Below are 115,343 nucleotides of genomic sequence, written 5' to 3'. Positions count from 1 at the left end.
AGGGTGTCGAGCATGCGGCGACGCACACCGGAATCAATTCCATCAGGGTTGGAAAGATACAAAACCGGATCGCCGGCGCTTCGCAAAGCGACGCCTTGAAACTTGCTGGGCAAATATCCGCTTCCCCACAAACGGTTGTAGAGTGCCTGCGCTTGTTTGCGTCCGGTCCACGATGCGGTCATCACCAGGAACGCGGGAAGGTCTTCGTTTTCGGTTCCCAGTCCATAGCTCAGCCATGAACCCAAAGAAGCTTTGCCGGGAAGTTGATTGCCGGTGCAGATGTAGGTGATCGCGGGATCGTGGTTGATCGCTTCGGTGTACATCGATTTGACCAAAGCAATCTCGTCGACTTTCTTGGCCATGTGCGGAATCAGTTCGCTGGCCATGGTTCCATTGGCGCCATGCGGGCTGAACTTGTAAATGCTCGGCGCGATGGGGAATCGAGATTGACCGCTGGTCATCGTGGTTAACCGTTGGCCTTGCCGGATCGACTCGGGCAAATCCTTGTCAAACCAATCGGCCATCTGTGGTTTGTGATCCCACATGTCCATTTGGCTGGGAGCACCCGACATGAACAAATAGATCGCTCGTTTCGCGGCCGGTTCATGGTGCGGCAAACCAGGTTGTCCAGGAACACCGGGTTGGCTATCGACGGCACGTCCGATCCCGGGCATCGAAGCGAGTGCGGCGGCACCCAAACCCGCCGCGGCGCTGGAAAATAGCGAGCGACGAGTGAGATGTTGCATGCGTTCTTGCAGAACCGATGACATCAAAGGTGATTGTGTCAGTGCGTTCCAGTCTTCACAGGGGAATTCAGAGCGACTCATTTGCAAACCACCTCGTCCAAGTTCAAAAGGGTGTTCATCACGACGGTCCATGCGGCCAATTCAGGGTCGGGAGTCCCGGCCAACTTACGGGCTTCTTCAAGCTGGACCGAATAGTGCTCGATCAAATCTGCCATCAAAAGTTCGAGCGATCGGAGTTCGTTCGTTTCGATCGGACGCAAGGTCACGCGTTCGAACGCTGATTGAATTCGTTTTCGAGAGATCGCTTCCCAGTCGGATTGGTCCGGAGTCGGTGATGCGGTGATCTCTTGGGCCATGGCTTTTGCGGCCAGCATCGCTTGCGTTTCATTGAGCAACAACAAGGCTTGCATCGGCGTGTTGGTTCGTTCGCGGCGAGCGGTGCATGACTCACGACTGGGAGCATCAAACGTCGACATCACAGCAGGAGCGCTGGTGCGTTTCCAAAACGTGTAGACGCTGCGGCGAACGGTTTTGTCACCTTCGTCAGGGACGAAATTGGCGGTGTCACTATCGGTATAGCCCACCGCTTCCCACAAACCGGCCGGCTGAGGCGGTTTGACGCTCGGGCCGCCTCGAGTCGTGACCAGCAAACCAGACAGCGAAAGCATTTGGTCGCGAAGCGTCTCGGCGTCCAATCGAAAGCGAGGCCCGCGAGCGAAGTATCGGTTGTTCGGATCAACGGTGAGCATGTTGCTGGTTGCCGTGGCGTCACGGCGATAGGTTTCCGTCATGACCAGCCGCTTCATCATCTCTTTCACGTTCCAGCCACTCTCGCGAAAATCGATTGCGAGTTCGTCGAGCAACTCGGGATGGGATGGCAGGTGACCTTGGCTGCCGAAGTCTTCGCTGCTTTTGACCAATCCGTTGCCAAAGAGTTGTTGCCAAAAACGATTGACGGCAACGCGAGCGGTCAGCGGGTGATCTTCTCGAAGCAACCACTGGGCAAGTCCCAGGCGATCGACGGGAGCACCTTCAGGGAATTCGGGAAGGAAGCCCGGAACCGCACGTTCGACTTTCTCGCCGGGCGAATCGTAGAGCCCGCGTTCTAGAATGTGCGCGTCGCGAGGTTTGGCGGTTTCTTTCCAGACCAATGTCGTGGGAACTTGTTTGTTGATCTTAACTCGCATCGCGATCATGCCGTCGTGCATGTCGTTCAATGCAATCCAACTCGGATGCTCGCAAATGAGCTCTCTATAAAACGCTCGAGCGGCTCGCCAATCCACGGTTGGGGAATCGCTTGATTCTTCCGGTGCTGACAAGGTTGCCAAGCGTTGCTTCAACGGTTCCGAAAATTGGACGGTAGGCGAATGAATGGCATAGGTCAGCGTCGCAGGTCCGCTTCGATTGACGTGTCGAACGAACAGGTGGTTGTCGCCTTTTTTAAGCGACAGCTTGTGGCGTTGCGACAACGGTTGAATGTCATCGTCTTTGCGATTGCCTGGTTTCTGTTTGGCCACTTCCTTGCCGTTGAGAAACAGGACGCTGCCTTCGTCGGTTCCGAACATCAATTCGACGGATTGATCCGATGGCGATCGGATGACTTGATGCAGAATGGAAACGCTGGTGGAATCGTTGATTGTCGGCAGTTCGTTGCTCAATACCGAAACGATGTCGGTTCGATGCTGCCATTCATGGTCTTGGTCTTGATAGGAAACCTTTTTGGCGGGATCGAACTCGTTCTTGTCTTCGCCCGCGAATGACTTGTTCAAGCCATTGCCGACATTTTCGACTTTCAGCGGCCCGATTAGGTGTGAGTCGCCCAGCACGATACGTTGGTCCTCGGGCAACTGATCCATCGAGGAATGCAAAGACAAAGCCACATGGCGAAGCATGTGAGAAACGTGCTGCGACTCATAGTGCAACGACACTCGAATCTGACCCATTTCAGCTTCGATGGTTTGGACTCCGAACCACGCCGTTCGGTCGCCGGTTGCTTCGTGACCACCGACGGCCCATCCGGTTTTCGCGTCAATCTTTCCATCGATCGCCTTGGTCACCGCGAATTCGTCGCCGGATTGTTCGCGGGTTGCTTTGGCGGAACGGATTGGCACTTCGGTCCATTCCGATTGGTCGTCGGGTCGCGTCTCAATTTTAATTTCGCTGAGCACGGCGTTCTGGTTGGATGCCGTTCCGACTCGCGGATGTTCCTCGTCTGTTTTGGCGTGCAGTTGCAGCATCCGCCAAGTACCGGCGGGCAGCGACGAGATGATGTGCATCACGTCTTTTGCAGGAGGCGTGCCGTCCCACTCCACCGATCCGTCTTCGTTCTGTTTGAACTTTCCATCGTTTTTTGTGGTGACTTCGACCGGCATCAGGTTCGCGTGAAAGGACTCTTCACTCGCAGCCAGCGTTTGTTGCCATTGCAGTTGGGCGGCGTCGACTTCCAGTAGCGGTCCGGCCATTTCGGCCTTTAGTTCAGCGAGGTCGGAAGCAATTTGCTTCAGTTCGGCTGATTGCTCGGCAGAAGGAACACGCACGACTGGCGGATGAGCTTTGTTGTTACCATCCATCGCTCGCCCGTCCAACGAATTGAAAAACGCGGACAGGGCGAAGTAGTCCTTCTGCGTGATGGGATCAAATTTGTGGTCGTGGCAAACGGAGCATCCCGTGGTCAAGCCAAGAAAGATTGTCCCAAACGAATCCGTGCGATCGATGACATTGCGAGCGAAGACTTCATCGTAGATCGAGCCGCCTTCGTTGGTCGTCACGTTCAGTCGGTTGAATCCGCTGGCAATTTGATTGCGAAGCGTTTCGGCCTCGTTCGTTTCGGGCAACAAATCACCGGCCAATTGCCGAGTGATGAATTGATCGAAGGACATGTTTTGATTGAAAGCGTCGATGACCCAGTCGCGGTAGGGCCACATTTCACGGTAGTTGTCCAAGTGCAATCCGTGTGTGTCGCCATAGCGAACCAAGTCCAGCCAATACCTCGCCATGTGTTCGCCGTAGTCCGGCGACGCCAGCAATTCGTCGACATAGTTTTCGTAGGCGTTCGGCGATGAGTCAGCAACGAACGCTTCGACTCGTTCTAGTTTGGGCGGCAGTCCAGTGAGGTCGAACGAAACGCGGCGAGCAAGTGATCGTCGGTCAGCGGAGTCTGCGGCGGACAAGCCCAACGATTTTAGTTGAACATCAATCCATTGATCGATGCGATCAACGTCGGACGAAACGACACCCTCCTCCGAAGGAAGTTCGTGGCGGCGAGGCGTCGCGAAGGCCCAGTGCGACGCGTAAACCGCACCTTCGGAGACCCACTGATTGAGCAACTCAATTTGCTTGGGTGACAGTGGTTTGTGGAAGTCTTCCGGCGGCATGATCATATCGGAATCGTCGGTCGCGATTCGCTCGATCAATAGACTTGCCTGCCATTCTTCTTGATCGATGACATCTGCTATTCCTTCGGCAGAGTCCAAACGCACGCCGGCTTGGCGATCGTGTTCGTCGGGACCGTGACATGCGAAGCAATGATCCGAAAGGATCGGGCGAATGTCGCGTGCAAAATCGATCTCGGCTTTCGAAGCTGTTTCTTCCGCTGATGCAGTGCCCGAAAAAGCAATGCATGAAAGCAACAAAGCAGCAAACCATCCAATCGTGCGACGGGATGCGAAGACGTTCCAGATCATCTAGGAACCCAAGAAGGAGGGAGGTTGGGTAGGCGGGATGAACTATCTTACTATCAATGCGACGATGCTCCAAACCAATAGACTTGGGTGGGAGTCGATTGATTTGATCACTGGGTTGCTTTGTGCGCTTTATCAATTGACTTCGCTAGCAACCCCGATGAACCAGGACTATTTGCCAGGACATTCCTGATTGCAATGAATCGTTATTCGAAACGATCTCGTGTGCGTGTGTACCTCGGACCACCCATTCGACCAATTGTGAAGATCTGTTCGGGATCAGGCAGCCCGTTCTTTCCGACGACGGAATCGGCAACGTAAAACGAAACAATGCGTCCAACGACCAAGTTGGCTCCGCCGCGTCCCGGTCCCAATTGCATCGACGTCAACATCTCGCATTCCATCGCTGCAACGACATCAGCAACTCGCGGCACTTCGACTTTGACCGAAGGAGCTTTCTGCAAACCAGTCAGAACGAATTCATCCTCGTCGGGGCGAACGTCTGCTGCGGATTGCTTCATCGTTTCGGCGAACTCTTCGGTGACCACGTTGACCACGAATTGGCCGTTTGCGCGAACATTGGCGAGTGTGTCCTTAGGAGTTCCGTCCAAACGGTTGACCGGACAAAACATCACCGTGGGAGGATTCGCCCCAACGCCGCCGAAGAAACTGTACGGTGCCAAATTCGCGATTCCGTCGGCGGACAGCGTTGAAACCCATGCGATTGGCCGCGGCGTGATCAACGCGACCATGGATTCATAGACCGCGCCAATCGATACGTCGTTGGGATCGATGATCATGTGCCTCTCAGTTGCTTTGTCAAAAGCGATTGCAGTTCGGGCGTTGCCGAAACGCAAAACTTGGGGTTCCAGTCATCGAATTCCTCGCCACCGTAGCCTTCTAGAATCGCACCGGATTCACGAGCGATCACGGTGCCGGCGGCAGAATCCCAGGCGGCGACATTGGTCGCCCAGTATCCATCCAGTCGACCATCGGCGACGTAGCACATGTTCAGCGCGCACGAACCCAAACGTCGCAACGAGCGGCACTTCTCGAGTACCTTTACAAAACGCGTCACTTCGGGCGAGTCAGCGGTGACACCCGCTCGAAAACTGCACGCGACCAAGCTTTCCTCGATCGCGGTGCAACCACTGGCGGACATCTTTTGGTCGTTGCAGTGGGCGCCTTGTCCATCAATCGCGGTGAACATTTCGTCTCGCGTCGGATCGTAGATCACACCCAACCGCATCTTGCCAGCCGCGTACAGGCCGATCGATACCGCAAAGCTTTGCAGGCGGTGAACGAAATTGACCGTTCCATCCAAAGGGTCGACCACCCAGCAAGGCGGAGCATCAGGGTCACCGGCTCGCACGCTGGCGGGCGGATCATTTTCGCCCTCTTCTTCACCAACGAAGGCATAGTCTGGGTAAGCCCCGACCAGCATGTCGCGAATGGCTTTTTGGGATGCCAAGTCGGCATCGGTCACCAGATCTTTGGGGCCTTTCTCACTCACAACACGGTGATCGCGTCGCGACATCAATTCAGCGGCACCGGCACGCGCCGCGTCGACGGCCAGCCTCAAGTGGGCACTGTCCATGGAGTTTGTCTTGGGGGTTGGTTGGAGGCGGTCCGATGGGTCGGAAGCCGTCAGTCGTTTTCCAACCGGCGAAGCTCTTCCAACCACAAGCGAATGTCATTGTCGTATTCCGTCGACATATTGCCAATGATGAGCTGTCGATGGAATGCCGCTGCACCCTGTTCGACGTGCTCAGCCGCCTCAGCGCTGACGAATCGAAGCGTTGGATCGGGGGCAATCAGGCCTCGAAGAAAATTCATCAACAAAGCGTTTCGCAGCACTTCCTCGGGAAGAATCCGTTCCAGATTCATCGGGAGTTCGCGTTTTGCCTGCAGAAGCTCGCCAAGATTCTTCGTGTTGTTGAACGGATTGAAACCGGACAACAGCTCAACCAGCACGTATCCGACACTGGCCAAGTCGCTGCGTGGAGTTGCGTCGAGGTTGTCGAGGACTTCTGGGGCTGCGTACAGCGGAGTGCATTCGCGATCTTTGGGCGGGTTGCGATAATCGATGGACGAACCCATGTCGATCAGTTTTGCGTGCCCACTGCGTTTGAGCATAATGTTGGCGGGTTTGACATCGCCGTGAACAATTCCATCACGGTGAAGTGCCGCCAACGCAGCCAAGCATTCGCGAACGATCGCGACGGCGACGCCGGGTTTGAAACGAGATTGTTCCGGGCCTTCGGTGATGATCACATCGTTGATGTATTTCCACCGCTTGGGTGTGATGTGGTCACGCAACAATTCCAGGCACTTGGGCATGACCAATTGCCGGAGATCGTATCCATCGACCCATTCCATCAGCATCACACGGATGCGATCGCGTTCGAAGAAGTTTTGAACGTCCAGCAGATTGTCGTGCTGGATCAACGCAATGCGAGCGGCAATCGACGCGATACGTTGCATCGCTTCGTCATACGAACGAGCGTCGGGGAAGCGTTCAGGCGAGAAGATTTTCATCGCCACGGGAACGGTGAATCCGTCCGTGCCTCGGTGCTCAGTCAGATAAACCTCGCCCTGACCACCACGGCCCAACATGCGGCGTAGGTTGTAGTGACCGGTCCAGTTGATTTTGCGTCGACGCGTCAGCTCATCGTAACGCGAAACCAGTTTTGGATCGCATTGGCTGGATTCCTCTCCGAGATAAGTGATCGTCGGAACAGGTTCGTAGCGTGTGGTTGCAGGCATACCATTCATACCGTCGCGGCGGCTTCCATGTCACCAAACGTAAACCAGCAGCTGACACATGGGCTGCGGGGACACTTTAACACTAAGCGTCGGACACTATCTTGACTTGGGATTGTGGTTTCGTCGAACGCTAAAAAATAACAGGGGGGAAGAATGTACCGATCGCGACAATTGAAGGGGTTCATTTCCCCAGAAGGATCATAGCAGCACCCAATAAAATTCCAGCCACGCAGAATGCCTTCCGTTGAAGGTTCACTTCGCCCAACCGAGATGCTCCCAATACCAACGCGACAACGACACTGCATCTCCGCAGCGTCGAAATGACAGAAACCATGGCATCTGGGTTCGCCATGGCGGTGAAGTAGACCATGTCTGCTGCTAACAGCAGAGGGCTGATGCACCAAACCGCCGTTCGGAACTCAAACTTGGACGTGGACGAACCAGGAATGGTTCCCCTTGCCGTTCCGATCGTGGAGGAACGTGCTGTCGTCTTGCTAGCAGTCTCCGTTGGTGACAAGTCCTCTGATGTCGCTCGATCCACGTTTTCACCGCGTGGCGCTATTCGTCGTCGGTTGAACCACCAGTGCAGTGCAAGCGGGGTCATCACCGGCAACATGTAAATCGTGAACCAAGCTTGAACGGTCGCTGGTGAATAACCAGCGCCTTGCAATAGATATTTATCGTAGATGGAACTGAACGATCCCAGCAGTGTTGCTATCAGCATGCATCCAACCCAACGATTGGTCGTGAATTTGATTCCCTCGGATTTACCGAGTGTTGAAAACAACCAGAACGAAGCGACGACGATCGCGATGCCTGCCCATTGCATCATCGCGGGCCGTTCGCCCAGCACACCGATTGCAATGACGATCGTCCACACGGGACTGGTGGATCGAATTGGTGCGGCGATGGACAGCGGCAGGTGTTTCAGTGCAAACAACGCGAGCGTCCAAGACGCTCCGACGAGCACGCTTTTCGCCAACAGTTTGCCATGATCAGTCCAGGTCAGCGGTTGGACCTTCAAAAACTCGATCGGAAAGGCATCACCGGTGAATTGTTGAGCGATCAATAGCGGTCCCCAAATTGCCGTCGCAACGCAGGCGGAGGCAAACAAGACCATCGGCACCGCGTTTTCGCGAGCGGCCAGTTTTTTGGCGAGGTCGTAGACCCCGAGCAATCCGGCGGATACCAGCGCCATCAACATCCATTCCATTGGAAGTGTTGACCTAGCGGGTTTGTTGGCCGGCGTAACGAATGCTACGCACGATGGCATCTCGAACATCGGTGATGCTGGCTCGACGAGCCACTTCCATGTTGACGCTCCACTCCGGTCGTAGACGCCGGTCGAAAACGGTCATGCCGCGGGTCAGGGCGCCATTGACTTCAACGTCGCCGGCCATTTCATCCCACTGAAACATCTCGGGTTCAATGACTGAGATCAACGCGGTCGCGTCTTGCAATGGAATGACTTCGCGTCCCAGTTTTTGATGCGAGATCCGAAATTTGTAAGGCAGGATCTTGTGCAGCAGGGCTCCCGCACGTGTTGTTTCAGGAGGCAACTTTTCAAGCAGGTCCACGCCGAAGGTGACCGCGTCGGTCACATCGAGTGGAACCAAGCTCTTCGTCGTTGCCGATGCGATGACTTGTTTGGCACTGGACGGATCAAAGAAAAAGTTCATCTCGGAAACCGCCGTCGCATTGCCGCTGTGCGAGACCGCTCCGCCACTGATGACAACTTTGTCAATCAACGGCAACACGGCAGGATCCATGCGGCAAACGCGAGCCAAGTTGGTCAGCGGTCCCAAGCAAACGATGGTGATCTCGTCAGGATGGCGTCGAATCAAATCCGCCATCAACTTGTCGCTGGAATGATCGTTTTGGCGAGTCGCCGAAGGAAAGTTCAATCCCGCCAATCCATCCGGGCCGTTCAGATGACTGTCGTCCAGCATTGGCGGATCGGTTGGCGCGACCGCGGTTCCCAATTGTGGGTATCGAGCCGGATCGAGCAAATCGACGATTCCCATCGCATTGATGCTCGCTTGGGCCGCGTCAACGGTTCCGGCGGTGGGAGTGATCGCGACAACGTCGAGTCGTGGATCAAACAACGCCATCGTGATTGCAATGGCGTCGTCGATTCCGGGGTCACAGTCGATGATGATCTTTCTGCTCATGCCATCCAGTCTAAGTTCTTCACGGTGGCCGGGCGAGACCCTCGCCGCGGTCGTGTCGCGAATCGCACCGGAGTGGAGTTGGATTGGATACGATGAGGCAACGTGGGAGAAGTTTCTTCCACTGATCGAATCTCGATTGTGTTTCTAATCAGCGTTTTCGAATCGAGACCCACGTGTCCACTTCATCATCCAGCCTCCAACGGACGCAAACGGGGTTTGCCACCGTTGTCATTGCAACCTTGTTCGGCGTGGGGCTGACCATTGCCGCCGGAGCAACCGCGGCGGACGGTGTTTCAGTCGTGTCGTTTCACGGCTATGACGATTGTCTTCGCCTCAGCAACGGTGATGCGGTGGTGACGCTTTGTCCCGCCGCGGGTGGCCGAGTGTTGGAGTATTCGGTCGACGGTACGAATGTGCTGTACCTGGATCCCGACGACGCAGGTTGGACGCTGCAACAATTTGAAAAAGGTCAAACGGATCGACGTGGTCAGTTATCGGCCGGACGATTCGACATCGGTCCCGAAATGGTTGTTCAACGAGGCAATGTGCTTTGGAACGGTCGGTGGACAGCGGAAATCGTTGCCGATCGCACGGTGAAGATGACGAGCCAGTACGATCCAAAATCGGGAGCCCGACTGACGCGAATTTTTGAGCTGGACGAAACGGGGTCTCACCTCAGATGCACCCAAACGATCGCAAACGAATCCGATCGCCCGGTCAGTTTGTGCCATTGGAGCCGAACTTTTGCGGTCGGTGGAGGAATCGTTTTGGTCCCTCGATCGGGACCGGTGCGTTTCCCGAACGGGTACGTCCGCTACGAGAACGGATTGATTCGTTCACGGCCGACCGAGCCCAATATTCACGTCGATGAGGATACGGTTGTTATTTCGGCGACGCCGGAATTTCCCAAATTGGGTTTTGACAGCCATGCGGGGTGGCTGGCGTATTTGGCACCGACGGACCAATTGTTTGTAAAGCGTTTTCCGACATTCCCTGAACGGTCGTACAACGAATTGGCGGGGCTGACGGTATCGGTCTGGTACCCGGAAAAGGACTTGGTGGAATTAGAACCCATCGGGCCAGCAGAAAACTTGTCCCCAGGAGAGCGAGCTGACTTCACCGAAGATTGGTATTTGATGCCGTATGAGTTTCCGGCTGAGTCCCGACAAATGGATCGAGAAGAAATCGAGCAGCGGGTCAAGTCTCTCAGTGAATGAAGCGGGATGAAGGCGTTTCATGCTGGCTCCTTCGAATCGTGGCGGCAAGTTACACTTGGGGCGTTCAACCCAACGTCGCGTTGCGAAAGCACGCTTTGATGCTCTTGTCCTGCCAGGCTGATGACTGATTCTTCGACTGACCCTTCGCTCTCTTTCTCGGATGCCATCACCCATGCTCGAGGTGGCAACGATTTATCGGCGGAGCAAACCGGCGCCTTGATCGACGCGATGTTGCAAGGTGCTGCCAACGAAGAAGAAGTCGGCCAGTTGTTGCTCGCACTTCGCGAAAAAGGCGAGGCGGTGAGCGAGTTGGTCGGTGCGGCGCGGGCGATGCGAAAGCACATGACTCGGATCGATCACGAACATGACGTTCTGCTGGACACATGCGGCACGGGTGGCAGCGGATCGGGAACCTTCAATATCTCCACCGCGGTTGCGATTTTGGCATCGGCATGTGGAGTCGCGGTTGCCAAACACGGCAATCGACGTGCGACCAGCAAGACTGGATCGGCCGATGTGCTGGAATGTTTGGGCGTCAAAATCGAATCCGAACCCGATCAAGTTTCTCGACGACTCAACGACATTGGCATTTGCTTTTGCTTCGCGGCCAAGCTGCATCCCGCGATGCGTCATGTTGTTTCCGTTCGTCGCAAACTCGCCGTGCCGACGTTGTTCAACTTGCTTGGGCCGCTTTGCAATCCGGCCGGTGCGACACACCAATTGCTCGGGACCGCTGCCCCCGAAACGCAGCAAAAGATCGCAGCGGCACTGGCGGAACTCGACACGCAGCGAAGCTATGTCTTGCACGCTCAGGATGGACAAGATGAAGTCTCGTTGGATGGCGAAACGTCATGCATCGAGGTCGCATCGGGGACTCAGCAAAACCATACCTGGACGCCGGCCGATTTTGGGCTGACTCCGGTTCACCAGAACGCACTCGCCGCGGCCGATCCACCGGAATCGGCTGAGATCATTCGCAACCTTTTTGGAGGCAGCCCCGGATCGCATCGCGACACGGTGTTAGCGGGATGTGCCGCGGCGCTTCGTTTGGTAGGTAGAGTTTCATCGCTCACCGAAGGCGTTGAAATCGCCGCCGAAGCAATCGATTCCAAAGCCGCTCAGGACAAACTGAAACAGCTCGCTGAGTAGTTCGGCATTCACCGAATTGCTGCAGAGCAATGCTATTCGGGATAGCCGTCTTCGCGAATGGTTTGCAGCAACGCTTTCATTCGCTCGACGATTTCAGGGTGTTCGCCAGCGACGTTTTCGCTTTGACCAATGTCGACGGACAAATCGTAGAGCTCGTGCGGTAGTTTGTCGTCAGCAGGGATTTGCCGGCGTGATTCCCAGCCTTTGTTGCGGCCGCTGACATAGCCGCTCTTGGCATCGATCAACAACCACTTGCCATCGCGAATCGCATATACATCGACGCGAGTGTTTTGGACCAGCGACTGACGATGTTGTTGCTTGGGTTCTTTTAGCAGCGGCATCAGGCTGCGTGAATCCTTGGCTTGTCCATCCGGGATCGAATGCCCGAGCATCTCCGCCAGCGTTGCGAAGATGTCGACTTGTGATACCAATGCGTCGCAAGTCGATCCAGAGTCGGTCACGCCCGGCCAATGAATGACGAAGGGCACATGGTGTCCACCTTCGTACAGGTCACGTTTCAATCCACGGAAAGGTTGCGACGACCAGTGGTCGTACTTTTCGTCGCGAGCATAGGCATAACGTTCAGGACCGTTGTCGGCAGAGAAGATCACGATGGTGTTTTCACTCTGTCCTGATTCCTTCAGTGCTCGCAGCAGTTTGCCGCAGGCATCATCGGTTTCGCAAACGTAGTCACCGTACGGACCAGCACCCGAGCGACCGTCAAACTCATCGTTGGGAATGATCGGTGCGTGGGGTGCCGGGAAAGCAAAGTAAAGAAAGAACGGTTGGTCGCTTTCTTTTTGCGATTCGATGAATTGCACGCCACGTGCGGTCGTGGTGGGAATGTTTTGATACGGATCCCAATCTGATGTCATCGGGCCGGGGCGACACTCCCAATTCCCCTCTTTGATTGGTTTCCATTTCGCGGTGTCCATGATCGTGTCGGGAGCCTTCACGACTTTGTCGTCTTCGATCCAACAGTAAGGAGGGAAGTTGATCACGGTGTCACCAAAGTACGAATCAAATCCGTGAGCAAGTGGTCCGTCCGGGATCGATTTTGTCCAATCAAACGCTTCTGGTCCGTATCCTTTTTTTCGTCCTTCTCCGAAGGTTTTGGCGTCGGGCTTTTTAATTGCATCCCAGTCCCATCCGAGGTGCCACTTGCCGATCGCGGCGGTTTGATAGCCGTGTTGTTGGAACATCTCGGGCAGCGTCAGTTGTTCGGGTTCAAAAACGGATTCACCAAAGGCGTTGACGATGCCATGGAAATCCCGCCAGTGATGGCGTCCGGTCAGCAATGCGTACCGACTGGGCGTGCAGATTCCTGATGATGAGTGGCCATCCGTGAACCGCATGCCTGATCGAGCGAGTTGATCCAAGTGCGGTGTCGGGATTTTCGATTCGGCATTCTGCAGGTTCAGGTCGCCGTACCCCAGGTCGTCGGCGTACAGGATCAACACATTGGGAGGCGTTTTGGTTTCCGCCGAGGATGACGAAACGCAAGCGGCGGAGCCGAGAAGTATGATGAATAAAATGGCGAACGTTGATCGCATGTTGAGTGGGAATCGCATCGAGGTTCTCGCCGCAAAAGTGCATTTTTATTGTGAAAAGCTGTTACTCTATCTCGCCCGACCACGTCCGTGGCCATCACCCCTCGAAAAACCTCCCTCCTGTCAAAACATCATGATTCCAAGTTGGTGCCGAAAGGTTTGGTTCCGTCACGTTTCTCCAGCATGCGGCCTGAGCGTTTTTGCGGCGTTGCTGGTTGGCAGCCTCTCGTCCCCGGTCAGTGCCGATTCGGACGAATCAGCAAAAGCGTCCGACGCTCCGATGAACGTGGTGGTTTTGTATGCGGATGATTGGCGTCATGACACGCTGGGAGTCGCCGGGAATCCGGTTGTGAAGACACCAACGTTGGATGCACTTGCGAGCGAAGGGATGCGGTTCACGGAGAACTGCGTGACGACATCCATTTGCGGTGTCAGTCGAGCGTGCTTGTTCACCGGGCAGTGGATGTCCTCGCACGGTTGCGATGGTTTCAAACCGTTCGAAACACCGTGGCAACAAACCTATCCGGGCATCCTGCGAGACAACGGGTACTACGTCGGGCACGTTGGGAAATGGCACAACGGAAAGTTCCCCGGTGAGAAGTTCGATTTCGGGCGTTCTTACTACGGCAGGCACTGGTTCAAGATGCCTGATGGATCGAAGGTGCATGTGACGCAGCGAAACGAAAACGATGCGTTGGAGTTCTTGGGCAAGCGTCCAAAGGACCAACCGTTTTGTCTGACGGTTGCTTTTTTCGCGACGCATGCTGAGGACGGAAATCCGCAGCAGTTTTTGCCGCAACCGGAAAGCATGCATCTGTATCAAGACGTTGAGATCCCCGTTCCGGCAAACGCGACGGACGAGTCCTTTCATCGCTTGCCAGAGTTCGTTGCCAACGACGGCAATGAAGGTCGCAACCGTTATCACTGGCGGTTTGATACGCCGGAGAAATATCAAATCATGATGAAGAACTACTACCGTTTGGCAACGGAAGTCGATTCGACTTGCGGTCGGATTCTAAAAGAGTTGGAAAAGCAGGGTGTGCTGGACAACACGTTGGTGATCTTCACGACCGACAATGGTTACTACCATGCTGAACACGGGTTGGCCGATAAGTGGTATCCCCACCAAGAAAGCATTCGCGTGCCGTTGATCATTCGTGACCCACGAATGTCCGCAGACAAGCACGGTTCGACCAATGAAGACTTCACGCTGAGTGTTGATTTGGCGCCGACCATCTTGAACGCGGTTGGGGCGGAGGTTCCTGAATCCATGCAAGGCCGCGACATGTCGGTTTTGTATGGTGCCAACGACGCTGAGCAAGGCGATTGGCGTGAGGAGTTCTTCTACGAACACCCCACGATTCGCGACAAGAACTTCATTCCGACTTCGGAAGCTCTGGTGAGAAAGGACTGGAAGTATTTCTACTGGCCCGAGTTCGACCGTGAACAGTTGTTTCACATCTCGGAAGATCCGCATGAAGAAAACGATCTTGTGAACGATCCCGCTCAAGCAAAGCAATTGGCCGAAATGCGGGCTCGTTTTCAAGAGCTGAAACGCGAAGCGGCGTCCAAGTCGAACGGCTGATGCTGATGTTTTTATCCAGAAAGACCTAAGAAAGTCGGCTCAGATTCGTCGTGTTCTCGGCGTGCTGCTGCACTGTCTCGGTTTAGAATCGAGGCAGGTGTGTGTGGACGTGTTCGACGCAGCCTGAGCTTCTCTTTGACTCTTCTGGAAATCAGTCATGAATGCCGTTGTATGGAAACGATCCCTGCGGGGGTCGTTGTTGTATCTGTTCGCGTTTCCGATTCTGTTCAACGTCTCATCGTTACCGGAGTTGCCGGCACAAGAGTTGAACGGGCGACCGCTCAAGCGAGCAGGTGAAAATCAGGCGGACGAGAAACGAGCGGAGCAGGCTGCTCCTGAAGTCGATTTGGGGCTTCGCTCAGTCACGCTTCATGCCGCCGGAAAAGGCTGGTTTGAGTTTCGCGGCAAGATCAACGGTGCGAGAGTCTTTCGTGTCGAGGTAGGCGAGTTCGAACTGGACGAAGCGATTCGTGTGTCTCGAATTTTGGATCCTGCGGCACCGGGTGAAATTCGGATGGTGTCATCTCGCGATCCGGTCCATCCACCGACGACATCACCGAACACACGAACGCTTGGCGATTTGTTGGTGTCGATGAAGGGGCAACGCATCGTTGCGACGGAGCACTCGGGCAAGAAGGTCGAAGGCACGTTGGTCGCGATTGAGCAACGCACCGAAATCGTCGACGAACAACGAATCGAGCGTGAGGTCATGACAGTGTTGACCGAGACGGGATTGAGCTCGATGTGGGTGGATGGCTTTGAGTCCATCGACGCCGTGGATGAGGAGTTTCGATCTCGTTTAAGAGAAGCTTTGGAAAAAGAAGCTCGGCCAGCCGAATTGGCGACGCACGCGGTCGAGTTCGTGTTCGGGGATGGACCCGAGCGAGAGGTCACGATCGGTTTGATGCGTTCGGTGCCGATGTGGAAAGTCAGCTACCGGATCGAAGGCGACCAATTGATTCATCGCAGCATCGTCGAGAACACGTCGGGTATCGATTGGGATGGCGTCGAACTGAGTCTGGTCGACGGAAGCCCTGTTCTGTTCACCATGGATTTGCGTTCGGTCCTGCGAGCCAGGTTGAATCAATTGCAGCGTCCATCTCGACAGGTGGCGATGGCGCCACGGTTCAGTGAATCGCTGGGGCGGGCTTATGACGACCTCGAGTTGGCAGGTCCAGGGATCCGCGAGGAGACGATCGGGATGGATGGTTCCATGGGCATAATGGGAATGGATGTGGACTTGTCGATGGGCATGGGCATGGGAGCCGGTGGAATGGGAGGCGGCATGGGAGGAGGATCGTTTGGTGCGATGCCTGGTCGTGCAAGCGGCAAGGGGTCTGCGGATCTGTTCGCAGGCGAATCCGGTTACGGCAGTTCATTGAACCAAGTGCTGAACGAAACCACGGACGCTCCCGCCGGCAGCACCTTGGAATTGCAGTTTGATTCCGTTGATTTAGATAGCGGGAAGACCGCTCTGTTGGACACGCTGATCGATCCCGTCTCGGTCACCGACGTTTCCGTCTATCGCCAGTCCTATCATCCGACAGCAACGTTGTTGTGCTTGGAAATTGAAAACAACACTCCCGCATTGTTGCCCTCGGGACCCGGCAGTGTTTTAGCGGGCGATCAAATGCGATCGATTCTCGGCGAGGTCGTGCTTCCAGATTTGGCTCCATCGGTCAAGCGATTGGTCGGGTATGCGATGGATGGAGGTGTTCGTGTCACGACCCATCCTGTCGAAACGACTTCGGAGCAGCAATCGATTGAGATCGATGAGAAGTTGCATCGAATCACGATCAGAACGCAGCATCAACGATCGACTCAATACGACGTTCTAAATCGCTCTGGTGATGACCGGAACGTGATCTTGGAAGTCCCACTGCCACCACGACCTTTCGAGTTGCAGGCTTTGAAAGACAAGGACATCGAAGTCGAGAAAACAGATGAGTGGCATCGATTGCGAGTTAAAATACCCGATGGAGGCTCTCGTGAAATTGTGACCGTGTCGAAGCACACGGCCGACGATCCCAACGGGTGGGGCGAGATCGCGATGGGCACACTGGAACGCTGGGTCGCGGAAGCCAAATGGAATGAGGCTCAGTTGGAAACGATTCGAAGCATCCTGGCGGATCGACGCGAACTCGAAGAAACGGATCGCACGCTGGAGGGTTTGTTGGATCTGCGAAAGCACTTGGTGACGGAACTCGAACGCATTTCAAATCAGTTGACTCGCCAGCGAGGCAGCAGCTCGTTCCCTCGGGAAGTGATCCAGCGTTACCAAACCGAGTTGCTAAAACAAGAAAACCGGTTGGCCCAGTGCGAGCAGCGGATGCAGGAGTTTGCGATACAGCGTCGCAAGTTGGTCGATCAACTTGGCATGGATCGCGAACTGCCGTCCTCGTTGTCAGGACTGAAGGCGTTCGTCATCGACACCGATTTAATTCCCGAGGGAATGTCGACGGTGCTGCCTTCGGAGACCACAACGCCCGCGGAACAGCCAAAGGACTACCCATTTGGTTCCGATCCTTTTGGGAACTGAGCACCGCTTCAGTTGTTGCTGAAATGCAACTTGAGATTTCGCTCGCGACCCAATGGGTTGCTGCGATAGCGACGGTAACAGGATTCGCAAAGATCAAACGATTGCGAAACGGTTTCGCCCGTTGAGATGGGCGCGTCGTGCAATTCGATCGTTGGTTCCGCAAAGCATTCTGGTTCGCTCTCGTTGCGTGGCGACGCGGCGTCGTGGCCGATCAGTTCGACCAGTTCGTCTTCCGCCTCATCCGCTTCGATCGCTTGGTGCAAAGCGTCCAGGTGATCCACGGCTTCGTCGTCGTTCCACTCCTCTTCCAACTTTTGTACCTCGATCGCAATCGTGTATCGAGAGCTTTGTGTGGGGTCAATTACTTGTCGACATCGATCACATGTGTAGTGAATCATCTCGAAGTGACTCGCCGGAATGAATGAAAGGCAATTGCCAAAAGAAAAGGTTCGGCCGACTCGCATCGCAATCGCGATTGTTCATCCGCCTGCTCTTCATGTTACTTCTCCGTGCGCGTCGCCCGCAAGCATTTTCTTTTTCTGAGGTCACGAAGGTTTGCGGCGGGGTGCAAATCTCTCGCACCCTGCCCAGAGGCGAGCGATCCAGTATCATCTCGCTCGTGGGCACCGCGGTGTCATTCAATTCAATCCAAACATTCGAAACTCTTCTCCATTTTTCTGCACGGAACCCATCATGAGCTTGCTCCGTTTCGACGCTTCCGGATCGATCAACGACGACTACGGGATCACTCAAGCACAAATCGATTCGTTGAAGGGCCAGATGGAAACCCTTCGGACTGAGATGGTCGAAACCGATCAGAAACAATACGAATCGGGCGACATTCCTGCTGACAAACAGCCGCTGGACGCTCGGTTCTTTTGGCTGCCCGAAGAGATGCTGGAAGCCTACGCGAAAGAGCGGGAAGCATCGGAGTTGGGGCGGATTTTCAAAGTCGCCAATGGTCTGCATGACCAAATTGACGCAGCCGTGGTTTTGGGAATCGGCGGGTCCTACATGGGCGCTCGAGCGATGATGGAAGCCTGCTGCGATCCATATCACAACGAAATGAGTCGTGCCGCACGTGGCAGCAAACCTCGGATGTATTTCGAGGGCAACAACGTCGACAACGACGCGTCCGATTCGCTGTTGCAACGTGTCCGAGCGGGCGGATACGCGGACAGCGACGCTGAAAAACGGCACGCGATCATTGTCATTAGCAAGAGCGGTGGAACGATGGAAACCGCTGTCGCGTTCCGTCAATTCCTTGCCAACTTGGAATCCGAACTCGGGTCGGAAGCCGAGGATTGGTTGTCGCGGTTGGTCGTTCCCGTGACCGGCGAAAGCGGCAAGTTGCATGACTTGGCGACCGAAATTGGTTGCGATGAGATCTTCACCGTGCCCGATGGTGTTGGTGGGCGATTCAGTGTCCTGTCACCGGTCGGCTTGGTTCCCGCCGCGTTCCTCGGTTTGGACTGCATGAAGTTGCTCGAAGGTGCCGTGGCAATGAACGAGCACTTCAAAACCGCGGACTACGCTGACAACGTGGTGATGCAGTACGTCGCCGTGAATCACTTGCTGTCGCAACACCGCGACAAGTCCATTCGAGTGATGAGTGTTTGGAGCAAAGCTCTCGAGTCGGTTGGACTGTGGTACGACCAATTGCTGGCTGAGTCCAACGGCAAAGATGGCAAGGGGGTAACGCCGCTGACAACCCTGAACACTCGCGATCTGCACAGCCGTCACCAGCAGCATCAGCAGGGACGAAATGACAAAGTGTTCAACAACGTGATCGTGGAATCGCAACGGACTGATTCATTGGCCGTCGGTCACTCGCAACGCAACCAAGACACGCTCAACGACATCGCTGAAAAAACTCTGCCCGATATCATGGCGGCGGCGATCAAAGGCACCAACGATGCTCTGCATGCGGATGGACGTCCCACGACTGATATCATCTTGCCGCAGATCGACACGCACGTGTTGGGCCAGTTGTTTCAAATGCTGATGATCGCAACCGTGATCGAAGGTCGCTTGCTGGGTATCAACCCTTACGGGCAACCAGGAGTTGAGCAGTACAAGACCAACATGAACAAGAACCTCGGACGCTGAGGTTCTTGAGTTGATCTGCAGTCTGTAGCTCGGTGGTCTTCCACCGAGACCTGCACTGCACCTTGCGTGTTTACGGTGGGGCCCACCGTGCTGCAGGCGTTGCGTGATGTGGTCCGCTACGTGGTGGACTCGAGCCCTTTGATGCCGGCGGAGGTGCTCGATCCGAAGGCGTCGATTTCGAGTCCCATGCGTTGGGCGAGGTCGACGTACAGGTTGCAAAGCGGTGTGTTGTTCGCCGCGTCGTGTGCGACGTACTTGCCGTGTCGGTAGCCGCCGCCGGCCAACAAGATTGGAAGGTTTCGCCAATCATGTGCACTGGCGTTGCCAAGATTGGATCCGAACATCACGGCGGTGTGATCCAACAGTGATCGATTGTGCTCCTCGATCGATTTCAATTGATCGAGGAATTCGCCAAACGCTCCCCATTCTGCCGCTTCGATTCGTTTCAGTTCAGCGATTTTCTCAGGGTCTTTGCCATGGTGCGATAGACCATGCCAATCGCTTTGAACCCCGGGGATCTGAGGAACTGAGTTCAGCCCGGCCAACTGAAACGTGACGGTTCGCGTCGAATCGGTTTGCAACGCTAACGCAATGATTCGGTACATCAACCGTTGGCGTTCAATCGCGAGAGCTTTGTCGTTGATGTCCGATACGGGTTCTTCGTCGACGACTGGTTTGGGACGACGGACCCAGCCTTCGGATTGCTGCAGTCGCGATTCTAAATCTCGGATCGAGTGCAGGTATTCATCCAGCTTTTGTTGATCGCGAATTCCGAGTTCGCGTTTGAGTGATTGAGCTCGCAATCCAACCGTGTCGAGAACACTGCGGCCGCGGCGGAGTCGATCGAGGTCCGCCTCGACTTCGTGCGGTTTACCATCGACGAACATTGCGGTGAAGAGTTTGGCGGGGGAATGCTGAGCGGGTATCTCGACTCCACTGGATGTCCACGAAAGGGACTGACCGCCGGTCGTAAGGGCCAGGAACGGGAAGCGAGTCTTCAGTCCAATCTCTCGAGCGATGAGTTGGTCGAGTGAGATCGAGTTTCGGAAACCTGCCAGTCCTGGGCGTCGGGCCGCGGTCAACCAAGTCAACTCGGAGGCGTGACCGTTGTTTCCGTTTTGTTCGGGGTGAGACAAACCCGAGAACAAACTGAAGTCATCGCGATGGCGTTGGACTTGTTCCAGGTAAGGTGTGATCGCGTAGTCGCGGCCGGTTGATTCGGGAAACAAATGGTCCCCGTGAAAACCAAGCGAAGCACAGATGGCAACAAACCGTTTCGGCGCCCTCTCCGCATCGACGCTTTGATCATTGCCCAACACACGGCGACCAAGTGAAGGTCCCATCGCCTCCAAGAACGGCAAAGCCAAGGCCGCACCACCGGCGGATCGCAACAGTCGTCGTCGAGACATCGGTTGAGAGGGAATCAGCATGGCTTTTTCAAGTGAAAGGTTAGGAGCGTCGTTGAATCAAGTGAGCGAGACGCTACTTGGTTCGGAAAATGTCGCTGGCGATGACCAACGCCAACATCGTGCGAAGCCCATGACCTCGCTGAGCGGATTGCCGCGTTAAAGATTCAATTTCTTGCCGATCGGAAAACCCCATTTCTCGCCCCGTGGCAAACGTCAGCCACTTGGTGATCAATGACATTGCCAATTGATCAGGGTCTTTGAGAAGGCAATCCCGAAATGCGTCAAATCCTTCGAAGGATTCGCCCGATGGCAACGTACCGCTGGAATCAACAGGCAACCCCAAGCGGTATTGCACACGGCGATTGTTGACACGCAAGTCGATTCGTTCGCCTTCGCCGAGACTGCGATAACGATCACGCCAGCCGCCAATAGGATTGAAACTTTCGAGTGCGAAACCCGGTGGATCAATCAATGCATGGCAGGCATGACAGGATTCTTCGCTTCGATGTTGATCGAGCAGCTGACGCAGCGTTGCTGCCCCGCGGATGTCGGGTTCAACGCCGGAGATGCCTGGCGGAGGTGGTGCAGGATGCACGCCGAGCAAGCGTTCGGTCACCCACACACCGCGGACGACGGGAGACGTGTTCGTTCCGTTGGCGGTGACCTTGAGTACGCTGGCTTGTCCAAGCAAACCGCCGCGAACCGAATCATTAGGAAGTCGCACGCGGCGGATGTCAGCGTGATCAACTCCTTCGATGCCGTAGTGATTTGCCAATCGTAAATTCAGCATCGCGAAGTCGGATTTCACCAAATTCGTGACCGGCAAGTTTTCACGAATCAAGGTCGCAAAAAATTGACGTGTTTCTTCGACCATGCTGTCGCGCAGATACCGGTCGTATTCCGGAAACAGCTTTTGATCGGGGCTGGTTTGATCAATGTCTCGTAGGTTAAGCCAAGCATCCGTGAAGTCGACCACGAACCGATCAAATCTGGGTTCAGCTACCAACCGTTTTGCATGACTCAGTAATGATTCGGTTGATCGGGTCAGTTCGTTTTGCCCGGCGGCGCGTAGCAGTGCCTTGTCAGGTGTTGTGCGATTCAGGAAATACGACAACCGAGTCGCGATGGCATGGTCATCGAGTTTGCCGGGCGGTTCACGAAAATACAAAAAATCGGGCGAGCAAAGGATGGCGGCGACGGCGGTTCGCAACGCATCTTCGGTGGATGCGCCACGGTCTTGCTCGGAACGAAAAAGCTCGATGTAAGGTGTCAGTTCGGATGCATTGACCGGACGTCTCATCGCTGCGGATGCCACACGCTGCAATGAGTTTCGCAGCGACTCGTCCGGGTTGCTGCTGGTCAATTCAAACTCGGGTTTGTACCAAGACTTCTCTCGTTTGGACGGAGGGTTGGGCATAACCTCTTCGCGTTGCCAATCATCGAAGATCAACCGATGGCCACGAGAGGGAAACTCGTCCTTCAATGGCCCTTCCAATTGCACGTTCGCGATTGCCAGTCCGGGGCCGGTGTACCCATCCACGCCATCGTTGCGAATGTTGTAATCGCGAACCACCAAACCATACGGGATGATGTTGAGCATGTAGCGATATTCCAGATGCGCGGTCAGCTCGATGGTTGTCATTTCACCATCGGGGCTGAGCGGTGGCATGTCGAAGTAGCCCAGCGTTGGTTGTTCGCTGCCTCGGGTAAAGCTTTTTGCCCCGACATAGAACGGGATCTTCTGATCGGTTTGGTATGCGTATCCGGTGATCAAGATCCGATAGCGTCCCGATTCGGGAATGCTACTCGTTCGAAGCATGCCGTCTGGGTAACCAAAGTTTTGGTAGAACACGACGGATCCATCATCGAGTTGTTTCCACACTTTGCCTAAGTGCGTTTTGGCCTCGCGGGTTTCTGCGTAGTGAGTGTCGATCACATGGACGGGCGGAGGATCGGCGGTCTTCGCGATGGCAGATTCCAACACCAAGTCGGCGGCGTCGAGGTAGCGTTCCAGGTGAACCATGGAAATACCAAGTGATTCACCCACGTTGTCGAATTCGTGGCTGCGTCCATCAGCGGGCAACAATGTTTCCAGTTCGACTGCGGTGCCGAACAAATCGTTCAGCGTGTTCTCGTACTCTCGCCGGTTCAGTCGACGAAGGACGGTGCCTTTTTCAGATGCGTGATGCTGGTTCAGCGGAGTGGCCAGCGCGGCAATGAAATCAGTTCGTCGTGTTTCGTCGAGCGTGGACGAATCGGGTGGTGGCATCTCTCGCGTTTGGACTCGATCGTGAATGCGAACCCAAACGGCCAAGTCAGCAGCCCCGCCGATGGTTCGTGGTAGCGTGTCCAAGTTGAGTCCACCTTCGGAAGCACCGTCAGCGTGGCAGTCGCGGCAGTGATTTTGCAAGAAGGTTTGAATCTCCGGGTTGGATATCGACGTCGGTTCGCTCGCGTTCACGGCAAACGAGTGGGTTCCCAAAGCCAAAGCCGCGGCGAGCAAAAAGAACTGGGGTCTTGATGGATAACGACTCGGTTCAGTCGATAACAGACGGAGAATACGCGATGGGCTCATGGTCGCGATTTTAGTCCATCGACTTGGACGGCGTGCGAGTCATTCGCCGCTGGAGCCGGTAGGTACTTCGTACGGAACGCGTTGGCCTAAGAGCATCGGGCGGACTTTTGGGCGTTCCTGCTACGAAAATTTGTAACGTAGTTTGAACGAATCCGCTTGGGAGGTTAGTTTCTCCCCTAGGTAGTGAGCTCTAAGAGAGGGCCCTCCGGTGGCGGGTTGAGTTCCGAGTGGAGCTTCCGCGAGCAGGTCGTTTATCGCTTTGCGGATGTCCAGATCAAGGCACTTGATATGTTTTTGAATCGCTTTTCAGTCGCCATCGCGGTGCTTGTGACGCTGGCCGGATTGGGATGGCCGTCGGTGGGACGGTCGCAGGGCCCGGTGACCTGGCAAAGTCGCGCTGGTTCGAGCGTGGAAGCCGAGTTGATACGTGTAGACGATTCCAAGGTCGTTCTGCAGGTCGAAGGCAATCGGTCTCCGGTGGAAGTTTCGCTGGATAGTTTGACGCCCGAATCGCGTTTGCAGGCAATGCAGATCTGGTTCAACGAGCGTGATGCGAAACAATTCCAGATGATTCGCCAACATCTACCTGGAATGTACGAGCGACCGGAGGCTGTCAGTCGTTTGTTGCTGGAAATCCACAAAGCGGTTCCCGAAAGTCCTTACGCGGGAATTTGGGCGGGTGTGGGTTTGTCCGAAGGCGAGAACAACTTGGAACTTGCCAAGCGTTTGCTGATGCAAGCGGTCAAACGGATCGAGGCTCAGCAAGAAGTGATGGCGGGACGTCACTCGATGACGCTGGCATCGGCTCGCAACAACCTGGGTGTGGTGGCTTTGAAGCAACAGGAAGCCAACCCTGCCGCATCGTCGTTTATCGCGGGAGTGCAATCGTCCAACGTTGTGTCAGCGGTGCTTGAGCACAACATGCAGTTGCTGGCGCAAACCGATTCGATGCGGACCGGTTTGATTGAACTGGCACCGCGATTGCGCAGTGAATTGCTGGCCACATTGGCATCCGCAGATGTCAGTACTTCGAAACCCAACTTGAACGAGAGCTTGTACTACACGTTGGACTTTGATTTACCGATTGAAGCCGGCGCAGGAAACCGCAAGGTCGAAGGTCTGGACAGCCCCAGTGTGTTCATGGAATTGGTCTCGATCGGAACGGGGTTCGTCGTTGCACCGGGAATCGTGCTGACATCGACGGACGTGATTACGAACACCGATGGTTATGGTCCCAAGATGGTAACCGTGGGATCGTATCAGCACGGCATCTTCAAAGCTTTGACGTGTAAGAACTGCTTGATGACGGCCCCGCGAATTTCAGCTCGAAGTGGCATCGTGATTCGCACCAACGAAACCATCGGAACGGTCACACGGTTTCGAATCATTCCACACCGTGCTGGTTCTTCCGATGCTGAACTGGCCGCATTGCACGTACCTGGATTGGATTTGGCACCGCTGTGCATTGCGAACGACACACCAGCAAAAGCGACCGATCTGACGTTGTATGGTTACGACCCCGGACAGAACTTGGTGAAGCAGGGAGTGCGGGAGTTCACCGGGGAAATTTTGAGTGAGCCCGATCATCAAGGCGTTCAGAATGTTTCCAACGAAACAACGGGCGGAAATCGTGGTGGTCCGTTGATGAGTGACGACAAGGCTGTCCACGGAATCGTTTTTGCCATGTCGGAAAACGAATTGGAAACGAGTGGCCGAGCCTTTGGTGCTCGGATGATCCGGTCTTGGTTCAACCGCAACGTGCGAACTACTTCACTGACCAGCGTTGATGATCAACCCATTGAAAAACGATTTGATCCCAAAGCGTCGGTGGTGCCCGTTTTTGTTTGGGGGCTGAAATCCGGAAGTGGTCTGTTCAGTGATGTGGCCGACGGCACCGGCCCCAGCGAGTCGCTGATGATCGAGAACACTTGGTGTGTTTCCTGCATCGGCTCGTCGTACCAGGATTGTCCGAACTGTGTGAACGGTTCTCAATCTTATCGAAAACAGGAAGTCGTCTCTTCGTCACGGATTGGCGGTGACGTGTACGCTCCCGTTGTGAAAAAGAAACGTTGTCCGACGTGCAGCGGTCGGGGCAAACTGAAGTGCCCGCACTGCAAAAATGGACGCCTCGATCTGCGACGCCGTTGATCACGCGGGCCAACATTTAAAAACGTTGACCGATGAAACGTTTGGAGCCGATGAAGCTTTTGGAAACGAGTAGCAGCGTTGGGTGCAACGCTTTGAAGACGCCGTGCACCGCAGATCTTAAGCGTCGACGCGAACGTCAACCCAATCCATGCCGGCTCGTTTCGCGGCTTCGAAGCCTAGTGGGCTGTCTTCGAAAACCAAACATCGTTTTGGATCCACGCCCATTCGCTCGGCTGCACACAAGAACACGTCGGGTTCAGGTTTGTGCAGTTCCGTGTCTTCGCTGCCCACGAGGACCGGGAACCAATCGGCAACACCGATCGTTCGCAGTTGGTCCGCGACGATGTCTCGCATCCCACCACTGGCGACGGACATGGCGATTCGATTGAGGTGCCGTTCGGCGATGTCTGTGACGTGTTCCAGGCGTTCAACGCTGGGAATGCGAGCGATGAAGTTTGCTTCCTTTTCTTCTGTCGCCAGATCAACGTCGATCGAAACGCCTTGTTCTGAACTCAGCACGGCGATGATTTTTTCACTTGGCATGCCGCCCATCGCGTAGAAACGCGACTCCGGAAAATCGATGCCGTGACGAGTCATTGTCTCGTTCCATGCCAGGTAATGAAGCGGCATAGAATTGGTGAGCGTTCCGTCACAGTCGAAGATCAGGCCTTCGTAGCGTTCCGTCAAATCATGAGCGATCGCGATGTCGAGGTGCAATTGGCCAAGTTCGTTGGGGCTGAGGATCGAAGCGGTGTTGTTGTCAGATTGGGACATTAAGTCGACATGGGTTTGGTTTCGGCCATCGAATCGGCCTTGGACATGGCATCGGCCCGAGCCATCTCGATGGAACGATCGAGTGCCGGAAACATTTTGCCCGCATCTTCGTGGAAGACACGGCCGATCAGCAAGTCCGTCACGTTGCCGCGATACTCGGGGTGTTCCTTCATGAACCGCCCAATGCTGAAATCTTTGTTGTAGAAAGCGTGAACGAGTTGCCGGACCTTGGAAGCTCCTTCCTTGAAATCGTCGGTCCATTTTCCCAGTTGTTCAGCTGACAGGTCGTCTTTCTTCAGTCCTTCGACGATCGCGTCGCCGGCACGAACACCCATTTCCAGTGCGAAATAGACGCCGGAGGAGTAGACCGGGTCGATGAACCCCAGTGCGTCGCCGATTAACACCCATCCCGGGCCAGAGTGTCGGCGGGTCATGTAGCTGAATTCTTTGGCGGTCGTGATTTTGCCCACGCGAGTCGCATTGGCCAGCCGTGGTTGAAGCCCAGGACAATTGGCGAGTTCTTCCTCAAAAATTTCTTCGGGAGTTCCGCGGCCTTTGAGAAGGTAGTCGTTGTCGCCGACGCATCCAACGCTGGTGATCCCGCGAGATTGAGGGATGAACCAGAACCAGGAATCACGCGATTTGGTGTTCAGAATGATGGTTGCGCCATCGTTGTCGCCTTCACCGCGAACGGCATCGCGGTAATACGTCCAGATTGCGGCTTTTTTTAGGTCAGGATTGATTTCTTTCAGACCCATCTTTCCAGCCAAAAACGCTTGCTGGCCCGTCGCGTCGACGACGACTTTGCAGCCGATCGTTTTTTCGGTGCCATCGGCGGTCCGTACGACGACGGCACGTGCGATCGGTTGGTCCTCTGTTTCGCCGGGTTCTGTTTGAACGTCGATCAGTCGAGTTTGGTCAAAACAGTCCGCTCCGAGCTCCGAGGCTCGGTCATAAAGCATTTTGTCAAATTCGCTGCGTTCGACCTGCCAAGTCGTGCTGCACTCGCGTTCATCGTGTTCGCGAAAAAAGAATGGGGCCGATTCTTTGCCTGTATGCGTGACAAACTGCACGCTTTTCTTGGCCTGCCATCCCGATCGTTTGACTTGATCGATCAATCCGAGTCGCTCGAGAGGCCAATAGCACTCCGGCATCAGCGATTCGCCGACGTGAAACCGAGGCACAGGATCTCGCTCGATCAACAGCGTGCTGACGCCGGAATCAGCCACAATCGAAGCCGCAGCACCACCGGCCGGGCCTCCACCAATCACCACGCAATCGTAGAAATCCTTCATCTTTGGCGTACTCATGTTCGAAAGGGGCAGTTCGATCGGAAATTGGAGCGTGAGAAGTCGCCTGGTGTAACCGAAAGGTTGCTGAGCAGACAACGTGGTTGTTTTTCGTCAATGTCAGGTGGCGTTGGGCACCCGCAATAGGCCATTATAGCGGGGTAGCAACTCGATCTTGAATTGTCGCCGCAGACCGATCCAGCCGAGAGACGCGATGGTCATGACCCCCTCCGCCGGACCGTTGGACGAGTCGGTGGAGGGCCGACCCTTGGCCGATCGGCGCCGTTGGTGCATCATTGCAACAATGACTGATTGCCCCTCCGCACCGCATGACTGGTCATGGAGCGTCCAAGATTACGGTCAAGAGAGAACGAGATTGTTCTGCGACGGCATCATTGCAACAGGTTGAATCGGTGGACCTCCAACAGTATTTCAAAAACGAAACGCCTCCTCACGACCACTTTGTCTCGGTCTTGCGCCACTGGGTGCAGGTCCGGCCGGATGCTCCCGCGTTCACGTTCACCGACGGGGAAGGTTCCGACCAAACGCTTTCGTACGCTGAATTGTGGGAAGAGGTCCGCGGTCTCGCGGGGTATTTGCAGGGTCGTTGCGGCATCCGCGCTGGTGACCGAGTGCTGCTGCTCTACCCGCCCGGACTGGATTTTGTCATTGGTCTTTTCGCGACTCACGCCGCCGGTGCGATCGCGGTTCCCGCCTACCCGCCTCGTCGTAACCGCAAGGCATCTCGAATTCGTTCCATCGTGGTCGATGCCGACGCCCGATGGGCTTTGTCGACCAGTTCCGTCGTCGATCAACTTTCCGGCAACGAACTGCACGAGGATTTGGTCGGTGTGCAGTTGTTGGGAACCGACTTGCCCACCAAACGCGATGCGACCCACTGGCGATGCCCAAAACTTCGCAGTGAAGCTCTCGGTGTGTTGCAGTACACATCCGGTTCGACAGGGTCACCCAAAGGGGTGATGCTGACTCAGGCCAACTTGATCGCCAACAGTGAGTTGATTCTGCACGGGTTTGAACCCGAGTCGACCATCATTGGTGCGTCTTGGTTGCCGACTTACCACGACATGGGGTTGGTCGGCGGTGTTTTGATGCCGATGTTCGTCGGACGCCACAACATTCTGATGAGTCCGATGGCGTTCCTTCAGCGACCGAGTCGATGGTTGCAAACGATCGCCCGTCATCAAGTCACGATCAGCGGCGGTCCCAACTTCGCCTACCAATTGTGCGTCGACAAAATTCGCGACGAAGAACTCGAAGGCGTCGATCTGTCGTCTTGGGAGATTGCTTTCAACGGAGCCGAGCCCGTTCGTTCGTCGACGCTCGACGCGTTCAGCAAGCGATTTGAAAAGTATGGTTTCCGCCACAGTTCGCATTTGCCTTGTTATGGGATGGCCGAGACGACGCTGATCGTTACCGGTGGTCCGATCTCTCCTCGTCCCGTGCTGCAACAATTTGACGGGCCGGCACTTGATGAAAAGGCCGTTCGTCCGGCCGTTGATGTGCCTGCGGATTTGGCAAAACAATCGGACGATGAAGATGACTCGAAAACATCCTCCGCGCGAGCGACCCGAGAATTGGTCGGGTGCGGCCGAGTCCTTCCCGGCGAACGCGTGTTGATCGTCGATCCCGACACTCGCCAAACGTTGCCCTCCGACGCAATCGGCGAAATTTGGGTGCAGAGTCCATCGGTTGGTCGTGGTTATTGGCAACGCCGAGAACAATCGGCCAAGACCTTCGCCGCGATGACGTCCGAAGGCGAAGGGCCGTTTTTGCGAACCGGTGACCTTGGTTTCTTGTACGGCGGACAGCTGTATGTGTCCGGACGCCTGAAGGACATGATCATCGTCCGCGGCGTCAATCGTTATCCGCAGGACATCGAAGCCACGGTGGAGCATGCCAGCGACGTCGTGCAAGCCGGTTCCGTTGCCGCCTTCGCGATGAATGCCGACAGCGACGAAACCGAGACCGGTCGTGAGAAGCTGATCATCGTTGCGGAAACCGTCCGCAAACGAGACTTGGATTGGGACGATCACCTGCAATCGATTCGTCGTGCGGTGACCGAGGAACACGATCTTCCACCCGATGCGATTTACTTGGTTCGCAACAGTTCCGTCCCCAAAACCAGTAGCGGAAAGATCCAGCGACACGCGTGTTTGCACGCCGTCCGAGACAAAGAGCTGAAGGTCATCGCCCAATGGATTCGCGGCGAAGAATCCTCGTTGCACAACGCCGGTTTGGCTGGCGAAACCATGATGAAAGCTGCCGCGGCTTCTGACGCGAGCGGTTTGGATTCGGTCGCTGATCCGGTGGTCGCTGAAGCAATCGTGTCGCACGTGCGAGCCATCGCGGGTGAACGAGCGGGATCGATCAATCCGGAAACCAACATCGTCTTGGATCTCGGGCTGGATAGTCTGGAACGTTTGGAAATTGCCAGGAACCTCGAACGCACCTTTGGCGGTCGGTTCCCGGAACAAGTGCTGGATGAAATTGAAACGATCGGCCAAATCGCAACCGCGGTCGAACGCTATCTGCCTGCGGGAGCTCTCGGTCGCGCCGAACAGTTCTTGGCCGGACGAGGCGACACGCAGCGAGACGGTGACGACGACCTTGTCAACACAAACGCGAACGGTCGCTCCAGCACCGACGGCGAAGGCCCACTCGCTCGGGTCATGCAAACGCCTCAAGTCGAACCCGAAGACGACGTGACTCAGTTCGCTGAGTATCGACGTTTGAAATCGACGATGCGTCAGATGCAATTGACTGGTGTCCCCAATCCATACTTTACCGTTCACGATTGCGTGGTCGGCGACAAAACGATTGTCGATGGAAAGTCATTGATCAGCTTTGCCAGCTACAACTACTTGGGTTTGAGCGGCCATCCTGAGGTTTCCAAAGCCGCCGCCGACGCGATCACGAAATACGGAACCAGTGTTTCGGCCAGTCGTTTGGTCAGCGGTGAAAAGCCGATCCACGGTGAACTCGAACGCAAAATCGCGAAGTGGGTTGGAGTCGACAATTCCATCACGATGGTCGGTGGTCACTCGACCAATGAAACGACGATTGGACACCTCGTCGGGCCCGGCGACTTGATCCTGCACGACGCACTTTCGCACAACAGCATCGTCCAAGGTGCGTTGCTGTCCGGAGCGAAACGTCGTCCCTTCCCACACAACGATTACGAAGCTCTCGACAAGATGCTGACCGCGCTGCGTGGTCAATACCGCCGAACTTTGATCATCATCGAAGGTGTCTACAGCATGGACGGCGATTTCGCCGATGTGCCGAAGTTCGTTGAGGTCAAAAAACGTCACCGTGCGATGCTGATGGTCGATGAGGCACACAGCTTTGGAACCATGGGCGCGACCGGTCATGGGATCGCCGAACACTTCGGATTCGACGCTCGCGATGTCGATATTTGGATGGGCACACTCAGCAAATCGGCCTCCTCCTGTGGTGGCTACATTGCCGGCAGTGAAGCCTTGGTGGAGTTGCTGCGATACACCGCTCCGGGATTCGTGTTCAGCGTTGGCATGCCTCCTGGGCAAGTCGCCGCCGCGATCGCTTCGTTGGAAGTGTTGGAGCGTGAGCCCCAACGGGTCGAGCGGCTTCGCCACAACAGCGAGTTGTTCCTGAATCTGAGCCGTGAAGCGGGCTTGGACACCGGTGACAGTGGCGGTACTCCCGTGGTTCCCGTGATCACCGGAAACAGTCTCGTCGCACTTCGATTGAGTAATCGGCTGAAGAAGGACGGGATCAACGTCCAACCGATTTTGTATCCGGCGGTGGATGAGTCGGCCGCGAGATTGCGGTTCTTCATCACCAGTGAACACAGCGAAGAGCAAATTCGATTCACCGTCGAACGCACGGCTCATCACTACAACGATTTGTGCGATACCCCCGCGAAACTTCGCGGAACCGCCTGATCCTGGATGTCGGACGAAACGGTCTGCTCAGAAATGTGATTCCGTTGACGAATCACCCGGCGACGGAGAAGCCGCCGGTGTTTAGACTGGGCGGAATGAACAAACGACTCACGCGAATCAGCAAATACCTGACCTTCATCCTGCGGCACGCGCCGCAATCCATCGGCTTGAATCTGGATGCCGACGGTTTCGCTTCGGTTGACGAATTGGTCTCCAACGCCAACGCGTCTGGGAAATCGATCACCGTCGAACAGGTCCACCAAGTCGTCGCGGGGCACGAGACCCCAATGTTCGCGTTGAGCGATGACGGTCAACGCATCCAAGCTCTTTGAAGTTCACCGAGTTTGCATCAGGAGCGATTGGATGGCGTGGCAGCAAATTGAGATTCCGGACTCAATCAAAACTCTTCCGTACCACGATTCGGCGGAGCACCTGATTGATTCGGCCAACGACGCGATCGAGGCGTTCATGTTGGCGGACGAATCGGTGATCGAAAACTTTGTCACCTGCGATTTTCATTTGCTAGATCAAGCGATGACGTGGATCGAGCAAAACCACTTGCTGGCAGGCAACCGCTTTTGCGAACTCGGCGCCGGTTTCGCGGTCGGTGCAATGCTGGCGTCCCTGCGAGGGATGCAGGCCGTGGGGATTGAGATCGAACCACGTTTGGTGGAAGCGGCCCAGGCGGTTGCGGACTCACTCGACAACGACGCACAGATTCATTGCGGCAGCTTTGTTCCACGCGGCGTCGAGGAGTTGTCCGAGATCGCTCGCGAGGTTCGCAACGTCGACACCGAAGAAGGTGACATCTACGACGAGATCGGATTTGAGATCGAAGACTTCGACCTCTTCTTCGCATTCCCATGGCCCGGCGAAAACGAGTTCTTCGAAACCGTCGTGGATGCTCGAGGCTCGGTCGGTGCGCTGCTGCTGACCTATCGGGGCCGCGAGGGCATGCACCTGCTTCGGAAGGTTTAGGTGACAGGGTGTTTGGGAGCGTGGGTATTGAAAAAGTTAAATTGACAATTGTAAAGATGAAATTGGTTTGGTGATTGAGTTCGCGAATCAAAAGCTTCGATATCAGAACCCTTCGCCACTCGCGATATTTTGTTGTTAGGCGGACAGCGCGTTTCGAAGGCGGTGTCAAATCACCACGCTATCGAAATCGACTGCTCAGCTCAGAAGTTTACAATTTACAATTGTTAATTTAACTTTTTCAGTGAGTCGTCCTTGGATCGCCACAGTGAGACTTACGTCGAATACCGGGCCTAACGGCCGTCGGCTGATGCCGACGATCAATACACGTCGCGGACGTATCGTTTTTCGCTCGTCATGGTTTTCAAGTAGGCTTTGCCTTCGTCTTCTGACATGCCGCCTTCTTGGGTGATGATGTGCAACAGGGCTCGTTCGACGTCGGCGGCCATGCGGGTTGCGTCACCGCAGACGTAGAAGTGAGCACCGCGGTTCAACCATGCCCAGAGTTCCGCGGCGTTCTCTCGCATCCGGTCTTGCACGTAAACCTTCGTGTCGCCGTCGCGACTGAAGGCGGTGTCCAGTCGTGAAAGCACACCGGAGTGAACGTACTCGGTCAATTCGGATTCATACAAGAAGTCGTATGCTTCGTGTTGATCGCCAAAGAACAACCAGTTGTCGCCCGGCGACTTGCGAGCGGCACGTTCTTGTAGGAACGCGACGAATGGGGCGATTCCGGTACCGGGACCGACCATGATCATCGGTGCGTTTTCATCGGCGGGAACGGTGAATCCACCATGGTTGGGTTGCACGAAGACTCGCATGCTTTCTCCGGTGCCAACTCGGTCCGCCAACATGGTGCTCGCGACGCCCTTGCGAACGCGTTCTTCGCGTTCGTAGATGACTTTGCCGACGGTCAAGTGAACTTGGTCGCCGACCGCTTTCATGCTGCTGGCGATGGAATACAAGCGAGGGTTCAGAGGATCGAGGCACTCAATGAATTCGGTCGCGGTGATCGTTGATTCGCCGGCGACTTCCAAGACGTCTAGCACATCAAAGCCTTCCGGAACGCCTTCGGCGAGCAGATGATTCAGCGTTGCTTGCGCGTCCGCGTTGGGTGTCCGTCCGACCAACAGCTCAAGCAGTTCATCGGAAGGGTCTTTCAAGCAACAATCTTCTTGCAATGCTTCGAGCAACGGTTTCGTGTTGCCTTGAGGCGTTGCCACTTTCACGTGGGAGTCCGCGGCCAAACGATCAATGATTTGCGTGCACAGGTCGATGCAGTTGGTCGGGTAGATTCCCAACGCGTCGCCGACTTCGTATTTGATACCGGATCCTACGAGGTCGATCGCGACGTGCCGTGTGTCTTTTGCGGAGCCTTCCTGATTGAGCGGGCGGGATTCGATCAAGTTGGCGGAATAGGGATTTTTGCGAGACCAAGCGGCGGCTCCGTTGGTCGCGACACCATTGGTTGCGGATCCGTTGCCGTTGGTGGAGGCTTTGACGCTGTCGCCGGCTTCGGCAAGAAGCTTTTTGATCATCTGTTTGGTTTCTTTGCCGCCGGGGCTGCAAAGCGAGACGTTGGGTTCTTCGCCTGACGCGATCGCTTCGCTGTACGTTTGGCAAACGTACCCGCAGGACCCACAATCGAGCTGAGCCATGGCGGCCATCAACTTTCGGTCGAGCGGTCTGCCTTCGGCGAGTTCCATTCGATCAACGATAGGGAGTGAATCGTCGTGCCAAGGAAAGTCCTCCTCTTCTTCGACAGGTGCCTCGGCCGAGGGCAGTCCAGCGGCCATCGCGGTCGCGACACTTCCACCGGCCGACTCTTGGATGCCCGTCAGACCGGCGAAAAAGCCGTTCAACCAAGCTCGCTGTTGTTCATTGAATGGGGCGGTTTCTGGAATGTAGCTGGACATCGGGATCAATCCTGGGAATGAATCGAAACGTGGTTGGAAGGTTGAAATGGATCAGGCGTTTTCGTGACGCCCATCGCGACCGTTCGTTAACAAACGACTGACGGGGTGGCGACCAAACTTTTGAGTTCCTCATCGCTGAGGCGGCCCGCGAAGTCGTTGAACGACTCGTTTGAATCGACGCGGTTCTGTTGATAGCTCGACAAGATGCCAGTGACCAAATCAGGCACTTCGGCAAACGGAACCGACTTGAAAATCTCTCGTGCGATTCCTTGCCGTGAACCCCATCCACCACCAAGACAAATGTGATAGCCATCGACCATGTCGTCGCCAACTTCGACTTGGCAGGCAATCAAGCCGATGTCGCCGATGTAGTGCTGAGCACAACTGTGGTGGCAACCGGTCAAATGAATGTTGATGGGCTGGTCAAGCGTCAAAACGCTTTCGACTCGCTCGGCGATCTCAATGGCATTCGCTTTGGTCGGTGCCCCAGCAAATTTGCAACCGGCACTGCCGGTGCAGGCAACCAAGCCGGCTCGAACAGAATTGGCTTCGTAGTCCAGCCCGCACTCGCGGATTCCGGCTTGGACGGCCGGTAGATCCGCGTCGGTGATATTGGTCAATATCAAGTTTTGCCAAACGGTCAAACGAATGTCGCCGTTGGAATAGCGAAGAGCAAGATCGGCGAGTGCACGCGCTTGGTCGGTCGTCATCCGCCCAACAGGGAAGACAATGCCGAGCGAGTTCAGTCCAGGTTGCTTCTGCGGGAACACTCCGACGTGAGCACTTCGGTCCTCGATGTCTTGCACGGTCAAGCGACTGACATCGACTTTCGTGAGCGTGCGACCCATTTCGGCTTCGACTTCTGCGATGAATTTCTCGAATCCCATATCGTCGAGCACGTATTTCAGACGTGCTTTCTTGCGATCGGTGCGGTCGCCGGTGCGGATGAACACTCGGACAATCGCGGCTGCCACGGCAACACATTCGCTTTCACGCAGCAGCACGCCGGTGTAGCGGGCGAAGTCTTTGTGACCGGTGATGCCACCCAAACAAAGCTGGAAGTAGACGCCGGCGGGCAAGTCGTCCGATGCGTTCTCATCCAGCACGCGAACGGCTTTGAACCCGATGTCGTTGGTGTCTTCCAAGGAAGCAATTCGGCCACCGCCTTCAAAAGCGATGTTGAACTTCCGTGGCAACCCGTACATCTCTCGGTGATTGAGGATGTAGTGATGCATGCGTATGGCCAGCGGCAATGTTTCGATCAGTTCGTCCGCATCCAATCCCGACATCGCACTGCTGGTGCAGTTTCGAATGTTGTCGCCACCACTGCCCAGCGGCACGATGTTCAGCTCGCGGGTTCCGAACAAGATGTTCATGGCTTGGTCGGCCGGGATCTCACGCAACTGCACGTTGCCGCGGGTGGTCAGGTCCAGGTACGGGCCTGCGGATTGGTCCGCCAGATCGGCCAGGCCACGCAATTGCCAAGCTTGGATTTGACCGCCGGGCAGGCGCAGTCGGCACATGAAGCTGTCTTGCGCTGGGGTGACATAGAACAGTCCGTGGAACTTTTGCAGAAAGACATCCGTGCCTTTGGGGAATTCGCCCGCATCGCTGCGAGCCTGCATTTCGTCCCACATGTCGAGCGGGTTCTTGTCACGTTTGGCCTGTTCTTCTTTCGACAGTTTCTTTCCTGCCGCGAGCACCGCCGATTGGGCTTCGAAGGCAAAACGATCGGGACCCGTGGGCACTGATTCGCCATCGACGGTCGTGGATCCGCCGCCGATGGCGAGCGTGGTTCCTTGACCGCCCGAACCAGAGATGACGGGCAGGCCTTGGACCGCGCGAGCGACATCGGCACCGAATGTGAACCCGGCGAGATATTGCTGTTGTTCGTCTGAGAACGGTTTGGAGTCCTGTTGATCAGTCATGGTCGCTTGTCAAAACGGGTTCGATGCGGACCGCACAGTCCTTGTAGCTGGGTTGGCCACTGTGTGGGTCAAAGTGAGAAAGGGTGAGCTGGTTGGTGCATTCGTAATGCATTGGCATGAAGACTTGCCCGGGCTGGACCGAGTGGGTCAAGCACGCCGTCGCGTCGGCATGTCCGCGTCGAGACCGAACGCGAACGAGGTCGCCGTGCTCGACGTCCAATTCCGCCGCATCACGAGGATGCATCTCGACGTAGGGTTGGTTGGGATACAGCGACCTGAGCAGCGGGCTCTGTCGCGTTCTCGTTTGAGTGTGCCACTGGCTGACGGTTCCGCGACCGGTTAGCAGAACGATTGGGTAGTCCTCGCCGGCCGGTTCTGGCATGGGTGAAACATCATCGACAATCAATCGAGCCCGGCGGTCTTCGTGAAAGAATCGACCATCGGCGAACAGTCGTCGTTGTTGTTCAGGTTCAAAACCACCGCTGGCATGGTCGGCTGACCACGGCCACTGGATCCCGCCGCAGCGATCGATCTGTTCGTAGCCTTCGATGCCGCTGATGTCGCTTGGTTGTCCGCGACTGGCACGCTGCATGATCTGGAAAACCGCTTCGGGCGATGTCCATTCGGCGAACATCTCTCCGACTCCCCAACGGTGTGCGATCCCTCGAAAAATTTGGAAGTCGGCGAGAGCTTGGCCCGGGGCGTGGCGGACTTTCTTCAGCAATCCATAGCGGCGTTCGCTGTTGATGAAAGTGCCTTCTTTTTCACCCCAGCCCGCCGACGGCAAAATCAGATCCGCGTGCGAGCATGTCTCGGTGGTCTTGTACATGTCTTGGACGACCAGGAAATCCAACTGGTCAAATAGTTCGCGAACGTCGCCTTGGTCAATCCAACTGTGTGCGGGGTTGGTCGCGACGACCCATAGGCCTTTGATTTCACCGTTGCGGATGCCTTCAATGATCCGGTCGTATTTCCAACTGGTGGTGGACGGAATCTTTTCGACGGGAATGTTGAGTGCTTCTGCGACCTTTCGGCGATCGGATTCTTCGGTGAAAGAATGATGGCCAAACAGGTTGGTGGTGTTGCTCCACAATCGCGAACCCATCGCATTGCATTGACCGGTGATGCTGTTGGCTCCCGTGCCGGGACGCCCGATGTTTCCGGTGATCAACGCGATGTTGATGATTGCTTGGGCGGTGCGTGTGCCTTGGTAACTTTGGTTGACTCCCATGGTCCACCAAAGCGAAACGGCACGGCCGCGTCCGATCGCTTCCACCGCTGCTGAAACGTCTTCGACAGCCAATCCTGCTTCTTCGCAGACGGTCGCGAGATCGTACTGAGAAACATGTTGGCGAAGCTCTTCAAATCCTTGCGTGTGATTTTGAACGAAGTCGTGTTCGACAAAGTCACGCAGGATCAATTCGTTTGTGATCGCGTACAACAATGCCAAGTCATTCTTGGGCCGCAGTTGCAGGTGTTGTGTTGCCGCGGCGGCGGTTTCCGTACGCCGCGGATCGATGACGATGATTTCGGGGTTGTGGGGATTGCGGAGCACGCGTTCCCACATGATCGGGTGCCCGACGCACGGATTGGCACCAATGAATACCAAACAATCGCTTTGTTCGAAGTCGTCGTAGGTGTACGGCGGTGAGTCGAATCCGAACGACTCTTTGTAAGCCGTGACAGCGGTCGCCATGCACTGCCGGGTGTTCCCATCGCAGTGTCGAATGTCCATTCCAAAACGCGCGAGTGCGCCGAGGAACGCCATCTCTTCACAAGCAATCTGGCCCGTCGATAGAAACGCGATGGACTCGGGACCGTGTTCGGATTGGACCTGCTTCATCCCATCGCAAAACTTGCTGAAAGCATCATCCCATTCGATCGGAGAAAGCTTTCCTGTTTCATCGCGAAGCAGCGGCAGCGTGGCTCGTTCGGGCGAATCCAAGACTCGGAGGGCTTCCCAGCCTTTGGGGCACGCCATTCCAAGGTTGACCGGGTATGCGGTCTCGGGGGTCAGCCCGATCGCTTCGCCATCTTTTAAATGCAATCGCAATCCGCAACCGGTGGCGCAGAAACCACAGGTCGCCGTGGTGGTCGTGTCCGCAGCCATCGAATCATGGGTCATCCCCAGTCCATGGTCGCCGGGACGCAGAACCAACTCGCGAGTCATCGGCCCGGTGCGTCGTTGCAACAAGGTCGGTAACTGAAATGTCTTGCCGGCGTCGTTCCGATTGTCTTTGATTGAGATACTCATCGGAGGGTCCCCGGCATGCGATCATGAACAACACTTGAGAAATAGATCAATCGTTCAGTGGTTTCTCCTGCCACCAAAAGCATCGTTGCGGCCGCGGCGAAGACGGTGAGCAACATTGATGAACCGGCAATCGCCAACGCGGAAGAGACAACCAGCAATGCCAAGCCGGCATATCCCAATGCCAATCGACTCAAACTCCATTTGGAAAGGTGATGACGCACCAAGCGTTGACTGCGTCGGTCCCATTGGTCGTTGGACGAACCTGGTTCACTGCGTAGCAAGATGCTTTGTTCCCAAACCAATTTCGCAATCAAAGCGAACGTTGCCAGGCCGAGCAGGACCGTGACGGAGTTGCTTCGATCCGATGTCGCGGCGATCACGGCGGCACTGGCTGCCACACCGCCGACCACTGCGGTTCCCATGAAGCGAATCATGGTTCGGTCAAATCGCCAAAGAACGCGTTTGGTGGCGATGTAGATCATCGCGCTGCTGAACAATCCTGCGACTCCAAAGACAATTGCACCGAGCAAAACCATGCCGGGGACCCAAGCAGGGATGGAAACCCAATCGGGCAAGTATTCGGAAACGGCGGGTAGCCACATGGCGACCACCGCCATGGTCAAAACACCAACGAATTTGCCCAGCAAGACGGCTTCGCGGCTGAGCCACGATGTTCGCAGCCCCAAGAAAATTCGCCAGGATCGCAGGGGTTGACCAAGGTGCAGTGGGGCGAGATTCATGCCGATCATCGAAACCATCAAGGCAACTGTCGCGGTCCAGCGAGTCGTCTCCGTTGGCATCGGTGAACCAGCCAACCAGCCGATCGCGGCCAGCACTCGTTCGGTCAGCAACATCCCCACGCCGACTTGAGTGGCGATCAGCAATCCGACCAATGGCCAGTGATCTTCGGCGGGTTCATCGATGCCATTGTCTTGCGCGACTCCCTGAAAACGTTTGGTTGGGTCGTTGCTGCGGAAGACAGTGGTTGGCCGGGTGATGGATGAAAGCGGCGCACCGGCGACCAAGCGTTCCTCATCAGAGACTTCTTGGCATTGTTGGTCGACAACGCGAATCGCGATGGCTTCGTTGGGACATGATTGAACGCAGGCCGGGGCTTCGCCAACTGAGAGCCTTTGGTGACACATATCGCACTTGCGAACGATGCCCAATCGCTTGCTGTACTTGGGCACTTCGTAGGGGCACATCATCGTGCAGTACTTGCAACCGATGCACTGATCGTCGAGGTGCCGAACGATTCCGGTTTCGGGATCTTTGTCGTAAGCTTTGACCGGACAACCATTCAGGCAGCCGGGATCTTCGCAGTGGTGGCACGCGGTCGTGACATGTTGCACTCCAATCGCGGCGGGAATGGCTTCGGGTTCGGTCTCGCCGATAACCAGCGTTCCAACACGACGCCAGCTTTCGGTTTCGTCCAAGCCATTCATGGTGTGGCAAGCCACCACGCAGGCTTTGCAGCCACTGCAGGTGTCGAGATTGACATCGAAGGCGAACTGTTGTCCCGGCCCCGGCGGGCTGGCGGGCATTAGCTTGGAGTAGTACCGAGCTTGTGCTGGCTGATCCGCAACGTTGTCTTCTGCGGTTCCGGAGTCGTGTGCGGCGGCAAAGTCTTCCACCGCGGTCAGCGTTTGCTGCTCTTGCAACAAGAGACTGACCAAATCGAACGAGTCGCCTTGTCCTTCGATCGGCAAACCCGGCGACGTGACGACGCCGGGCGCAGCACCATCGGGATGGGCGAAGTTCGGTTCGGTTGGAAGAAGGCTGGACATATGGATCAGAACATCAAAACGGTGATGGAGCTGAGATGGGTTCCGTCGAAAAACGGAATGGCGAGCCCGGCGGTTGGGCACGGCATGACTCGTTCCGCGGGCCGTGTGAGCAGCAACGCTTCCATGTCTTCGAGCAAAACAACGCGTTGGTGTTCGGCGACCAAACCCAAAATTCCGGTTGTCAGAGGGACACGAGTGCCGGTGTCAAATCGAAACGCGTTTTCGACTTCGCCATACGCTTGGCTGGTCAGTTCGCATTCTTTGCCATCGATGTTCCAAACCTCGATCGCTCGGGCCATCGGGGAACGTTTGGATTGAATTAGGACGGCTGTCGAAAGGTATTGGTCAGCGAAAACAGGAAAACCAACCGCGGCATTGAGTAAGTCCGCGGACGCACCGGCCGCTCGCAGGAATCCCATGTGGTTTGCCAGATCGTCTTGAGCGAGAGCCCGGCCTTGTTCCCAGACCACGCCGGGAAGTCCGTTGCCTTTTTCGAAACGAACGAACGAGCTGACGTTTTGAAAACGTTCCAGCTTTCCGTAGTAGCCCTCTCGCAAAGCGACTTCGTCGTAGGGGCCGACCGGACGCCAAACTTCGAACACGCCGACTGGATCGGGCATCGCTTCGCTAGGTGCTTTCGCGAAGAAGACGATGACCGACTGAATGGCACCATCAAAGTGAACGGGAATCGCTATCGCCGCGGCAGCTTCCGTCGGCAGCAACGCCGGGTCTTGCACGACCACCGCGTCTGATTCATGCAAGCATTGTTGAGCGATTGGCAGTGCGCTCGAATCGCAGTCCGGAGTGAACTCACCCGGAGCAACGACTTCGCAAACATGGATGCCTTGCAGATAGCATTGATCTGATACGGCGAGCGGGGGCAGTGAGTGACGCAAAGTGATGGAAGCGTTGGATGGTGCGGGAACTGAAATCGATGTCATGTTGGCAACCCTTTAAGTGGCATCGGCGGTTGCGAGTTCTTCTTGGGCCTTGGCACGTTTTTCCGCGTCGGCCCTTAGTTTTTTGTGGTCTTGATCTTCGAGGAACTGGATCATTTTGCCGCGAAAGTCGTAGTACTCGGGATGGTCGAGCACATCGGCACGGACGCGAGGACGATCGAAGGGAAGGCTGAAGATCGCACCGACTTTTGCTCTCGGTCCGTTGGTCATCATCACAACGCGATCGCTCATGAAGAGCGCTTCGTCAACGTCGTGCGTGACCATCACCGTGGTGACTTTGTCGCGGATCAGGATCTCCAGAAGAATCTCTTGGAGCTCCATCCGTGTGAGCGAATCCAGCATGCCGAATGGTTCATCGAGCAGCAGCATTTTGGGACGCAGAGCAAACGCTCTGGCGATGCCGACACGTTGCTGCATGCCTTGGCTGAGATCCTTGGCTCGTTTGTGCAGGTTGCTGCCCAATCCGACCAAGTTGAGGTAGTAGGACGCCAAATCGCGGCGATCTCTCTTGCTGGCTTGCAGGTAAACCTGATTCACACCGAGCATCACGTTCTCGAGAGCCGTCATCCACGGCATCAAGCACGGGGACTGGAACACGACACCGCGATCCGGCCCCGGCCCGTCAATTTCTCGACCGTCGATCGCAACGCCGCCGGTGGTGATTGGGTTGAGTCCCGCGACCATGGTCAGGACGGTGCTTTTCCCGCAACCGGAGTGACCGAGCAGCGACACATATTCGCCTTTTTCAAGGTTGAGATCGAATTCCTCGACAATCACGACGGGCCCATTGTGGGTGTCGTAAGTCTTGCCGAGACGAAACATTTCAACGTAGCCGCGCATGTTCGGTGCACTGAGTGGGAAGGTGGAAGTTGTCGGAGGATGCCCATTCCAAAACGTCGACCGGTTCGATCAACGCAATGGATGCTGGTGCGATTAACGGGGGCCGGTGTTGAAGACGGCACGTGTTGGACGTGTCAAATCGGAAGGTTCGATTTCGGGCAAACGGAATGCTTGGGTCGGATTGGCCGCCATCTCGTCGCGACGAGCCTTTTGCCGAACAGCGACCAAGTAGTTGGTCACTGCGTTGCGAAGCCCTTTGAACTCTTCGTTGTCATTCAGTTCGGTTTTGTTGCGAGGTCGATCGATACCCACGGTGAACACGGGACCAAGCGATGCATTGGGGCCCGGGTTCAGCGGTACGATTCGGTCGGCGACCATGATGGCTTCGTCGACATCGTTGGTGATCATCACGCACGTCTGTTTCTCTTCGCTCCAGATCTTCAGGATTTCGTCACCGAGTTGGCCACGTGTCAGTGCGTCGAGTGCGGAGAGTGGCTCGTCGAGCAACAAGACTTTGGGTTTGAGTGCCAACGTTCGAGCGAGGCTGGTCCGTTGACGCATTCCACCGGAGAGCTCATGAGGTCGGCGATGAGCAGCGTGACTCAGACCGACCATGTCGATGAATTTTTCAACATGGTCGCGGCGTTGTTCACGTGACCATTCTTTGAAAACCGCGTTGACCGAAAGTGCGATGTTGCCTCGGACGGTCAACCATGGCAGCAGCGAATAGTTTTGGAACACCATCCCGCGGTCTGGTGACGGTCCTTTGACAGGTTCGTCATTCATCGTGATCGTGCCTTTGTCAGGCGAGATCAATCCAGCCAACAACTGCGTGAACGTGGTTTTGCCACTGCCGCTGAACCCGACCACCGCCAGGAACTCGCCCTCGCGAATGTTGAGGTTGATGTTCTGCAGGACTTCGTTTCGCGTCACACCGCTGCCATAGCCCTTGCAGACTCCACGCATCTGTAGGATCGGCTTAGGGGCCGACGAGATCGCTCGGCGTTTGATCGTGGGTGATGTTTCGAGAACTGCGCTCATGTTTGCACCGATGGATGAAGAAAGAGAAGAAACCGAGACATCCAGAATCAAACGGGAGATGGATTGCCGAAGCTGACCAAGTTGCGGAAGAAGATCATGATGCGGTCCAAGACCAATCCGATCAGTCCGATGACGATCACGCTGAAGGCGATGCGGGCGTACGTGAGTTCGCTACCGTTTTGGAACTCGTCCCAAACAAACTTTCCGAGTCCGGGGTTTTGGGCGAGCATGTCGGCGGCGATCAAAACCATCCAACCAACGCCCAGGCTGATCCGCATGCCGGCGAACATCAGTGGCAGGCTGGCGGGCAAGATGATCTTGGTCAGACGTTGCCACCAAGAAAGTCGCAGCACGTCGGCAACGTTGATGAAGTCCTTGTCAACACTGGCAACGCCGAGGGTTGTGTTGACCAATGTGGGCCAAAGCGAACACAGACAAACCGTCGATGCTGAAATCAGAAACGCTTTGTTGAAGAACGTTTCGCCGCTGGAGTAGCCGGCGTAGTACCACATGATGACGATGAACGCCAAAGGCAACCAAGCCAGCGGGCTGACGGGTTTGAAGATCTGAATGAACGGTGTCATTGCCGCGTTGAACCATGGGCTCATCCCGCAGAGCACGCCCACCGGCACGGCCACAATGGTTGCTAAGAAGAAACCGAAGAACACCGTTTTGACACTTGTCCAGATTTGGTCGATGAATGTCGGGGCACTCGATGGCGTGAAGTTGGCGGCCGCGACGGCTCGCTTCTTCAACGACAACGCTTTGTTCTCGAGAAGGGTTTGGGTTTGACCCGATTCCGTGGTGGCGGCAGCGGTGTAGGCATTTGCCTCGGCCAACAACTGCACCGCTTCGGTCAGCTTTTCTTGCTTGGCTGCCTTGTCAGCGGCGCGTTGATCGTAGTGCATCGTGATCAGTTGCTTGCCGGCGGCCCAAGTTGCTTGCGGGCTAGGCAGTTTGGCGCTGTCTGTCACGACGGTGGATGCGGCCCCGGCCCAAAGCAACAGAAACACACTGACCGCCACGATCGGCAGCAAAATGAATTTCGCGATGCCAATGCACTGTTCGCGTTTGTCCTCGCCTGCTGCCAAGCGAACAAACGGTTCGAGAATCGGAAGTCCGGCCACGTCGCAGAAACGGAGAAGATTGCCACGCCAATTCATCAGGGAATGCGTCCAGAAAATGGTGAAAGGTTGAATGCAATGAGGGAATTCGATGTGGGCTGGTGAGAGCCCGAATGTCGTGGCTACTTCTTGGCCAAGGACTCGTCATCCTTGTTGCCAATTTCAAAGCTATTGATGTAGCCAATCGGATCTTTCGCGTCGTATTTGTTGCCGTCGATGAACTCGGTCGTGACTGCGCGGTAACCGTCGTAGTCCGGAGCCGGGATTTCATTTGGATCGAGTTTGCCTTCGCTGATTAGAAGCTCGGCGGCTTGGCGATAGATCTCAGGCTTGTAGATCTTCTTGGCCGTTTCGGCGTACCAACTGGCGGGTTTGGATTCTGTGATTTGTCCCCAGCGTCGCATCTGTGTGAGGAACCAAATCGCATCGCTGTAGTGCGGGTAGCTGGCTTCGTGTTTGAAGAACACGTTGAAGTCGGGCATCTCGCGAACGTCGGTGGATTGGAAGACAAACGTGCCCATCATCGAGTTGCCAATCACCTCTTTCTCCGCACCGACATAATCTTTGCGGCTGAGGATTTCGACGGCTTCTTCGCGATTGACCAATTTGCCCGAGTCATCGGTGGCATCCAGCCATTTGCCAGCACGGATCAGAGCCTTGATCACGGCCAAGTGAGTTTGTGGATTCTTCTCCGCCCATTCTCCGGTCACGCCGAAGACCTTTTCAGGGTTGTTCTTCCAGATGTCGTAGTTCGTGGTGACTGGAACACCGATGCCAGTCACAACCGCTTTTTGGTTCCACGGTTCGCCAACGCAGTAACCTTTGACGATGTCCGCTTCCAGGTTCTGAGGCATTTGAGGCGGTGGCACCGTCGACAATTTGACCTGTGCGTCCGTGAAGCCTTTGATGTCAGATTCGGTGTACATGCCGGGATGAATCCCTGACGCGGCCAGCCAATATCGAATCTCGTAATTGTGAGTGCTAACAGGAAACACCATGCCCATCGGGAATGGTTCGCCCGCGTCTTGCAGGTAATCCTCGACAATCGGTTTCAGGCTGGCGGCGCTGATGGGATGTTTCGGTGTGGGGCTCTTCAGTTCAGGATCGTTCTCCTGCATCTGTGCCCAAACTTCGTTGCTGACCGTGATGCCATTGCCGTTGTAGTCCAGGCTGTAAGCGGTCACGATTGGCGACTTGGTTCCGACACCGATCGTTGCACCGATCGGTTGGCCGGCCAACATGTGTGCGCCGTCGAGTTGCCCATTGATGACGTTGTCGAGAAGGATCTTCCAGTTCGACTGGGTTTCCAAAGTGACGTTCAGTCCTTCGTCGTCGAAGTAGCCCTTCTCTTTGGCGATCACCAAAGGAGCGCAGTCGGTCAGTTTGATGAAGCCGAATGTCAAATCCGATTTCTCCAAGTCCAACATTGCAGCAGACTCAGTTGGATTGACGTCCACTTCAATTTTGCTGATGTCGACTTTTGCAGCGGCGGCTTCGAGATCCTCCAGTGACACTCCGGAGTCGGCACATCCGGTGAAGACAGCGGCGAGAGCGACACAACCAAGCAGCATGAGTTTGTTGGTGGTCCTGATCGCTTTCTTCCACGCGGATCCGGACGTCGTTCTTGAGCTAGCCGTTTGACGCGTTCCCGCTGATTCGCTTCGCGAATTGGATTCTGATTCGGTGGAGATGAGCGGAACGCTCTGTGATTCGAGGCAGAAGCCGGGAACGCGAAAAAGCATTAGAAAACTGTCCGTCGAGAAGAGTGCTGAAACCGTGAGCAATAAAGTGGCATCAGTGATGCAGGTTTAGCGAATCGCAAGCGTCATGCCGGATGCAGGGGCGCGATGTGCGCTGCTGGTTCTTGTGGTGCGTGAGCGAACCTTAGGCGGCGTTAGAGAGCGGAAAGTGCGCCAAGGCGGTTCGGCAGTCGATTGGGAAATCGTCGGTCGCGTTGGGTCTGCTTAAGTCTTCAGCAGACTGAGAGCGACTCTGCACGCGGATTGGGCACGTGCCTTGAGAGCTGTTTCAGGCCGGAATCTGTCCGTGTTTGCCTGGGGAGGGATGCCCATTCTTAAACGGGTTTTGGCGGGGTTGGCCTCACCGTAACCCCAGAATCGCGGCCCAATCGGTTGCGAGTGATTGCTCGAAAACACCACCGCAATCACTCGTGAACAGGGCAGAAGCGTTGCTGAATGAGTTGGGAGACTTTGATCATTGCAACGTTTGGGTGCGGTCGGTGGGGATGCATATTGAAACACTCGGCGTTTGTTGATTCAGCATCACTTTGAATGCGCCGATAGCCAAAACGGGTCGCTATGAAGTTTTGGATGTTGAGTTCGTTTCATCTCCGTTTTCATTGCACTTCCTTTATCTCAGGCGGAAGGAACCAAGGCGATCCAAATCGATCCGGATGATTCGAATTCACAGCCCACTCCATGAAGGAGGCACAACGCCATGTCCCAACGCAATTGGAAACGCCGCTTGCTAAGTGCGATCGCGATCGCAACAGCGGCCATTTCCACTCACTCTCACGCTCAAGACACTTCCGGTCTCGAACCGGTTGAGGTCCTCGTCTTTCAACAGGACTCAGGGGCTCTGACGGAACCTGGGCCCTCGCCGACTTCTCCGAGCGAAGCGCCCGCTGCTTCCTCGATTGTTGAATCGCAGTCGCCAATCGCGGAACCAGTTGTGGATTCGTCCACCTACTCGGACCCCTACGCTTCGTACTCAGCTCCCTGCACCTGCTGTGCAAATGGATGCTGCACAAAGAAGAAAAAGGAAGCTGCGATGGCAAAGATGAAAGGTGCCTACCAAGGCGTCTTCTATGCCAACGACTTCAGCTACCTGGATGACCCATGCTACGACGGTCCGTCTTTCTTCGGTGACTCACTGAAGGGAATGTTCAACGGCACGTTGGATGTGGGTGGTGAAGCACGTGTTCGCTATCACAACGAAAACAACCACCGTGGATTGGGCATCACCGGCAACGATGACAACTTTTGGTTGACTCGTTACCGCATGTTTGCCAACTGGCGTTTGTCGGACAACCTCCGGTTCTACGGAGAGTACTTGTATGCGGATTCGGGCGGGGAGTTGTTCAACAACCGTCCGATCGAAGAGAACCGTGGCGAGGCACAGAACTTGTTCTTGGAAGCACAACTGACGGACAACTTGTCTGTTCGCGGTGGACGCCAAGAGTTGTTGTTGGGTGCTCAGCGATTGATTTCGCCTTTGGATTGGGCCAACACTCGTCGTACCTTTGACGGTGTGCGTGCAACCTACGCAAACAAAGACGGTTCGATCGATGCGTTCTACACCCACCCCGTGAAACGCACCGCTGCCTACGAAGACAAGTGGGATGCCACGAACCAAGATGTTCAGTTCTTTGGTGCGTACATGACGCGCAAGGACACTTGGTTGGGTCAGTGGGAAAACTACTACCTGGGTCTCAACAACGACACGACCAATTTCGACTACCACACGATTGGTAGCCGTATCGTTGGCAAAACGGATTCGGATTGGTTGTACGAATACGAAGGCGGAACTCAGTTCGGAACCAACAGCGACGGGACCGACCACAGCGCCGGGTTCTTCACCGGTGGCTTGGGACGTCAAGTCGCGATGACCAGCGATTGGAAACCAACGTTTTGGTTCTGGTATGACTACGCTTCAGGTGGTGATGATGAACTTCGTGGTGGCGATGGTTTTGACCACATGTTCCCATTGGCTCACAAATACTTGGGCTTCATGGATTTGTTCGGTCGTCGAAACATTCATGACATCAACGCACAGTTCATCACGCCATTCTTCGGTGAGAAAGTCAAGTTGGTGCTTTGGTACCACTACTTCATGTTGGACGAAAAAACGACGCCGTTTAACGTCGTGATGAATCCAAGCAATCCTGGCAACGCTGCGGGCGATCGCGAACTAGGCCATGAGATCGATGTCTTGTTCCAGATCGCGCTCAACCCACGCAACAGTGCGTTGATCGGCTACTCGCACTTCAACTCGGGCAAGTACTACAGCACCACCGCCGGTGTGCAGGACTTGGACGCCGACTTCTTCTACTTCCAGTATCAAACGCGATTCTAAGTCGCGACGACGGAAGCTAGGAAAGCATTTTGATCGCCCGATGTGTCTCACATCGGGCGATTTTTTTATGCGCAGTGATGTTTGCGCAACCTTGCCGATTTGCGTTTTCGAAATGGTTCAGGAACTTGAGCCTTTGTCTTGCTCGGGAATTTTCCTGCAACCCGCATCGGGCGTTAACGAGAACGTCACACTCGGTTGATAGTCTTCGCTCGAAATCAATTTCAAGCAACGGTCGATCGACGCCGGGTTTCTCGCCGGTCACTCAGCGCAGGAAATCGTTGAGTCTTGTTTGGTCGTTCTCATCCCTTTCAAGCCAAGGACGCTGGCATGCAGAGGCTCGCCCCGACGTCGGTCCGGACCCTCTTGGTGAGCGATGTGCATCTTGGATCCAAGCATTCACGTGCCGACGAGTTTCTGGCGTTTCTGCGTGAGTTCCATCCCGAATCGCTGTATTTGGTGGGGGACTTCATTGACGGATGGAAGATCAATACGGGTTGGCACTGGTCGAGCGTTTGCGACGAGATCATTGCTCATCTGATCGGCTTGGCGCGACGAGGCACGAAGATTCACTACGTCGCCGGCAACCATGACGCGTTCCTGCGTAATCCGGCCTTTCGCGCAGGTTGTTTGGCGACTTTGCCACGGTTTGAAGTTGGCAACGAGTTCGTTTTGCAAACACTGACAGGGTGGAAGTTTCTGATCACTCACGGTGATCTCTTCGATCGCGTCGAAAGCATCGCACCGTGGTTGTCCAAAGGGACGACTGCGTTCTACGACACCTGCCTGAGCATGAACCGTTGGTGTTATCGGACATGGCAGCCAAGCGAAGGCAATCCCTATGGGTTGTGTTCCGTTCTGAAAGACCGAGTCAAACGCTGGATTCGCTTTGTCAGTGATTTCGAATCCCGCATTCTGCATCACGCGAAGCAACGCGAATGCGACGGAGTTATCTGCGGACATATCCACACGCCTGACATCGTGAGCAGCGATTCGATGTGGTACTGCAACACGGGTGATTGGGTTGAGAACTGCACCGGACTGGTGGAACGTCATGACGGTCGACTGCATTTGGTCCGACGCTACGACGAGGACTTATTCCTTCGTCTGCCCACACAAGAAGAAACGCTGCGTCGTTGTTTCGATGCCAGCAAAACGCCAAGTACCGACGCAACAGAACTCGTGTCGGTCAACGGCGAAGATTCCTCGTGCGGTTACGCCGCCTGATGCACTCGTTCACTCGGTAATCACTCACCTAATCGAAAGACAACTTCGCATGGTCGCAAACTGGCTTGGCAACAAGTGCTTCAAAGTCGTTCATCAAAAGAACCTTGTCTACAACACTTGTTGGGAAGATCCTCGGATTGACCGGCAGGCGCTTTCGCTGGGACCGGATGATTCCGTTTTGGTGATCACCTCTGCGGGTTGCAATGCGTTGGATTATGCACTGCAGGCACCCAAGTCAGTTCATGCGGTGGACATGAACCCGCTGCAAAATGCATTGTTGGAATTGAAGTGCGCCTCGATTCGATGTCTGACTTATGACGATTTCTTCAACGTGTTTGGCCGTGGTTACCATCCCGCTTGGCAATCGCTCTATCACAAGCACGTTCGCGGTGCGTTGACACCGGACACGCGTGCGATTTGGGATCGTCGTTTGGACTTCTTTGATGGGACGTCTCGCCGAAAGAGCTTCTACTTTCGCGGCACATCCGGACTGTTTGCTTGGTTGGTCAACGGTTACCTGAAGCGTCCTGCGGGTTTGAGGGAAGCGATTGCGGAATTGCTGCAAGCGGAATCGGTTGATCAACAGCGAGAGATCTATCAGAAACGTGAGATCAATCGGTTACTCTGGAGCAAACCGCTGCGTTGGGCTTTGCGTCGTGACACGACGCTTGCGATGTTGGGCGTGCCCCGCAGCCAACGCAATCAGTTGGACCAATGTTATCCCGGTGGCATCGGTGGATTCATTCAGGACCGGATCGAGGCTGTCTTCAAGACGCTCCCGCTGCGAGACAATTACTTTTGGCGAGTCTATTTGACAGGGAGCTACACCCCGGATTGCTGCCCGGAATATTTGAAGGAAGAGAACTTCACGGAACTGAAGAACGGTTTGGTGGATTGTGTTCAGACACACACCAATACTGTGGAAGGATTCTTGACTGAGCACGATCAGCCGATTTCGCGATTCGTGCTGCTCGACCACATGGATTGGTTGTACGATCGTTATCCCGAGTTGCTCGCATCGGAATGGCAGAGCATTTTGAATCGAGCGACCTCGGACGCCCGCGTTTTGTGGCGTAGCGCCGCTTTGGCAGTCGACTTCGTCAATCCATTGATGCTGCAGCACAATGGCAGCCAGGTTCAGCTTGGTGACTTGCTGCACTACCACGATGAGTTGGCGAGTTCGCTGCATGCTCGGGACCGGGTGCACACCTACGGCAGCTTCTACATCGCTGATTTGTTTGGACACTCCGTCGGTGAGTGTGTTGAGACACGCGGGGCAGCTGGAGTCGCGGCATGAGCGAGGCCATCAAACCGACGTCCCGTTTTGACGATCTGAAAATTCTTTGGCATTTGTTGTTTCGACCCGTTCGTGGTAACACGCATGGCGAACGATTGGAAAGTTTCTACGAAGGTCAAGCGTCCCACTATGATTCGTTTCGTGCGAGGCTGCTGCACGGACGCTCGGAACTGATGTCTTGGGTCGATTTTCCCGACAATGGTGTGTGGGTCGATATTGGTGCCGGGACCGGACACAATTTGTTCTCGATCGAAGAACGTTCCAAGTCGCTTGCCGAAGTTCACTTGGTTGATCTGTCGCCGTCGCTGCTCCAGATCGCGTCCGAACGCATCGAAGAACGCCAGCTTAGCAATGTGACGCTGCATCACGCGGATGCGACTCAGTTTGAGTTGCCTGAAAACAGCGTCGATGTCGTCACGTTTTCGTATTCGCTGACGATGATTCCGGACTGGTTCGAAAGCGTTTTGATTGCCAGGCGGATTCTCAAGCCCGGCGGAGTGATCGCGGTGACCGACTTTCACGTCTCACGAAAACATGCTGCCGCACCGAGTCGCCAGCACGGATGGTTGAGGAGGACGTTTTGGTCGCTCTGGTTCGCATCGGACAACGTTTACTTATCCAGCGATCATCTTGCGATGCTTCATCGGCAATTCAAAATAGAACGATGTGAGGAGCGGTTGGGTAGCGTGCCCTACATGCCGCTCGTGAAGGCACCGTACTACCTTTTCCTCGGTCGCAAACCAGCCAACTGAGGAGCGTTTCGCTTGGTTCGTTCACCAAGCCTTGGACCAACTCGCGATGACCGAGTAATCCGTTTCGAGTTGGATTCCGTCTAGGTCTTGTGCGATGGTGGGAACAAATTCAACGTTGAAGTAGTGGCCGTGTGCCATCAACTGGGTTCCGATGCCGAGGTTGTACCAGTAACCGCCGCGAAACTCTTCGACGTTGGTGGAGATCACCAGGTTGTTCGCGGAAGAATCCGATCCGTCGTAGTCGGTACGCCACAAATGCTCACCGCGAAGCGAGACCGACCAGTTGTCGGTGAGCAGAACGCTGGTCCAGGAGTTCAAACGGAATTCGTCGCTGACGCTGTACCCGCGGTAGTTGCGGCCGATCGGCAAATCGGTTTGAAACTGGACCCCACCGCTCCACCATTCGCGAAAGTACTTCCACGTGACGCCGGGGCGAGCGTTGAATGTGCCGCTACCAAGTCGCATTGGATATGGCAACGGTTGTGACATCAGCCCGCCCGTCGGTGCGGTCGTTTCACGATAGATGTCACCAGTCGGCACTGAGCATCCCAGGTTGAACAGTAAGTCTTGCGAATCGGTGCTGTACAGTCGCAGCAGTGCGCCCAACGCGGTGTCGCCAAAGCCACTGTTGTGAGTCGTGAATTCGCCACCTCGGCCGGCCGGGTTGCCATCGCCGCGAATGTGATCCATGGTCAACGCGGGCATCATCAGCATCGTGTATAGCGTGACGTCATCCGATGCACCGTACATGATGTGGGCCATGTGCATCTCCATGGTCATCTGCGTCGGCGTGGCTCCCGCGTTGGTTTGGATGCCATCCACCACGATGCCTGCGGGAGCACCTGCCGGCCCAATCGCGTCTTGGTCGCTGACAGTGGTTTCGCCGATGCGATTGTCCTCCATCGACATGACCATGTACTTGTACTCGACCATCCACTCGCCTTTTTGATGCAAGTGGTCGCCCATAATGCCCGCTGGTGCGTGCTTGTCGGCAAGGCCTTTTCGACTGGGGTGATCCGCATGAACCACGGTGCAGGTGAAGGCGAAAAGGACAGCTGTCGCTGTGAAACACAAACGCATATCAAACATCCTGGGGACAATGGGAATATTCGCTTGAATCGGAAGAATCAAAGCGAGCCCACTGTTCGGTTTGCTCGGGTCCCAGAACCAGCATTGGCCGCAAACTTTGACATCGTATTGTCAGCGCGTTTAGCCGGGATCATTTTCAATCGAAACGGTTGAACGAGGTTGGCGGCTCCTCCCGGGTGACAAGCAGGTCCGCAGGAGTTTTTCGGCATTGGAACTGTTTTGGATAGCCCTGTTGCTTCCACGTGCAACCGGGGCCGACGCCCGAACGGCTCAAATCGTAACACCCGATCATTCCTGCCGATCTGCTTCGTTCGTTATCCTGTCAGAACTGCTCGCATCACTTCGCCATCGGAAATCTTGCATTTTGCCGCGTGAGCGTTTGTCGCAACTCTTGCTGCAACTCTGATGCGAGGTCCGCTTGCTGAGTGGACAAATCATGCAGTTCGCCGATGTCGTTGGAGAGATCGTACAGTTCAACTCGATTGTCTTCGGCGAATTGCAACAACTTGAATTGGCCTCGCCGAATAGCAGACTGCGGTCGAGTCCGGCTCGTAGCGAAATCGTCGATGCCGATCGAGTCCGGCGCTTTGGCGAACCCATTCTCAGGATGGTAATACGGAAAATGCCAAATCAAAGAATGTTGTTCGTTGGTTGGCGGAGAGTCGCCACGCAACGATCCAGCAAAGCTTTCACCATCACACTTCGGTGGATTGCCACCTGCCAAAGCAACCATGGTTGGCAGCAAGTCGTACCCGATCACCGGACGGTCAATTTCAGTCTTCGGTTGGACAACACCTGGCCAGCGGACGATCATCGGCACGCGAATTCCGCCTTCGTACAGATTCCATTTTGATCCGCGCAGTGGTGCGTTGGCCGTGTACTCCGGGTGACCACCGTTGTCAGAATTTAAAATCACGATGGTCCGATCGGCTCTGCCCGATGCTTCAAGTGAATTGAGAATTTGACCAACGTGATGATCGAATGTTTCCAAAAAGGCGGCGTATTCGATTCGATTGTTTCGCTTCTTCGAAGTTGCCGGAACTCGAGCGTCATACTTTTCCCGCAACCATTGGCACGGTGTGCGAACGGGTGTGTGGACATAAAACGAAGACGCCATTGCAAAGTATGGACGATCATGGTCCTGACGAAGAAAAGCACCGACACGCTGGACCATCGAATCAGGAGCAAATCTGCCAGGCTCTTTGATCGTCGCAACGGGTGAACGTTTCCAGTCGTAAGGATGAGCTCCGTAGTCTTCTTCCGCGAACTCGAATCCTTGTTTTGCGGGACCGTGCGTTGGACTCCATCCCAAATAGCGTTCATGGTGAGAACTGACATGCCATTTGCCGAAGAACGCGGTTTGATATCCCTCGTCCTTCAAGCACTCGGCGATGGTTTGTTCTTCAAGCGGCAGATTCAGAGTCAACGGAGGGGCCGACATCGGCGTTGGGAAATCGATCTTCTGTCGTCCCGGTTCGTTCTTTGTGACAAATTCGAACTGCAATCGAGCGGGTGTCTTGCCGGTGAGGATGGATGCACGTGAGGCCGAACAAATGGGTGCGGGCGAATACGCTTGAGTGAAGCGGGCCCCCTCGGATGCCAACCGATCCAAATGTGGTGTGTCATGCCATGGGTGCCCATAGCAGCCGAGGTCCGACCACGCCAAATCGTCCGCCAAGATGAACAAAATGTTTGGGCGATTCTCCGCGTCGGCGACTGCGAAGTGTGAGTCCGAAGCAACGAGACAGCAAAAGGCAGCGACAGCCTTTGCGAAGAAGGATGGATTGGACATTGCGTTGAATAGGTGGGGAAGGTGCGTCGAAACGCGGTGGGATCACAGTGTTGTTGTTGAAGCATGAACACCTGTGAAGCGACGGGGAAGAGATGTTTTTCGTCTTCTTTGTCGCTGGAGTCGCTAGCATCTTGGGTAGACGCCTTGGTGTCAAATAAACTGTGCCCCTCCGACTTTCCGCCTTCCAGTTCGAACCCCGCCCCAGCCAACATGCCAGCGACCAATTTTGCCGCGGTTTCTCGTTTTGTTTTTCTGCCACTGATTTTTGTATTCGCCACTGAAGCTTCGCGTGCCGCTGAATCAACCCCGCCAAACATCGTTGTGATTTTGGCCGACGATATGGGCTACGGTGACATGGGATGCATGGGCAGCCAAACGTTGCAAACACCGAATTTAGATCGACTGGCCGAATCCGGTGTGCTGTGCTCGCAAGCCTATGTTGCCAGTGCGGTGTGTTCGCCTTCAAGAGCGGGATTGCTGACCAGCCGCGATCCTCGGCGGTTTGGATACGAAGGCAACCTGAACGCGTCCGATGAGAATTACGCGACTCGGCCTGAGCTGCTTGGATTGCCGACGAGCGAAAAGACGCTGGCGGATCATCTCGGCGCAGCTGGTTACGCGACCGCTTTGATTGGCAAGTGGCACTTGGGAATGGGCGAAATGCACCATCCCAACCGCCGTGGCTTTGATCATTTTTGCGGGATGCTCACCGGCAGTCATCACTACTTTCCTGCGACGATGAAGCACGTCATCGAACGGAACGGGAAACGTGTGGACGATTTTTCCAGCGAGTACCTGACGGACTTTTTCACCGACGAAGGTTTGCGGTTCATCGATCAGCACAAATCCGCCAACCCGGACCAACCCTGGTTTGTGTTCTTCTCTTACAACGCACCGCACACGCCGATGCACGCCACGGAAGCTGATTTGGCACGATTTGCAAACATTCAGAATCAGAAACGCCGGACCTATGCCGCGATGATGTACGCGTTGGACCGCGGCGTGGGGCGAATCCGTGAGCACTTGGAAGAGACGGGGCAGTGGGAAAACACGTTGTTGGTTTTCTTTTCGGACAATGGCGGTGCGACCAACAACGGCAGTTGGAATGGACCCCTTCGAGGTGTGAAAGGTTCCATGCGAGAAGGCGGGATTCGCGTCCCAATGATCTGGACTTGGCCGGCCAAATTTCCTGCTGGTGTGCTATACGACGGCGTGGTCAGTTCGTTGGATTTGCTGCCAACGTTTTGTTCCGCTGCGGGTGCAGAGCCGTTGGCACTCGCGGATCCCATGTCCCACGAAGATGCATCGAATCGCAAACGTATGAATCGTTTGTCCGGCACACATGACGGAATTGATATGGCACCTCATTTGGCAGACGGCAGCGAACCGCCCAATCGTCGTTTGTATTGGCGATTGCAGGGGCAAGCCGCGATCCTGGATGGCACTGACAAACTACTGCGTCCCTCGCATCGTCCGGCCGAACTGTTTGAGGTCTCCACTGATGTCTCGGAAAGCCATGACTTGTCGGCACAGAACCCATCCCGCTTTCGCGAACTGTATGACGAACTGGGAGCATGGGAATCCATGTTGACCACGGTCCCGCTGTGGGGATCCTCGCCGTATTGGTCGGGACAATCTGCGAAACACTACGATGCTTGGGAACCGAGGCCCGAGCCGGAAACGACGACATCGAAGGAGCCCCAATGACTTCTGAACCTAACTCCGAATCGACGGAAGCCATCAATCCATGCGATTCTGAATCCTTGCGCGCGATCGCGGGCAAGCTTGGGATCCAAACCGCGAAGCGGCATCTTTTTCTGTGTGCAGATCAGACGAAGCCCAAGTGCTGCGACAAAGACGCCAGTTTAGAATCGTGGAATTTTCTCAAGCGACGCTTGAAGGAACTCTGTTTGGTTGGTCCTGACGCCAGTGTCATTCGCACCAAAGCCAATTGTTTGCAAGTGTGTGCGGCCGGCCCAATCGCGGTGGTCTATCCCGATGGTGTTTGGTATCGCGACTGCACCCCGGAGGTGCTTGAACGCATCATTCAGGAACACCTGATTGGTGGTGAAATAGTGGAAGAATACTGCTTCACTCGCAACGAATTGAATCGCTGAATCGACTGCCTTGACTTTCTCTTGATCACAATCTTTCCCAGGACGTTTGCATGAGTTTGATAACACGAGCGACCACCGTCTTTCTGTCGGTACTGCTGACGCTTGTTTGGTCGATGCCGACCGGCGCGGCGGATCCCGAGCCAGTGGACTTGGTCGTCTACGGTGGCACTTCGGCCGGAATCGCTGCTGCGGTTCAGGCTCAACGGATGGGCAAGACTGTGATCGTGATCGAACCCAGTCAGCGAGTTGGCGGGCTGACCACGGGCGGTTTGGGACAAACGGACATTGGTAACAAGGCGGCCATCGGTGGGATAGCTCGAGAGTTCTATGAAGATATCGCGACGTACTACCAATATGCGTCGGCGTGGAAGTTTCAACGGTCGGATGAGTATCGCGGCGGAGGCCAATCGAAAACCGCGGCGGGAGAAGCTGCCATGTGGACGTTCGAACCGAGCGCGGCGTTGTCGGTCTATGAAGATTGGATTGAGCGAGATGGCATCCGAGTCGACTACGGCAAGCGTCTCGATCGTTCCGCAGTGATGATGACTCGTAGCCTGCCCGCTCGGATCATCGCGATTCGAATGGAGTCGGGCGAAACCTATCGGGCTCGCATGTTCATCGATGCGACTTACGAAGGCGATTTGTTGGCCGCCGCCGGGGTCAGTTACACCGTGGGACGCGAAGCAAACGAGCAATATGGCGAAACGCTCAATGGCGTGCAGACCAAGATGGCGATTCATCATCAACTGCGAAATGGCATTGATCCGTATGTCGTTCCCGGTGACGCCAGCAGCGGTTTGCTACCGCATATTGATCCAGACGGACCGGGGGAAGAAGGCGGTGCCGACCATCGGGTACAGGCCTATTGTTTTCGAATGTGTTTGACCGACCATCCCGACAATCGCATCCCGTTCGAGAAACCGGATGGGTATCAACCGTTGTGGTACGAGTTGATGCTTCGCAACTACGAGGCGGGAGAGAACGCGGCACCGTGGATCAATTCCCCCATGCCCAATCGCAAGACGGACACCAACAATCGCTTGGGTTTTTCAACGGACTTCATAGGCCAAAACTACGACTATCCGGAGGCCACCTACGAGGAACGTGAAAAGATCGTCGCGGCTCATCGGCTCTATCAACGAGGGTTGATGTGGACGTTGGCCAATCACCCTCGCGTTCCCGAGAACGTTCGCAAACAAGTCGCTCGTTGGGGGATGTGCAAAGACGAGTTTGAGGAAGGCAACGGCTGGCAAGACCAGCTCTACATTCGCGAAGCTCGACGGATGGTTGGTGAGTACGTGATGACACAGAAAAATTGCCAAGGTTTGCCGGTCGAAGACCCGGTCGGATTGGCGGCGTACACGATGGATTCGCACAACCAGCAACGCTATGTCGATGAGAACGGACATGCACGCAACGAAGGCGATGTTCAAGTCGGTGGTTTTCCGCCGTACGGCATCAGCTACCGATCGTTGGTTCCCAAACGACGTGAAGTTTCCAATCTACTGGTGCCGGTTTGCTTGTCGGCAACGCACATCGCATTTGGTTCGATCCGGATGGAGCCCGTGTTCATGGTGCTTGGCCAAACAACCGCGACCGCGGCGGTCATCGCAATCGACGACCAAGTCGCGGTTCAAAACGTTGATTACGAACGGCTGGCAAGTCGCTTGCTCGAAGACAAACAAGTGCTGACCTACGCCGGTCCGGAAGCGAAACCCGGGATCGACCCCAAGTCACTCGATGGCGTTGTCGTTGACAACTCACAAGCCAAGACGGAGGGCGGTTGGATGGTCAGTAACTCATCGGGTCAACGCGTCGGGATGAACTACTTGCACGATGGTGACGCCAGCAAAGGCGATTGCGTTGCGGTCTATGAAGGCAAATTGAAACGACCCGGACGCTACCAGGTGAACCTGCTGTGGCCGGTGCATCCAAACCGTGCCAGCAACACGCTGGTGACAATCACGGATGCTTCGGGAAAGCAGCATGAGGTTCGCGTGAATCAACGCGATTCAAAATCCGGTGGTCAAGCGAACCTCGGTGAGTTTGAACTGGAGGCATCCGCAACCGTCGAGATTAAGAACGAAGATTCGGATGGCTACGTTATCGCGGATGCGGTGCAGTTCATTCCCGTTGGCGTTGCCGGCGAATGAGGTTGTCCAAGCCACCGGTCTGGATGTGACAACTGATTCAGCGACGAAAACTTTGTCGCGGTTGATCATCTCGAAGTGAACGCTGCTAGCCAAAACGCAGCTAGCCACTATGGAACGAGAGAGCCCACGTTTTTTCGTCTTCATCCAATTGCCAAAGTTATTCCTTCCAATGTTGTTTGAGTTCCTTTATGAATTGTCGATGGATGCTTTTCGTCGTTGCGATTACGCTCACGACCACCGCCAAAGCGGTGGACTCTGATGCAGCTTCGTTGACCCTCGGGAAATTGCCGGCGGGGAAAGTTTTGTTTCTCGGAAACAGCATCACGCTCCATGGACCGTCGGAAAAGATTGGATGGAAAGGCAACTGGGGGATGGCGGCGAGCTCAAAAGAGCAGGACTATGTTCACCTTGTAACAGCGAGAATTGCCAAATCGATCGGGGATCGTCCGAAGATCAAGGTCCGCAACATCGCTGCGTTTGAGCGAGAGTACGAGACGTTCGACGTCGCGACCGGTCTTAAAGACGAGTTCGGATTTCGAGCGGACATTGTGATCGTGGCGATCGGTGAGAACGTGACCGCACCGGCCACAGAGGAAGCCAAGGTTGCGTTTGCAGAGGCGTTCTCAGGGTTGTTGGATTCGGTGCGGCAACACGGCAAACCAGAGATCTTCGTTCGCAGTTCGTTTTGGCCGAATTCGGTCAAGGATGACATCATGCGTCATGCCAGCGAGGCTGCGGGCGCGACCTTCATCGATATCACCGAATTGGGGAACGATCAGGCGAATCGAGCGAGCGCCGAACGAGACTTTGAGCACGCCGGAGTGGCGGCTCATCCCGGTGATAAAGGGATGCAGGCGATTGCCAGCGCGATCGTGGCAGCCATCCGCGCAAATGCAGGCGTCACGGAGTAGTGAATGAGCACCTATGCGTGCTTCGGTGAGTTCGTTCACGATCCTGATTGACCAAAGCGTGCCAATTTGTGGAACTCGCTATGCTGCGGTTTCGTAGGTCGATCAGCTCGGTCGTCTACTTCACGCTTTCGAGTTCGACGATGAAGTGGAGAATCGCGTGAGCGGGGATGGAGCCGGGCGAGCCGCGTTCGCCATACCCGAGATAGGACGGCACCCACAGTTCGATCATCCCGCCTTCACCGATGAGTTGCATGCCTTCGGTCCATCCGGCGATGACGCCGTCCAAAGGAAAGGTGGTTGCTTCACCGCGGTCATAGGAATTGTCGAAGACTTTTCCGTTGTTGAGCCAGCCACGGTAGTGGACTGAAACGGTGTCAAAGGCAGTCGGTTTTTTGCCGTCCGATTTTCGGAGGATCCGATATTTCAAACCTGAGCTTGTTTCGATGAACTCCAAGGACGCATCCGAGTCCATCGGGCCCGTGCCGGCTTGCAACTCAGGTCGGTCGACGAACGAAACGAAGTTCGGTTTCGCCGGCTGAGCATCCGGGAAATCGGGGAGCGTCGGCTCGGAAACGATCGGCGGGGTGGACGGTGCCGTGGAGCGACACGCCGGAACAATCAGCAGCATGCCGATCAGACACACTGGCAACCAAGTCTTCATTTCCACTTTTTCGCTCCGGTCTTGCATCCTGCATTCCTCCGACACGACCGCCGGAAATGAGCCTTGCTTTCATATTTCGATTCGACGGTAGCGAAATCGAGCCGTTCTCGAAAGTCCGATCTTTTCTGGGCGGATAGCGTCGAGTTCGCGAGAACGCAGACGAATCTGGTTGTTCGTCCCAAACATGAATCACAGGATGCCAGACGATGGGCGGTGCCGCTGGCGTCGCGACCGCGTAAACTCAATAGCCAACCAACCGATCGAGCCAAAGGGCGAGGGATTCAAGTGAGATGAAAGTCATTGTCGATTTATGCGTCGTCCCAATGGGTGTGGGAGTCTCGGTGGGCAAATACGTTGCCGAGTGTCAAAAAGTGTTGCAAGAGGCTGGATTGAAGCATCAGCTTCACGCCTACGGAACGAACATCGAAGGCGATTGGGACGAAGTGTTCGCCGCGATCAAGCTTTGCCACGAACGAGTTCATGCGTTTGGTGCGCCACGCATCACCACCAGCATCAAAGTTGGAACGCGAACTGATCGCGAGCAATCCATGCAGGACAAGATCGATAGCGTGGTTGAGAAGACGACTTAGAACCACCCAATAGAGCAGAGAAAAATGAAAGGATTCTGTATGTTCCGAAATCCAAGCCAACGCTCGAACTTCAGTCTGTGTTGAAAACCGGAGGGCTCGCGCCCAACCGCCAACAGGGGCGGCGAATTGGTTGGTCGAAGACTTGAAGGGAGTGGGATTTTATTAGCGGAGTGGCGCAAGCCACCCGGTGCCGACCCCCGCATTTGCAATTGACGGTTTAAGCGATCCATGCGGAAGGAAACGAGTTCTTGGTTGCCAGGTAGAATACGAACGGCTCGCGGCGGTAGCACCGAAGAGTGAGCAACGTGTCCGAACCGGACGGCTCATTTCACGAGGAGTTTGAGGTTGCAAGACGACCCAATCGCATTCTTTTTGACTTGGACGTGCTATGGAACCTGGATGCCAGGTGATGATCGCGGCTGGACCAAATGGCATTGTGGGGACCAGGTGCCACAACCTCGGCTCGCGGATTGGTGTCGCGACAAGATGGTTGATTCGGCAGTCCTTTTGCTACCAGAGCAGCGAACAATGATCGAATCCGTCGTTCGCGAACATTGCGAAAAGCGGTGTTGGTGTTTGCACGCCGTCAATTGTCGAACCAACCATTGTCATGTTGTTGTGACGGCACCGAACTACGACGGTGAGCAGGTTCGAGATCAGTTGAAGTCATGGGGCAAGCGGCGGATGAAAGAGCGTGAGCGTCAGTTGGGTGTGGCTGAAGAATGCGTGCGTGATCGCTGGTGGACGCGGAAGGGAAGCGTGAGATACTTGTTCGATGAGGATTCGCTTTCGGCTGCGACAACGTACGCGTCGGAAGCTCAGGACGTAGGCGGTTCGAGTGCGAACTCGTTGTGATTCAGCTATATGAATCCGACGTCGGTTTGGTAGTTGCGTGCGGGACCGGAGGGCTTGCGCCCTGCCGCTAACAAAGTCAGCGTGTGGGGCCGGAGGGCTCGCGCCCTGCCGCTAACGAAGTTAGGCGAAGGAACGAGGATCATAGCGAGGCGGCGGCGAAAACTTCCTAGTGGTGTGGCGCTGCCCCGTAGCGGACTTCTTATTCCGAACGTGAACCCAAGGCTCATCATCAATTCAGTTCGGTGCGCTCAGTTGGATGGTGCGCAGTCGAAGAGCATTGGCAATGACTGAGACGCTGCTGAAACTCATCGCGGCGGCGGCGATCATGGGGCTGAGCAGGATCCCGAAGAAGGGATACAACAGACCGGCCGCGATTGGGATTCCCAGGGCGTTGTAAGCAAACGCGAAAAACAGGTTTTGGCGGATGTTCCGCATGGTTTTTTGGCTGAGTTGTTTCGCGGCGACCACGCCCCGTAAGTCACCGCCAACCAGTGTCACGCCCGCTGACTCCATCGCAACGCTGGTCCCGGTTCCCATCGCGATTCCGACATTGGATGCGGCTAAGGCCGGCGCGTCGTTGATGCCATCGCCACACATCGCAACCGTTTTGCCCTCCTGTTTGAGTTGTTGGACAAAGTCGTGTTTGGCTTCCGGTGACACGTTGGCTCGGAAGTCGTCAATTCCGAGTTGTTTGGCCACGGCCTCGGCAGTGGATCGAGCGTCACCGGTCAGCATCACGACTCGCAGTCCCAAAGAGTGCAAGGCTTGAATTGCGTCGGGCGTGCTTGATTTAATCGGATCTTTAATAGCGATGATTGCGGCGAGTGATCGATCGACGGCGACGTAAACCACCGTGGCGGCGTTCGCCTGATGTTGTTCCGCTGGATCACGAACGGATTCCAAACCGGTCACATTCAACTCAGCCAACCAATTGGGATTGCCGATCGCAACGTGTTTGCCATCGACCTCTGCAACCACGCCTTTGCCTGTTGTGCTTTGGAAATCTTTCGCAACACGTCTTTGAGTGTCGGAGGCCTCCGCGTATTCGACGATCGCTCGGCCGAGCGGATGCTCACTGGATTGTTCCACCGCGGCGGCGATGGCCAGCACATCGGATTCGCTCCAGTCCCCTTGGGTTTCGATGGCCGTGACTGCGGAACGCCCCTTGGTGAGAGTTCCGGTTTTGTCGACCACGATGGTATCGACCTTTTCCATGATCTCCAAGATTTCAGCGTCGCGAATCAAAACGCCTTCTTTCGCACCACGTCCCACACCCACCATGACGGACATGGGAGTAGCCAACCCAAGTGCGCATGGGCAAGCGATGATCAATACGGCGATTGCGGAAACGAAGGCGTAGGCGAGTGCGGGTTCAGGGCCGACAATTGACCAAACGATGGACGCGAGAATGGAGCTGAGGATGACGGCCGGTACAAAGTACTGGGCCACTTGGTCGACGAGTTTCTGAATGGGGGCTTGGCTGCGCTGCGCATCAGCGACCATTTGTACAATCCGGTGCAGAACAGTATCGCCGCCAACTTGTGTGGCGGTCATTTCCAGCGATCCGGATTGGTTGAGCGTCCCACCGGTCAACGCGTCACCTTCGTTCTTTTCAACGGGGACCGGTTCACCTGTCAGCATTGATTCGTCAACCCGCGACGAACCGCGAATGACTTCGCCATCGACGGGGATCTTTTCGCCTGGACGAATTCGCAAATGATCGCCCGATTGGACTTCGTCGAGCGAAACATCGCGTTCGTCTTCCCCCTCAATTCGATGAGCGATGTCAGGTGTGAGTTGCATTAGTTCGCGGATCGCACCGCCGGTCTGCTGTCGAGCTCGGAGTTCGAGGACTTGGCCGAGCAAAACCAACGTGATGATCACCGCGGCAGCTTCGAAGTACAGCGGTGGTCGATCGGCTTCGTAGAACGCAGTGGGGATCCAGTCGGGAAGCAAGATCGCGAGGACGCTGAAGCCAAACGCGGCCAATGATCCCAGTGCGATCAGAGAGAACATGTTGAGATTCCACGATCGGAACGATTTCGCACCACGAACAAGCAGAGGCCACCCGCACCAAAACACGACGGGAGTCGCGAGAGCGAATTGCAACCAGCCATCCATGCCGGACGAAATCCAGCGATTGATTGGGAGACCGACCATGGGGCCCATCGATAAGATCAACAGCGGAACCGAAAGAGCGACGCCGATCCAGAATCGGCGTTTCATATCGTTGTATTGGGCTTCGTCTCCCGAAGAAGTCGGATCGACAAACTTGGGTTCCAAATCCATGCCGCAGATCGGGCAGTCTCCCGGGCCAACCTGTTCGACTTCCGGGTGCATCGGGCAGGTGTAGACTGCCTCGGGGTCGTCGGATTGCTGGCTGGTTTGGGGCTTGCCGTGCGAGCCACCGCCGCAGCAAGTGGGCTGAGTGCTGCAGCAGTCAGACGATTCCGATTCGGCGTTCTCTTTCTTTCGAGATTCCAGCACACCGTCAGGATCTGAATCGAACTTCTTTTGACAGCCCGCACTGCAAAAGTAGAAGGTTCGTCCGTTGTGCTGACTGGAAAGTGACTTGGCAGGGTCCACCGACATGCCGCAGACGGGGTCGATGGCTTGGATTTCGGTAGGATTCATTGCGTTGGCTTGGGAAGGAGGCATCCCTGCAGCTTACGCAATTCTCATTCCGACTGTTCTATGGACAGTTGGGCGACGGTCTTGGAAGACCATCGTACGGGCAATGTGTGGCGACGGTCTTGGGTGACCGTCGTGGGGAACTAGCGGACGACGATGGTGAGCCAGCCGTCGCGAGCGTCGATGCCGATGACTTTCGCGGAGCGTCCCGCGAGTGCTGGTAGCTGCAGCGTTGAAGGCAGCGTCCATTCGCGATGAAGAAGCGTCATCGGAAACAGTTTGTCAAAGCCCTCTTCGATGTTGGCTTTGATTGCGGTTTGCGAAAGCGTCAAGCGACGGCCGCCAGGGAATTTCAGATCGATGTCTTCGTCTCGAATCAGGATCATGCGTCCATCTCCGGTAATCGCGGGACGATACACCGCGGAAACTTCCAAACGACGATCGAGTTCTCGGTCGCCTTGCGCGAATCGATCGCCACGCAATCCAATTCGAAGCGTCTGGTCGCGAGCTTCGAAGTAGACGGGACGGAACCCGGAGAAGTCGACTTCAAAGGATTCAGCTTGCTCATCGTCATTGGAATCCGTTTCCACGGACGCGTCGTCTTTGTCCGATGGGATTCCGAACGAGCTGGTGAGATCACGCAGTTTTTCTGGCGTGAACGTTTCCCCGGCGAGCAACTTCATCACGGTGTTGTTGAGGATGCTTTCGTGCACCTGGATCGCCGCGCTGTATCCACCGGGATAGGTCCCCGATGAGGTCGCAGTTCGAACCATCGACAGCGACGGGCCTTCGCCAGCGGCTGACAATCCAAACGGTCGCCGCATTGTCGCTTGCACATGCACCGCATCCGTGGTCGATCCGATGGTGCGAGTGGGCGCGGGCAGGTCCAGACGACGCAACCATGGACTCATCTTTGCGTCGAGATCAGGGAACGTGCGAGCCGATGCTTCGTCGGTTTGTTGGCGGAATCCTTCCAGCACCCGGTCTTGTAGTTTTCTGCGAGAGATCGCTTCGGCTTGCGGTTTCATCTCAGCCGCTTTCTTGGACGCGATTTTGCGAACGAGTTTGAGCGGGTGATTGATTTGATTGATCTGCGTTGAAAGGCTGGCTGTTGCGATTGGCTCGCCAGCGAAGATTCGCTTTTCGGTGATGACCAATTGTCGAGCCGCGTAGACTTGGCCAAACCCGGAAGACCGCAGTGTGACCGGACCGTTGTAACCTTTTGTCGATGTTGAAAATTGTCCATCGAGACGAATCAACAAACGGACGTTGCCTTCGGATGGCAACAGTGAGCCGGTGACGTTGCCGACAACCCGTGCATCGCCAATGATTCGAGTGCCGAGCAAGCAATCGTTAACTCGTTCAGGATTGTTAACCGGACGGGTGATGGCGTCGGCAATCACGCGACCGTCCACAAACGCACGCAGGTTGGGTGACGAGTATCGTCCTGTGATGCGGGAGACCAAGTCGCCGGATTGGTTGGCTGCGGCAAGCGTTTCGACGATCGATTCGATTTGGGCGACTTCTTCACCCGACAAGTCGACGAGCGATCGCGGTGTGGATTCGGATTGCTCGCCGTCGATTTCTTCAGGCGAAAGAATCTCGGTGAGAGTTTCCAGTTGCCGCTCAATCACAGCGAGACCGCGTTTGGGATCTCCATAGCGGAGCGCGGCTAGGTAGCGATCAAGCGACTCTCGCAGTGCGACCAATCGCGAAAGCTCAAGGCCTTCTTCGGGGCCGCTGAGGCGTTGTGAAAGCTCGACAGCGGCGTTGCCGCGTTTCGCGACCGATTCATGGCCTTCGATCGCCGATTGAAGGGGGCCGAAGTCCAAAAACTTCATCCAAGCGTCGTAGTTGGATGGATCTGTCACTCGTTGAAAAAAGGCGTCTGCTGCCTCCATCGCCGCAACCACTTCGACTTCGGTTTGTTCCTGCGATGGCAAGCGATTCGCATCCAGCTCGGACTTGGATTGCTCGATCAGTTGTAACCACTGAGTCGTTTCATCCGCGGTCACGAAAGCCTGGTTCACGCAAACCGATGCACCCGCGAAGGCGATCGCAAAGACGAAACGAAGGGAGCCGCGAAAAACAGAGGAAGGCATGGAGCACGCTGGCGAGAGGATATGCGGATTGAGTGGAGTGGGTATTCTAGCTGGTGCTGGCGCCACGCAAGGCCCCGGTTGGCATCGTGATTCGAACCGTTGTCGGGTCGGACGGCTCGGATAGGTTGGGGCGGGTGTCTGAATCGAAGCGATTGTGGTATTCGTTCCGATTGAACCGCTCACTTCCTCGCTGGAGAATACTTGGATGTCGTCTGACTCGGCCAATCGTGACCTTGCCCCGTTGATCGCCTTGATGGAAACCGAAGCTCTCCAGCGTGGTGAGTTCACGCTGGCAAGCGGCAAAAAAGCGAACTATTACCTGGACTGTCGCCGCGTCACGTTGCACCCCAAGGGCGCTTGCTTGATTGGGCGAGCGATGTTGGACGTTGTGCTTGCCAACGCAAAGGAATCCGGCGTCATGCCTGCGGCCGTCGGCGGAATGGCGATCGGCGCCGATCCAATCACCGCATCGATCGTGACGTTGGCCGGTGGCGATGACGTGGATCTGAAAGGCTTCATGGTCCGCAAGGAACCGAAGGGGCACGGGATGGGACAGCAGGTCGAAGGCCCCGTCACACCCGGTCAAAAAGTTGTGATCGTGGAAGACGTGATCACCAGTGGCGGCAGTGCTCTGAAAGCCGTGGAAGCTGTCCAGGCCTTTGGGCTGGAAGTCCAGTACGTGCTCGCGATCATCGACCGATTGGCGGGAGGCGCCGAGGCATTCGCTCAAAAAGGGCTCGAGCTGAAAACGCTGACGACCATCCGCGATTTCGGTTTGGAACCCTGATCAACCCTGAGGCGTGTCGATCTCGACATGCACGATGATCAGAACATCTCCGGCGGCGAACGAATTCATCGGGCCGCTGCCGGCGGCGGGAGCGGGCGCCAGGTTACCGTTGATGGATAGGACCCGAGCACCGCTTTTGCGGATCCAGCGATTGATTTGCCGCTCGAGTTCGGGCAATTCGGAATCCACACCTTTGAAGAGTTTGACTTGTTGCACGACAGTTTCCGGGGGCGGTTCCAAGAAGAACGAATGAGTTTCTTTGTTTCATCGGTCGGTCACAGGATGTTGATCGAGGTGGTGAGCCGACGGCGAGCATCGTAACAAATCCCAACCCGGTTTGGCATTTCTGCCGGATCAGAAGCGGGCTTTGAAAGCGGGCGGCAGGCGCAGACGATTGAATTAGACTGGCGACTGGTTTGATTCACTCAATATGTCTCGTCGGAGAGTTGCCCGATGCTCGCTTCTGGCACCGAACTCAAAATCGCGAATTTATTCAGTCGTCGCTCGGATGCATTTTCGATTCGCCGGATGCCTGCGAATCAGGCGTTGGCAGCCGCAGCGTTTGTCACAATGACATTTGGCGGTGCGTCAATGTTGTTGGCTGATGATGCGAAATCCAAGCCGATCGTGATCGAAGGTGCCCAAACGACGTTGGTCACCGATCTCACGTTGGCCGCGCCGATCGCCGGGCGAGTGATGTCGGTGACCGCGACCGAAGGGCAGCAGGTTTCGAAAAGCGATGTCCTCGTTCAACTAGACGACCGGCGTGCGAAGGCTGAACTGGCGGCGGCCGAGTCAGCCGCGAAGGCGGCTGAATTGCGATCGACCAGCGATGTTGATCAGCGATATGCCGAACGGACACGCGAAGTTCGGATGAGGGAGTTGGAGCAAAGCATCGATGCGAATAAACGCTATCAGAACAGCGTGACCGCGACGGAAATTGATCGCTTGCAATTGGTGATTGACCAAGCCGGATTGTCGATCGAACAAGCTCGCAAGGAGTTGGAAGTCGCCGAGGCTCAAGCGGACGAGAAGCTCTCATTGGTGGAGATGGCCAAACTCAGGTTGTCCGAGCACCGTGTCGATTCGCCTGTCGTGGGCAACGTGGCCGAAACGATGGTCTCGGTGGGCGAGTGGGTTGAAGCCGGCGCACCGTTGCTGCGTGTTGTTTCTTTGGACCCGATCCGAGTGAGCGGATTCGTTGATGGGCGTGTTCACGGAGGTGAACTGAAAGGCCGGCCTGTCGAATTTGAATGGACGCAGTCGATTGGCGGCGAAGACCAAAGCATCGTGCTGAGCGGCGAGGTGACGTTTGTGTCACTCGAAGTTCATCCGGTCAATTCGCAGGTCCGGATGTGGGCCACTCTTCGCAATCCCGATCAACTCGCGAGACCGGGAGTCCGCGGAACAATGCGGATCTTGCCAGCGGTTGGTGAAGCAAAAACGCCGGCTGAGTGAGCCGGCGAGAATGAGTTTGTCTTCAACGAAATGAAAGCGTCTTCCGCACGGGATCAAGATTCTCGCCGCGCGGATTTGGTAACGCTTTGATCAAGGAGCCGGTGGAATCAACGCGGCGGGACCGACGTCCAGGTTGACTTCGGCAGCCAGCAGCATTTTGTACAAGTCGACTTCGTTGTCGATGTTGAGCTTGGTGAAGATGCTGCCGCGGTGCTTCGATGCGGTCTGAACGCTGATGCTGAGTTCCTGAGCGATGCCCTTCAGGGGTGAGCCACCAGCGAGAAGCAACATGACTTCGGTTTCGCGAGGCGAAATCTTTCGCAGCAAGTCCAAGGCTTCTTTGCGGACTTGGTGACGAAAGCGATCACGACGGTGTTTGCGGATTGCACTGTTGATTGCATGCAGGATTTCCTCGTGGCGGAAACCTTTTTCGATGAAGTCAAACACGCCTTGCTGGAATGCAGCTCGGCAGTTTTCGGCATCACCATGGCCGGTGACCAAGATGACCGGGATGGTCAACTCACGCCGCGACATTTCGGCTTGCAGTTCCAAGCCGCTCAGGCGTGGCATTCGCAAGTCAGCGACGACACAACCGTGTGAGTCGGCGTGCAAAAGCTTGAGAAGGTCTTCTGCCTGATTGAACGTTTCTGTCTTCAAGCCTTCTTGGGAGCACCAGCGTTGTAGCAGGTCCAGTTCGGCTTGTTGGTCATCGACCAAGTAAACGACTGGTTCAGGACCAGCGTCTTCTTGAGGCGATGCATTGGGGTCGAACAAATCGGAGTTCGGATTATCAAGAGCCGTCATGAGAGAACCGTCCAAAGAGAACGCATGCGTTGTGACCGCCAAATCCGAAGCTATTGCTCATTGCCAGGTCAACTTTTTGTTCCCGGGGTTGGTTGGGAACATAGTCGAGATCGCAACTTGGATCTGGTGTGTCGAGATTAATTGTCGGGGCAATCACATTGTTTTGGATCGTTTGGCAAAGAATCACCGCTTCAATCCCGCCGCTAGCACCCAAGGAGTGTCCCAGAGCGCTTTTGGTACTGCTGATCGCAACGTTTTGGGCATGGTCACCTAAAACGGTGTGGATCGCGCGAGTTTCTGCTTTGTCACCCAAAGGTGTGCTCGTCCCGTGAGCGTTAATATAATCAATTTCAGAGGCCGCGCGGCCACTGTCCTGAATCGCGGCTCGCATGGCAGCGGCGGCACCCAATCCTTCTGGATCAGGAGCGGTGATATGGCCCGCGTCGCTGGTTGTTCCATAGCCGAGGACTTCCGCGTAGATCTTTGCACCGCGAGCTTTCGCGTGCTCGAGTTCTTCGAAGACGAGCAGCCCTGCGCCTTCGGCCAAGACAAAACCATCGCGGTCAGAATCAAACGGACGGCTGGCCCGTTGAGGTTCGTCATTGCGGGTCGAAAGGGCTTTCATGTTTTGGAAAGCAGCCAAGCCCATGCGAGTGATCGCGGCTTCGGTTCCGCCGGTGATCACAACATCGGTTTCGCCACCACGGATACTGCGTAGAGCGTCTCCCATGGCGTTGGTTGCACTGGCACATGCGGTTGCGACCGCGTAGTTGGGGCCTTTGAGTCCATAGCGGATGGAGATGTTTCCCCCGGCGGCGTTGACCATCATCTTTGGGACGGTGAACGGGCTGACTCGGTCGGGGCCCTTGTTGAGCATTCGCTCGATTTGTTCTTCGATTTCGTTGAGGCCACCAATGCCCGAACCCAATATCACACCACAGCGTGTTCGGTCGGTTTTTTCCCAGTCGATGCCGGAATCCTGGACCGCTTGTGCACCAGCGTGAACGGCGAACTGAGTGAAACGATCCAGACGTTTGGCTTCTTTGGGTTCGACATGATCCGCAACATTGAAGTCAGGAATGTCGCCGCCAAAGTGAACCTTGTATTTCGACGTGTCCATGATGGACAACTCATGGATCCCGGACTTTCCGGCCAACAAGGCTGACCAAAGAGTTTCGACGTCGCAGCCCAAAGGTGTGACGGTACCCAAGCCGGTGATCACGACACGTCGTGACATGGAAGGATCGTAAGAAGGCGTTGAAGAAGCGTCCGTCATGAGCGTGGTGACGAATTAACGTGGTTGAGTGTTGAGAGAAGGGACCGCGGCACACGCGAGAGGCAACATAACAAAAAACGCCGCCAGCACCTTGTCAATATAACGAATTGACAGTGTGAAATGGCGGCGATGCAGTCTGCGTTGCGGATGATTGCGATTGGCGAAACATTGCCGGGTGACGCATGGTTTGACGTCGTGTCAAGCCGCTCGTTTGAGTGAGGGCAGACAAGGATCCGGCGATCGGTACAAACGCATGGGCACAAGCACGAATGGCTGGAGCACACACAGCTGGATTTTCACAATGGGCAAAACCGCGTCCGGCTTCGCCGCCATCGGTTGGGAGCCCCTCACGGATCTTGCAAGAAAGATCCCGCGAGGCGTTCCGTCATGTTCACGCTGCTATTGGACGAAGTGAATTTGTCCAACAAACAGGTTCACCGAAAACTAGGCGTCTTCGCCTTTTTCCTTTTCGATGAAATCGATTGCTTCGCCGACCTTTTGGATCTTTTCGGCGGAGTCATCTGGAATGCTGATGTCGAACTCTTCTTCGAGCTCCATCACCAATTCAACAGTGTCGAGCGAGTCGGCACCGAGGTCGTTGACGAACGATGTTTCGCGGGTGATTTTGTCTTTATCAACGCCGAGCTGTTCAGAAACAATGTCGACCACGCGTTCTTCGATAGACGCCATGGGCGTAACTCCGATTAAATGTCAGTTAATTCGAAAAGGGAAAGTGCAGATCTGTGGGGCAGGGCACAACCGAGGCGGCACTCCATAGCCGCTCGTGGCAGAACATAGGGGACGCAGCTAAAACGCGTCAATATGCCGTTAGCCGACCATTCCACCGTCAACGACGATGGTTTGCCCTGAAATGTAGCTGGCATCGCGACTGGCCAAGAACAATACCGCCGCGGCGACGTCCTCGGGTTGTCCAACTCGCTTGGCAGGGATTCGTTTCTTGACTTCTTCCAAAACGACTTCGCCAAGTTCCGCCGTCATTTCGCTCGCGATGAAACCGGGGGCAACCGCGTTGACGGTCACGCCTCGTGAGACGAGCTCTTTGCTCATCGTTCGCGTCATTCCAATCATGCCCGCTTTGCTGGCCGAGTAGTTGGCTTGACCGGGGTTGCCGATCAGGCCCGAGATACTGGCCATGTTGATGATTCGGCCGTACTTGCTCCGCCGCATCACTCCGGCGGCCGATCGGCAGCACACGAAGCAACTTGTCAGGTTGGTGGCGATGACGGAATCCCATTCTTCGTCGGACATGCCACGCATCAGTTTGTCGCGAGTGATCCCGGCGTTGTTGACCAGGATATCCAGACGACCGTGCTTTTTGTGAGTTCCCTCGATGGCTTCCGCGGCCGCTTTGCGATCGGTGACGTCGCATGGCAGTGCTTCGCCTTTTCCGCCGGCCGCTTCGATTTCGGCGACGGTGGCGGCCAGCTTCTCTGCATTGCGAGCGACGCAGACCACATGGGCTCCGTTTTGTCCCAGTGCGACGGCGACAGCGCGTCCGAGGCCTTGGCTGGCACCGGTGACGATGGCGACTTGATCTTTCAAATCAACCGACAGAGAGAGATCCATGGGGGCAGGTCTGTGGGGTTGGGAGGTTGGGGAAAGAATGGTGGCGAAACGCTAGCGTCGTTGCCAGCGTCGGTGGCGTTCGTAAGCGATTGTACGATGCCCTTGGAGGGTCATCTGATCTGATTTCACCAGGTCAGGGCTGGTCGCCGAAACCGTCGGTGGGTGTTTTGCGAGCGATCCGTTTGATCGTTCCTCGCAACACGCGACCGGTTCCTGCTTCCAAGAAACCATCCACTCCGTCACCGAGCATCGCGTTGATGGAGTCGTCCCAGCGGACTGGATTGACGACTTGGCGTGCCAGCAACTGGCGAATTTCATCAGCGGAGGTGTGTGGTTTCGCGTCGACGTTGCTGTACACCGGAATTCGCGTGTCCGACAACTCGACCTCTTCTAGAGCCCGTGTGAGTTGTTCCACTGCGCCATCCATGATGGGAGTGTGAAAAGCACCGGCGACACTGAGTGGCACGACCTTCATCGCACCGGCAGCGGAAGCTGCGGGTTCGAGTCGTTCCAGAGCTGACCGATGTCCTGACACGGCGATGTTGCCTGGGCACAGAAGGTTGGCCGGTTGCAGGATTTCGTCCCCGCTGCGGCACTCTTCGCAAACCGATGTCAGTTTCTCGAGGTCCAGCCCCAGCACGCTTGCCATGCCCGAGTCCGTTGCGTCGGCACAAGCCTGCATGGCTTCGCCTCGCTTTTGAACCAGTTTCAAACCATCGGCAAAGGAAACTCCGCCGGCGTAGCAAACGGCGGTGTATTCACCCAAACTGAGACCCGCGGCGGCCACGATCTTTTTCGCAAGTTCCGGATTCAGATCATCGTGAACCCGAGCGGCCGCGACTCCGACGACGAACAAAGCTGGTTGACTGTGAACGGTTTCGTTCAGTTTTTCAGCGGGGCCATCTGCGCAAAGGGATTTCAGGTCGTATCCCAGGACATCGGCGGCTTCGTCAAACAGTTCGTTGGCGATGGGGTATTCCGCGCACAACCATGTTCCCATGCCGGGCGTCTGAGCACCTTGGCCGGGAAACAGGATCGCTGGTTTCGCTGCGTCGAGACTCACGGCAGGTCGTTCTCAGTTCAGAATGCTGTGGCGGTTGGAACTACTGGTCAGTCGATTCAACGACGGTGCGACCTTGGTAATAACCGCATTTCGGGCATACGACGTGCGTTGGCACGGCGGTGCTGCACTGCGGGCAGTAGGTCACTTGACGCTTTTTCAAGTGATCGTGGGCGCGGCGTTTGCCGGTACGGCTATTGGAGTGCTTGCGTTTTGGGACGGCCATGGCAGACAAGCCCGCGAACGGGCGATCTTAGAATGGGTGGAGTGGACGAATTTCAAACCGCGAAAGATAAGCACCCGGTGAGGGTTTCGTCAACGCGTCCTGGACCCAAAACTCCCGCTTTCCGTGGCCTTTTGCAACACCGGGTTCGCTTCCAGGTTGGATTGCACCAATTCGGAAAGAGTCTCCGATTCGGCGGAGTTGTCCGAACCAAGGGCCTCCCCGGTTGCATACGATTGAATCAGATAGGATGCATCGCAGCGAGATGCTTCCCTGCACCGACGCCTCTTTTCCCAGAGCCCACACGTGACCAGCCCTGTGCCAAGTCCCGCGAAAACGACGATGGATGCCCCCGAAGCCCGCAATTTGCAGCAATTGATCGAGAGCGGATGGAAATCCAAATCGGTCAAGCAAGAAATCCGCGACAACTTTTCGCGGATGCTGGCCAACCGTGAAGAGTTGTTTCCGGGCATTGTGGGATACGAAGACACGGTCATCCCAGAAATCAGTCTGGCGTTGTTGGCCGGTCACGACATGTTGTTCATGGGCGAAAAAGGCCAAGCCAAAAGCCGAATCATGCGGCAGTTGGTTCAATTTCTCGATCCGTGGATTCCTTTCATCGATCACCCGGATCTTCCCGTTCACGAGGACCCGCTGAACCCGATTTCATCCTTGGGTAAGCGTTTGGTCGCCGAGCATTCCCCGGAAGACATCCAAATCGGGTGGTGGCATCGCAGCGAACGGTATGCGGAACGGTTGTCCCCCGGGACCAAATTCGCGGACATTATTGGCGAAATCGATCCGGCAAAATTGACGGGCGGAGTCAGCATGAGTGCCGAGGAAGCACTCTCGTTTGGTTTGATCCCGCGGATGCACCGCGGCATTTTCGCGATGAACGAATTGCCCGAGCTGGATGATTTGGTCCAAGTCGGTTTGTTCAACATCCTGGAAGAACGCGACGTCCAAATTCGTGGCTATCCCATTCGATTCGAACTGGACGTGATGATTTTGTTCTCGGCCAACCCGTCGACCTACAACCGATCCGGCAAAGTCATTCCTCAGCTGAAGGACCGAATCGGGACGATCGTGCAAACTCACTATCCGTCCGAACGGACGCAGGGAATCGAAATCCTGCAGCAAGAGGTTGGCGACGATTTGGGTGGTCCTTACCCGGTGCATGTGCCTCTGTTCATGTACCAAATCATTGAGGAAATCACTCATCAAGCTCGCCAGAGCAAATACATCGATCAGGCGTCGGGGGTGTCAGCACGTTTCTCGTTGGCGAATTTCCGGACGATCGTCGCCTCGGCTCGCCAACGCGGTATCGTGCACGGCGAAAGTCCCGCCGTTCCTCGAATCAGCGACCTCGGGCATCTGTATGCCAGCAGCCTCGGCAAGCTGGAATTGGATCTGATGGGCACGCACCAAATGACCGAGAAGCAAGTGATTGATTCGGTGATCGCGGAAGCCATTCAAACTGTGTTCGGCGAATACATCGAAGAACACGGGCTGGCGGAAATCGCGGAGATCTTCCGCGGCGGCGTTCGCGTGGAAGTCGGAACGATGCTGCCGAGCAGCGAATACGCGGAGCGGTTGCAGCATGTTCCTCCAGCATGGGACCGTGCGTTTGAGGTCAATGCGAGCGAAAACGAAGCGATGCGAGCATCGTGCGTCGAGTTCGTTCTCGCGGGGCTCTATAGCATGGATAAAATCAGCCGCTCGCAACGCCACGGCAAGATCAGCTACGAAACTTGAGCTCGGCGGAAAGACGCGGCAGAAATCCTCTGGCAATGACGTGATTGCGGCGACGTGGTACAAGGTCCGCTCGTTGACCCGACCGCCGACACCCCAGCCTTGAAGGGTGACTCGCCAAGATGAACCAGCACAGTCCGTCGTACGCCATCACGATCCGTTTGCGTTATTCCGATTCGCCCGGCGCGATGGGCAAGATCACCACCGCGATTGGCGAAGCGGATGGGGCGATCGGCGCAGTCGACATCGTCAACATTCGCGGCGGCAAAATTTCGCGTGACTTCACGGTCAACGCTCGCGATGTCGACCACGGCAAACGGATTGTGGAACATCTTCGCACGGTGGAAGAGGTCGAGGTGGTGCACACCTCCGACCGTGTCTTCCTGATGCACCTGGGCGGCAAAATTGAAGTCTTGCCAAAGATGCCGATCAAAACTCGTGACGATTTGTCGATGGCCTACACGCCCGGCGTTGCTCGTGTATGCAATGCGATCGCGGAAGATCCCGATTCGTCGTTCGCTTTGACCATTCGGCAAAACACCGTTGCAGTGGTCAGTGACGGTTCCGCCGTTTTGGGGTTGGGAAACATCGGGCCTCGCGCCGCCATGCCGGTGATGGAAGGCAAAGCGATGCTGTTCAAAGAATTCGCGGGCGTCGACGCGTTCCCTATTTGCTTGGACACTCAAGACACCGAAGCGATCATCGAAACCGTCCGTCAGCTGGCACCGACGTTTGGCGGAGTCAACTTGGAAGACATCTCGGCACCACGTTGCATCGAGATCGAAGAACGGCTGGACAAAGAACTCGAAATCCCGGTCTTTCACGACGATCAACACGGCACCGCGATCGTGGTGTTGGCGGGATTGAAGAACAGTTTGCTTCGCGTTGGCAAAGCACTTCCAAACATTCGCATCGTCGTCAACGGCGCCGGTGCGGCTGGAACCGCGATCGTCAAGTTGCTGTTGATCTCCGGTGCGAAAGACATCGTGGTTTGCGATCGTGATGGAGCCATTCACGCGGGCGAACCCAGCCAGCCGGATGCATCCAAGCAGTGGATTGCAGACAACACCAACCCGCGTGGTGCGTCGGGCAAGCTCTCTGAAGTGATTCAAGGAGCCGATGTGTTCATCGGTGTGTCGGCACCCAACGTTCTGCAGACGGAAGACGTCGCTGCGATGGCGGCTGATCCGATCGTGTTTGCTTTGGCCAATCCTGATCCAGAAATTTTGCCCGCCAACGCGGCCCCTCACGTCCGCATCATGGCGACCGGACGGAGCGACTTCCCCAACCAGATCAACAATGTGCTGTGCTTCCCTGGTTTGTTCCGTGGGGTCTTAGACGTTCGAGCAACAACGATCAACAACGAGATGAAATTGGCTGCCGCGGAAGCGATCGCGGCAACGATCCCTGAGTCGGATCTGCTGGATGACTATGTGATCCCCAGCGTGTTTGACCGGCGTGTCGCGAAAGTGGTCGCTCAGGCGGTTGCGAAAGCTGCGGTGGACACCGGCGTCGCACGTCGGCGAAACAAACCCGCCGAAGACATCATGTAGGCTCGATGGTTTTCGCTGTGAAGTAGAAGTAGGCCAGGTTCTCACCTGGCAACCGCACCGATGCTTTGCAACAAAGCGAAGCGTGAAGTGCTGTAGCACGGCGGTCCCCGCCATGATTCTTGGTTGTGCAGTTTTTAAGTGCCGCTTTTCGGCGGATTTGCACGCGGCGTACCTCTCCCAAAACGAAGTTTCGGGGGAGGTCGAACGACGCCGTTCAGGCGTACGTCAGGGAGGGGGCCGAGCATGAGAAACGGCGCACGTTGCCCTCCCCCGGAAATCTCGCTGAACGCTCTCTTTCCGACTCCTCCCGCTGCGCGGGTGGGGTTCTCAAGGGGTTACTGGCACAGCATTTCACAACTGCACGACCTCGTTCTCGGTGGAGACCACCGAGCCACAGGTTGAATGCTTGCGGATCAGCCTTCGGCTGGTAAACGGCCGGCTTCGATGACGGGGAAATCGCTTTGCAATCCCTGACGCATGAACTCGACCAAGTCCGCTTTCTCTTGTTCGGTCAAGTTCAGTGGCTTCATCTTGTTGCTGAGGTAGGGGTTGGGGTGTCCACCTTTGTTGTACCACTCGATGACTTCTTCCAGCGTCGCTTGACTGCCGTCGTGCATGTACGGTCCCGTGTCGGCGACGTTACGCATGGTGGGCGTTTTGAATGCGCCGCGATCCTTTTCTTCTTTGGTCACTTCGAAACGACCCAAGTCAGGATTCTCCGAATCCATGCCAACACCGATGTTATGAAATTGCTCGTCGGTGAAGTTGGCACCCGCGTGGCAGGCGGTGCAGTTGGCTTTTCCAAAGGTCAGTTCCATGCCGCGAATCGATGATTCGGTCATCGGGTTTTTGGCGGCTTCTTCTTTCAGCTTGGCATATTGCTCGGCGAGTGCGGGCTCTTCGTCGAGGTATTCCAAATCTTCGGCAAACGTTTTTTCAAACGCCGACAAAGGAGCGTAGTAGTCGTACGGAGCGGGCCCGGTCACGATCGCTCGTTCGAACGTGGCCAGTGCTTTGCCGATGTTATCGATCGTCACACCATCGTCGAATACCTTGTCAAACTGAGCTTTGTAGACCGGGTTGTCAGCGAGTGTCTTCACGCAGACTTCGTGGGTATTGCCCATTTCGATTGGGTTGGCGATCGGTCCCACGGCTTGCTCTTCCAAGGACGCCGCGCGTCCATCATGGAATTGATGTTTGCTGAGGATGCGATTGAACGAGACCGGTGAGTTGCGGTTGCCGGTTTGACCTCGGATGCCTTCGCCAAATTGAGTCGGGGCACCCCAGCCGGTTTCAGGTGCGTGGCATGTGGCGCAAGAGATCGTGCCGTCGGCTGACAGGCGCGGGTCGAAATACAGCTGACGTCCCAGCTCGATTTTGGCTCGCGTGATCGGGTTGTCTTCCGGGATATAAATGTTGCCCGAGGCGGCATCGAGCCCCTTGGGAAGTTCAACGTTCAGTTCCGTGTGGTTGTCGTCATCGGCCAAAAAACGTTGGGCTTGTTCCAGCGTCAGAGGGCCGTCGCCGGGGATTCCAGCGGTGAGTGTTGGGTCGCCGAGCGAAACGGTTTCGGCGGCGAAGGCGGTTGGGCCGGCGGCAACCAAAGTCGCCGCGGCACACATCAAGAAGCGATGAATGGTCATGGTGAAATTCAAAGTGTTTGGGAAGGCGTCGTTGAAACGAAGCATCGGGCGGACGAGTCCGGCTTGTTCTCTCGGCTGGCAGTGACAGCGGGAAAACCGATGGCAAGGCGGTGCGAAACGCGTTGGTTTCTCGCCTTGAGGCAGGACCTACAGTTTAGCATCTTGGGCACGGCTCGCGACTCAAAACGAGGTGATTCGTTTCGAACGCAAACGTCGACGCGGCGGTTCAGAGTTCGGAGAAAAGAGAACGCTGAGGACGGTCGAGTAAACGCACAATTTTTCGCCCGGTCACACTCATTGGCATGTCCGCCAACTCATCGACCGTAGCCCATTGCCAGGAGTCGGGTATCGGTCCACTTTCTGCGACGCGGTCGCCATCGGCAATCCATTCGCCGATGTGAACGTGCAACGTCATTCGGTAGCGAGTGACCGCGTGTTTGATGGTTTTTAAGCACATTCCGATCCTCACGTCGCCGCCCAGTTGATCTGCCAGCCAGGATTCCATTCCGACAACGTCGGCGGCCTCTGGTGGACCCGCGCGAGGAAAATCGATCATTCCCGCGAAGCGAACTCCTTCGGGAATTGTTCGAACGAGGTACCGATCGTCGCGAGAAATCACAACGGCGAGTTCGGTTCGGGACTCGTACTGAACCTTGCTGATCTTGCCCGGAATTTCGTCTTGCAGCCCCATTTGGTTGGCGTGGCACATTGTCGCCACCGGGCACTCGTCGCACTTTGGCGATCGCGGAGAACAAATCAGTGCCCCCAGTTCCATCGCGGCTTGGTTGAATCCCGCCGGGCCATTGGATCGATCGTCCGCCTTTCGGGGTGGCAGCATTTTGTCGGATAATTCCCACAGTCTGGCCTGAGCGACTTTCTCGGTTGGCGGCACGGTCAAACCGATCCATCGGCTGAAAACCCTTTGGGTGTTGCCTTCCAGTATTGGAAACGCTTTGTTGCGAGAAATCGACTGGATCGCTCCCGCGGTGTAGCGACCAATGCCCGGCAATGCCAGCACATCGTCGAAAGACTCCGGGAACTCGCCGTTGTGTTCTTCGACCATTTTTTTCGCTGCGGCGTGCAGTGATCTGGCCCGGCGGTAATAGCCCAGGCCTTCCCACATTCGCATCAGCTGGCTTTCGTCAGCGTCCGCCAAATCGCGAATCGTTGGGTAGGTGCTGAGGAAGCGTTCGAAGTACGGCAGAACCGTCGCCACCTGAGTTTGCTGGCACATGATCTCGCTGATCCAAACCCGGTACGGCGAATGATCGCGTCGCCAGGGAAGGTCGCGAGCGTTGTCCGAGAACCAACTCAGCAGTCGCTTGCGCATTCGAGACCGCCAATTGGAATCTTGCCAATTGCCGGAATCGATCTGCGGAGCTTCGGTATCGATGGTGTTGCGCGGATGCGAGAGGAGAAGAAGCGAGCGTGAACCGATGGGCGAACTTGAATCCGCGTTGGTCGCGAATCAGTTGGGTTCTGTCAGTTTGCCAAGTTTCGCATCGGTTTCATACTCGACATTGAGTCGTCGATAAACGATATGAATATTTTGCCCGGGGTCTCGCGTGTTGATCACGGCTTGCAGGTCGGCGAATCTTCGAACCGGTTCGCCGTTGGCTTGGATGATCACGTCGTCTCGACGAAGTCCAGCAGCTTCGGCTCCGCTGTCTTCGACGACGCTTTGAATGATGCACTCGTTGAACGTGTCATTGCAGCGGACACCCAAGAACCCGCCGCGTTTGTATTCGATCTTCAATCCCGGCAGAGTTTGCCGCAATCGATCCACTCGGTCGGAGGACGCATCGGTGCCGTTGAGCGTCAACGAAACGCGAATGGGAAGCTTCGCGATCGCGTCGATCATTTCGTCGTTCAACGTGACGTAACGAAACTCCAAATGATCGATGGATTCCAAGTCACCGATGACCTTCATCGTTTCCATGTTGATGTCGCCGTAGAGCAGCGATAGCGTTTTTAGGTCGGGCATTTGGGTGATGCCTTTCAAGACGCCTTCGCGAATGGCGGGGCCTTCGATGCGAGCGTACTCGACTCGATCGATCCAGCGTAGGAGTTCCAAGAGCGAATCGTCGCCTTGGTACGCCTCGTTGATTTCGACGACGCGTTGCAGAGTGCTCGTTGCACCGTAAACAAATTCTTTGACGCCGATCACGGCACCTTGCAATGACAGTGTCTGGATCGTCTGGGCTCGCCGGACATGGGTGATTTCTTCGACCGCCATGGAAGCTCTTTCGCCACGACTGCCGCCCATTGTCGAAAGCGACAGCAGTGTCTCCCAGGCATCCGGTTCGTCGGGATCCAACCGAGCCAATTTGGGCCGCTCTGATTCTCCTTCGATGATCGGCCGAGCCATGGCGATCGATTGTAGGATACCGATCGCCCGTTGAGTGGTTTCCAAATCGCCACGTTCGAGCACTTTGACCAAGGGGTCAATTGCGGCGGGGCCAGCTTTCAAAAGTGCTTCGGTGGCGTTCTCTCGTCGCAAATATGAATCGCTGGACAAGCTTTCAATTTGAGCGGCAATTTCCTCGGGGGTGGCGGCGTGGGAGACCGAAGCGAGGGTGGAAAGCAGTAGAAAACCAGCAATTTTCGTGCTTTGGTGAATCAAAGAAACGGAACGCATGGGGCCACATGATGGGTGGGAGGGCCGCGAAATGGCATGGTAAGGAGCAGGATGACACCTTTGAAACAAAGGGCAGGGTGTCCCGGGTTCGGCCGTCATCGTATTCTACCGGAAATCATGAAGAACGCACGCGTCAGTCGCGTCGATTGCGGTCCGTTTCCTTGGGGGAGCGAACCCATCGAAGCGGGAAGTCGCGGTTGTCCTCTCTGGTCGTGATGTGGCGGAAATTACGCTTCATCCACCATCATCCCCATCGACTTTTCACTGGAGCCTGCCCGGAATGTTGTCACGCGTGTTGGTTGTCGTTTGTTTGCTCACGTGCATTCTCGGTGTGCCCCTGGTCGGCCTGCCGGTTGCCAGTGTGGGGGCTCAGGACGAGGTCGCAAATACCTCGGCGGCTGAGACTGCACCGGCCGAACCGTCGGCTTCGGCGGAGGAAATTGCCCCGGCGGAGGAAAACGAAGCAGCCGAGGAGCCGGCCGCTCCGACATTGGAAAGCCTGCAAGCGGGAGTCGATGAGGCTTTGCTGGCCGGACACAACGGTTGGATGCTGGTTTGTTGTGCTTTGGTGTTGTTCATGACCGCACCAGGCCTGGCGATGTTCTACGGTGGTTTGGTGCGTCGCAAAAATGTTCTCAGCGTGATGATGCAGTGCATCTTCTTGATGGGAATGATGACGGTGCTTTGGGCACTCTACGGTTACTCGTTTGCCTTCGGTGGATCAGGCGGTTGGTTCGGCAACACGGACTACTTGTTCATGGAAGGTGTCCAGCGGTACTGGGACGATGACTTGGGCAAAGCCATCACGCCGATGGAAGGCGCGATGACGCGAATGACTCACATGTTGTTCCAAGGCATGTTCTTCATCATCACGCCCGCTCTGATCTGCGGTGCATTCGCGGAACGGATGAAGTTTAGCGCGATGGTGGTTTTCTCGATCCTTTGGGGAACATTCATCTATTGCCCACTGACCCACTGGGTTTGGGACGAAGGACCTTTGTCGTACTTTGCCGGTGACAAAGCCTTGGCCGGGGGAGCACTCGACTTTGCGGGTGGGACGGTTGTTCACATCAGCAGCGGGATCTCGGCTTTGGTCGCGGCGTTGCTGATCGGTCCTCGAATGGGGTACCCACGCGAACCTTTGCAACCGCACAACTTGACCTACACGGCACTTGGTGCCGCGATGTTATGGGTGGGATGGTTCGGCTTCAACGCCGGCAGTGAACTTGCATCGGATGATTTGACAGCCAGTGCTTTCGCCGTGACTCACTTTTCGGCCGCCGCCGGGGCGGTTGCTTGGGTGACACTTGAATGGCTGGTCCTTGGCAAGCCGACCGTTCTGGGCGCCAGCAGTGGTGCGGTCGCCGGATTGGTTTGCATCACACCGGCCGCTGGATTTGTTCAGCCCATGCCAGCTTTGATCATGGGAGCGATGGCGGGCGGAGTTTGTTATTGGGCGTGTTCGACGCTGAAGCACAAACTTCGTTATGACGATGCTTTGGATGCGTTTGGCGTCCACGGAGTCGGCGGCACACTCGGCGCAATTCTGACCGGCGTTTTCGCGACTCGTGCGGCCTGGGATGTCAGCGATGGTGTGCCAATCGGATTGATCGAATCGGGCGGTGACTTCACCTTGGTCATCGGGCAGGTTGTCGCCGTGCTGGTCACCTACGTGTTCGCCGGAGTCGGAAGTCTGATCCTGCTGAAGCTGATCGACATCTGCATCGGACTGCGAGTTCCTGCCGAAAGCGAACAGCGTGGTTTGGACATTTCAGATCACGGCGAAGAAGGTTATCAGTTCGCCTGATTTTTTGTTTCCAAGATTGAATTCGAAAACGCTCGAGCATTCCGATGCTCGGGCGTTTTTCTTTGTTAACGTCAATACTCGCGGGGTCAATCACCACGCGAAATACGGCCACGGTCCGGCGTGATTTGCATGAGGTGGCATCTCGATGAAGCCGTCGGTACCGGCGAGTGTGGCGACATCGCCCGAGCCTTTGCCGATCACCAATGCCGCACGGCCCGGTTGTGTCAGGCGGACGCCTCGCAACCAGTGCAGCGGCAGCGTCTTCTCACTGACCTCTTCGAGCGTCACCAGCGGAGGAAACTCCTCCCAGTTTGTCATGCCGGCTAGTTTGCGAATCAGTGGCATCGCGAATCGTCGGGCTCCCATCGTTGCGCTGACTGGGTTTCCGGGCAGTCCAAGGATCAGCGTCGACTTGGAGTCGCTTTGGTGAACGGCACCTAAAATCGGTTTGCCCGGTCGCAGCGGAAGCTTGTGAAAGACGATCTCTGCGCCGGCTTCTCGCAAGATTCGAGGGACGTAATCGTAGTCGCCCATCGAAACGCCTCCGGTCATCAGCACCACATCGTGGTGCTCGATGGCATGTTGCACGGCCGTGAGAAGTGCGGCGGGTTCGTCAACCGCGTGCATCGGCGGTGCACAATCAATCCAAGGTTGATTGGTCAACAATCCGAGCAAAGCGGACGCGTTGCTGTTGCGGATTTTCCAGGGTGGCAAAGGCGATTGATCCGGGGCAGTGCCAGATGCCAATTCGTCTCCGGTCGTCAACACCGCGACGCGAACGGGTTTGTGCAGGTCGACTTGTTGGACGCCAAAGTTGGTCAATGCAGCGAGCCGCGGAGAGGTCAGTTCCAAACCCGCTTCCACCGCGATCGAGCCCGCCGAAAGGTTTTCTCCCTGACGACGAATGTTGGCTCCGGCGGGGATCGACTTGGCCTGATCGGTCCACTGGATTTGGCCGAGCGAATGGGAGTCGCTTGCCGAAGCCGGTGCGGTTTCGTCGGTGTGTTCTCGCTGGATGACTCGATCGCAACCGACGGGAACGATCGCGCCAGTGAAGATTCGAATGACGCCGGTGTCGGATGCGGACGGTGGAGGTGAACCGGGAACGCTCTCGCCGGTCACTTCGATCGGCCCTTCATTTAGCAAGTCCGATTCGCGAATCGCGTAGCCATCCATCGCTGAAACGTCTGCCGCGGGGCTGTCACGGTCGGCAAGAATTGGTGTGGCGAGAACTCGCCGATGGAGTGATCGCAATGAATCGTGTGATTCGCCGATTTCGACTCGCTGGACGCCGGTTGTCCCGATCCGACGGGACAGTGCATCAATGGCTTCTTCGGGTGAGTCGAACGCGAATTTGGGAGTGGCGTTCATGTTGGTTCAATCAGGTGCTGTCGAAAGGAGGGCCCAAGTCGGCGGGCGTGTTGACGTTGCGCAGTCGGGTGGAGGGAATCGCAACGGTTTGGTGGTCGCTCGAACGTAGGGAACGATACAGGCTGCGGTGTTCGGATTCGACGACGCGTTGAATAGAGTCCATGCAGGCGACGGGATAGATGCCCACCAAAGGCTGCAGACGTTCCGGATCGGTTTGCTGTGCCAGCACGATTTGCGTCGGCGATTCTCGCCAGGCATGAACCAACGACAGCAGATCGTCGACGGACAAATCAGGTAGGTCCACCGGCGTGAAAAGACAACCTGCGAAACCGTTGGACGACGCGTGTTGCAGGGCGACCGACACGCCCATCGCTGGCCCCAAGGCCGGCTGGGAATCAAACAACGCAGGAACCGACGGCGGCAATTGAACTTGGGCTCGATGGGCCTCGGAGGCCAAGCTGACCACAATCTTTTCTTCACACACCAATCGCAATCGGTCCAGGCTGTGTGTCAGAAACGTCCCGCCACTTGGATGTGGCAGCAAGGCCTTTGGCGTTCCCATTCGCGACGAACGTCCACCGGCTAGCAACACGCCGAGCAATGGAGGAGGAGCGGCGTGTGGCATGGCGGTCAGTTCATTTCGCAACGCGACGTTGGTAGTCGGGCCAGACTTCTTCGGTGAACTTTTCTTCGCCCAAAGTGATCGTCTCGTTGACGTTCAAGTTGCCTTTGACGATGTGAGCGGAATTCAAAGCGTAGAAGCCAGGGACACTGGTCACAATGTCAGGCAAACGCGTTGAGTAATCAATCGTGGCGAGTGCCGCGACGTATTTCGCTCGCGCGATCTTGAAATCGAGAACTTGATCGCGGGAAAAATGGTCGTACATCTTCTCCAGCGTCGACAAACACTTCTCTTTGTAGTCTTCGTCGGATTCGTTCAGGCCCTCGTGATCATCGGGCAAGTACTTGGGCAAATAGACCAAGTGATTGCCGCCAAGTTGCTTGTCTGGATTCACGATCGTTGACATCTCGATCACGGCGGTCAGCGGGACCCAGGTGTCGGTGATATTGGTGACGTAGTACTCGCTGATGGGTTTCTTCATCAGCATCGAAGCGCACACCACGCCGAGATAGCGGATTCCGCGATGTCGTTTCTTTTCTTCGTCGGAAAGTTGGGGGACCGTGTCGGCGATCACGGGCGACGCGATGGTGGAAACGACGTTGTCGAATTTCTGCGTGCGGCCGTCACCGAAATCGACTTCAAACTCACCGCTTTCGAGTTTGCGGACTTGGCGTGCCGGCGATGACGTGAGTGTTTCAGCTCCTCGCTCTTTCAGCCAGCCAACCCATTTGTCCAGGATCGTTGCGTAGCCACCTGGCACATAACCGAACATCTCCGTCTTCATGCCACTTCGGCGGGCTTTGTACATCCGAGCGGTGTGGGCCCAGATGAACGCGGCGGAGGTTTGCTTGTAGGCTTCGCCCAGTTTGGCTTGCAGGAGCGGTTGCCAGATCTTTTCGAAGACGCCTTTGCCCGACCAGCGACGCAACCACTTTTCGACGGACAGTTTTTCGAGGCGACGCCAATTCTTGATCTTGGAGGCGTAGAAGATCGTGCCGCCGAGCCGCAGTTTTTGAATCAGATTCAGCGGCGGGAATTTCAAGAACTCCGCCGTGTTGCTCATCGAGATCAATTGCCCACCCGAGTAGAAACCCGTTTTGGTTTCGACCCAGTCCATTTGCGATTCCAAACCAAGGTCGGTCAGGAGGTCTCGCAGTTTGGTGTCGCTGAGCAGCGTCACGTGATAGAAGCGATCCCAGATCACATCGCCTAAGTTCCAAGCACTGGTCAATCCACCGAAGGTGGGTGCGGCTTCGGCAATCGTGACCTCTTGACCGCGATCGATCAGGTCACGAGCGACCTGCAATCCCATGACGCCACCACCGATGACCAACCAACGTGTGCTGGGAGAGCCGTCGTTGGTTGAACTGGAGTGGGGCGTGGAGGAGGAATCTGACACCGGGTTGGATGGGGAGGCAACCGACATCAATCAGGTTCCTGAGACACGGTGGCGACCCAACATCTTGAGCGTCAGCCAAATGGTCTTGAAGACTTGCATTTTGCTATCGCCACCCTTTTGGTCGTAACGCAGACGCAGCGGCGATTCGCCGAACACGCATCCTTGTTTGCGAAGCTTCAGCAAAATGTCGGCCATGCAGGAAAAGCCGGTCTCGCCAACGAAGTCGTCGCCGTAGTGATCGAAGGCGGCTCGCAGGGCCGATGCACGATAGGCTCGATAACCGGATGTGTAATCGCGAACACCACGTGTGGGGAACAGGACCGTGAACAATACGCGAGCCCCGATGCTGAGGAAGTGACGCTCGATTGGTACGCCAACGACTCGTGCGCCGTTTTGGAATCGCGACGCGATCACGCAGTCACATCCTTCGTGGACCGATTGCACCATGCGATTGATCAATCCAGGTGGGTGCGTGTTGTCGGCATCCATCGTGACGATGATGTCGCGTTCTCCGGCGCGGTCGACCGCTTCTTTGAGTCCGTCGCGGATGGTGACGCCGAGTCCTTGGTTGACTTCGTGACGGACCAAATGGATGGGCATTTGAAACGACATCTGCGAAGCGATTTTGGCCGTGTCGTCTTTGCTGCCATCGTCGACAATGACGACTTCATAGGGCAGTCCGCTGTCTGCGAAGGCTTCGCCGATTCGTTCCAGCAGTTCCGGCAACGATTGTTCTTCGTTGTAGGCCGGCAGGGCCATGATGACTTTGGCTGGACGAAATCGGTTGGTGATCGGGGCGGTGGTGGTCGCCGAGGCGGCGGGGACGGGCGACTCGGAGCCGATTACTGGGTCAGTCATGCTGTTGATCAAGGTGGGGTGGAGGGCCGATCGTAGTGATGGGTCGGAAAAAGACGCGAGAACCGTTTGTAGGGACCGCACCGATTCGGCGGGCTCAGTCTATTCCGATGTTTGTTTTCAGCAACCAATTCGTTGGGCGCATGTTCCCCCGTCTGCCGGGGAGGAGGCTTTCTCGCGAGTTTCCTGCACGATTCACCGCCGAATTCGTGAGGAAACCGGTTTCGAGGCGAAAATTGGCTGAAAATGCCGCGGTCAGAACGTTGCATGCCAAAATGGCTCGTTGCGAAGGCGACGGTGGGGTCAGATGCTATGGGAGAATGGCGCAATGAAAGCTACTCTGAACCGGCCGCAGGCCACCCGGTAGAAGCCATCGAGTTAGAAAATGGCTGCTGGGCGGCTGCTGATGGCCATCTCAAGCCCGTTTCTTCAACGTTTGGATGGGGACGGAATTGAGATTCGTCGCGTGAATGCGGCGCAAAGTGTCGTCGCGGCGCGAATCGTGCTGCATGTTAGGAGGGTAGAGACGGAATCTGCCATCGCTTGGCATCTGATGGTGGAGGTGTCGATCGAGAGTCCGCTTTCTACGACCACTGAAATTACTCGCTGACAAAACTAAATCGCCGACAATGGTCGGCATTGATGGAACGACGACTCATGTCTCTAGCCGGTCCGATGATCGATCTTCGCCGTTACGCCGATCGCGAACACCTGTTGCTGGCGTCCTACGCGATGCACAGTTCTGACACGGCGGGGCGAGTGCACCCCGAACAACCGCACGCTTACCGCGGTCCCTACGGTCGCGACCGAGACCGTATCTTGCACAGCAGTGCGTTTCGGCGGTTGTCGGGAAAGATGCAAGTGTTCACCGGTGAGATGGGCACGTATCACCGAACGAGATTGACTCACACGTTTGAAGTCGCATCGGTGGCTCGGACGTTGGCACGAGTCCTCCGGTTGAACGAAGACCTCACCGAGGCGCTCGCGTTGATGCACGACATCGGGCATCCGCCTTTTGGTCATTGTGGTGAGGACGTTCTCTCGGAATGCATGCAATCGGTCGGCGGTTTTTCACACAATCAATTCGCTCTGACGATCGTTCAAGAACTGGAGCAGCGATACCACGCGTTTCCAGGGTTGAACCTGTCGCAGGAGACTTTGGCCGGCCAAGACACCCGTGCGCATAAAGCCGAAGCCGCGGTTGGACATGCACCGTTGTTGGAGGTCCAAATCGTCGATGCGGCGGATTCAATCGCCTACGACGCTCACGACATCGACGATGCATTGCAGATGGGATTGTTGTCGATCGACGCTTTGTCTGAACTGGCGATCATCCGCCGAACGCTAGAACGCGTTCGCGAAAAGGCGGGCGAGTTGCCCGTTGGGCCGCTGCGTCAATTGTTGGTTCACGAGCTGATTGATCTGCAGGTCGGCGATTTGCTTCACATTTCGATCGAGCGGATGCAGGACGCGGACGGTTTGTCCGCCGATGCCGCCTGTCAGGCTGGGATTCGAGTCGGGCATTCGCAGACCATGGCATCCGAACGAGCCGAATTGGAGAGCTTTTTGTTCGAGGCTGTTTACCGGCACGATCGGCTGATGCCGGTCCGGGAAGCTGCCGCGAATCGAGTCCGGACGCTGTTTGAGGCATTGCACCAAAACCCCGAGCGTTTGCCGTTGCGGTTCCGACGTCGACTCGAACACCGGCCGAAAGACCGGGTGGTGGGCGAGTACTTGGCGGGAATGACCGATCGGTTCTGCGACCAGCAGTTTTCTGTCTTGCGGCAGTCCAAGAATGGTCCGCTGTCGGATTGGTGAGCAAATCAGTGCAGAGCATGCTTTTGATCCGCCGGAAGAGCTTGAAATCAATGGTTCCGGTCGGACAATTTGTCTCCCGTGGACGCACTCAATCGATTTGTGGCAACCGTTAACCTAGGGTTCTCCTGCACAGGCGAACCCCCTGGGCGTTCCAGCGGTACCATCTACACTGGAGCCTCCCTCTTTTCGTCCCCGTATTTGCTGAAGCGGCGTTTTGACCAACGCTGCACCCACCATGGCACTGATTGTCCTGCGATTCATCTTTTTGCTGTGCGCCGGAGGCGTTTCAGCGATCATCAACACCTCCCTGCCTAGCGGCGGGTCAGAGGCGGTTCCGTGGTTGACGTTTGTCGCCATCATGGGGCTGGCTGTGGCGATCGTGGTGCTGGACATCTATGTGCCGCGGAAGCGGATCGACACCATCACCTCGGTGTATTTCGGGGTGCTGATCGGTGTCCTGCTGACTTTCATCCTGACGATCGCAGCGGCACCGCTGATTGAGATGACGAGCAACCTGCGTGTCTTCCAATTGGTCGTCGGGTTGGTGCTGTGTTATGTCTGCACGTCAGTCTTGCTGCAGACCAAAGATGACTTCCGATTCCTCATTCCTTATGTGGAATTTGTTCGCGAAGTCAAAGGGTTCAAGCCTTTGGTGCTAGACACCAGTGTCGTCATCGATGGCCGGATCGCGGATTTGGTCGCGACGGGAGTCTTCGACAACCAATTGATCATGCCGCGATTTGCGTTGAGTGAACTGCAAGCGATCGCCGATAGCAGCGACAAGTTGCGTCGCACTCGCGGTCGCCGCGGTTTGGACGTGCTGAACCGGCTGCGTGCGGACGAGAACGTGGACTTGCAGATCTTCGACCGAGAGCTGCCCGAACTGGCAGGACAAACGGTCGATCTGAAGCTGGTTTTGTTGGCCAAACATTTGGAAGGCAAGGTCGTCACCGGCGACTACAACCTCAACAAGGTTGCCAAGGTCCAAGGTGTTCCGGTGATCAACTTGAACGAGATCAGCAACTCGTTGCGGCCAGTCTTCTTGCCGGATGAATCGTTCCGATTGCGGATCATTAAACCCGGTGAAGGCCCCGAGCAAGGCATCGGCTATCTCGATGATGGCACGATGGTCGTTGTCGAAGGCGGGCGTCATAAAATCGGGCAAGAGATTGACGTGCGTGTGACCAGCACGCTGCAAACCAACGCTGGCAAAATGATTTTCTCAAAAGTGGACGGTCGCTAGGGTCCTTTTCGATTGACCCACTCGACTCGGGCATCCTGGCGACGTATCGCGGGATGTCTAGGGGATTCCGTTTCAGTCCCCCCGGACGCTTCATCTGAATGTGCACCAAAGAAATAAGACATGGCCAAAAAGAAAACCGCGCCGAAAGTATTCGAATACGTCGAACCGATCGGCGATCGCGTTTTGGTTCGCAAGGACGAACCCAAGCGAGAGACTCGCGGCGGGATCGCTCTGCCTGATGCGGCCGAGATTCCAACCATCACCGGTCGAATCGTAACGATCAGTGCCGTGGTCGAAAACGATGAAGAGTTGCCGCTGCGTCAGTACGACAAAATTCTATTTCACCCGAAGAATGCGATCCCGGTGGACTTGGAACACGACAATCAATTGTTCGTAGTGCCGGTCGACGACATTGTTGCTGTCTTCCGTCGAGAGGCTCCGGAAGAGTGACGGGCCCAACCGAGCAGAGTGCCAGCGGCAGTTTGCTCGTTCGTGTTGTCCGCGGCTTGCTGCCGTCGATGCGATAGTCAACCGGCCTATGAGACCAAACCTTCGGTGACGCTCATGAAGACGTCTTCGAGCGTCGGATCGCGATCGTAGAAGGATCGCATTTGAACGCCCTGCGCAATCAAGTGATTGAGCAACGTCGACAAACCAGCGTCATCGGTTTCCAGTTCCGCGATCACTCGATCCGGACGCATCTCCAAGTCACGAAGGGCGGGGCTGCTGCGAAGGATCGAGATCCCGGCTTCGGCGTTCTCGGTGAATGCGATTTCGACTGTTCGATTGCGTCGGATCTTGCGATAGACCTGGTCAATCGGCCCGCTCATTAGCAGTTGGCCGCGCTCGATGATGCCAATTGATGTGCAGCAATCGGCGAGTTCCGTGAGAATGTGGCTGCTGATCAGAATGGTCTTTCCCATCCGGCGCAGTTCTTTCAGCAACGCTTTGACTTCCACACGAGCACGCGGATCCAAGCCACTGGCGGGTTCGTCCAAGATCAGTACCGGTGGATCGTGCACCAGCGTTTTGGCGAGGCACAGCCGTTGCTTCATTCCGCGAGACAAGCCGTTGACGAAGTCGTCTCGTTTGTGACCCAGGTCCAGCAGTTCGAGCACGTTGTCGATGATGGGGCCACGTTGTGATCGAGCAATACCGTAGGCGACGGCGAAGAAGTCCAAGAATTCCCACACCCGCATCCCGTCGTAGACGCCAAAGTTGTCGGGCATGTAGCCAATCGCGCGGCGAACACCCATCGGGTCGTTCATCACGTCGCATCCGGCAACTTCACCGCGTCCGCGAGTGGCTCGCAACAATGTGGCAAGGAAACGAATCGTGGTGCTCTTGCCGGCTCCGTTGGGGCCGATGAAGCCAAACGTTTCCCCAGCGTCGATTTGCAAATCGATCGATTCGACCGCGGTGAACTCACCATAGTCTTTGCCAAAGCCTTCCAGGGTGATCATGGCGTTTCCTTCGTGGTGTCGGATTCTTCGGTGACTTCAGTGCCCGCGGATTCTTCTTCGCTTTTCTTCTTGGCTTCTTTCGCTTTGTTGGCCTTCTCTTCTTCCAGCGTGGTGGTTCGACTGCGGAAGTCGTCCATCAAGTTTTCGTCGGGTTGAGGCGTGGGGACGGCCGGGTATTCCAAATGTGCCAGCACGATGGTGTCCGCCTCGACTTGCTTGCAGACCGGTTGGATTTCCAAACCGCCCCATGCGGGACTTTCGTCGTCGTCCGCCTGATCGAGTGGGACCTTCGCGAGTCGACCTAGCAACCGTGTTGTGCCAGGTTCGATGTAGGTACTGTTGAGAATTCTTCGCATGCATTGTCGCACACCCGAATCAACGCCTTCTGGAACTCTCACTTGGTCCGCGGACTGATACGAAATTTTGGGATTCTCTCCCGGAGCGACACTGCCGAGTACCGCGATTTCGGTCTTCGATGTGTCACTTGATCCGGTAGGTTGGCGAATGACGTAAACGTCCGTCAGGTCCAAATTGGAATCGTTGCGAAGCGTGCTGCCGTCTTGAGACAAAGAAATTTGCCCGCCGACCGGAACCATCTGCTCAACGTGAACGGAACCATAGGAGTTACTGCCAACCGCGATTCCGTCGAGCCGGGGGCCTGCATCAAAACCAAGTTGCAATGTCAGGCCATCAGAGCCGAACATGGCTTCGTTGCGTGAGTCGGTTCGTCGAGACGCGAGCATCGTGATCGCCGCATCGGGGTTTTCAAACTGGACCGAATAGTTGCTGGCGAGTGAGTTGTATAACGCGATCGCGCGAGTCAGGTGACCTCGATCGTGGTCGCGTGGGATTTCCAAGAACGCCAGCTCGTTGCGGCTGCGGGCAAAGCCCATGTCGAGTTGTGCCGCTCGCGCGACCATGAATGCGCCCACCAATGCGATTGGAATCATTGCCAACCAAGCCCACTCAAGACGTCCCATCCAACGGAAAACGGCGTAGTTGAGCGGGATGAGAACGATCAGGTAGATCAGCAAGCTTTTTACGACCAGCGACGAATCGGGGATCGTGACACCGATGCGTTCTTGCAGCGAATTGCGAAAGGACAACATCAAAGCGCTGTCATCTTTCCAGCCGCCGACACCACTGACTGGATGCTGCATCACCTCTTCGTCCAGACGGTTTCGGTAATCTTTGGCGGAACGAACCAGGCTCGTTCTGGATCGTCCTGATCCAACCGACGCTTCATCGCCGTTCGGTTCATCGGATGCGTCTTTGACTTCGTCGAGGCTTGGAAGCTTGCCCAATCGCATGTCTCGAGCGAAAAGGCGGAAGCCCGAATTGATTGTGGGCGGAGCATCTTCAATTGTCATGCCCACCAGATTTTGCTGAACCATTGGTTGATCGATGATCGCGGCCATCTCTTCTTCTGAAACGGTATCGATTTCATCTTCGCTCAGAAAAGGCTGCGGCATGGACGCGGGAGTCCCCTCGAGTTTTTGGCATACACGTGGCGGTCGACTCAGGACGACGCTGTTGAAGAAGCTGTCGTAGGATTTCCAAGCCGTCATCCATTCGCTCAGTAGGTCCACGCGGCTTTGCACGATTCGTCCGCGACCGATTCTCCGTTGGTATACCAAGTCGCCGGTGCCCAATGAGGTTGCGTCGGCGGTGGGTTGGCCGGCCACCGAGACCGTGCTGTTGTCACCTGACAATCTCGCTTCGATCGCGGGAATGGATTCGTCGGTCTGGACCCGGTGTGATTTCAAAAACGCGATCGCGTTGTCGCCGTTGAGTTCTTCGTTCCCGTCAGCTTGAATCGGTAACAACGATTTCAATTTTGGATCGTCGATCGCGTCCGCTCCCGAGGGGCCGTTGACGATCAGCGTGCCACCAAAATGCAACCAGTCGACGATGGCGTTTCGCTGGCCGGGCGTCAGTGCTGATGATGTCAGGTCGTCCCAAAACAGGACCGCGGTGGATGTCCAATCCAGCATTGTTTCGGATAGTGGTAGGACACCTTTTGTCGGCGGGATGACGATGCGGTAGTTTTCTCGTGGTCGATAAAACTCGTTGGTCGCCCTCATCGGCTCGACCCAGTCCGCCGTCTGCAGTCGGGTGAAACGTTCGGATCGTTCGGTGAGCACCACAAAGAAAAACGATTGCGGTTGCAACGCTGCGAATTTGCTTGGTCGCAGCGGCACGGCAGCGCCGGTTCGTGATGAGACGAAGTCGCCATCGAACTCGAGGCCTTCGATCAATCTGCCGCCCGCCTCCGACGCCAAGGCTCGGGTTTCCAATTCGCGGCGCTGGCCCTTTGGCAGAACTGCCGGTCGTCGAACTCGAAAGGATTTGCCAACCGTTCTCGAGGACGCGTCAGCGATCTTGGCATCCAATTCGAAACGTTCGACTTGGTCGGTCAACGCGTTGACGGGGCGAACGATTTTAGTGTCGGTGACGATTGCACCGCGTTCGTCTTCGCGGTTGCTTTTCAACGTCACTCCCGCGGCGAACCAGTGCCCCGGTTTGACGGCTCCGTCCGTGGCACCTTTGGTTCCCGCATCGGCACGTGTGGCGGGGAACGCTTTGGCTGGGCCGATGGTGAATGGCGGCAATTTCTGCTGCGCGACTTCTTCCTTCAGGTCCGTTTCTTCGGTTTGGCGACAACCATCGCAGCCGACGAGCAACGGAACAAGCATCACCCACGCAAACCACAGCCATGGGTTAGGAGGCGACGCTGCATTCATCATAGAATCTCAATCTGGAAGTGATGGAAGCGGTGAGGACTCGGCGGTGTCCACTACCATCCCATTACCATATTGGATTCGATCGCGATGCGTGCTTGTTCGAGGTCGCAACCTGTTTCCATTCGGTACAAACGAATCGCGTTGACTTTGTCGCCGGCCGATTTGCTGAGGCATTCGCGAGCGGTCATGCACGGGTCGAGTGTGCGATCGGTCAGGCCGAGTGCACCTTTGCTGATCACCCAAGAATCGCGAGGGCGTTTGGTCAAACGCATCAATTCATCTTCGGGGTACGCGTCGTCGACGACTTCGCGAGCGTCGTCTTCGTTTTCGGCCCAAGTGATGATGATGTGGGCGTCCGTTTCGATTTCAAACAAAGGCATGGTGGAAACGTTCGTTGGAGGAAGAAGAGCCGCGACGCAGCATGCGCTTGCTGGTACTACATCCTAGTCCACGCCGCCACCGGGCTGTAGGTCCTTGAGGCGTTTTGCTTCTCGGCACCGCCGAGGGCTGATAGAGTGGGCGAGGTGTTGAATTTTCTATCTGCAACCAAGGATTTGCGATGAAGTGCCGGTGTCTGCCCAATCGGAAATTTCATTTGATCGGTGCCGTGATTTGGACCGCGAGCGTTTGGATGTGCTGCCTTTTGAATGCCGCAGACAACGTTGGGACCGCTACGGAGGGTGCTCCATCAGCCGAGCAGTCCGATGCTGCCGCAGATTTTGTGGAACTGTTTGATGGCAAATCCTTCGATGGTTGGGAGCACAGCGGGAATTGGCGAATCGAAGATGGAGCGTTTTTCCGTGCGGCTGGCGGAGGTTCCCTGACGTACAAACGTACTCTCGTCCCGGATGACTTTGAGCTTCGGTTCGAATGGAAGGTGTCCGACGGGTGCAACAGCGGCGTCTACTACAGGCCTGGTCAAGTCGAGTATCAGGTGCTCGACAACGTGGGCAGTCCGTACGGTGAAAACCCGCGGCAATCAGCGGCCTCGTTGTTCTTTTGCATGGCCCCTTCGAAAGATGCCACGCGACCTGTGGGCGAGTGGAATTCAGGACGAGTGGTCTGCAAGGGAACCGTGATTCAGCATTGGTTCAATGGTCAAAAGGTCCTGGACTTTGACTACACCGATCCAAAGTGGGCCGAGATGGTGAGGCTGTTAACAATTCGGGGCGGAGACCTCACTGGTCGTGGCGGCGAGCTGTGGCTGCAGGATCATGGCCAGCCGGTTTGGTATCGCAATTTGCGGTGGCGCGAGATTCCAGATGAAGAAAGTCTGAAGCCGTCACCGAATTTTGAGCCGATGGCGATCCCGCCAGCAGCATTGGCCAAAGAGCAGAAGCGAGTGCAGGCGATGCTCAAAAAGCCTGAGTCGAAGTGAGTTCGATGGCTGTGAGTCAGTCTTTTCTCGTTCTGGGGCAGGGCAATCCGCGCCGCTTCCTATGCTTAGCCCTCACCCTCGCGTACGCCTGAACTGCGTCGCTCGACCTCGTATATATCTCTCTCCAAACTGCGTTTCAGGAGAGGTGCGCAGTTCGAAAACCCGCTAAAACGCGGCCTCTTTAACGGGCGGGTTCTCGAAATGTAGGCCAGGTTCCACCTGGCAACGACGGCAATGTTTTGGAACAAAGCGAGGCGTGTGCACTATTCCATGTGACATCAACGTGGAAATTCAATCGGCCAGTCACCCACGCCAGGTGGAACCTGGCCTACAGCTAACGACGCGTCTGCATCAGAAAAGCTTAAATGGCGGGTGGCACCTTTCGGAATGCTAAAAACGCGGCCTCGGTAATCTGCCCTGCCTCTGCAACGGGTGGGTTCTCGAAATGTAGGCCAGGTTCCACCTGGCAATCACGCAATGTTTTGGAACAAAACGAGGCGTGTGCACCATTCCATGTGACAGCGACGTGGAAATTCAATTGGCCAGTCACCCACGCCAGGTGGAACCTGGCCTACAGGCAATAACGCGTCTGCACCAGGAAATCCCAAATGGCGGGTGGCACCTCAGGGAATCACGATCTCGCGAAAAAAGGAGCGTGATAGAACCTGCTTTTGTGGGTGACTTGTTACGGTGGTTCTTTTAAACAGTGCTGCTGTTTCACATTGATCAAGCGAACTAGGACAGGACAGGCAAGGTGACCGAGTCAGCTAAAGCAGGAGTGAGATGCCCCGATTGTCAAAGCGAGTTCGAGTTCTCGGTCGCTGAATCAGGCGGTATTCAGGCGTGTCCGAATTGCTCGTCGCTAGTCACATTAGCCGCTGAGGTGATTGTCGGTGCTGATGGTCTAGATCGTTTCAACGATCCGTTCCGAGAAGAATTCATCGATAAGAAGCTGACGGCTGGATTGCTGGGGATGTTTTTGCTTGGTGCATACGGCTCCCACAAGTTTTACCTTGGGTTGAATCGCGGAGCGTTGCTGATGGCCAGCGTCTCAGTCGTTGGAATCATTGGGGGAATGTTCTTCATCTGGCCACTTTTACTGGTGTTTGTGATGGCGACGATCTCTTTCGTCGAAGGTTTTATCTACTTGGCGAAGTCGGATGAGAGTTTCTACGAGGACTACAGAGTCCGAGAGCAGCAATGGTTCTAGGTGCGTTCTCAAAGATGGTCCCTGTGGGAGCGATCTTTGACGTTCCAGGGTGACGTGATGCAAAGTGGCTTCCCAGTCGTGGCTCGACGCATTGGGATAGCGCTAGATGAAGTTGTCATCGCACAAAAAAAGCCCTGCTGAAAAGCAGGGCTTGATGGGCGATGAGGGACTCGAACCCCCGACATTCTCGGTGTAAACGAGACGCTCTAGCCAACTGAGCTAATCGCCCGTCGAAAAGTCATGGACTCTTCTGTGTTTTGTTTCCGGTCTTTTGAGAGACCTGGTGTCTGCTTTTCGGGCAGGTTCCGCTTCAATTGAAACGGAACGACTTGGGGCTGATGGTTTCCACTGCACGGTCAAAGCTGCCGTGCAATCGACAATCAGCGGGACAACATGCGGGTGCGTTTGTTGCGGCGTTCGGCACGCAGGCGGGCACGGCGATTGGTTTCGCTCGGCTTTTCGTAGAACTCGCGGCGACGCATTTCTTTCTTGATACCGCTTCGCTCGACCAATTTTCTAAACCGGCGTACTGCCTCCTGAATCGTTTCCCGATCACGCACCAATAACTTTACCATTGCCGCTCCGTAAACCCTTTCAATTCAATCGTTTGCATGGTCCAAATCCTCCAAGTCGAGGAATGAAGTGTCGCGTCCGAGCGCAGCAAATGCCAAACCCGTCGCGGTGAAGGCCGCGAATCATAACGACCTAACACCGCCCCCCACAACCGAGGAAACGGAAAATACAGTCGTTTTATGGCGAAAACGCCGCTTTCAATCTTGATCCAAAACGGAATTTCACTTCGCGTGTGAACTTGGGCGTTTTGCCACCGTCGAGGCACGGATGAATGGTCCGTCGCGACGCGATTGAAACGACATCCGTGATCTCTGGATCAGCTTCACCGGCGTCGAATCTCAGTTGGCAGGTGACCCACAAGAAGTTGATCTATCGGATTCAAGCGGCGGCCCGCGTGAGGTTTTCCATCGGAACCGTTTCGCAACGGACTCCGTCGACGCCGTAATAGACGAGCGATTGGGTTTTGAGGTCGGCGATCGCGGTCAACTTCACGCTTCGAGGACCGTGCAGACAAAAATAGAGTCCGCAGGTCGCTCCCCGCCGAACCACTTCACGCTGAGTCAGCGGGAACTGATGGGGCTCAAGTTGTCCCAGATCGCACAGTTTGTCTTCGACTTGGCGACGCAGTTGCGGCAAATCGATCGTTTCGAGGGAGTACCCGATCATCAACATCCTTTCGTCCAGCGGGAGGTCTGCTGCCGATGGTGCCACGCCGCCTCGACATGGCAAATTTCCTCGAAAAACGAGGCCATCTGGTCACTGCGTGCATCAGACGCCGTGGGTATCGACGCGCCACACGGAGAATCTTGGGGGCGATCTGGTTCAGGTCCGGTCGTGCGGCCAAGCCAATTGAAATTCATTCCCATTGCACGCGTTGCGGCAGACTTGCGCGATTAGACGGGGGGAGCCATTCCGGTCGATCAGACGGATTGGGGCCGTTGTTGGACGAAACGCCGTCGCTGAAGCGAATTTTGCAAGTTCCGCCGGAATCCAATCAGATGCGGTGGATCGAGAATCGGGCGGAGGGTTGGATGAACGCGTGATCGTTGAGGTTTGTCAGCCGCAGTGCGTTAGCACTGGATTTTGAGTGTAGAAACCGGGCCTAACGGCCGTCGGCTGGTGGTCGCTGAGGGTGGGACGGATGGTTTGTTGGGACTGGGAGTGTTAGCCGCCGTGTGTTAGCACCGGTTTCTGTATGTGAGAACCGGGCCTAACGGCCGTCGGCTGATGGGTGGTGGTCGCTGAGGGCGGGACGGATGGTTTGTTGGGGTTGGGAGTGTTAGCCGCCGTGCGTTAGCACCGGTTTTTGAGCGTAAGAACCGGGCCTAACGGCCGTCGGCTGATGAGTGGCGGTCGCTGAGGGCGGGACGGATGGTTTGTTGGGGCTGAAAGTGTTAGCCGCAGTGCGTTAGCACCGGTTTTCGTGTGTAAGAACCGGACCTAACGGCCGTCGGTTAAATCATTCACTTGGCTGCGGCGGATTTCGCCACCAGATCTTTGCGAGGCACGACTCGATGGAAGTGCAGGTGGACCTCTCGATCAACGACCCGTCGGACGCCTTCGACCAAACAGGCCGGTTCGTTTTCTGATTCGCCTTGAGCGATGATCCGCTCCAGAGGCGTGCCGGGGGCTACAGAAAAAGTTCGCTGGTTGATCGTCTGATTTCCCGCGTCGAGTTCGGGGATGATGAAGTGGCACGTCGCGCCAAACGTCAGCATTCGGACATTGTGGGCATCGTGGTACGGGCGGAATCCGGGAAAGCCTGGTAGCAATCCGTGGTGCAAGTTGATGATCCGGCCGCCCGCGAATTGCCAGCACGCATCGGCGGGAAGAATTCGCATGTAGCGAGCCAGGATCAGGTAATCGATGTCGTATTCGTCCAGCGTGGCCAAAAGTGCGGCGTCATCGACGGCTCCCGTGCCATCGCCGATCATCCGGAAATCACATTCGAACTCATCGGCCAGAAAGCCCAGTTTCTTCCGGTTGGAGATGATCACGGGGACTTCCGCGGCGATTTGACCCGAGGAAACAGCTTCCAATACCGCTCGCGGAGTGTGTTCGACATAGGTGCACGCGACCGCCAAACGCGGCCGGTTCGCACGAGCATCGGGGCTCCACGCCCGGATCGACAATCCGGTGTGCTCGCCGATTTGTTTCATCTCGTCCTGCAATTGCCCGAGCAGTTCCGCTGGATCGGCACCCGCATCGAACTGCAAGCGGCAGAGCATCGCGAAGAGTTCTTCCTCGTCGTGGTCGTACATCTGAATTTCGGAAATCCGAGCCCCTCGTGCGGTGACGTGGTGAATGATCGGATCGGCCAAACCGGAGTGATCCGGACCAAGGGCGGTGATGACGACTTCCATGTGGAGGCTTTTGCGAGGAAACTGTTGGCCCGACGAAATCGCAAATTATCACATTCGACCCAATCATGCCCACCGCATCCAAGTTGCCAGTCGCCACGCCGCCTTCGGTCAATGGCCGTCGCCGATCGGACTTTCCCGCCGACGCGAATCTGTGTGATCACTGCACGGCAAAGTGCTGCAAGTACTTCGCGCTGCCGATCGACGAACCGGTGACGCGAAAAGATTTCGACTTCATGCGGTGGTATCTGCTGCACGACCGAGCGACCGTGTTCGTGGACGAAGACACCTGGTACTTGCTCGTTCACACGACTTGCAAACACCTGCAGGACGACCATCGATGCGGCATCTACGAAACCCGGCCTCAGATTTGTCGCGAATACACGACGAAGGAGTGTGAGTTCGAGGACGATTGGTGCTACGAGAAGTACTTCGAAACGCCTGAGCAGATTGACGAGTACGCGGACGCTTTGTTCGGGCCGCAGTTCCCCGAAGGAGCCGACCGGGACATCGATTCGATCCGCAGTCGACGTCCGACGGGACTCCCGATTGTTGGGTAGCGGAACTCGTCAAGAGTTTCGGCAAATTTGGATGCCAACCGAAAGGCTTGACGACTTCCGCTACGACTCACACCCTCCACTTTCCTTCTTCCCATTCACCCCTCACCGACTTCCATGATTCAACCTCGCACGCTGAAGGGATTCCGCGACTACTTGCCCGCCGCGATGATCCCGCGGGAACAATTGATGCAAACCGCTCGCGAAGTGTTTCGCAGTTTTGGGTTTGCTCCAATCGACACGCCGACGCTCGAACACCTGGAAATTTTGACCGGCAAAGGTAGCGACGAAACCGATCGTCAGCTTTACTCGTTCGAAGACAACGGCGGTCGTCCGGTCGGGATGCGTTTTGACCTGACGGTTCCATTGGCTCGCTTCGCCGCTCAACACATTGGCACGTTGGGAACGCCGTTCAAGCGTTATCACATCGCTCCGGTTTGGCGGGGTGAGAAACCACAGGAAGGCCGGTACCGTGAATTCGTGCAGTGTGACTTCGACACGATTGGTACGACGTCGGAACTAGCGGATATCGAAGCCGTTTGCGTGATCGATGCGTTGTTGCGAGCGATCGGGATCGACGCGTTCACGATCAGCATCAACAACCGTGCAATCTTGACCGGTCTATTGGAATCGTTGGGATTGGCCGACAAGACGACGCCGGTGCTGCGAAGTCTCGACAAGCTCGGAAAGATCGGCCGTGAAAAAACGGCCAATGAGATGGTCGAATCCGCAGGTGTGACGGCCGAGCAAGCCGACGCCGTCTTGCGATTGGCGGAATGCGATGGGGACGCGGAGTCGATCCTGGCGTCGCTGCCGGAGATCACCGGTGGCAATGAAACCGCGGCAGCGGGAATCGAACGATTGACTCAAATCTATCGCGGTGCGTTGGCATCCGGAGTCAGCCCGGATCGTTTGAAGATCGATGTCTCGATCGCTCGCGGGTTGGATTACTACACCGGAGTCATCTTTGAAACGACGCTGGATGAGTTGCCGGGCATCGGCAGCGTTTGCAGCGGCGGACGCTACGACAACTTGGCGGGGTTGTACACCAAGCAACATCTGCCGGGCATCGGTGCCTCACTCGGACTGGATCGATTGCTCGCCGCGCTGGAAAGCCTTGGCCGATTGTCAGGTGTCAGCAAACCGTGTGCGGTGTTTGTTCCGTTCTTCGACAAAGGACACCGGGACGACTATTTGAAGTTGGCTTCGCAGCTTCGCGATGCAGGGATTGGCGTCGAGGTTTACCCGGAACCGAAGAAGCTTGGCCAACAACTCAAGTACGCCGACTCTCAAGGGTTTGCCGTCGCCATCATCGCCGGCGGGAACGAATGGGAAGCCGGTGCGGTGCAAGTCAAAACGTTGGCAACGAAAGAGTCGCAAGACGTGGCATACTCGCATGAATCGCCCGACGCATTGATCGAAGCGATCCAAGCGGCAACTTCGTAGTACGTTTTTGCACGGTCGATTGGGACAGCGTTGGGCCGCTAAAACTTGAGGGTTGAGATGCAAGTTACGACGTTGGTACTTGTTCTGTCCTACGCCCCAACGGGGCAGCTCTAAGATAGCCCCAGGCATCGCCTGGGGTTCGTTGTGGAGACCCCGACACGAGCCCCAACGGGCAACGCCGTGAACGATTTTGAGGCCGTGATTTGTGGTGTTTTGCTGAACTGCCCTTGAAGTGTAAAAGCCGGATCCCCCTACCAACCAACTGAAACACTTCAGTCAGAAAGGGATCCGGCTGTGTCAAAAAAACTCGATTCTCACGAATCAAGCAAGGCCAAAGAACATGCTCGACAAAGGAAATTCAATCGAGCCAAACGCAAGGTCAAGTCCGAATCTCAGCGACAGCACTATCGCAAAGCCCAGACGCGCAACGCCAAAGAAATCCGCAGTGCGATCGATTGGGTGCTGGGTGATGAGCAGGCCGTGCCGACGCAGGCCCACGGCAACACTGGCTGGAAGACAATGACTCTGATGATCCAAGCCTTGCTGTGGATCTTCTCTGACAAGGACAAGCTCAAGGATGCTTTTGATTCAGGCACCCGGCAATGCAAAAAGGTCCACGGGAGGATCGCATTTTCAAGTTACTCTGGACTGATCAAGGCGTTGGTTCGATGGACTCCATGGTTGTCCGAGGTTTTGCTTACTCGGATTCAGAAGCAAATTGAGACAACCGCCGGCAAGCTTTGGAGGACGACTGGTTGGGTCGTCATGGCTGTCGATGGTTCTCGAGACACAACGCCGCGAACACTGAGTAACGAAAAAGCGTTTTGCGCTCCCAATCATGGTCACGGGAAAACGGCTCGGTATCGAAAAAAGAAGACCAAAGGAATGCGCCGTCAGGCCATCGAGAAGAATCCACCGGCACCGCCGGTACCCCAGATTTGGATCACAATGATTTGGCACGTTGCCACGCAACTGACTTGGTGCTGGAAACTTGGGCCTAGCAATGCGTCCGAACGAGCACACGTGCAAGAGATGCTAGAAAACGGTGAATTCCCGGAGAAAACGTTGTTTACCGGTGACGCGGGATTCGTTGGCTACGAATTTTGGAAGAGCATTATCGATGGGGGGCACCACTTTCTCGTGCGCGTTGGCGCGAACGTCAACTTGCTGCATAGCCTCGGCTACGATGTCGAGCCTGACGAAGACAACCTTGTTTACTGCTGGCCCAAGGACAAACGCCGTGAAGGCATGCGTCCCCTGAAGCTTCGCATGATTCAGATCCAACTCGGCCGCAAAAAGGCAGTTCTCTTAACGAGCGTCTTGGATGAGAAGAAGCTCACCGACAAGCAAGCACTTGTGATTTACAAGAGCCGCTGGGGAATCGAACTGGAATTTCGCAACCTAAAGCAAACGTATGGACGACGGCAACTTCGCTGCCGCCAGAGCATCCGGGCGTTGGTGGAGTTGCATTGGTCGATCCTCAGTATTCTGATCGTCAAGCTGTATGCCTTGAAAGTACACCTCGCGAAGAAACGTCGCCGGGGTGATCCGGTCGCGATGCCTGGGCGAATCAGCTTCGCAGGGGTGGTGCGTTCTTTCCAACGCATTCTTGAGAATCTCAACGAGACCGATCTCGAGGAACCGAGCTTATCGGAGATGCTGGGGGATGCGCTGATCGATAATTACGAACGCAAGTCGAGCAAGGAGGCGAGGTATAAACCGAACAAGAAAGACAAACCTCGTTGCGGTCTCCCCAACGTCACTCGCGCCACGAAAGAAGATCGCGATCGACTTCAAAAACTGGGATTTTGTACCGTCGCCTAAATCGTTCACGGCGTTGCCCGTTGGGGCGAAGTCGTGGGACAAAACTCACGCAGTTCAAAGCAGGGTCGATCCCAAGGTTTAGCAGCCCAAGACAATGCCGAATCATTTCAGCCAACGAAGAACGGGGGCTCCCATTGGGAAGCACCCGTTGTCGTTGGCAAGCATATCTTGGCGATTTGTTCGATCGTCCAGGATTCGAGCGGACTAGGAAGTCCGTCGTACAACTAGATCAATCGATTGATATCGTCGCAGTAGCTCATGGGACACGCCCCAGCACTGCTGCCGACCTGCTTAAAGCGGTGAGCCGTCTGACTTCAAGGCGAAGTCGTACACCGTTTGGCTGTCGCTGATCGTCGCTTTGATTTGCGAATCTTCGTTGTAGGCTTCAGGAACCAACTCGTTCGGATTGCGTTTCTTTTTCTTTTTGCGTCGAGCAACGGCGTCGTCGTCATCTTCGTCAGCGCCTTCGGAGTCGACCTCACCCGTCGACGCTGTCGTGCTGATTCGCACCATTTTGTCTCCGGGTGGAACACCCATCACTTCGCTGTTGAATTTGATTTCGTAGTTGCCCTCTGCGTCCGTCGTTCCGTAACAGAACGTCGTATCGGGCGATTCGAACATCACGACGGCTCCTTCAAGAGGTTGACCGTCCAAGGTGACGTTGCCTGTGATCGGAACCAATCCGATCGATGCGTAGTCGGCTTGGGCGCTTGGTCCGCACCCAGTGGTGGTTGCCAAAGTGAGCGCGAGGCAGGCGACCGATGTCAGAGCCATCGCTTGTTGGATTGCTGAGTTCATAGCCATGATTGAAAAGTCAATGTGTTGTAATGTGGAACGTGAAGGTCGATCGGCGAATCAGATTTCGCCGGGGATTTCGCCGCCATCACGTGAGCCCAGTGCGTCGTAAACGTCTTCGGCCAGCGATTCCGTTAGGAATGAAACGGAGCCGTCGCACTTCAAGAAGTGAGCACCGCCGAGGTGGTAGCTGCCGAACGAAAGTTCCATCAATCGGCCGCTCATCAATGGAGCACGGATGACGGCGTTGACCGGAGTGATCGTGACGCCGGCGACTTCCGAGAATTCCGTTCCGCCAGTTCCGCCGTCGCAACGACAAGGGTCGGTTTGTGGAGCACCGATGTACCAGTAATCCATCCCTTGTCCGTCTTTCACGAACTTCGGGTTGTTGTAGCTTTCGCCGATCATGATCGTGTTGGACGTGCCGTCCAAGATGTCGCGGAACTTGGTTTTGCTGCAGGCATAGAAGATGCCGTCTTGGTCCAAGCTTTCCAACGAAATCGTGTCGGGCAGAGCGGTGCTGGTGTCATCCGACGTGGCCAAGGTTCCGGCAACACCGCGATAGCTGGCGGGCACGCGTTGTGGAATGCCGTTGTAATCCATGTGCAATGGCAGCGCCATGCTGGGGCAACGATAGGTTGGGATAACGGTTTCGCAGGCTTCTTCATTGGGGCCATCGTCGGTTCCCCAGTTGCCAAGCCCCGACTCTTGAAAGATCAAGGTTTGGTACAGGTTGGCTTGTTCAATCTGAGGCAAGATGTGACCGCTCCAGGTCATGCCTCGGTTGTCCCATCCGTAGGGGAACTTGTTGAACGTGTCGTGGTAAACGTGAAGTCCCAAGCCGATTTGTTTGAGGTTGTTACCGCATTGCATGCGACGTGCAGCTTCGCGAGCGGACTGAACCGCTGGCAAAAGAAGGCCAACCAAAACGCCGATGATGGCGATCACAACCAACAGCTCGACCAGCGTGAATCCGCGAGTCGATGTGGTTGGGCGGGCGGTGGATGGAGCGGTGCACGGGGTGGCTGGGGTTCGGCGACTCGATTGGGTCGTCAGGCAGGTCATTCGTTTCTTCCAGCGAATTATGTGGGGGGAAGACGGCGGGAAGCGTCGTTGCTGATGAGCCGCCGTCAGTGATTTGGGCGGGACTCTAGGAAACAACTGTGAAGAAACGACGAAGCTCAAAGTGAAGGTTTAATGAACAGAAATGAGCGTTCTTCAGCCGGTGCGCAGCGGGGAAATTGCGTGCGTGAGCGACGCTTTCCGCTGCCGTTAACGTTCCGCTCAGCTTCATAAAAGCGGCGATTGGCCCCGTGGAGGGGTTTCGGTGCCTCGGAAGAATTTTTCGAGAAAGTTCGTTTCCCGAATCGCAACCTGATTTCAGGGAGCGGTTTGAGGCGATCGGAGCTTGCTCGGATAGTCCAGAAGAAGCTGTTTGATCATCAGGCTGGGCAGACCCGCCGGCACAAAGTGATCAAACGCATGATTCACGATTCGTTCGTTGTCCGCATCGGTGACCGCTTTCATGTGCGGCACAACGTTGCCGTTGATGTTGCGATCAATGTCGATTGCCTGGGGAGTCTGCTCCGGTTCGAAGGACAGATCATCCAGGTCAATCCATCGTTGTTGTTGCGAGTTTTGTGTGCGAAAGTGGATCCGGCGTTCTTCAGGTTGGTAGACCAAGTTCCACTGAGTCAGCGGCCCTTGAGCGACCATACGCAAACAGCGAATCGCGTAGTCGATGGGGGCAATTTCCACTCCGATCTCATTTGCCATTTCAACCAAGCGAACTCCACGTCCGTAACGCATTCGGCTGGAGTTGTTCTGCAGCTCGGTTTGAGAATCCTCCCAGGATGAATTGGCCAGCACGCACGCGTGGGTCTTTGGTTTCCCGTCATCCAGACGATAATCGTCGCCGTGGCGAACCACCGCGCTGCCGTTGATGAACTCGACCACGGCAACGTCGCCGGTCGAATCCGTCACAAAATAATGAACGGTTTCAACCATCGGCAGCATCGGGATCGGCACGACGGTTGAAAGACTGTCGACGACTTCCGCGACGGTTTCAGCGGTGTCGAGTTGATACTGCACCCACTGAATCGCGTTGACCGCGGTGAGGTTTGGATCGGCTTCAACCGCAACAGGATCTGGGAAGGTCGCCCCGGGCAAACGCAACAAGTCGACCGTCAGTCCTTTCTCGTTCATGCCAGCAAACGGAATCTCACGGCCGAATTGGCAAAACGAAACGCTGCCATATTTGGAAACCCAGGTCGCGGGCTTGATCGGCGCGAGCGATGTTTTCTCAATGCCGCGAAGGTTGGTGATCACGAGTGCCTCGCCAAATGGCCAATCATGATTTCGCGCGATTACCAACTTCCCACGGATGGTCATGCGCATCACGGTGCACGCGGTCGCGGGCTGGATGGCTGTGATGGCGAGAACACCAACCATGGCCGCCTGCAATACGAGACCGACTCCGGTGACGGAATGAATCCGGCGGGCGGGATGACTGTTTCGACGCAAACGCATGTGCGTGAACTCCGGCAGTGAGTGGGCGGCGACGAGAGCGAACGTGGTGGCGGTTGTGAGACGTCCCGTTCGCAAATTCATCGTATCAAATTCAATCCGCGGAAGCAGGTTTTGTTTTGCGGGTACCGAAATCATCAACAGCGACTTCAATCATCGCCAGCGACTTCGGTGAAACACCGCCCGCGTGAAACTGCCGGTCAGCCGTAACTGCGGCCTAACCGGCAAAGTTTGCCAAAACGGCTCAACCGTCACGATCGTCCCATCCGATACCAGTTCACGTGGCATCTGGTGATGCGCGAGGTGGCGTGTGGAAAGCACGCTCCGAGCCCGTCGGCCACTCTGATTCGCGACTACCCCCGACGATTGAATCCAAGCGAAACACCCCATGAACTCTTTGATCTGGCGCCGACTTCCCCGGTTTGCGAAAAACTGTGCTGTCCTTGTGGCATGCCTGGCGTGTTCACCATTGGCAGCTCAGGTCCGTGTCAAAAAGCCGGACCGCGGAACGTATCAAACACCTGGAAGTGCTGCCGAGAAGACAACGGGCGATTGGGAATTGTATCCCGATTCCTCACCGGAACTCAGTCGCATTCAAATCAACGAAGTCGTTTACGACGACATGGAAGTCGCCTCCGCCGCGGAAGGTGACGGCCTGCAAGTCATGGATGAACCCGGCGGTTTGCGATTGCGAAAACTGGGCGAAGTTGTGGGATCAAACTCGCAACCATCCAGCGCACAAATCGTTCGGCCTGTTTCGGCCATGTCGGTTCGCCCTCACGGCGTTCCGAGTGAAGGGGCTCGTATCATCCAGTCGACTGGCTCGAGTCACCGAGGCCGCGTGCTTCAAAAGACATCTGGCTCGGTCACGATCATGGAACATCCAACCTTTGCCGGTGAAACCATCGTCGGCTCGGGCACACCGATGAACTTTCAAGGGCCCGGATGCGGCATGGAAGGTCCCGGTTGTGGGATCGAAGGTTGCGGGTGCGGATTCGACGTTGGCTGCGGACTGGAAGGTCCGGGGTGCGGGTTCGAATCGTATGGCTGCGACAGTTGCGGATACGGTGGCTGCGACGGAATGTGCGGGCCTGCAGGAGCGATCTGTGTTGATCCGAATCGTTGGTTTGGATCGGCCGAGTTGATGATCATGTTCCGCAAAGGCGATCGCTTGCCGGCTCTGGTCACAACCGACACTGCACCGGACACTGGGTCCCTGGATACGGGAACGGTCTTGGCCGGTGACGACAGCGTCCTCAAAGATGCAACGGCCGGTGGTCGCTTGACGCTTGGTTTGTGGTTGGACAACCATCAGTGTCGCAGCCTGGTCTTTCGTGGCTGGGTCGCTGGTGATGAAAATTACAGCTTTGGTGCTGATCAAAGAAACTTTGATGTGCTTGCGATTCCGTTCTTCAACGTTGCGACGGACGCGGAAGATTCCAACGTGGTTGTCTTCCCGAACGCACCCGCGGATCCGGCCATCAATGGTCGCTTTGGTGCGGTCGGCGTGGACGCTTACAGCGAACTGCATGGTGGCGACATCTCGGTGCGTCAGTTTTGGCGAGGCGGGTTGGGAACGACCTTCGACGTTTTGTATGGTTACCAGTACATGCGATTGTCCGAGGGGCTGAACATTTCTTCCAGTTCAACGCTGACCGAAGGAACCGATGCGGGCAATTACATCTCAATTCGTGATTCTTTCGGGGCGACCAACGAATTTCACGGAGCTCAATTTGGTTTGGCAGGTCGCTACCGCGAAGGCTGCTGGAGCTTCAACTGGTTGGCCAAGGCCGCATTCGGCAACGTTCGTCGAACGGCGAATCGTCAGGGCAGCACAACGGTCGGCCCTCCTGACACCCCACAAGACGGCGGGCTGTTCGTCGATTCGGACACCAATGAAGGCACCTTCACCAGCGACACGTTCGGTTGGGTTCCTGAACTGGACGTGAATTTGGGGTGGCACCGATTCAACCACTTCGACGTCACGATTGGATACCACTTGATGGCCATGTCCGACGCGATCCAGGTCTCGGGCATTTTTGACCGAAACATCAACGACGCGAACAACAATCTTCCCGCGCCATCGATGCGAGACGATACGTTCTACGTCCAAGGCATCCATTTCGGCCTGAGCTACACTCGCTGAGCGAAATCTCCGGCTGGAGACCGCTTGGGATGAGCGACGGGGTGGATTGTGGGAGAGATGACACGGGAAAACGGGGCTTCGGACGCTTGCCGGAGCCAAATTTGCCGACTCGACCAGCGGCAATTAGGATGTGGGGCATCTTTCTCGATTCGCTCCACGACCTTCACTTTTTCCGGCTGACCTGTCTCCCATGATCTATTTCATTTGCTGGGTCGTTTTCTTGCTCGCGATGATTCTGTCGGTGGTCGTGGTGGGTTTGAAAAACCGCAAGCCTCGACCCGCCGCCGCTGTTGTGCCCGCTTGTGAAGAAGAGATGATGGCCGATGGCGATGAAATTGAAGTCGTCGAAGGCGACGAGTTTGAAGCCGTTGCCGTCGATGGCGATGATTTCGGCGGTGGAGAATTTGTGGCCGAAGGTGGCGATGACTTCGCTGCTTTCGAAGACGAATTCAAATGATCGCCTGAATCCGATTCGCGAATCTCGATGACCGGTCCGTTGTGGCGGTGATCGCTTTGACGGTCAAACAACCGGGGGGACATCGCCGCTCAGCATGCGAGGCGGTTGTCGCGGTATGTTGGCTCAACCCGATGTTCCCTAGGGACGCTCGTCCCGAGAGTTTGCGGCGATTGTGCCGAAGGCTAAAACGGTTCGCAGCATCCCTCGCCTTCGGTCTACCATCAGTCGCTATGTTCACCAAAATGTGGCTGCCATCGGGCGATCATGGTTGCAGCAAAGATTGAAAGGCTCACGCGAGCCTCTCGATTCCGGTTCTCGACAGAAAGTTTTCGCGTTGAAACATCGAAGCACCCGAGACGTTGTCGAAGATCTTCGCAGCGGAGATCGGCTGATCACGGTTGATGACGAAGTCGATCCAAACCTGGAGATGGCCGAGATCCAACGCCGCGTTTATCTGCGAGGTGGCCCGGCGATCTTGTTCACGAACGTCCGTGGCTGCAAGTTTCCGATGGCGTCAAATCTTTTTGCGTCCTTGGACCAAGCCCGCTATTTGTTTCGTGATACGCTCGAACGTGTGCGGCGATTGATCGAAGTCAAACTGGATCCGTCGGCGCTACCGAAAAGCCCGATGCGATACGCGGGTGTGCCGATGACCGCGTTGACGATGCTGCCTCGCTTCACTCGAAGCGGTGCCGTTCAGGCGAACCAGTGTCGATTGAGTGAACTGCCGGCGCTGAAGTCATGGCCGATGGACGGTGGTTCGTTTGTCACCTTGCCGCAAGTGTTGTCTGCGGACCCGGAGGCTCCCTCCAACTTGATGCGAGTCAATTTGGGGATGTACCGCGTTCAACTCGCGGGAAACGAATACGACCCTGAGAATCAAGTCGGGCTGCACTATCAAATTCATCGCGGCATCGGAGTGCACCATCGTGCCGCGATGGATCGCAACGAATCGTTGCAAGTTGCGATCACCGTCGGCGGTTCACCGGCGATGAGCTTGGCTGCGGTGATGCCGCTTCCCGAAGGCCTGACCGAGTTGACGTTTGCCGGAGCGCTTTCAGGTCGACGTGTTCGCATGATTCGCGGTTCCCATGCGCCAGTTTACGCCGACGCTGATTTCGCGATCGTGGGACAAGTCGATCCAACCGCGACCATGCCGGAAGGTCCCTTTGGCGATCACTTGGGTTACTACTCGCTGCAGCATCCTTTCCCTTTCATGAAGGTGGAACATGTTTGGCACCGCAAAGATGCGATTTGGCCGTTCACGGTCGTCGGCCGGCCTCCGCAAGAGGACACGACATTCGGACAGTTGATTCACGAATTGACGGACCCGATCATTCCAACGGTGATCCCTGGTGTGAAAGCCGTTCACGCGGTCGATGCGGCTGGCGTCCATCCGTTGTTGTTGGCAATTGGCAGCGAACGGTACATGCCCTACCTGAAGGCGAAAGAGCCTCAGGAGTTGTTGACGCAGGCAAATGCCATTTTGGGTAACGGGCAATTGTCGCTAGCGAAGTATTTGTGGATCACGGACGACCCAGATGATTCCATCAGAATCCACGACATTGGAAGCTTCATCCAGCACATCCTTCGCCGAGTTGATTGGCGTCGCGATTTGCATTTCCATACCAAGACGACGATCGACACGCTCGACTACAGCGGCACAGGACTGAATCAAGGTTCCAAGTTGGTTGTCGCGGCGACGGGCCAATCGACCCGAGAACTCGCGACGGAGATTCCATCTGGTCTCAGTCTGCCCGATGGAATTTCCGATCCGCAGTTAGTGATGCCGGGCGTGATCGCCGTAAGAGGGCCCAAGTACACCGGCGACGCGTCGCGCGAAGACGTTCAACGTCTCACTGCGCACCTGGAGCATCAGCCAGGTCTTGAAAGCGTGCCATTGATCACGTTGTGTGACGATTCTGAATTTGCCGCAGCGACGTTGAACAATTGGTTGTGGTTGACGTTCACACGGAGCAACCCGGCGATTGATGTCGACGGTGTTGGAGTCCAAGTGGTGGCCAAGCATTGGGGCTGTCGCGGACCACTGGTCATCGACGCGCGCGTCAAACCGCATCATGCTCCACCGTTGGTGGAAGACGCCGAGGTGACCGCCAAGGTCGATGCAAGAGCGACTCGCGGCGATGAGCTGGCCAAGTACTTGTGATTGTGTTGAAGATCCCTTGTCGGCCAGTTTGACTTAGGCGGGGTCACGAGTGGTTCAATAATGAACTTCAGATTCGTTGCCGGGCGACTCGCTTTGTTCCAAAGCATCGGTTGAGACGCCAGGTAATGACCTGGCCTACGGAGCCCCAATCACAACCCGCAGCGTTAGCAAGGTCTCACGCCGTTAGCGGTGCGGCGCGAGCCGCCCGGTGAGGAACCGGAGGGCTCGCGCCCTGCCGCTACTTTGTGCGAAGGATCGCTCAACGCAACGCGTCGTGAACTTCCGCGAGCTTCCTCCTAAGGTCACGCACGCGGTCTTGGATGATCAGCGGCAGTTTGCTTCGCAATTGGTTGCGACCGCCGAACCAGTCGACCGGTTCGTGAACGACCAATTTGGCCTGCACGATGGTTGCATCAGAATCGGATCCCGCGATGTCGACTGGCAATCGTGTCGCGGTGATCAAACCACCGAGCCCTCGATACGTTTTCGCGTCGCCGGTGACTTCCTCCCCCAAATCGTTTCGTTCGATCGGGCTCCACGAATTCTCAAAGCGTGGATCCAATTGCCATGCGACGGTTACATAATCATCTGCGGTACCTTCGATGTGGCGTTTGGTTTCCGCATGAATGACACCATTGATCAGAACTCGGTCGAGCAACGGAAAACTGACTCGGCCAAACGATTCCGATTCTGAGTCGACTGCGATTCCGAGTCTGGAAAGTTCCTCCGTGGTGACCTTGTTCGCCGCACCGGCTTCGTCTGTTTCTGCTTCTTGATTGTTGACGCCCAGCAACGACTGAAGTGTGTCGGAGTCTTCGACTAGGTCAATCGGTGCATGCACAACAAAGGTGACGTCCAGCAGATGCCCGATTCGTTGACCCTCGGCGTTGGAAATCGAATCCATGTCGATGGCGATGGGAGCAACAACCGAGTCGCGAATAAAACGCTGGATTCCTCCGGCGCGAGCCAACTTTTCGAGTTGCTTTTTGACCTCTGAGGGAACGACCGGTTCGCCAGACGCATCGACGAAAGCGAGACTCGGAATTTGCGATGTGACATCGTCGGTCAGGGCAATGCCGCCGCTTCGCATTTGATTGAACAAAGCATTGTCGTCCGCGGCATCGACCGATGCGGCATGCACGACAAGCGTGCTGGCCAAAGCCCAGGCGAAGAACCGTGAACGTGTTTGACGGGCTCTGTTCACGGAAGTCTGATTCATCCGATCAAGCATTCTTCAGAATCGGTTTCAGGACACGAGCGGGTTCGACCCCGGTCAAACGAACGTCGAGACCCTGGTACTTGGCCGACAGCTTCATGTGGTCGAGTCCACAAGTGTGCAGCATCGTTGCATGCAGATCACGAACGTGAGTTTCTTCGCCGTCTTTCAAGTAACGGTAGCCAAGTTCATCTGAGTTGCCGTACGAGATGCCACCTTTGACGCCACCACCGGCCATCCACAACGAAAACGCGTTGATGTGGTGGTCGCGGCCGGAGCCTTGTTTCATTGGAGTTCGACCGAACTCGCCACCCCAGATGACCAGCGTGTCGTCGAGCATGCCGCGACGTTTCAGGTCTTGAATCAACGCTGCTGAAGCTTGGTCGACCGCTTTGGCACTGTCCTTCATGCCGACTTCTAGATTGCTGTGGTGATCCCACGCACGATGGTAGAGCTGGATGAACCGAACGCCGCGTTCCGCCAACCGCCGAGCCATCAAACAGTTGCTGGCGAATGATCCATCGCCGGGCTTGGTCACACCGTACAGGTCCAATGTTTCTTGCGACTCATCGGACATGTCGGCGAGTTCCGGCACCGACGTTTGCATTCGGAACGCCATTTCGTATTGGCTGATGCGAGTCGCGATTTCGGAGTCGCCGCGATCGGCTAGCAAATCTTGGTTGAACGCGTTGACTGCTTCGATCGTCGCTCGCTGAGTCGTGTCGGTGATGCCGCCGGGCGGACGAACATAATGAACCGCGTCGCCTCGCGATTGGAACTGGACGCCCTGGAACCGGCTAGGAAGGAAACCCGCTTTCCACTGACGCGCAGAAACAGGTTGCGCCCCGTGACGGCCTTGGCTGGTGAAAACGATGAAACCTGGCAGCGAATCGGTTTCGGCGCCCAAGCCATACAAAAACCACGAGCCCATGCTGGGACGACCTTTTTGGATCGATCCCGTGTTCATGAAGGCGTGAGCTGGGTCGTGATTGATTTGTTCGGTGTGCATCGATCGGATGATGCACAGGTCGTCGGCAACCGATCCGATGTTCGGAAACAGTTCGCTGATTTCGAGACCTGATTGGCCCCACTTTTTGAATTTGCAAAAGGATCCACGAGCGACAAGTTTCGATCCTTGAAGCTGCGCGAGCTGTTGACCGTCGGTCATCGAAGCCGGAAAAGGCTGGTCGTTGATCTTGTCCAGTTCCGGTTTCGGGTCGAGCGATTCAACGTGGCTGGGTCCGCCCGCCATGCAGAGGTGGATGACTGTTTTCGCTGTGCCGGGAAAGTGTGGCTGAGGCGAATCCGATTGGCTGGCTTGGCTTTCGCGAGCGAGCATCGAACCCAGCGCGGCCATGCCGACGCTGTACGTGCCGCTCTTGAGAAAGCTACGCCGCTGAATGGTTGGGAAAGAATTCATGATGTGATTTTAGGATGGCTTAGCAATGAGCGGGAAAAAGTGTCAGGTACCTTTTGTGCGAAGCACCCCATGAGCCGTTCCGGCAAAAGGTACCTGACACTTTATTCCCAAACGTTTCTTAGTAGCGGGTGATGGTTTCGTGCAGGTTCAGAACGATGCGGGCCGTCGCGGTCCAGGCGGCCCACTCAGCACGATCGGCGGGCGAAAGCGATTCGTTGTGCCGTGTGGCGGATTGGCCGATGCTGGTCAATTGAACCGACAAAGCTTCGTCGGCGAGGAATAGCTCACGCTGTTGATTCAAAAAGACCGTGAGTCGTTCGATCTCTTCGCTGGTCGCATCGCGTTGAAGCGATCGGCGAACCATCGTGCGCAACCGAGTTTCATCCGACTCCTTCTGCTCGATCATGTTCCACGCCAGTTC

Annotated in this window: 88 protein-coding genes, 1 tRNA gene and 1 pseudogene (2 of these 90 cut by a window edge); 36 read left to right on the top strand and 54 right to left on the bottom strand. The window is 55.9% G+C overall.

Translation table 11 applies throughout. The features are described from left to right. The 7 genes from RB_RS00935 to RB_RS00905 form a co-directional block, all read right to left on the bottom strand. A protein-coding gene (locus RB_RS00935; protein ID WP_164921302.1) for a DUF1501 domain-containing protein crosses the window boundary here: on the bottom strand, nucleotides 1-827 show its 5' portion. It extends 691 nt beyond the left edge of the window; 827 of the gene's 1,518 nt are visible here — the first part of the coding sequence; the start codon lies at nucleotides 825-827; the stop codon falls past the left edge of the window. Continuing rightward, nucleotides 824-4,429 (bottom strand): PSD1 and planctomycete cytochrome C domain-containing protein, encoded by a 3,606-nt coding sequence (locus RB_RS00930; protein ID WP_011117905.1) that lies wholly within the window; start codon nucleotides 4,427-4,429, stop codon nucleotides 824-826. The genes RB_RS00935 and RB_RS00930 overlap by 4 nt, the downstream gene beginning before the upstream one ends. A 203-nt stretch (nucleotides 4,430-4,632) precedes the next feature. Then, a complete protein-coding gene (locus RB_RS00925) occupies nucleotides 4,633-5,226 on the bottom strand; it encodes a flavin reductase family protein (RefSeq protein WP_164921301.1) in 594 nt (197 codons plus the stop codon). Beyond that, a complete protein-coding gene (locus RB_RS00920) occupies nucleotides 5,223-6,023 on the bottom strand; it encodes an inositol monophosphatase family protein (protein WP_164921300.1) in 801 nt (266 codons plus the stop codon). The genes RB_RS00925 and RB_RS00920 overlap by 4 nt, the downstream gene beginning before the upstream one ends. 50 nt (nucleotides 6,024-6,073) lie before the next feature. Next, on the bottom strand, nucleotides 6,074-7,192 hold the full coding sequence (locus tag RB_RS00915; protein WP_007324953.1) for a serine/threonine-protein kinase: 1,119 nt from the start codon (nucleotides 7,190-7,192) through the stop codon (nucleotides 6,074-6,076). Between the two features lie 181 nt (nucleotides 7,193-7,373). Further along, the gene (locus tag RB_RS00910; RefSeq protein ID WP_231846088.1) at nucleotides 7,374-8,390 is read right to left on the bottom strand and encodes an EamA family transporter; all 1,017 of its coding nucleotides are present in this window, start codon (nucleotides 8,388-8,390) and stop codon (nucleotides 7,374-7,376) included. Between the two features lie 28 nt (nucleotides 8,391-8,418). After that, entirely contained in the window at nucleotides 8,419-9,363 is a 945-nt protein-coding gene (locus RB_RS00905; RefSeq protein WP_007324951.1) for a nucleoside hydrolase, read from the bottom strand. 173 nt (nucleotides 9,364-9,536) lie between these two features. Between RB_RS00905 and RB_RS00900 the strand changes: the two genes are divergently transcribed. Beyond that, the gene (locus RB_RS00900) at nucleotides 9,537-10,580 is read left to right on the top strand and encodes a hypothetical protein (RefSeq protein WP_011117899.1); all 1,044 of its coding nucleotides are present in this window, start codon (nucleotides 9,537-9,539) and stop codon (nucleotides 10,578-10,580) included. Nucleotides 10,581-10,700: 120 nt separating this feature from the next. After that, nucleotides 10,701-11,729 (top strand): anthranilate phosphoribosyltransferase, encoded by a 1,029-nt coding sequence (gene trpD, locus RB_RS00895; protein ID WP_011117897.1) that lies wholly within the window; start codon nucleotides 10,701-10,703, stop codon nucleotides 11,727-11,729. 32 nt (nucleotides 11,730-11,761) lie between these two features. Here the strand turns inward: trpD and RB_RS00890 are convergent, their stop codons facing one another. After that, nucleotides 11,762-13,300 (bottom strand): sulfatase family protein, encoded by a 1,539-nt coding sequence (locus RB_RS00890; protein WP_011117896.1) that lies wholly within the window; start codon nucleotides 13,298-13,300, stop codon nucleotides 11,762-11,764. A 112-nt stretch (nucleotides 13,301-13,412) separates the two neighbouring features. Here RB_RS00890 and RB_RS00885 point away from each other — a divergent pair, with 112 nt between their 5' ends. Next, nucleotides 13,413-14,864, top strand: a complete 1,452-nt coding sequence (locus tag RB_RS00885) for a sulfatase family protein (RefSeq protein WP_164921299.1) — start codon at nucleotides 13,413-13,415, stop codon at nucleotides 14,862-14,864. 157 nt (nucleotides 14,865-15,021) lie between these two features. Continuing rightward, nucleotides 15,022-17,403, top strand: a complete 2,382-nt coding sequence (locus RB_RS00880; RefSeq protein WP_011117894.1) for a hypothetical protein — start codon at nucleotides 15,022-15,024, stop codon at nucleotides 17,401-17,403. Between the two features lie 8 nt (nucleotides 17,404-17,411). On the opposite strand, the gene RB_RS00875 is transcribed toward RB_RS00880, so the two are convergent. Then, on the bottom strand, nucleotides 17,412-17,801 hold the full coding sequence (locus tag RB_RS00875) for a hypothetical protein (RefSeq protein ID WP_231846087.1): 390 nt from the start codon (nucleotides 17,799-17,801) through the stop codon (nucleotides 17,412-17,414). A 295-nt stretch (nucleotides 17,802-18,096) separates the two neighbouring features. On the opposite strand from RB_RS00875, the gene RB_RS00870 reads away from it, so the two are divergent. After that, nucleotides 18,097-19,512 (top strand): glucose-6-phosphate isomerase, encoded by a 1,416-nt coding sequence (locus RB_RS00870; RefSeq protein ID WP_164921298.1) that lies wholly within the window; start codon nucleotides 18,097-18,099, stop codon nucleotides 19,510-19,512. A gap of 116 nt (nucleotides 19,513-19,628) precedes the next feature. On the opposite strand, the gene RB_RS00865 is transcribed toward RB_RS00870, so the two are convergent. Next, a complete protein-coding gene (locus RB_RS00865) occupies nucleotides 19,629-20,942 on the bottom strand; it encodes a DUF1552 domain-containing protein (RefSeq protein WP_011117891.1) in 1,314 nt (437 codons plus the stop codon). Nucleotides 20,943-20,994: 52 nt separating this feature from the next. Continuing rightward, the gene (locus tag RB_RS00860; protein ID WP_011117890.1) at nucleotides 20,995-23,496 is read right to left on the bottom strand and encodes a DUF1592 domain-containing protein; all 2,502 of its coding nucleotides are present in this window, start codon (nucleotides 23,494-23,496) and stop codon (nucleotides 20,995-20,997) included. A 216-nt stretch (nucleotides 23,497-23,712) separates the two neighbouring features. On the opposite strand from RB_RS00860, the gene RB_RS00855 reads away from it, so the two are divergent. Next, nucleotides 23,713-25,644: a peptidase gene (locus tag RB_RS00855; RefSeq protein WP_164921297.1), complete on the top strand. Its 1,932-nt coding sequence runs from the start codon at nucleotides 23,713-23,715 to the stop codon at nucleotides 25,642-25,644. A 117-nt stretch (nucleotides 25,645-25,761) separates the two neighbouring features. On the opposite strand, the gene RB_RS00850 is transcribed toward RB_RS00855, so the two are convergent. Together RB_RS00850 and RB_RS00845 are read right to left on the bottom strand one after the other, a co-directional pair. After that, nucleotides 25,762-26,418: an HAD family hydrolase gene (locus RB_RS00850; protein ID WP_011117887.1), complete on the bottom strand. Its 657-nt coding sequence runs from the start codon at nucleotides 26,416-26,418 to the stop codon at nucleotides 25,762-25,764. Then, entirely contained in the window at nucleotides 26,418-27,728 is a 1,311-nt protein-coding gene (locus RB_RS00845) for an NAD(P)/FAD-dependent oxidoreductase (protein WP_164921296.1), read from the bottom strand. Before RB_RS00845 ends, RB_RS00850 begins: the two co-directional genes overlap by 1 nt. 308 nt (nucleotides 27,729-28,036) lie before the next feature. Between RB_RS00845 and RB_RS00840 the strand changes: the two genes are divergently transcribed. The 3 genes from RB_RS00840 to RB_RS00830 all read left to right on the top strand — a co-directional run bounded on the left by RB_RS00840 (nucleotide 28,037) and on the right by RB_RS00830 (nucleotide 32,629). Further along, nucleotides 28,037-31,651: an aminotransferase class I/II-fold pyridoxal phosphate-dependent enzyme gene (locus tag RB_RS00840; protein WP_011117884.1), complete on the top strand. Its 3,615-nt coding sequence runs from the start codon at nucleotides 28,037-28,039 to the stop codon at nucleotides 31,649-31,651. A 95-nt stretch (nucleotides 31,652-31,746) separates the two neighbouring features. Next, the gene (locus tag RB_RS00835) at nucleotides 31,747-31,983 is read left to right on the top strand and encodes an RNA 2'-phosphotransferase (protein WP_231846085.1); all 237 of its coding nucleotides are present in this window, start codon (nucleotides 31,747-31,749) and stop codon (nucleotides 31,981-31,983) included. Continuing rightward, a complete protein-coding gene (locus RB_RS00830; protein WP_011117882.1) occupies nucleotides 31,955-32,629 on the top strand; it encodes a class I SAM-dependent methyltransferase in 675 nt (224 codons plus the stop codon). Before RB_RS00835 ends, RB_RS00830 begins: the two co-directional genes overlap by 29 nt. A 317-nt stretch (nucleotides 32,630-32,946) precedes the next feature. On the opposite strand, the gene RB_RS00825 is transcribed toward RB_RS00830, so the two are convergent. The 9 genes from RB_RS00825 to RB_RS00785 all read right to left on the bottom strand — a co-directional run bounded on the left by RB_RS00825 (nucleotide 32,947) and on the right by RB_RS00785 (nucleotide 46,217). Continuing rightward, on the bottom strand, nucleotides 32,947-34,542 hold the full coding sequence (locus RB_RS00825) for a sulfite reductase subunit alpha (RefSeq protein ID WP_164921295.1): 1,596 nt from the start codon (nucleotides 34,540-34,542) through the stop codon (nucleotides 32,947-32,949). 86 nt (nucleotides 34,543-34,628) lie between these two features. Continuing rightward, nucleotides 34,629-36,470 carry a NirA family protein gene (locus RB_RS00820; RefSeq protein WP_011117878.1) on the bottom strand — a complete coding sequence of 614 codons (1,842 nt, stop codon included), beginning with the start codon at nucleotides 36,468-36,470 and terminating at the stop codon, nucleotides 34,629-34,631. Beyond that, nucleotides 36,463-38,724 carry a molybdopterin oxidoreductase family protein gene (locus RB_RS00815; RefSeq protein ID WP_011117877.1) on the bottom strand — a complete coding sequence of 754 codons (2,262 nt, stop codon included), beginning with the start codon at nucleotides 38,722-38,724 and terminating at the stop codon, nucleotides 36,463-36,465. The genes RB_RS00820 and RB_RS00815 overlap by 8 nt, the downstream gene beginning before the upstream one ends. Beyond that, nucleotides 38,721-40,511: a DmsC/YnfH family molybdoenzyme membrane anchor subunit gene (locus RB_RS00810; RefSeq protein ID WP_164921294.1), complete on the bottom strand. Its 1,791-nt coding sequence runs from the start codon at nucleotides 40,509-40,511 to the stop codon at nucleotides 38,721-38,723. Before RB_RS00810 ends, RB_RS00815 begins: the two co-directional genes overlap by 4 nt. Before the next feature lie 5 nt (nucleotides 40,512-40,516). Continuing rightward, nucleotides 40,517-41,452 (bottom strand): GAF domain-containing protein, encoded by a 936-nt coding sequence (locus RB_RS00805; protein ID WP_007324930.1) that lies wholly within the window; start codon nucleotides 41,450-41,452, stop codon nucleotides 40,517-40,519. Between the two features lie 12 nt (nucleotides 41,453-41,464). Continuing rightward, nucleotides 41,465-42,310, bottom strand: a complete 846-nt coding sequence (locus RB_RS00800) for an ABC transporter ATP-binding protein (RefSeq protein WP_007324929.1) — start codon at nucleotides 42,308-42,310, stop codon at nucleotides 41,465-41,467. Between the two features lie 93 nt (nucleotides 42,311-42,403). Further along, nucleotides 42,404-43,402, bottom strand: coding sequence for an ABC transporter ATP-binding protein (locus tag RB_RS00795; protein ID WP_007324928.1), 999 nt, complete (start codon nucleotides 43,400-43,402; stop codon nucleotides 42,404-42,406). Then, nucleotides 43,399-44,514, bottom strand: a complete 1,116-nt coding sequence (locus RB_RS00790) for an ABC transporter permease (protein WP_007331861.1) — start codon at nucleotides 44,512-44,514, stop codon at nucleotides 43,399-43,401. The genes RB_RS00795 and RB_RS00790 overlap by 4 nt, the downstream gene beginning before the upstream one ends. Before the next feature lie 83 nt (nucleotides 44,515-44,597). Then, a complete protein-coding gene (locus tag RB_RS00785; RefSeq protein ID WP_164922647.1) occupies nucleotides 44,598-46,217 on the bottom strand; it encodes a CmpA/NrtA family ABC transporter substrate-binding protein in 1,620 nt (539 codons plus the stop codon). Between the two features lie 715 nt (nucleotides 46,218-46,932). Here RB_RS00785 and RB_RS00780 point away from each other — a divergent pair. The 4 genes from RB_RS00780 (at nucleotide 46,933) to RB_RS00765 (ending at nucleotide 51,843) form a co-directional block, all read left to right on the top strand. Beyond that, complete coding sequence (locus RB_RS00780) at nucleotides 46,933-48,570, top strand: alginate export family protein (RefSeq protein ID WP_011117871.1); 1,638 nt, start codon at nucleotides 46,933-46,935, stop codon at nucleotides 48,568-48,570. A 366-nt stretch (nucleotides 48,571-48,936) separates the two neighbouring features. After that, nucleotides 48,937-49,794, top strand: a complete 858-nt coding sequence (locus tag RB_RS00775; RefSeq protein ID WP_164921293.1) for a UDP-2,3-diacylglucosamine diphosphatase — start codon at nucleotides 48,937-48,939, stop codon at nucleotides 49,792-49,794. Between the two features lie 49 nt (nucleotides 49,795-49,843). Further along, entirely contained in the window at nucleotides 49,844-51,091 is a 1,248-nt protein-coding gene (locus RB_RS00770) for a DUF3419 family protein (protein ID WP_011117868.1), read from the top strand. Further along, nucleotides 51,088-51,843, top strand: a complete 756-nt coding sequence (locus RB_RS00765; RefSeq protein WP_011117867.1) for a class I SAM-dependent methyltransferase — start codon at nucleotides 51,088-51,090, stop codon at nucleotides 51,841-51,843. The genes RB_RS00770 and RB_RS00765 overlap by 4 nt, the downstream gene beginning before the upstream one ends. Nucleotides 51,844-51,864: 21 nt before the next feature. Here RB_RS00765 and RB_RS00760 read toward each other — a convergent pair whose 3' ends face one another. Together RB_RS00760 and RB_RS00755 are read right to left on the bottom strand one after the other, a co-directional pair. After that, nucleotides 51,865-52,932, bottom strand: a complete 1,068-nt coding sequence (locus tag RB_RS00760; protein ID WP_165447199.1) for a transporter — start codon at nucleotides 52,930-52,932, stop codon at nucleotides 51,865-51,867. A 337-nt stretch (nucleotides 52,933-53,269) separates the two neighbouring features. Continuing rightward, entirely contained in the window at nucleotides 53,270-54,724 is a 1,455-nt protein-coding gene (locus RB_RS00755; RefSeq protein ID WP_011117864.1) for a sulfatase, read from the bottom strand. A gap of 210 nt (nucleotides 54,725-54,934) precedes the next feature. Between RB_RS00755 and RB_RS00750 the strand changes: the two genes are divergently transcribed. The 4 genes from RB_RS00750 (at nucleotide 54,935) to RB_RS00730 (ending at nucleotide 59,905) form a co-directional block, all read left to right on the top strand. After that, nucleotides 54,935-56,431 (top strand): sulfatase-like hydrolase/transferase, encoded by a 1,497-nt coding sequence (locus tag RB_RS00750; protein ID WP_164921292.1) that lies wholly within the window; start codon nucleotides 54,935-54,937, stop codon nucleotides 56,429-56,431. After that, nucleotides 56,428-56,841, top strand: a complete 414-nt coding sequence (locus RB_RS00745) for a (2Fe-2S) ferredoxin domain-containing protein (protein WP_007331848.1) — start codon at nucleotides 56,428-56,430, stop codon at nucleotides 56,839-56,841. Before RB_RS00750 ends, RB_RS00745 begins: the two co-directional genes overlap by 4 nt. A gap of 50 nt (nucleotides 56,842-56,891) precedes the next feature. Then, complete coding sequence (locus RB_RS00740) at nucleotides 56,892-58,994, top strand: FAD-dependent oxidoreductase (RefSeq protein WP_011117861.1); 2,103 nt, start codon at nucleotides 56,892-56,894, stop codon at nucleotides 58,992-58,994. A gap of 203 nt (nucleotides 58,995-59,197) precedes the next feature. Further along, complete coding sequence (locus RB_RS00730) at nucleotides 59,198-59,905, top strand: SGNH/GDSL hydrolase family protein (RefSeq protein WP_231846081.1); 708 nt, start codon at nucleotides 59,198-59,200, stop codon at nucleotides 59,903-59,905. Nucleotides 59,906-60,020: 115 nt separating this feature from the next. On the opposite strand, the gene RB_RS00725 is transcribed toward RB_RS00730, so the two are convergent. After that, entirely contained in the window at nucleotides 60,021-60,572 is a 552-nt protein-coding gene (locus RB_RS00725) for an FKBP-type peptidyl-prolyl cis-trans isomerase (protein ID WP_007331845.1), read from the bottom strand. A 284-nt stretch (nucleotides 60,573-60,856) separates the two neighbouring features. Between RB_RS00725 and RB_RS00720 the strand changes: the two genes are divergently transcribed. Both RB_RS00720 and RB_RS00715 read left to right on the top strand, forming a co-directional pair. After that, on the top strand, nucleotides 60,857-61,156 hold the full coding sequence (locus RB_RS00720) for an MTH1187 family thiamine-binding protein (protein ID WP_011117857.1): 300 nt from the start codon (nucleotides 60,857-60,859) through the stop codon (nucleotides 61,154-61,156). Nucleotides 61,157-61,501: 345 nt separating this feature from the next. Further along, the gene (locus RB_RS00715; RefSeq protein WP_164921290.1) at nucleotides 61,502-62,011 is read left to right on the top strand and encodes a transposase; all 510 of its coding nucleotides are present in this window, start codon (nucleotides 61,502-61,504) and stop codon (nucleotides 62,009-62,011) included. Nucleotides 62,012-62,245: 234 nt separating this feature from the next. On the opposite strand, the gene RB_RS00710 is transcribed toward RB_RS00715, so the two are convergent. Both RB_RS00710 and RB_RS00705 read right to left on the bottom strand, forming a co-directional pair. Continuing rightward, nucleotides 62,246-64,669: a heavy metal translocating P-type ATPase gene (locus tag RB_RS00710; RefSeq protein ID WP_011117853.1), complete on the bottom strand. Its 2,424-nt coding sequence runs from the start codon at nucleotides 64,667-64,669 to the stop codon at nucleotides 62,246-62,248. Nucleotides 64,670-64,785: 116 nt separating this feature from the next. Further along, on the bottom strand, nucleotides 64,786-66,744 hold the full coding sequence (locus RB_RS00705; protein WP_164921289.1) for a hypothetical protein: 1,959 nt from the start codon (nucleotides 66,742-66,744) through the stop codon (nucleotides 64,786-64,788). Nucleotides 66,745-66,949: 205 nt separating this feature from the next. Here RB_RS00705 and pyrE point away from each other — a divergent pair, with 205 nt between their 5' ends. Next, a complete protein-coding gene (pyrE, locus tag RB_RS00700; protein ID WP_231846080.1) occupies nucleotides 66,950-67,531 on the top strand; it encodes an orotate phosphoribosyltransferase in 582 nt (193 codons plus the stop codon). On the opposite strand, the gene RB_RS00695 is transcribed toward pyrE, so the two are convergent. Beyond that, nucleotides 67,532-67,747: a hypothetical protein gene (locus tag RB_RS00695; protein ID WP_007324903.1), complete on the bottom strand. Its 216-nt coding sequence runs from the start codon at nucleotides 67,745-67,747 to the stop codon at nucleotides 67,532-67,534. A gap of 237 nt (nucleotides 67,748-67,984) precedes the next feature. Here RB_RS00695 and RB_RS00690 point away from each other — a divergent pair, with 237 nt between their 5' ends. Then, nucleotides 67,985-68,989: an efflux RND transporter periplasmic adaptor subunit gene (locus tag RB_RS00690; RefSeq protein WP_011117849.1), complete on the top strand. Its 1,005-nt coding sequence runs from the start codon at nucleotides 67,985-67,987 to the stop codon at nucleotides 68,987-68,989. Between the two features lie 90 nt (nucleotides 68,990-69,079). Here RB_RS00690 and RB_RS00685 read toward each other — a convergent pair whose 3' ends face one another. The 6 genes from RB_RS00685 to rpmF form a co-directional block, all read right to left on the bottom strand. Continuing rightward, entirely contained in the window at nucleotides 69,080-69,793 is a 714-nt protein-coding gene (locus tag RB_RS00685) for a response regulator transcription factor (RefSeq protein WP_007324901.1), read from the bottom strand. Further along, nucleotides 69,780-71,069 carry a beta-ketoacyl-ACP synthase II gene (gene fabF / locus RB_RS00680; RefSeq protein WP_007331838.1) on the bottom strand — a complete coding sequence of 430 codons (1,290 nt, stop codon included), beginning with the start codon at nucleotides 71,067-71,069 and terminating at the stop codon, nucleotides 69,780-69,782. Before fabF ends, RB_RS00685 begins: the two co-directional genes overlap by 14 nt. Nucleotides 71,070-71,513: 444 nt before the next feature. Further along, nucleotides 71,514-71,759 carry an acyl carrier protein gene (locus RB_RS00675; protein WP_007324899.1) on the bottom strand — a complete coding sequence of 82 codons (246 nt, stop codon included), beginning with the start codon at nucleotides 71,757-71,759 and terminating at the stop codon, nucleotides 71,514-71,516. A gap of 138 nt (nucleotides 71,760-71,897) precedes the next feature. Beyond that, a complete protein-coding gene (gene fabG, locus RB_RS00670) occupies nucleotides 71,898-72,656 on the bottom strand; it encodes a 3-oxoacyl-[acyl-carrier-protein] reductase (RefSeq protein WP_007324898.1) in 759 nt (252 codons plus the stop codon). A 133-nt stretch (nucleotides 72,657-72,789) separates the two neighbouring features. Then, nucleotides 72,790-73,719, bottom strand: a complete 930-nt coding sequence (gene fabD, locus RB_RS00665) for an ACP S-malonyltransferase (RefSeq protein WP_011117846.1) — start codon at nucleotides 73,717-73,719, stop codon at nucleotides 72,790-72,792. Nucleotides 73,720-73,759: 40 nt separating this feature from the next. Beyond that, complete coding sequence (gene rpmF / locus RB_RS00660; RefSeq protein ID WP_007331836.1) at nucleotides 73,760-73,942, bottom strand: 50S ribosomal protein L32; 183 nt, start codon at nucleotides 73,940-73,942, stop codon at nucleotides 73,760-73,762. 339 nt (nucleotides 73,943-74,281) lie between these two features. Between rpmF and RB_RS00655 the strand changes: the two genes are divergently transcribed. Further along, entirely contained in the window at nucleotides 74,282-75,694 is a 1,413-nt protein-coding gene (locus tag RB_RS00655) for a hypothetical protein (RefSeq protein WP_007338923.1), read from the top strand. Between the two features lie 119 nt (nucleotides 75,695-75,813). Then, complete coding sequence (locus RB_RS00650; protein WP_007338924.1) at nucleotides 75,814-77,244, top strand: malic enzyme-like NAD(P)-binding protein; 1,431 nt, start codon at nucleotides 75,814-75,816, stop codon at nucleotides 77,242-77,244. A 413-nt stretch (nucleotides 77,245-77,657) separates the two neighbouring features. On the opposite strand, the gene RB_RS00640 is transcribed toward RB_RS00650, so the two are convergent. The 3 genes from RB_RS00640 to RB_RS00630 form a co-directional block, all read right to left on the bottom strand. Next, complete coding sequence (locus RB_RS00640) at nucleotides 77,658-78,932, bottom strand: cytochrome-c peroxidase (protein WP_011117842.1); 1,275 nt, start codon at nucleotides 78,930-78,932, stop codon at nucleotides 77,658-77,660. A 181-nt stretch (nucleotides 78,933-79,113) separates the two neighbouring features. Next, nucleotides 79,114-80,217 (bottom strand): A/G-specific adenine glycosylase, encoded by a 1,104-nt coding sequence (gene mutY, locus RB_RS00635; protein WP_011117840.1) that lies wholly within the window; start codon nucleotides 80,215-80,217, stop codon nucleotides 79,114-79,116. Between the two features lie 138 nt (nucleotides 80,218-80,355). Beyond that, entirely contained in the window at nucleotides 80,356-81,525 is a 1,170-nt protein-coding gene (locus RB_RS00630) for a PDZ domain-containing protein (RefSeq protein WP_164921287.1), read from the bottom strand. Between the two features lie 280 nt (nucleotides 81,526-81,805). Here RB_RS00630 and RB_RS00625 point away from each other — a divergent pair, with 280 nt between their 5' ends. Continuing rightward, on the top strand, nucleotides 81,806-83,332 hold the full coding sequence (locus RB_RS00625; protein ID WP_164921286.1) for an ammonium transporter: 1,527 nt from the start codon (nucleotides 81,806-81,808) through the stop codon (nucleotides 83,330-83,332). Between the two features lie 90 nt (nucleotides 83,333-83,422). Here RB_RS00625 and RB_RS00620 read toward each other — a convergent pair whose 3' ends face one another. From RB_RS00620 to RB_RS00605, 4 genes are read right to left on the bottom strand one after another with little or no spacing between them, the layout of a single operon-like run. Next, nucleotides 83,423-84,703 (bottom strand): molybdopterin molybdotransferase MoeA, encoded by a 1,281-nt coding sequence (locus RB_RS00620; protein WP_011117835.1) that lies wholly within the window; start codon nucleotides 84,701-84,703, stop codon nucleotides 83,423-83,425. 10 nt (nucleotides 84,704-84,713) lie between these two features. After that, on the bottom strand, nucleotides 84,714-85,328 hold the full coding sequence (locus RB_RS00615; protein WP_164921285.1) for a molybdenum cofactor guanylyltransferase: 615 nt from the start codon (nucleotides 85,326-85,328) through the stop codon (nucleotides 84,714-84,716). A 10-nt stretch (nucleotides 85,329-85,338) separates the two neighbouring features. Continuing rightward, nucleotides 85,339-86,751: an NAD(P)/FAD-dependent oxidoreductase gene (locus RB_RS00610; RefSeq protein ID WP_164921284.1), complete on the bottom strand. Its 1,413-nt coding sequence runs from the start codon at nucleotides 86,749-86,751 to the stop codon at nucleotides 85,339-85,341. Between the two features lie 3 nt (nucleotides 86,752-86,754). Further along, nucleotides 86,755-87,582, bottom strand: coding sequence for a glycosyltransferase (locus RB_RS00605; protein WP_193427759.1), 828 nt, complete (start codon nucleotides 87,580-87,582; stop codon nucleotides 86,755-86,757). 672 nt (nucleotides 87,583-88,254) lie between these two features. Here RB_RS00605 and dgt point away from each other — a divergent pair. The 3 genes from dgt (at nucleotide 88,255) to RB_RS00585 (ending at nucleotide 91,090) form a co-directional block, all read left to right on the top strand. After that, the gene (dgt, locus tag RB_RS00595; RefSeq protein ID WP_007330022.1) at nucleotides 88,255-89,397 is read left to right on the top strand and encodes a dGTP triphosphohydrolase; all 1,143 of its coding nucleotides are present in this window, start codon (nucleotides 88,255-88,257) and stop codon (nucleotides 89,395-89,397) included. A gap of 235 nt (nucleotides 89,398-89,632) precedes the next feature. Then, nucleotides 89,633-90,640 (top strand): PIN/TRAM domain-containing protein, encoded by a 1,008-nt coding sequence (locus RB_RS00590; RefSeq protein ID WP_007338937.1) that lies wholly within the window; start codon nucleotides 89,633-89,635, stop codon nucleotides 90,638-90,640. A 120-nt stretch (nucleotides 90,641-90,760) separates the two neighbouring features. Further along, entirely contained in the window at nucleotides 90,761-91,090 is a 330-nt protein-coding gene (locus RB_RS00585; RefSeq protein ID WP_007330019.1) for a co-chaperone GroES, read from the top strand. An 86-nt stretch (nucleotides 91,091-91,176) separates the two neighbouring features. On the opposite strand, the gene RB_RS00580 is transcribed toward RB_RS00585, so the two are convergent. From RB_RS00580 to RB_RS00570, 3 genes are read right to left on the bottom strand one after another with little or no spacing between them, the layout of a single operon-like run. Then, nucleotides 91,177-92,103, bottom strand: a complete 927-nt coding sequence (locus RB_RS00580) for an ABC transporter ATP-binding protein (protein WP_007330018.1) — start codon at nucleotides 92,101-92,103, stop codon at nucleotides 91,177-91,179. Beyond that, nucleotides 92,100-94,850, bottom strand: coding sequence for a hypothetical protein (locus tag RB_RS00575; protein WP_011117825.1), 2,751 nt, complete (start codon nucleotides 94,848-94,850; stop codon nucleotides 92,100-92,102). The genes RB_RS00580 and RB_RS00575 overlap by 4 nt, the downstream gene beginning before the upstream one ends. A 50-nt stretch (nucleotides 94,851-94,900) precedes the next feature. Next, on the bottom strand, nucleotides 94,901-95,227 hold the full coding sequence (locus RB_RS00570; protein ID WP_007330016.1) for a DUF6793 family protein: 327 nt from the start codon (nucleotides 95,225-95,227) through the stop codon (nucleotides 94,901-94,903). 179 nt (nucleotides 95,228-95,406) lie between these two features. Between RB_RS00570 and RB_RS00565 the strand changes: the two genes are divergently transcribed. From RB_RS00565 to RB_RS00550, 3 genes and pseudogenes are all read left to right on the top strand, one after another. Continuing rightward, entirely contained in the window at nucleotides 95,407-96,225 is an 819-nt protein-coding gene (locus RB_RS00565) for a 3-keto-disaccharide hydrolase (RefSeq protein ID WP_011117823.1), read from the top strand. 214 nt (nucleotides 96,226-96,439) lie between these two features. Continuing rightward, nucleotides 96,440-96,619: pseudogene (locus tag RB_RS28445) on the top strand (hypothetical protein); the annotation flags it as partial. A 360-nt stretch (nucleotides 96,620-96,979) separates the two neighbouring features. Further along, nucleotides 96,980-97,435 carry a TM2 domain-containing protein gene (locus tag RB_RS00550; RefSeq protein ID WP_011117819.1) on the top strand — a complete coding sequence of 152 codons (456 nt, stop codon included), beginning with the start codon at nucleotides 96,980-96,982 and terminating at the stop codon, nucleotides 97,433-97,435. Nucleotides 97,436-97,590: 155 nt separating this feature from the next. Here the strand turns inward: RB_RS00550 and RB_RS00545 are convergent. From RB_RS00545 to RB_RS00525, 4 genes are all read right to left on the bottom strand, one after another. Next, nucleotides 97,591-97,664 (bottom strand) — tRNA-Val (locus RB_RS00545). A 151-nt stretch (nucleotides 97,665-97,815) separates the two neighbouring features. Continuing rightward, a complete protein-coding gene (gene rpsU, locus RB_RS00540; protein ID WP_007338941.1) occupies nucleotides 97,816-98,010 on the bottom strand; it encodes a 30S ribosomal protein S21 in 195 nt (64 codons plus the stop codon). Nucleotides 98,011-98,386: 376 nt separating this feature from the next. After that, nucleotides 98,387-98,674, bottom strand: coding sequence for a hypothetical protein (locus RB_RS00530; protein WP_231846076.1), 288 nt, complete (start codon nucleotides 98,672-98,674; stop codon nucleotides 98,387-98,389). 797 nt (nucleotides 98,675-99,471) lie between these two features. Continuing rightward, complete coding sequence (locus tag RB_RS00525; protein ID WP_011117816.1) at nucleotides 99,472-100,371, bottom strand: formyltransferase family protein; 900 nt, start codon at nucleotides 100,369-100,371, stop codon at nucleotides 99,472-99,474. 65 nt (nucleotides 100,372-100,436) lie between these two features. On the opposite strand from RB_RS00525, the gene RB_RS00520 reads away from it, so the two are divergent. The 3 genes from RB_RS00520 (at nucleotide 100,437) to RB_RS00510 (ending at nucleotide 104,195) form a co-directional block, all read left to right on the top strand. Beyond that, entirely contained in the window at nucleotides 100,437-100,928 is a 492-nt protein-coding gene (locus RB_RS00520; RefSeq protein ID WP_011117815.1) for a YkgJ family cysteine cluster protein, read from the top strand. Between the two features lie 114 nt (nucleotides 100,929-101,042). Continuing rightward, nucleotides 101,043-102,371, top strand: a complete 1,329-nt coding sequence (hisS, locus tag RB_RS00515; RefSeq protein WP_011117814.1) for a histidine--tRNA ligase — start codon at nucleotides 101,043-101,045, stop codon at nucleotides 102,369-102,371. A gap of 294 nt (nucleotides 102,372-102,665) precedes the next feature. Further along, nucleotides 102,666-104,195, top strand: a complete 1,530-nt coding sequence (locus tag RB_RS00510; protein ID WP_011117812.1) for an IS4-like element ISRba3 family transposase — start codon at nucleotides 102,666-102,668, stop codon at nucleotides 104,193-104,195. Nucleotides 104,196-104,486: 291 nt separating this feature from the next. On the opposite strand, the gene RB_RS00505 is transcribed toward RB_RS00510, so the two are convergent. The 3 genes from RB_RS00505 to RB_RS00495 all read right to left on the bottom strand — a co-directional run bounded on the left by RB_RS00505 (nucleotide 104,487) and on the right by RB_RS00495 (nucleotide 107,519). After that, a complete protein-coding gene (locus RB_RS00505; RefSeq protein ID WP_164921283.1) occupies nucleotides 104,487-104,993 on the bottom strand; it encodes a carboxypeptidase-like regulatory domain-containing protein in 507 nt (168 codons plus the stop codon). A 57-nt stretch (nucleotides 104,994-105,050) separates the two neighbouring features. After that, the gene (locus tag RB_RS00500; protein WP_007329345.1) at nucleotides 105,051-106,055 is read right to left on the bottom strand and encodes a DUF1559 domain-containing protein; all 1,005 of its coding nucleotides are present in this window, start codon (nucleotides 106,053-106,055) and stop codon (nucleotides 105,051-105,053) included. Nucleotides 106,056-106,370: 315 nt separating this feature from the next. After that, complete coding sequence (locus tag RB_RS00495) at nucleotides 106,371-107,519, bottom strand: linear amide C-N hydrolase (protein WP_193427778.1); 1,149 nt, start codon at nucleotides 107,517-107,519, stop codon at nucleotides 106,371-106,373. A gap of 385 nt (nucleotides 107,520-107,904) precedes the next feature. Here RB_RS00495 and RB_RS00490 point away from each other — a divergent pair, with 385 nt between their 5' ends. The 3 genes from RB_RS00490 (at nucleotide 107,905) to RB_RS00480 (ending at nucleotide 112,286) form a co-directional block, all read left to right on the top strand. Continuing rightward, nucleotides 107,905-109,662, top strand: a complete 1,758-nt coding sequence (locus tag RB_RS00490; RefSeq protein ID WP_011117806.1) for a BBP7 family outer membrane beta-barrel protein — start codon at nucleotides 107,905-107,907, stop codon at nucleotides 109,660-109,662. Between the two features lie 190 nt (nucleotides 109,663-109,852). Next, complete coding sequence (locus RB_RS00485) at nucleotides 109,853-110,119, top strand: hypothetical protein (protein WP_011117804.1); 267 nt, start codon at nucleotides 109,853-109,855, stop codon at nucleotides 110,117-110,119. A gap of 334 nt (nucleotides 110,120-110,453) precedes the next feature. After that, entirely contained in the window at nucleotides 110,454-112,286 is a 1,833-nt protein-coding gene (locus RB_RS00480; RefSeq protein WP_165447198.1) for a UbiD family decarboxylase, read from the top strand. A gap of 259 nt (nucleotides 112,287-112,545) precedes the next feature. Here RB_RS00480 and RB_RS00470 read toward each other — a convergent pair whose 3' ends face one another. The 3 genes from RB_RS00470 to RB_RS00460 form a co-directional block, all read right to left on the bottom strand. After that, nucleotides 112,546-113,517 carry a hypothetical protein gene (locus RB_RS00470; RefSeq protein WP_011117801.1) on the bottom strand — a complete coding sequence of 324 codons (972 nt, stop codon included), beginning with the start codon at nucleotides 113,515-113,517 and terminating at the stop codon, nucleotides 112,546-112,548. Then, complete coding sequence (locus RB_RS00465; RefSeq protein ID WP_007329353.1) at nucleotides 113,510-114,922, bottom strand: DUF1501 domain-containing protein; 1,413 nt, start codon at nucleotides 114,920-114,922, stop codon at nucleotides 113,510-113,512. Before RB_RS00465 ends, RB_RS00470 begins: the two co-directional genes overlap by 8 nt. Nucleotides 114,923-115,040: 118 nt before the next feature. Then, on the bottom strand, nucleotides 115,041-115,343 hold the 3' end of the coding sequence (locus RB_RS00460) for a PSD1 and planctomycete cytochrome C domain-containing protein (protein WP_164921281.1). It continues 2,982 nt past the right edge of the window; only the last 303 of its 3,285 coding nucleotides appear in the window; its start codon lies off the right edge, out of view; it ends in the stop codon at nucleotides 115,041-115,043.

Source organism: Rhodopirellula baltica SH 1, assembly GCF_000196115.1.
In the GTDB taxonomy this organism is placed as follows: domain Bacteria; phylum Planctomycetota; class Planctomycetia; order Pirellulales; family Pirellulaceae; genus Rhodopirellula; species Rhodopirellula baltica.
This window is presented reverse-complemented; position numbering and strand designations above follow the sequence as displayed.

What these genes read in the sequence shown, in the direction of transcription:
- RB_RS00930 (WP_011117905.1), bottom strand. Translation starts at nt 4,429, where the DNA reads ATGATCTGGAACGTCTTCGCATCCCGTCGCACGATTGGATGGTTTGCT.
- RB_RS00925 (WP_164921301.1), bottom strand. Translation starts at nt 5,226, where the DNA reads ATGATCATCGATCCCAACGACGTATCGATTGGCGCGGTCTATGAATCC.
- RB_RS00920 (WP_164921300.1), bottom strand. Translation starts at nt 6,023, where the DNA reads ATGGACAGTGCCCACTTGAGGCTGGCCGTCGACGCGGCGCGTGCCGGT.
- RB_RS00915 (WP_007324953.1), bottom strand. Translation starts at nt 7,192, where the DNA reads ATGCCTGCAACCACACGCTACGAACCTGTTCCGACGATCACTTATCTC.
- RB_RS00910 (WP_231846088.1), bottom strand. Translation starts at nt 8,390, where the DNA reads ATGGCGCTGGTATCCGCCGGATTGCTCGGGGTCTACGACCTCGCCAAA.
- RB_RS00905 (WP_007324951.1), bottom strand. Translation starts at nt 9,363, where the DNA reads ATGAGCAGAAAGATCATCATCGACTGTGACCCCGGAATCGACGACGCC.
- trpD (WP_011117897.1), top strand. Translation starts at nt 10,701, where the DNA reads ATGACTGATTCTTCGACTGACCCTTCGCTCTCTTTCTCGGATGCCATC.
- RB_RS00890 (WP_011117896.1), bottom strand. Translation starts at nt 13,300, where the DNA reads ATGCGATTCCCACTCAACATGCGATCAACGTTCGCCATTTTATTCATC.
- RB_RS00885 (WP_164921299.1), top strand. Translation starts at nt 13,413, where the DNA reads ATGATTCCAAGTTGGTGCCGAAAGGTTTGGTTCCGTCACGTTTCTCCA.
- RB_RS00880 (WP_011117894.1), top strand. Translation starts at nt 15,022, where the DNA reads ATGAATGCCGTTGTATGGAAACGATCCCTGCGGGGGTCGTTGTTGTAT.
- RB_RS00875 (WP_231846087.1), bottom strand. Translation starts at nt 17,801, where the DNA reads ATGATTCACTACACATGTGATCGATGTCGACAAGTAATTGACCCCACA.
- RB_RS00870 (WP_164921298.1), top strand. Translation starts at nt 18,097, where the DNA reads ATGAGCTTGCTCCGTTTCGACGCTTCCGGATCGATCAACGACGACTAC.
- RB_RS00865 (WP_011117891.1), bottom strand. Translation starts at nt 20,942, where the DNA reads ATGCTGATTCCCTCTCAACCGATGTCTCGACGACGACTGTTGCGATCC.
- RB_RS00860 (WP_011117890.1), bottom strand. Translation starts at nt 23,496, where the DNA reads ATGAGCCCATCGCGTATTCTCCGTCTGTTATCGACTGAACCGAGTCGT.
- RB_RS00850 (WP_011117887.1), bottom strand. Translation starts at nt 26,418, where the DNA reads ATGTCCCAATCTGACAACAACACCGCTTCGATCCTCAGCCCCAACGAA.
- RB_RS00845 (WP_164921296.1), bottom strand. Translation starts at nt 27,728, where the DNA reads ATGAGTACGCCAAAGATGAAGGATTTCTACGATTGCGTGGTGATTGGT.
- RB_RS00840 (WP_011117884.1), top strand. Translation starts at nt 28,037, where the DNA reads ATGACTGGTCATGGAGCGTCCAAGATTACGGTCAAGAGAGAACGAGAT.
- RB_RS00835 (WP_231846085.1), top strand. Translation starts at nt 31,747, where the DNA reads ATGAACAAACGACTCACGCGAATCAGCAAATACCTGACCTTCATCCTG.
- RB_RS00830 (WP_011117882.1), top strand. Translation starts at nt 31,955, where the DNA reads ATGACGGTCAACGCATCCAAGCTCTTTGAAGTTCACCGAGTTTGCATC.
- RB_RS00825 (WP_164921295.1), bottom strand. Translation starts at nt 34,542, where the DNA reads ATGTCCAGCTACATTCCAGAAACCGCCCCATTCAATGAACAACAGCGA.
- RB_RS00820 (WP_011117878.1), bottom strand. Translation starts at nt 36,470, where the DNA reads ATGACTGATCAACAGGACTCCAAACCGTTCTCAGACGAACAACAGCAA.
- RB_RS00815 (WP_011117877.1), bottom strand. Translation starts at nt 38,724, where the DNA reads ATGAGTATCTCAATCAAAGACAATCGGAACGACGCCGGCAAGACATTT.
- RB_RS00810 (WP_164921294.1), bottom strand. Translation starts at nt 40,511, where the DNA reads ATGTCCAGCCTTCTTCCAACCGAACCGAACTTCGCCCATCCCGATGGT.
- RB_RS00805 (WP_007324930.1), bottom strand. Translation starts at nt 41,452, where the DNA reads ATGACATCGATTTCAGTTCCCGCACCATCCAACGCTTCCATCACTTTG.
- RB_RS00800 (WP_007324929.1), bottom strand. Translation starts at nt 42,310, where the DNA reads ATGCGCGGCTACGTTGAAATGTTTCGTCTCGGCAAGACTTACGACACC.
- RB_RS00790 (WP_007331861.1), bottom strand. Translation starts at nt 44,514, where the DNA reads ATGAATTGGCGTGGCAATCTTCTCCGTTTCTGCGACGTGGCCGGACTT.
- RB_RS00785 (WP_164922647.1), bottom strand. Translation starts at nt 46,217, where the DNA reads ATGCTTTTTCGCGTTCCCGGCTTCTGCCTCGAATCACAGAGCGTTCCG.
- RB_RS00780 (WP_011117871.1), top strand. Translation starts at nt 46,933, where the DNA reads ATGTCCCAACGCAATTGGAAACGCCGCTTGCTAAGTGCGATCGCGATC.
- RB_RS00770 (WP_011117868.1), top strand. Translation starts at nt 49,844, where the DNA reads ATGGTCGCAAACTGGCTTGGCAACAAGTGCTTCAAAGTCGTTCATCAA.
- RB_RS00765 (WP_011117867.1), top strand. Translation starts at nt 51,088, where the DNA reads ATGAGCGAGGCCATCAAACCGACGTCCCGTTTTGACGATCTGAAAATT.
- RB_RS00760 (WP_165447199.1), bottom strand. Translation starts at nt 52,932, where the DNA reads ATGTTTGATATGCGTTTGTGTTTCACAGCGACAGCTGTCCTTTTCGCC.
- RB_RS00755 (WP_011117864.1), bottom strand. Translation starts at nt 54,724, where the DNA reads ATGTCCAATCCATCCTTCTTCGCAAAGGCTGTCGCTGCCTTTTGCTGT.
- RB_RS00750 (WP_164921292.1), top strand. Translation starts at nt 54,935, where the DNA reads ATGCCAGCGACCAATTTTGCCGCGGTTTCTCGTTTTGTTTTTCTGCCA.
- RB_RS00745 (WP_007331848.1), top strand. Translation starts at nt 56,428, where the DNA reads ATGACTTCTGAACCTAACTCCGAATCGACGGAAGCCATCAATCCATGC.
- RB_RS00740 (WP_011117861.1), top strand. Translation starts at nt 56,892, where the DNA reads ATGAGTTTGATAACACGAGCGACCACCGTCTTTCTGTCGGTACTGCTG.
- RB_RS00730 (WP_231846081.1), top strand. Translation starts at nt 59,198, where the DNA reads ATGCTTTTCGTCGTTGCGATTACGCTCACGACCACCGCCAAAGCGGTG.
- RB_RS00720 (WP_011117857.1), top strand. Translation starts at nt 60,857, where the DNA reads ATGAAAGTCATTGTCGATTTATGCGTCGTCCCAATGGGTGTGGGAGTC.
- RB_RS00710 (WP_011117853.1), bottom strand. Translation starts at nt 64,669, where the DNA reads ATGCCTCCTTCCCAAGCCAACGCAATGAATCCTACCGAAATCCAAGCC.
- RB_RS00705 (WP_164921289.1), bottom strand. Translation starts at nt 66,744, where the DNA reads ATGCCTTCCTCTGTTTTTCGCGGCTCCCTTCGTTTCGTCTTTGCGATC.
- pyrE (WP_231846080.1), top strand. Translation starts at nt 66,950, where the DNA reads ATGTCGTCTGACTCGGCCAATCGTGACCTTGCCCCGTTGATCGCCTTG.
- RB_RS00690 (WP_011117849.1), top strand. Translation starts at nt 67,985, where the DNA reads ATGCTCGCTTCTGGCACCGAACTCAAAATCGCGAATTTATTCAGTCGT.
- RB_RS00685 (WP_007324901.1), bottom strand. Translation starts at nt 69,793, where the DNA reads ATGACGGCTCTTGATAATCCGAACTCCGATTTGTTCGACCCCAATGCA.
- fabF (WP_007331838.1), bottom strand. Translation starts at nt 71,069, where the DNA reads ATGACGGACGCTTCTTCAACGCCTTCTTACGATCCTTCCATGTCACGA.
- RB_RS00675 (WP_007324899.1), bottom strand. Translation starts at nt 71,759, where the DNA reads ATGGCGTCTATCGAAGAACGCGTGGTCGACATTGTTTCTGAACAGCTC.
- fabG (WP_007324898.1), bottom strand. Translation starts at nt 72,656, where the DNA reads ATGGATCTCTCTCTGTCGGTTGATTTGAAAGATCAAGTCGCCATCGTC.
- rpmF (WP_007331836.1), bottom strand. Translation starts at nt 73,942, where the DNA reads ATGGCCGTCCCAAAACGCAAGCACTCCAATAGCCGTACCGGCAAACGC.
- RB_RS00655 (WP_007338923.1), top strand. Translation starts at nt 74,282, where the DNA reads ATGGATGCCCCCGAAGCCCGCAATTTGCAGCAATTGATCGAGAGCGGA.
- RB_RS00650 (WP_007338924.1), top strand. Translation starts at nt 75,814, where the DNA reads ATGAACCAGCACAGTCCGTCGTACGCCATCACGATCCGTTTGCGTTAT.
- RB_RS00640 (WP_011117842.1), bottom strand. Translation starts at nt 78,932, where the DNA reads ATGCTTCGTTTCAACGACGCCTTCCCAAACACTTTGAATTTCACCATG.
- mutY (WP_011117840.1), bottom strand. Translation starts at nt 80,217, where the DNA reads ATGCGCAAGCGACTGCTGAGTTGGTTCTCGGACAACGCTCGCGACCTT.
- RB_RS00630 (WP_164921287.1), bottom strand. Translation starts at nt 81,525, where the DNA reads ATGCGTTCCGTTTCTTTGATTCACCAAAGCACGAAAATTGCTGGTTTT.
- RB_RS00625 (WP_164921286.1), top strand. Translation starts at nt 81,806, where the DNA reads ATGTTGTCACGCGTGTTGGTTGTCGTTTGTTTGCTCACGTGCATTCTC.
- RB_RS00620 (WP_011117835.1), bottom strand. Translation starts at nt 84,703, where the DNA reads ATGAACGCCACTCCCAAATTCGCGTTCGACTCACCCGAAGAAGCCATT.
- RB_RS00615 (WP_164921285.1), bottom strand. Translation starts at nt 85,328, where the DNA reads ATGCCACACGCCGCTCCTCCTCCATTGCTCGGCGTGTTGCTAGCCGGT.
- RB_RS00610 (WP_164921284.1), bottom strand. Translation starts at nt 86,751, where the DNA reads ATGTCGGTTGCCTCCCCATCCAACCCGGTGTCAGATTCCTCCTCCACG.
- RB_RS00605 (WP_193427759.1), bottom strand. Translation starts at nt 87,582, where the DNA reads ATGACTGACCCAGTAATCGGCTCCGAGTCGCCCGTCCCCGCCGCCTCG.
- dgt (WP_007330022.1), top strand. Translation starts at nt 88,255, where the DNA reads ATGATCGATCTTCGCCGTTACGCCGATCGCGAACACCTGTTGCTGGCG.
- RB_RS00590 (WP_007338937.1), top strand. Translation starts at nt 89,633, where the DNA reads ATGGCACTGATTGTCCTGCGATTCATCTTTTTGCTGTGCGCCGGAGGC.
- RB_RS00585 (WP_007330019.1), top strand. Translation starts at nt 90,761, where the DNA reads ATGGCCAAAAAGAAAACCGCGCCGAAAGTATTCGAATACGTCGAACCG.
- RB_RS00580 (WP_007330018.1), bottom strand. Translation starts at nt 92,103, where the DNA reads ATGATCACCCTGGAAGGCTTTGGCAAAGACTATGGTGAGTTCACCGCG.
- RB_RS00575 (WP_011117825.1), bottom strand. Translation starts at nt 94,850, where the DNA reads ATGATGAATGCAGCGTCGCCTCCTAACCCATGGCTGTGGTTTGCGTGG.
- RB_RS00570 (WP_007330016.1), bottom strand. Translation starts at nt 95,227, where the DNA reads ATGCCTTTGTTTGAAATCGAAACGGACGCCCACATCATCATCACTTGG.
- RB_RS00565 (WP_011117823.1), top strand. Translation starts at nt 95,407, where the DNA reads ATGAAGTGCCGGTGTCTGCCCAATCGGAAATTTCATTTGATCGGTGCC.
- rpsU (WP_007338941.1), bottom strand. Translation starts at nt 98,010, where the DNA reads ATGGTAAAGTTATTGGTGCGTGATCGGGAAACGATTCAGGAGGCAGTA.
- RB_RS00530 (WP_231846076.1), bottom strand. Translation starts at nt 98,674, where the DNA reads ATGATCGGGTACTCCCTCGAAACGATCGATTTGCCGCAACTGCGTCGC.
- RB_RS00525 (WP_011117816.1), bottom strand. Translation starts at nt 100,371, where the DNA reads ATGGAAGTCGTCATCACCGCCCTTGGTCCGGATCACTCCGGTTTGGCC.
- RB_RS00520 (WP_011117815.1), top strand. Translation starts at nt 100,437, where the DNA reads ATGCCCACCGCATCCAAGTTGCCAGTCGCCACGCCGCCTTCGGTCAAT.
- hisS (WP_011117814.1), top strand. Translation starts at nt 101,043, where the DNA reads ATGATTCAACCTCGCACGCTGAAGGGATTCCGCGACTACTTGCCCGCC.
- RB_RS00505 (WP_164921283.1), bottom strand. Translation starts at nt 104,993, where the DNA reads ATGAACTCAGCAATCCAACAAGCGATGGCTCTGACATCGGTCGCCTGC.
- RB_RS00500 (WP_007329345.1), bottom strand. Translation starts at nt 106,055, where the DNA reads ATGACCTGCCTGACGACCCAATCGAGTCGCCGAACCCCAGCCACCCCG.
- RB_RS00495 (WP_193427778.1), bottom strand. Translation starts at nt 107,519, where the DNA reads ATGCGTTTGCGTCGAAACAGTCATCCCGCCCGCCGGATTCATTCCGTC.
- RB_RS00490 (WP_011117806.1), top strand. Translation starts at nt 107,905, where the DNA reads ATGAACTCTTTGATCTGGCGCCGACTTCCCCGGTTTGCGAAAAACTGT.
- RB_RS00485 (WP_011117804.1), top strand. Translation starts at nt 109,853, where the DNA reads ATGATCTATTTCATTTGCTGGGTCGTTTTCTTGCTCGCGATGATTCTG.
- RB_RS00470 (WP_011117801.1), bottom strand. Translation starts at nt 113,517, where the DNA reads ATGCTTGATCGGATGAATCAGACTTCCGTGAACAGAGCCCGTCAAACA.
- RB_RS00465 (WP_007329353.1), bottom strand. Translation starts at nt 114,922, where the DNA reads ATGAATTCTTTCCCAACCATTCAGCGGCGTAGCTTTCTCAAGAGCGGC.